This is a genomic window from Amycolatopsis viridis, assembly GCF_011758765.1.
In the GTDB taxonomy this organism is placed as follows: Bacteria; Actinomycetota; Actinomycetes; order Mycobacteriales; family Pseudonocardiaceae; genus Amycolatopsis_E; species Amycolatopsis_E viridis.
Window position 1 is genome coordinate 112,211 of sequence record NZ_JAANOU010000001.1, and the last position, 113,742, is coordinate 225,952.

Here is a 113,742-nt window from a genome sequence, read left to right on the forward strand (position 1 = left end):
CGACCGCGTACACCGCCGCGCCGAGCGCCTGCGCGCCGGTGTTGATCCCGCCGAAGGTTTCGGTCAGCTGCTGAGGTGACGCCGGTGCCTCGACGGTGCGGGCGAGCTCGACCGCGGCGTCGATGGCTTGGATCACCGGGGCAGCTTCGGGCTGGTTCATCCGGCGAGCCGCGGCGATGGCCGCCGGCAGCGGCTGTCCCCGCAGGAGCTGTTGCAGCAGAACGACGAATGCCCCTGTGGCCAGGTGATCGTCCGGCCGGGGATGGGTGAGACGAGCGCTGTCGACGCCGACCTTGAAGCCGAGCGCAGGATCGTCCGACCACAGTGCAAGAGGCACGCTGCGTGCGACGCAACCGGGTCCGAGGCAGCGCACGATGTCCTGCTCCTCGCGCGCGTGCCGGATCAGCACCGTGGCGAGGGTGTCGTCGGCGGACCGCCGGTCGAACATGTCCCGGTGCCGCACGAGCCAGCCGGTGTTGCGGTACTCGTGCGGCAGGGGACCGAACAGGTCGTCGGGCGGGAAGCCCTGGGTGACCGCCCAGCGCCGGTATCCCAGGGTCACGTGCATCGCCGGGTTCGTCGTGAGCGGCGGGCCGGGAGTGGCCCGGTCCGCGGCATGCGGACCGATCATTGACTCGGCGGTGAACAACATGAGCTGCGTGTTCGCGGAGACCATCGCGACGCCGTTGGGAAACACCGGCTCGGTGAACCACCGCGCGCTGTGCTGTCGCAGCGCTTCGGCGCCCACCGCGCTGACCCGGTGATCCATCGCATCCCCGAGTGCAGACGCGAAAACGGCGCCGAGGAAACGGCTCTCGATGCCCGGCTGCCCGCGGAGCCGCTGCCCGGTGCGGTGGTCGGCCAGCATGATCTCCCGCTGGCGCTGCAAGTACTCGGCCTCCGCGTCCGCAGGCGGATCGACCTCGAGGTGGTGCAGGTTGTAGTCGGTTCCCTCCGGCCGCTGCTCCAGGCCGAACGGGGCCCGGTCCACGTGCCGCATCGTCCACTCGTAGTGCCAGTCCGACATCTTCCTTGCCCGGCGTCGGGCCTCGTCGGCGGGCCACCCGGCGATCTCCATGCTCTCCTGCGTCATCCCAGGTACTTCCTGCCGTGCCATTCGACCGGATTCCTCATGCCGGCGCCGGGCTCCATCAACACGATCTTGCCCATCCAGAAGACGTTCCTGCTCTGCGCGCCGTCGAGGTGGGGCGGTCGAAAGAGGTCCGCGATCTCGCGCGGGCGGGGGTAGCCGGGGTGGTTCGTGTCCTCGGCTTCGCCGAGCGTCCGCAGGATTTCCTGGGCCTGCCGGAGCTCGCTCTGGTGCCACCGGATCTGCCGCTCCAACTCACCGGCCCGTCGCTGGCCGGCGAAGTCCTGGCTCTCCGTCAGCCGCTGGTGCTCCGCCTGCATCTGCGCGAGCACGGCCTCGGCCTCGGCGATGCCCGCGCGCAGGCGGGGCATGATCGTCTGCTGGACGTCCCGGTGGTGTGAGAACTCGTAGTCCGCGCGGGCCCAGGTGTAGCTGCCGACGTCGCTGTTCGCCTTGAGGTGGATGAACTCCACGTTGTTGCGGCGGTAGTAGCCCTCCATGTCCCGGTTGAACATCGCGGCGAGCCCCTGCCCCTGTACGGCCCGCCGCAGGTTCAGCGAGGAGTGCTCGACTACGAATCGGTCCTCGCCGTACCGGCTGAAGGTCCGGCGGAACCCGCCCACCTCCCTGCCGTGCACGTCGAAGATGGCGCCCTGCACGGTGAGGTGGGCGGCACCTCCGGTGACACCGGTGACCTCGATGCGGTAATCGCCGTACTGCCGGTCGTAGACCGCGCCGAAGGCGTCGCGCGCGGCGTCCTCGTTCAAGGAGACGCCCTCGTCCGGGAACAGGTCCTCGAGCCGCGGCATGGTGTCGTAGTCGGGCGGGGTATCCGGTTCCCGCGCCTCGCCGTGCTCGCCGGGAACCGGTGTGTCCGGCTCCGGACCGGGCGTCGCGGAGTTGTCCGGGAAGTAGTGCCGCGGACCGTCCGGCGGATCCGCCGGACGGTGGCTGGCCGGATCCGGCCGGCTGCGCAGGTCCCCGGGCTGGGCGGTCCGGGGCGCGTCCGGGTGGTGCGGCGGCTCCGGATCGCGCGGCGGGATGGCCGGTGGCGGCTGGAACCAGGACGGCGGTACCGAGGTGGGGTGGTGCGGCGAGGCCGGAGTGTGCGGCGCAGCCGGTGGTGGCGGAGCCGCCCTGTGCGGCGGCGGCGGGGTGTGGACCGGGACGGACGACCCCCACCGCGGAGCCGCGTGCTCCGGCGGTCGGTTCGGCGGCCCGTCCGGGCGGCCCTGGGTCGGTGGATGGTCCGGCCGTGGAGCCGGCGTTCCGTGCGTCCACGCCGGCTGAGCGGGCCGATGGCCGGCGCGCGGTGGCGGGGCGCCGTGATGGGGTGACGGACCGTCGGCCCGAATTTCTGGTGGGCCACTCGTCCGTGGTGCCGCGGTTCCGTGCGGCGGCACCGGCCCCGTGTCCGTGCGCGGCGGGGTGTGCGTGCTTCCGGCCGAGGCGCCGGGGTGATGCGTCGGCGGGGTGTTCGGCCCCGGTACACGCGCCGGATCCGGAGCGCCGCTGTGACTCCGCGGCGCACCGGCATCCGCTGCCGCGCCGGTGGCCCGGCCCGGCGGTCCCTCCGATGTGGACGGTGTACGGCCGTGGCCGCCGGGGGTGTGGGCAGGTGCACCGCCCTCCGCCACGGACGGGGCACGGCCGGGTGTGGGGGAGGCTGAGTTCGCAGCCCCACCGGAGGCGGTACCGCCCATCCGCTCGGCGCCGTCGAAAGGTGCCCTGGGCTGTGCCGGGGACGCCGGGGCGCCGGCGGAACCGCCGGGCTGACTTGGCGGGTTCACCGGCCCACCGCTACCGACCGGCCCGAAGGACTGCGGCGCGGCCGGCGCGGCCGGGCCTTGTACCCAGCCCGGCTCGGACGGCGCGTACGCGGTGCGTGCGGCGAGGTCGTCGATCGTCGACGCCGACTGCCGGGACACGGAGTCGTCGGGCGCGGGCTCGCGCGGCGGCTGGGCCGGTCCGCCGCCGTCACCGAAGGTGCCAGCAGCGCCGAGAGAGCCGGTGCCCGGGCCACCGGAGCCGCCCGGATCGCCACCTCGGGGACTGGCGGGCCCGGGCGCCGTGGGGTGCTGGACACCGGAGCCATCCACGCGCGGGCCGCCGTCCGGTATGTCTTCGCCCAACGTGCGCATGTCGGCGACCCGCGAACGGACATGGCCCTGTACACCGCCGGTCTCCAGGTCCGACGCACCGCCGAACACGCCGCCGGAGGCACCGTAGGCGATGTCCTTTGCGGACAATTTGTCGAGATCACCGGTGACGGCGGCCTGCCCCACCGTGCTCGCCACACCTTCGAGGGCGCCGCGGACACCACCGCGGACGGACGCGTCGAGCAGCTGCCCCGCGGTGCTCGACACGCCGCGGGTGGCGCCCTTCGCGATGCCGAGGCTCGCCGCGCTGACCACCCCGTCGACCGCACCACCGATCGCCGCGTCCTTCGTCTTGCCGTCGTCCCAGTCCTTGCGGTTGCCCGCGGCCATCTGGTAGCCCTGGATGCCGGCATCCAGGGCTAGTGAGATGCCCATGTTGACGGCGATCTGCTTGAGCACCGCCATCGCGACGCCCTTGACGCCCATCGTCATCAGCTTCTGGACCAGCATCCGGAAGATCTGCTGGATCGCGGCGCGAGCACCGGCCTGCGCGACGGGGATGGCGGCTGACGACCCGCCGACGGTGATCGCGGCCATCGCGAGGGCGTACGCGATGAAAGCAGCCGTGATGATCAGCGTCGCGATGATCATCAGCTTGCTGTACTCAACCTCGTTCGCTGCGTTGCCACAGGCGTCGCTGAGCGCCTGGCAAACCTTCTGCAGGGACGGGAAGTGGGCCTTGTCGCCCTCGACGAACTTCCTCGCGTCGTCCATGAAGGCCTTGGCGCCGTCGCCCGTCCACATGACCTTCCCGTCCGGCGGGTTGGGCGTCTGCTCCATCAACGTCACGAAGGCGCGCTGCACATCGGCGGACCCCTGCGCCGCCGCGGCCCAGCCGTCACGCAGCAGACGCAGCAGGTCCTCGTTGCCCTCCGGCCACTCCTGACCGGCCACGATCGAGGCCAGCGGCTTGAGCCAGTCCGGGATCTCGATCGCCACTAGGTCAGCTCCGTGCCCGGCATGGACTTGAGCGTTTTCACCTCGTGCTTGTCGTAGTCATCCATCGCGGTTTCGACGCTCTTCTTCAGGCTGCGGATCCCCTTGGCGAGCTCGGCGAAGAACTTGGTCGTGTCGGGCACACACGGCAGGTAGTCGTTGGCGAACGCCTTTCCCGCCTCGTCGTCACCCCAGCACTCGCCGGCGCTCTCCAGCGCGGCCTCGAGCGCCTTGCCGACATCCTCGAGCCTGTCCGCGGGATCGTCGAACTTGCTCACGACGCCGCGCACGGCGCCGGTGTCCACCGTGTAACCCTCGGACATCGCCAACCACCTCCCGCACAGCACGGTAACGCACCACTACGAGCGGGTCGGCGTTTCCCGGTCTACAAGCGAGCGATGGCCTCGTCGACGGGTGTGCCGCCGGTCACCAGTTCCAGTGTGCGGCGGAAGCTGCGTGTCTCCTCCAGGAGCGCCACCAGCACCGCGGCCACGTCCTCGCGCGGGATTTCGCCGTAGTCCACCGTGTCCGCCAGGTGGACCTCGCCGGTCGCGGGTTCGTCGGTGAGACGGCCGGGGCGGAGGATGGTCCAATCCAGATCACGCGAGCGCAGGTCGTCCTCGGCCGCCTTCTTCGCGCGCAGGTACGCCGCGAACACCTCGTCGGTTCCGGGGCGGGCGGGGCGGTCCACGCCCATCGAGCCGATCTGGATGTGACGGCGGACACCAGCACGCTCGGCGGCTTCGGCGAACAACCTTGCGGCGCCGTGGTCGACGGTCTCCTTGCGGGCAGCCCCGCTGCCCGCACCGGCACCCGCGGCGAACACCGCCGCGTCGGCGCCGGTCAGCACCTCGGTGACCTCGTCGACGGCCGCGGACTCCAGGTCGAGCACGACCGGTTCGGCACTGAGGTCACGCAGCGCGGGCGCCTGCTCGACGTTGCGGATGATGCCGACCGCCTGGTCGCCCGAACTGGCCAGCAGCCGCTCGAAGTGACGGGCGATCTTGCCGTGTCCCCCGGCGATGACGACGCGCATGGAACCGACTCTAGGCGGCGCTCAGGCCACCGGCAGGTCGTAGGAAGCCAGCAGCTGCTCGTAGACCATTTCGTTGATCCAGCGGGACACGCCGTCCTCGGGCAGGAGGATGCGCTCGCGGCGCACGTCGAGGTCGAGGTCGACCCGCGCGTCCTCGTCGGCGGAGACCACGGCCACCCCGTAGGAGCGGGCGCGCGGCAGGCAGTTGTCCAGGTAGTCGCGGCTGAGCACGGCCGAGGCCGGCAGCACCATGGCCGCGTCGCCGTAGCGGCTGAACGGCACGGCGGCGGCCATCCCGGTGCGCCAGTGCCGGGTCACGGCGAGGACGCCGACGATCTCCGCGGCCGGGGCCGGGGCGGTCGGGGCGAACTCGGGCCAGGTCCAGGTGGCGACGGTCGCGCGGTCGGTCACCGGGCCGACACCCATCGCGATCCGCTCGGCGTGGGTGTCCGTGCGCAGCCGGGCGACGACGCACACGCGGCGGCCGAGCATCGTCACCTCGGGCAGGACGACGCCGTGCCAGCCCAGCTGGGCGGCGGCGTCGCGGGCCAGCACGCTGACACTGGCCGGGAGTTCGACGGGCGGAACCACGCGGGTGGGGAACGACCGCCCCCCGGCCACCACCGAGTTTCCGGTGTGCCCTGGTGTAACCGCCACGATCCGCCTCCTCTTACCGCTGATTCCCCTGCCGGTGCCCCCGGGAAAGAGGCACAGGAAAGAGGTACCAGGGGCGGCGCGGTTGATCTGTGGTCAACGAGAGCGCCTGCGATCGGCGGCGCTCAGCGGTCGGTGACCGGTCGATGAGCGGTAACCGGACTTCAGCCCGACCCTGCTTCCGAATGGGTGACGAGTCGCTGAGCGACATCGCGCGACGGTATTCCGTACCGCCAAACGGCGCAATCAGTTTCACGTTCCACTATGGACAACGTGCCGGTCACGACAGGAGTTCCCGGCCCAGCGGGGTCATCAGATCGGCCACATCGGAGTAGGCGACGACAACCTCTTGGTACCCGCACGCCATCGGGTAGCCGCGCGCTTCGGTGCTGACGCCGAACACGACGGCGTCCTCCCGGAACCCCAGCTGCAACGCCGGGGTGCCGAGGACGCCCCACGGGCGCAGGTCGCGGGGAGCCAGCGGCACGCGCTCGCCGAGCGGCGGGCTGCCGTCGCAGTAGCCGCCCGGCGTCATCCGCAGGATCCGCGACTCCAGCGCGCTCATCGCGGCCTGGCTGTCGGCGATGCCGGCGAACACGTCGCCGGGCGTGATCGGCTCGCCGGTCCGCAGGTCGACGTCGAGCCACAGCGTGGTGTACCCGCCGTGGTTGCCGAACTGGCTCGACGCGGCCATCAGGTCGTAGCGCACCGACAGCACCCGGTCGGTCCGGCGGTGGAACTCGGCCCTGCCCGTGATGGCGGGATCCTCGGTGGGGTCGGCCAGGCCGGCGCGGACGTAGCCGGTGAAGTCATCGAGCGGTTTGACCAGCTGCGCGTTGATCCGGTCCTGTAGCGCCTGGTCGCGCATGCCGCTGACGTGCACGTACTGTGCGTCCACGTGGAAGGCCGGTCCGGTGGCCGCTTCCCGGCGGGTCTCCAGGCTCACCTGCATCGCGGTCTGCTGCTCGACCGCGGGCGCCGCGACGACCGGCGGCGGGGTGTCGGTGTGGCCGAGCACCGCGACCGTGCCGGCCACGGCACCGGCACCGACCGCGACGGCGACGAGCGCGGCCCCGATCTTCGCGCCGAGGCCCATCCCGGTGCCGGCCGCCGCCAGCCCGCTCGCCGCACCCGGCGCGGCCGCGGTGCCGGCGCCGAGCAGCGCGAGCGGTGACAACGCGAGCAGCGCGCCGGCCCGCTGCGCCAGCCGGCCCAGGCCGCGTTGTTCCCAGTCCGGCCCGTACCCGGCGACGGCGGCGGCCTCCAGCTCGGCGACGAACTCGGCCGCCGTGGACGGCCGCTGTCCGGAGTCCTTCGCCATCCCGCGGGTGATCAGGCCGCGCACCGGGGCCGGCGCGGCGTGCGCCGGCACCGGCGCGTGCTCGTGCAGGTCCTGCAGCTCACCGGTGGTCGTGCCCACGTAGGGCTGCCTGCCGGTGATGGCCTGGAAGAACACGCAGGTCGCCGCGTAGACGTCGGTGGCCGGGCTCGCCGGCGCGCCCCGCCACTGCTCGGGCGCCATGTAGGGCGGCGTGCCCACCGGCAGACCGGCCCGCCCGGCGAGCGTGGCGACGCCGAAGTCCACCAGCTTGCTCTCCCGGCCCGGCCCGACCAACACGTTCGCCGGCTTGTAGTCGCGGTGCACGACGCCGGCCCGGTGCGCGTCGGCGAGCCCGAGCAGTGAGCCCTTCAGCACCGCCAGCGCCGATTCGGGTGCCAGCACGCCGTCGCGGCCGAGCACCTCGCGCAGCGAAACCCCGTGGATGGCCTCCATCACAATGGCCGCGCCGTGCGGGCCCTCGTGGAACTCGTGGAGCCGGGCGATGTGCGGGCTGCGCACCCGGCTCAGCATCTCGGCCTCGCGCCGGAAGGCCGCCAGCCGCTCCGGGTCGCCGAGGTGCTGCCCGAACAGGTACTTGATCGCGGCGAACGCACCCGACGCCTCGTGCCGCGCCAGCACGACCTCGCCGAAGCCGCCGGCACCCAGCCGGTGGAGTTCGGTGTAACCCGGCACCACCCAGTCACGCGTCAGCACATCACTCCGAGGTGAGTTTCACCGCAGCGGTTCCCCCGGGTTCGTGGTTAGGGTTACTGGCTGGTTACACCGCCCGTGCCAAGGGAGGACCGATGCGCTCGCCGAAGGACTTCTTCGCGCCCCTTGCGGTGGGGGCGCCGGATCCCGTCCGCGAGATCCCCGCGCTGCCGTCGCGGATGATCCACTTCTTCGACCCGGGCAACGAGAAAATGGCCGCGAAGGTCCCCGAGCTGGCGAAGAAGGTCGACGTGCTGCTCGGCAACCTCGAGGACGCGGTGCGCGCCGACCGCAAGGAGGCCGCGCGCCGGGGCCTGGTGGAGATCGCGAAGGCGCACGACTTCGGGTCGACGCAGCTGTGGACCCGCATCAACAGCCTGGATTCACCGTGGGTGCTGGACGACCTGATCACCCTGGTCGGCGAGATCGGCGACAAGCTCGACGTGATCATGGTGCCGAAGGTCGAAGGCGCGCAGGACATCCACTACGTCGACCGGTTCCTGGCCCAGCTGGAGGCCCGCGCGGGACTCGGGAAACCGCTGCTGGTCCACGCGATCCTGGAAACCGCGAGCGGGGTGGCGAACGTCGAGGAGATCGCCGGGGCGAGCCCGCGCATGCAGGGCATCTCGCTCGGCCCGGCGGATCTCGCGGCGAGCCGGCGGATGAAGACCACCCGCGTCGGCGGCGGCCACCCCGGCTACCTGGTGCGGACCGACCCGGCCGGCGACGACCTGCACGCGGGGCGCGCCACCTACCAGCAGGACCTGTGGCACTACACGGTGGCGCGGATGGTCGACGCGTGCGCCATGCACGGGATCCTCCCCTACTACGGGCCGTTCGGCGACATCCGCGACGTGGTCGCGTGCGAGGACCAGTTCCGCAACGCGTTCCTGCTCGGCTGTGTCGGCGCCTGGTCGCTGCACCCCGCGCAGATCGACATCGCGAAGCGCGTGTTCTCGCCGGAACCCGCCGACGTGGCGTGGGCGCGGAAGGTGATCGCCGCGATGGGCGACGGCACCGGCGCGGTCATGATCGACGGGAAGATGCAGGACGACGCCTCGGTCAAGCAGTGCCGGGTGGTCGCCGAACTGGCCGACAAGCTGGCCGCACGCGACCCCGAGCTGAAGCAGGCGTACGACGAGGCGACGAAGGAAGCGCTGGCATGAGTGACGTGAAGCCGCGGCGGTCCGTGTTGTACATGCCGGGCGCGAACGAACGGGCGCTGGAGAAGGCGAAAACGCTGCCGGCGGACGCGCTGATCCTGGACCTGGAGGACGCGGTCGCCCCCGACGCGAAGGACGCGGCGCGGGAACGCGTGTGCGCGGCGGCCGCGTCCGGTTCCTACGGCAGCCGCGAGGTGACCATCCGGGTCAACGGCCTGGACACCGAGTGGCACGACGCGGACCTGCGGGCGGCGGCGCAAGCCGGTCCGGCGGCGGTGGTCGTGCCGAAGATCAACTCCGCGGCGGAGGTGCACAACATCGAGCGCGCCCTGGAGCTGTCCGGAGCGCCCGACCACACCAAGATCTGGGCGATGGTCGAGACGCCCGTCGCGATGCTGCACGCGGAGGAGATCGCGTCCGCCAGCGAGCGGCTGACCGTGCTGGTGATGGGCACGAACGACCTGGCCAAGGAGCTGCACGCGGAGTTCGTCCCCGGCCGGGCGCCGTTGCTGGGCGGGTTGTCGCTGTGCCTGCTGGCCGCGCGGGCCACGGGCAAGGTCATCCTGGACGGTGTCTACAACGACGTTCAGGACCTGGACGGCTTCGAAGCGGAGTGCCGGCAGGGACGCCAGTTCGGCTTCGACGGCAAGACCCTGATCCACCCGGGCCAGATCGAACCGTGCAACCGGGTGTTCGCGCCGTCGGAGGAGGAGGTCGCCAGGGCGCGGAAGATCATCACCGCGTTCGCCGAGGCGAAGGCCGCGGGCCGCGGTGTGGTGACCGTCGACGGTCGCCTGATCGAAAACCTGCACGTGGACAACGCGCAGCGGATCCTCGCACTGGCGGACGCCATCGCCGCGAAGGCGTAGGCGCGCCCACCGGCACCCGGGCGCTGGAACGAGGTCAGAAGCGAGTCCTCGCCGGACGCGGTGAGCGGGTTCGCTCAGAACGGCTCGTCGTGCAGCCAGTCCAGCGCCTTGCGCGCCGCATTGGACACCGCGCGGTCGGGATGCGCCACCACGACCGACTCCAGCACCTCCCGGGCGCTGGGGTGCCCGCAGATCGTCGCGCCCGCCAGGAACAGCAGCTGGTCCGGCCGCGGCTGGGCGGCGAAGTCGGCCAGTGCCTTCTCCCGGCCCTCGGTGCGGATGTCCGCCGCGAGAAGGTCCACTTTGCTGTACGTCCGCTCGTAGCCGGCAACCTCGCTGCGATCGATCAGCCCCGCGTCGAACAGCCAGGCGAGCGCGGCCGGGCCGGCCGCGGAATGGTCCCGCAGCGCGGCGATCGCGGCCACGCCCTCGCCGCCGAGCCGGGCCAGCAGGCGGAACGTGAGCATCCGGTGTTCGAAGTCGTCGGTGCGGCGGGCCAGCGCGGACAGTTCGACGATCGCGCGTTCCGGGTCGCGTGCGCGCAGCCACGTCGCCGCGCCCTCGTCGAGCACCTGCGGGTCCATCGGCGCCAGGCGCGCGAACAGGACCTCCGCCGTTTCCTCCGCCAAGTCGGTGACGGTCAGCACCGGCTCGCCGTCGGCGACGCGCAGCTCGTACGCCGCCTGCACGCCGAGCGGCAGCAGCCGCACCACCTGCCGTTCCTCCTCGGGCACCTCGTCGAGGTAGTCCACGCCCGCGAAGTCGAGCAGGTCGTCGTAGTGCTCTTCACCCGCCGGGAAGATCTCCACCAGCCCGTACTCGACGAGCCGGTGCACGACGCGCAGGATCGTGGCGCCGTCCCCGCCCAGCATCTCGACCAGCATCGGGATCGTCGCCGGCTCGGTGGCCAGTTCGGTGATCATCTCTGCCGCGAGCGGGTTGCCCAGGACCGAGGTCACCGCCGCCCGCCACAGCTCGACCGGGTCACCCAGCCGTCGCGCCGCCTTCTTCACCCGCACCAGCCGTCCGCGGTACAAGCGCACGATCCCGGCGCGCTTGGCCATCGTGACGAACTCGGCCGGCGCGCTGATCTCGGCCAGGTCGCGCCCCTCCCCGACCCACTCGGCGAACCGGCGCAGCTGCGGCACCACGGCCGTCACCTCGGCTTCCGCGGCGAGCCGTTCGGGTGCGGCGAGCGGGAACACCGGCGACGCCGCGGCCGTCTCGGCGTCCGGGTCGCCCTGGTAGTGGCGGTAGGCCAGGTCGTGCAGCAGCGCCTGGTCGACCTCGACCTCTCCGCGGCGGACCCGGTCGATGAACGCCTGCGCGGCGACCTCGTTCATCGGGTCGATGCCGTGCTCGGCCATCGCGACGGCCCAGAACTTGGCCAGCCCGAAGTTGGCCGGTTCGTTCATCGCCGCGTCGAACCGGTCCGCGATCGCCGTCAGGTAGGTCCGCAGCACCAGCGGCTGCTCACTGCGCTCGTCCAGCAGGTCGGCGTCCTCGAAGAAGTCCATCAGCGCCTCCACCGTGGACAGCACGGCCGAGGAGTGCGGATCGAGCAGCACGACCTTGCGCGGGAACCACACCAGCAACGCGTTGCGGAGGATGTCGCGCGTCCAGCGGCCGAGCAGTCCGTCCCGTTCGAAGCGGAAGTCCAGCATGGCCCCGGCCACGACCGGGTCGACCACCCGTTGCCGCATCTGCGACCACGCGTCCAGTTCGACGAGCAACCGCTGCCGGGCGTCGATGAACTCTTCCTCGTCCGCTCCGGTGTACACCATCCGCATGCCCCGATGGTCCCGCAGATGGCGCCTAATCACACCCCCGGAAACCGCTGTGGGTCACGAATCCGTTCGAACACCGCCGCCAGCTGGAGCACCCCGAGGTCGTCGAACCTGCGTCCGGCGATCTGCAGCCCGACCGGCTGGCCGGCACCCGTATAACCGCAGTTCAGCGATACCGCCGGCTGTCCGGACATGTTGTACGGCACGGTGAACGCGATGTGCTCGAACGGGCGCGCCGGGTCGTTGGTCGGGCTCGCCCACCCGGCCGGTGGCGCCGACACCGGGCAGGTCGGGGACAGCACGAAGTCGAAGCCTTCGACGGCCCGCAGCGCGGCGACGCTGATCGCGTCCATCTGCGCGAACCCGCGGTAGGCCGCGACCCCGGAGACTTCGGCGCCGCCCTGCGCCCAGGCCGCGATGTAGGGCAGCACGAGCGCCTGCCGCTCCGGCGGCAGGCCGCTGATGTCGCACCACGCCCGCACCCGCCAGAAGTCGTCGAGCCCGTCCAGCATCTCCCTGGTCAGGAACGGTTCGACCGGTTCGACGACCGCGCCGGCCGCCTCCAACCGGCGGGCCGCGTCGAGCACCGCCGCGCGCACCTCGTCCTCGACCGGCAGGCCGACCCCGGCGTCCAGCTGCAACCCCAGCCGCAGGCCGGTGACGTCCAGATCGAGCTGGGTCCAGGCGATTTCCGCCGGAGGCAGGCTCAGGTGGTCGCGGTTGTCCGGAGCGGACAGCACGCCCATCAGCAGCGCGGTGTCGGCGACCGTGCGGGTGAGCGGGCCGACGACCCGCCCGGGGAACGGCGGGTGGACCGGGACGCGCCCGAAGCTCGGCTTGAGCCCGACCAGCCCGCACCACCCGGCCGGCAACCGGATCGAGCCGCCGATGTCGGTGCCGACGTGCAGCGGCCCGTATCCGGCGGCGGCTGCCGCGGCGGCGCCCGCGCTCGACCCGCCGGGCGTGCGGGAGACGTCCCACGGGTTGCGGCTCGCGGGGTGGAAGCTGGACAACCCGGAGGTCAGCATCCCGTAGTCGGGCATCGTGGTCTTGGCAAGCAGCACCGCGCCGGCCTCCCGGGCGCGCGCGGCGGCGGGCGCGTCGGCCGGTGCCGGGACGAGCTCGGTCGCCGCCGTGCCAAGCGGCACCGGCGTGCCCTTCGTCGCGATGTTCTCCTTCAGCGTGAGCGGCACGCCGTCCAGCGGCCCCGCTTCCCCCGCGGCCCACCGCTGCTCCGACGCCTTGGCCGCCTCCCGCGCCCGCCCCGGGTCGTAGGCGTAGAGCGCGTGCAGGGTGGGTTCGAGCGCGTCGATGCGGGCGAGCACCGCCTCGGTGACCTCGACGGGGGACAGCGTCCCGGCGCGGTAGGCGGCGAGCAGGTCGGTCGCGGACAGCGCGGTCAACTCCACGGGCTGGTCCCCTCTCATTCCGGCGGTGTGAAGCGGCCGTCCACCGCGGTCCAGCCCCCGTCGACCGCCAGCACCGCACCGGTGACGAAGCTCGCGGCGTCGGAGGCCAGGTAGACGACGGCACCGGCCAGTTCGGACGCCTTGGCCCACCGGCCCAGCGCGCTCTTGCCGGCGTACGCGGCGTACCAGTCCGGGCTGGCCTTGATCTGCTCGGTCAGCGGCGTCTCGACCACGCCGGGCGCGATCGCGTTGACCCGCACCCCGGACGGTCCGAACTCGGCCGCCGCGGTCCGGAACAGCTGCACGAGCCCCGCCTTGGTCGCCGCGTACGGCCCCTGACCCGGTTCGACGGTGGTGCCGCGGATCGAGGAGAACCCGATGATGCTGCCGCGGCCGCGCTCGACCATGCCCGCCCCGAAGGCCCGGACGACGTCGAACGTCGCGCCGAGGTTGAGCGCGACCACCCGGTCGAACTCCTCGCGCCGGTAGTCCAGCAGGCGTTTGCGCACGTTGGTGGCCGCGGTCAGCACCACCACGTCGACCTCCAGCTCGGCCGCGGCGCGCTCCACGGCCGCCGGATCGAGCACGTCGATCTCGTAGGGCCTGCCGCCGGTCTCCCGGGCGGTCTCCCCCGCCGCACCGGGGTTGCGGTCGGCGCACACGACCTCGGCCCCGTGCGCGGCCAGGGCCAGCGCCGACTCACGGCCGATGCCGCTGCCCGCGCCGAGCACCACGGCCCGCTTGCCGTCGAGCCGGAACAGCTTTTCGTAGTTCACGCGCGGATCACCGCCATCCGGGTCACGGTCAGCTCGTCGATCGCGAACCGGGGACCCTCTCGTCCGATGCCGGAGTCCTTCACGCCGCCGTAGGGCATGGTGTCGGACCGGAACCCGGGCACCTCGTTGACCACCACGCCGCCGACCTCCAGCTCGTCGATCGCCCGCACGGCGGTCCGCAGGGAGCGGGTGAACACGCTGGCGTGCAGTCCGTAGCGGGAGGCGTTGACCTGCGCGAACGCCTCGTCCACATCGGCCACCCGGCGCAGGCACACGACCGGGCCGAAGATCTCCTCGTCCCAGCAGTCCACCCCGTCGGGTACGTCGGTCAGCACGGTGGGCCGGATGATCCCGTCCACCGCCTCGCCGCCCGCGGCCACCTCCGCGCCCGCCGCGACGGCCGCGGAGATCCAGTCGAGCACGCGGCGGGTGGACCGCTCGTCGATCAGCGCGGACACCCGGGTCTTCTCGTCGCGGGGATCGCCGGCGACCACCTCCGGCAACCGGGACAGCAGCCGCTCGGTGAACTCCTCCGCCACCGCGTCCACCACGAGCAGCCGCTGCACCGAGATGCACGCCTGCCCGGACGCGTAGAACCCGCCGCGCAGCACCGCCTCGACCGCGGCGTCCAGGTCGGCGTCGCCGGCCACCACCAGCGCGGCGTTCGACCCCAGCTCCAGCAGCGTCTTGCGGGGCGCGGCGTCCTTCGCTATCCGGTGCCCCACCGCGGCCGAGCCGGTGAACGACACCGCACCGATCCGCGGGTCGGTGACCAGCGCGGATCCGACCTCGGCATCGCCGGTGACCAGCTGGACCATCGGCAGCGGCGCGCCCGCGGCCGCGGCGGCCTCCCGCACCAGGTGCACCAGCCACAGGGTGGCGAGCGGGGTCTGCGGTGCCGGTTTGACGATCACCGGGCAGCCGGCGGCGATCGCCGGGGCGATCTTGTGCGAGGCGAGCAGCAGCGGGTAGTTGAACCCGGCGATGCCGACCACCACCCCGATCGGCTTGCGCACCCAGAACCCGGTCAGCCCCTCGCCGGCGGGCAGCAGGTCCAGCGGCACGGTCTCACCGTGCAACCGGGCGACCTCCTCCGCCGCGGCCTGCCAGGTCACCATCGTGCGGGCCACCTCGACGCGGCAGTCCACGAGCGGTTTGCCGGTCTCCACGACCAGCAGCCCTTCCAGCTCCTCGCGCCACTCCGCCAGCGAACGGTGCACACCCATCAGGACGTCGCGCCGGACGTGCGAGGGCAGCTTCGCCACCTCCCGCGCGACCAGCACCGCCTCGCTGACCGCGAGCTGGGCCAGCTCGACCGTGCCGACCGGTGCCCGGGCGACCACCGAGCCGTCGAACGGGAACCGGATCTCCGTGGTGTCCGTTGTGGACACCCACTCCCGCCCGATCGGCAACCCGTCGGGGTACGGATCGAACATCATCGTCCTCCCTGCAACCTGGCCAGTTCCGCACGCAGGTTCGGCGCCGCCGCGATCAGCTCCCGCGTGTAGGGGTGCCGTGGCTCCTCGTAGACCTGGTCCACCGCGCCCATCTCCACCAGCTCGCCGCGCCGCATCACGGCGACGGTGTCGCAGACCCGGCGTACCACCGCGAGGTCGTGCGAAACGAACACCAGCGTCAGGTCGAACCGCTCGGTCAGTTCGGCGAGCAGGTCGAGGATCTGCTTGCGCACCGACACGTCGAGCGCGCTGACCGGCTCGTCGGCGACGAGCACCCGCGGCCGCGGCGCCAGCGCTCGGGCGATCGAGATGCGCTGCCGCTGCCCGCCGGAGAACTGGTGCGGGTACCGGCCGGCGGCATCGGGCGGCAGCCCGACCGCGATCAGCAGCTCCGCGACGCGCTCCGGGTCGCGGCGGCCCAGCGGTTCGGCGATGATGTCGCGCACCCGCATGCGCGGGTCGAGCGACCCCATCGGGTCCTGGAACACGACCTGCACCGCCGACCGCAGGAAGCCCAGCTTCCGCTCGGGCAGGCCGTCGATCCGCCTGCCCTCGAACACGATCTCCCCTGCGGTGGGCCGGTCCAGTCCGGCCAGCAGCCGCACGATCGTGGACTTGCCGGACCCGGACTCGCCGACGATGCCGAACCGCTGCCCGGCCTCAACCGTGAACGACACGCCGCGCAGGGCGTGCACCTCGCGTGGCCGCCGGTAGCGGCGGTGGACCTCGCGCAGTTCGATCACGCCGCCTCCAGGTCCGACGCGGCCAGCAGCTTCTTCGTGTATTCGTGCCGCGGCCGGGTCAGCACGTCCGAAGTGGACCCTTCCTCGACGATGCGGCCGTCGAGCATGACGAGCACGCGCGTGCACACCTTCGCCACCACGGCCAGGTCGTGCGTGATGAACAGCAGCGCGGTGTCCCGTTCCGCGACCCCGGTCAGGATCAGGTCGAGCACCTGCGCCTGCACGGTCACGTCGAGGGCGGTCGTCGGCTCGTCGCAGATCAGCAGCGCGGGATCGTTGGCCAGCGCGATCGCCAGCATCACCCGTTGCCGCTGGCCGCCGGAGAGCTGGTGCGGGTAGGCCCGCGCGAGCTGTTCCGGATCGGGCAGCTGCACCGCCTCCAGCAACGCCACCGCAGCCCGCCGGGCCGTGCTCCGCGATCCACCGCGGTGCAGCCGGATCGGCTCGGCGACCTGTTTGCCCACGCGCATCAGCGGGTTCAGCGCGGTCATCGGTTCCTGGAACACCATGGCGAGGTCGCGCCCGCGCCGCCGCGACAGCTCACGCTCGGACGCGCCGACCAGCTCGGCGCCGCCCAGCTTCGCGGACCCGGTCGCGTGCAGTCCCTCGGGCAGCAGGCCCATCACCGCGGAGGCGGTCAGCGACTTGCCGGACCCGGACTCGCCGATCAGCCCGACCCGCTCGCCCCGGCCGACCGTGAACGACACCTCCCGCACCAGCGGGCTCGGCCCGGCGTGCACCGACAACTCCGACACCTCGAGGGTCATCGCCGCTCCAGCCGTGGGTCGAGACGATCGCGCAGACCGTCGCCGAGCAGGTTGAACCCGAGCACCGCGATCGCGATCGCCAGGCCCGGAACCAGCGCCAGCCGCGGCTGCACGGTCAGCAGTTCCTGGGACTCCTGCAGCATCCGGCCCCAGGACGGCGTCGGCGGGCGCGTGCCGAAGCCGAGGAACGACAACGCCGCCTCGGCCAGCACCGCGATGCCGAACGACACCGAGCACTGCACGATCACCAGGCCACCGATGTTCGGCAGCACGTGCCGGCGCGCGATGAAGAACCGCGACCGCCCGGCCGCGCGCGCCGCGAGCACGTATTCGGTGCTCATCACCTGCAACGTGCCCGAGCGCGCGATCCGCGCGAACGACGGGATGGTCGCCACGCCGATCGCGATCATCGCGGTGACCGTGCTCGCGCCGTAGACCGCACCGAGCATGATCGCCAGCAGCAGCGCGGGGAAGGCCAGCACCAGGTCGTTGACCCGCATGACGAACTCGCCGAGCGACCGTTTCGACATGCCGGCGAGGATGCCCAGCGGTGTGCCGGCCAGCGCCGCGACGCCCACCGCGATCACGCCGACGTAGAGGGTGGTGCGGGCGCCGAGGAGGATCTGGCTGAACACGTCCCGGCCGAACTTGTCGGTGCCGAGCCAGTACTCGCCGGTCGGGCCGAGCAGCCGCGCCGTCGCGTCCACCTTGAGCGGGTCGTGCGGTGTCCAGCCGAACGACACCAGCGCGGCCAGCACCACGAGCCCGACCAGCACCGCGCCGGCGACCAGCGTGGGCGAGGTCCGTCGGATCACCGGTGCGCTCATCGTGCCGTCCTCAGCCGGGGGTCGATCACCACGTACAGCAGATCGACCACGAAGTTGACCACCAGCACCGCCACCACCAGCACGAGCACGATGCCCTGCACCGACAGCAGGTCACGCGCGGACACCGAGTCCAGCAGCATGCTGCCCAGGCCGGGCAGCACGAACACCCGCTCCACCACGACCGCGCCGATGAGCAGCGTGGTCAGTTGCAACCCGAGCACGGTCACCACCGGCACCGCCGCGTTGCGCATGCCGTGCCGCATCAGCGCCGGGTACGGGCGCAGTCCCTTGGAACGGGCGGTCCGCAGGTAGTCCTGGCCGAGCGTGTCCAGCACGGCCGAGCGCACGTACCGCGTCAGCACGGCGGCCTGCACGATGCCGAGCGACAGCGCGGGCAGGATCAACCCGCGCAGGAACTCGCCGGCGTCGGAGTCCGGCGGCGTCCACCCGCCGGAGGGCAGCCACCGCAGCTGGACCGCGAACACCTGCACCAGCAGGATCCCGGCGAGGAACGCCGGCACCGCCACGCCCAGCTGTGACAACCCGGAGATCGCCGTGCCGCCGAACCGCCGGTGCCACACCGCGGCGAGCGCACCGAACGGCACCGCGAGCACCACCGCGACCAGCATCCCGGCGCCCACCAGCCACAACGTGACGCCGAGCCGGTCGAGCAGCTGCGGCCCGATCGCCTCGCCGGTGACGTAGGACCGGCCGAAGTCGCCGTGCAGCACGCCGCCCATCCAGCTCAGGTACTGCTCGACCAGCGGCCGGTCGAGGCCGAAGTCCGCGCGGGTCCTGGCGAGCAGTTCCGGGGTGGCGTTGATACCGAGCGCGACCTGCGCCGGATCACCGGGCAGCACGGCAAGGAACGCGAACACCACGATCGAGGCGACCAGCACGCTGATCACCAGGATCGCCACGCGGCGCAGGATCGACAGTGCCATCAGCCCAGCCCCGTCAGGTCGAAGGACTCGCTGACCTGGTTCGCGGCCAGCCCGGTCACCTTCTTCTTCGCCACCACCACGTTGGGGTACAGGAACAGCCAGTCCGCCGCCGCGTCCGCGGTGATCGTCCGGGCGACCTGGCGCATGTCCGCGACCTGCTCCTCGGGGGTGCCGGCGTCGGCGGCCGCGAGCAGTTGCCGGACCTGGGGGTTGTCGTATCCCCAGTAGTACTTGGGGTTGCCGAAGGTCGTGATGTCGCGCGCCTCCACGTGCTGCACGATCGAGGCGTCGAAGTCGTGGTCGGTGAAGACCTGCTTGAGCCACACGGCTGGGAAGTCCAGCGGCTCGATCGTGACGTGCACGCCGACATCGGCCAGGTCCGAGGCGACGACCTGGGCGGCCGCGGTGGCGTAGGGCAGGTTCGCGACGCGCAACCGGATCGAGAGGTTCGTCTGCCCCGCTTCGGCGAGCAGTGCCCTGGCCCGCGCCGGGTCGTGCGGGTAGTAGCCGGACAGGTCGTCGTACCACGGGTCGGTGGGCGGCACCATGCTGCCGAGCACCGTGCCGCGGCCGGCCCACGCGGTGTCCAGCAACGCCTTCCGGTCGACGGCGAGCGTGAGTGCGCGGCGGACGCGCACGTCGGTGAACGGGGCCTTCGCGCCGTTGAAGGACAGCACGACCTCGCCGTTGGTGGTGCCCTGCAGGACGGTGAAGCGGTTGTCGTTCTCGAACTGCGGGATCGAGTCCGGCGCCGAGATCTGCGCGATCACGTCGATGCCGTTGCTGAGCAACGCGTTGTTCAGGGCGGTGGGATCCTTGATGTACTTGAGGATCACGGTCCGGTAGGCCGGTTGCCGTCCCCAGTAGGCGGGATTGGCCTTGAGCACGATGGAATCGCCGCGGCGCCGGGACTGGAGCTGGTAGGGACCGGTGCCGACCGGGGTGTTCGCCAGGTCGGCGACGCCGGTGGGGCTGAACATCGCGCCGACGCGGCCGGTCATGTCGAACAGCCAGCCGTTGCTCGGTTTCGTCAGCACGACCCGGGCGTGCAGCGGGTCGACCACCTCGACGTGGTCCACGACGTCCATCTTGGACTTGATGGAGATGGTCCAGCCGGTCTTGACGCGGTCGATCGAGAACTTGACGTCGGCCGCGGTGAACGGCACGCCGTTGCTGAACCGCACACCGGGCCGGAGCTGGAAGTCGTATGTGCGCCGGTCCTCGCTCACGGTCCAGGACTCCGCGAGCAGCGGCACGATCTTGCCGCTCGGATCGAGCTTCACCAGGCCCTCGTAGACGTTGTAGAGCAGGGCCTGCGGGATCGCGCTGCCGTCGGTGCGGGTGAAGTCGAAGTTCGCCGGTTCGGCCGTGAAGCCGACGGAGAGGGTGTCCGGGCCGGAGCTGACCGAGGCCGTGGACCCGGCGGAGCAGGCCGAGATCACCAGCAGAAGCGCCAGTGCCGCGGAAATTCGGACTTTCATCCTCACCCCGAGTCAGTATGCTGGTCCGACCAGTAGCCTAGGTTTGCACCGCGCGAGGTGAAGGTCAAGAGACGATGGAATTCGAGCCGGTCAGCCCGGTCCGCGCGTACGAGCGGATCGTGGAACAGATCGAGCAGGCCGTGCTCACCGGCCGGCTCCGCCCGGGCGAACGGCTGCCCGGCGAGCGCGAGCTGATGGCCCGCTTCGGCGTGAGCCGCTCGACCGTCCGGGAGGCGCTGCGCGTGCTGCAGTCCGGTGAGGTGATCCGGTCGCGTCCCGGGGATCCGCGTGGCCCGGAGGTCCTGCCCGCTTCCCCGGTGAGCTTGCAGAAATCGCTGGACCGGCTGGCGCGCGCGGAAACGCTGGGACTGGCGGAGTTGCTCCAGTTCCGGATGATCCTGGAGGGGTCGGCGTACCGGCTGGCCGCGGAGCTGCGCACCGAGGAGGACCTGGCGGAGCTGCGCACGGCGCTCGCGACAATGACGTCCACTGTGGACGACTACGCCTCGTTCAGCCGCGCCGACGTCGCCTTCCACGACGCGGTGGCGCGCGCCGGGCGGAACACGCTGATCGTGGTGTGCGGCAAGGTCGTGCGCGGGGTGGTGCAGGACCTGATCGCGGGAAAACTGGAGTCCTCGTCGGACCGCGAGGCGCTGATGCGGGCTTCGGTGGCGCACCACCAGGAAGTGCTGCGCGCGGTGGAGGACGGCGACGGGCCGCTGGCGGCCCGCCTGGCGCGGCGTGCGCTGTACGACTACTACGCGGAGTACGTCGGCGCCGAAGACCGCGTGGTGCTGGAGCACCTGCTGGACTGAAAACCCGTGGCCGGCCACGCGGCGGGATCGCTACGGTTGCGGCATGGCGTACGAACATCCGCTCGCCTACGTGTTCGCCCTGGAGGGCCTGGCGCTGCTGCGGTCGTTCCGCGGTGAGCACGACCGGGCGTTCGTGGCGGACCGGCTCGCCGAGATCCGCCGCCTGCTCGACGACCCGGCGGAGGGCGTGGAGGTCGCGCACGTCGACCCCGTCGAGGGCTACGACCGCTGGGCGCCGACCTACGACTCGCCCAACCCGGCGTTCGACTTCGACGAGCCGTTCGTGCGCTCGGTCGCTGCGGGAATGCCGCCCGGAGTCGCGCTGGACGCGGCCTGCGGCACCGGCCGGATGACGGCGGCGCTCGCCGCGCACGGCCACCGGGTGATCGGCGTGGACGGTTCTCCGGGCATGCTCGCCGAGGCCCGGAATCGGTTGCCGGACGCGGATTTCCGCCGCGGTGACCTCGATTCCCTGCCCGTGGACGCGGACTCCGTGGACCTGGTCACGTGCTCGCTCGCGCTGACCCACGTGCCCGGCCTCGGGCCGGTGTTCGCGGAGTTCGCCCGCGTGCTGCGGCCGGGCGGGCGCCTGGTCGTCGCCGATGTGCATCCCGAACAGGTGGCGCGCGGGCACGTGCCGGCGGTGCGCCGCGCGGACGGGACGCCGGCGCGCGTGCGGTCGCACTGCCACCGCACCGGCGACTACCTGCGCGCCGCGCTCGCCGCCGGACTGACGCCGCGGCAGTGCTCGGAACCGGTGGTGGCACCGCGCGCGGTGCCACCGGGCGGCCCGGGTCCGTGGGAGGCGTGGCCGTGGTCGCTGGCCGGCCTGGCACCCGCGGCCGCGGAAGCCGCCGGCGCCGGTGTCCCGTCGATGATCCTCTGGGAGTTCCGGAACTAGTCTTCCGCGAGGATGGCGTCGATCTGGCCTTCGGCGAGCTTCATGCCCTCCTCCATGCCCATCTCGATCAGCTTCTCCAGCTCCTCGATGCTGGCGAAGGAGCTGACGGTGGTCATCCGGGTGCCGGTGCCGGACGGCTCGAACGTGACCGCACAGTGGATGACCGGCATGTCCGGGCTGCGTTCGCCGTTCTCGTCGGCGAAACCGTCGTCGAACTCCAGCCGCTTCGGCGCGTCGATCGCCGTGATGCGCCACCAGCCGTGGGCTTTCGTCCCGTCCGGGCCGGTCATGAAGTAGCTGGAGCTGCCGCCGACCGTGAAGTCGTGCTGCTCGAAGGTCGCCGGCCAGGTCGGCGGGCCCCACCAGCGCTCGAGCTTGCGCGGGTCCGCCCAGACCCGCCACACCCGGTCGGGGGCCGCGTCGTACTCGGCGACGATCGTCAGGGTGAGGGCCTGCGTGTCCTGGTGCGAGCTGATGACGGTCATTCGTCCTCCTCGGACAGGATGTCTTGGATGTTGCGAACGCGGTGGTGCCAGATCCGTTCGTATTCGCCGAGCAGGCGAGCCGCGGTGCGCAGAACCTCGGGATTGCCGTGCACGAGCCGCTCACGCCCGCTCCGCTGCTTGACGACGAGCGAGGCCCGCGCGAGCACCGCCACGTGTTTCTGCACGGCGGCGAAGCTCATCTCGTACCTGCGGGCGAGCTGCGAGATCGACTCCTCCTGCCGGAGCACCCGGGTCACGATGTCGCGCCGAGTGGCGTCCGACAGCGCGTGGAAGATCCGGTCGATCTCCGCGTCGCCGAGCTGATTTACAACCACATGGTTGTACGTTAGTGGCTGCCGGGGCCGGGCGCAACCATCACGCTTGACCTCCAGCTACCTGGAGGTTCTACCGTCGTCGGCATGATCTTCACCGAACGCGAACGCGCCTACCTGCGCAGCCAGCCCCTCGGGCGGATGGGCACGGTGGACGTCAAGGGACGTCCACAGGTGCGGCCGCTGGGCTTCGAGCTCAACGACGACGGCACCATCGACATCGGCGGCCCGAACCTGAGCGGCAGCCAGAAGTGGCGCAACCTCGAGCGCAACCCGGAGGTGTCGTTCGTCGTCGACGACCTCACACCGAACGAGCCCGGCGCGGTCCGGCCCGGCTGGGGACGCGGCATCGAGATCCGCGGCACGGCCGAGCTGCTCACCGGTGTGGAGCCGCCCGCGTACGGCGGCCCGTCGTTCAGCAACGAGCTGATCCGGATCCACCCCCGGGTTGTCTACGCCTGGCACCTCGACCGGGACCAGCTCGTCCGCCGGGCTCAGGTCAGCGCCTGAGCCAGGTCCCGCCACAGGTCCTCGGGGTCCTCCAGGCCCACGCTGAACCGCACCAGCCCGGCCGGCACGTGCGCGTCACCCGGCCACACCGCCCGCCGTTCGACGAGGCTCTCCACCCCGCCGAGGCTGGTGGCGTGCTGGATCAGGCGCAGCGCGGCGCACAGCTGGTCCGCGGCCGCCGCATCGGCCAGCTCGAAGGCGATCATCGTGCCCTGACCCGGGTAGCGCACCTTGGTCACCGCCGGGTGCTCGCCCAACCGCGCCGCGAGCAGCGCGGCGGTGCGGGACTGCTCGGCCAGCCGGACCGGCAGCGTCCGCAGGCCACGCAGGGCGAGCCACGCCTCCAGTGCACCGGGCGTGGCGCCGTTGCGGGTGCGGGCGTCGCGCAGCTCCTCGGCCACGCCCTCGTCGGCCGCCACGGTCAGGCCGAGCAGCAGGTCGCTGTGCCCGCCGATCAGCTTGGTGGCGCTGTGCACCACGATGTCCGCGCCGAGCGCCAGCGGCTGCTGCCCCAGCGGCGTGGCGAACGTGTTGTCCACGACCACCCGGGCGCGCTGACCGGTCAACGGCGCGATGTCGATCAGGTCGAGCGTCGGGTTGGTCGGCGACTCGACCCACACCACGTCGGCTTCGCGCGCGGCGGCGAGCCAGCCCTCCCGATCGGCCGGGTCGATGCGCCGCACCTTCAGCCGCCCCTTGCCCGCGGCGTGGTCGAGCAGCCCACGGGTGCCCGAGTAGCTGTAGACCGGCACGGCGACCTCGGCGCCCACGTCCAGCAGGTCGATCACCGCCGCGGCGGTCGCGATGCCGGACGCGAACGCCGTCGCCCGGCCGCCCTCCAGCGCGCCGATCGCCTCCTCCAGCGCCGCCCACGTCGGCGTGCCGTTCTCGCGGGCGTACTTGAAGCCACCCCCGGCGACGTAGGTGCTGGTCGCCACCAGCGGTGTGTTCAGCGGCTCGCCGGGCTGGTCCGGCCGCCCGGCTGCGATCGCGCGGCTGCGCGGGGACAGGTCGTCGAGGTTCACGCGTTCTCCCTGATCAGTGTGCGGGCCACGGTCGCGTCCGGGGCCAGCGCGGTCAGCCGCGACACCAGGTCGTCGGCCGCCGCCGACAACGCGTCCAGCGACATCGGCTCGAGCCGTTCCAGCAGGAACAGCCCGCGCGTGCTGTCCTCCCGCAGCCGGGTCCGCACGCACTGGCGGTGGTTCCAGCGGCGGCACGTCACACCGGCGTCGTCCCGCCAGACGACCTCGCCGGCGTCCGCGACCTCGGTGTCCGGTTCGCCGTTGCGCATCGTGTCGAAGGGCTCGTCACCCCGCGCCCGCACCAACCGCGGCAATCCAACGTAACAGTCCAGGTCCTCGCCGCCGACGGGCAGCCGGTGCTGCACCGATACCGCGTTGTAGAGGTCAACCACCCGGTTGACCTGCGGCAGTCCCGAGCCGGCCCGGCGCAGCAGGGCGTCCACCGAGGGCCGGGTGCGGTTGGGCTTGGCGCCGAAGGCGCGGTACGCGTCCCGCCACGCCTCGACGTGCGGATCGTCCGCGGCCCGTTCGGCGGCGACGGCGAGCGCTTTCGCCGAGTCCTCGTCGCTGGGCCCGCTGGGCAGGCCGTCCACCACGACGGCCAGGACCGCGAAGTCCGGCCGCAGCGCGAAGACCGCCGGATCCACCCGGATCCCGGTCAGTAGGTCAGTCATGTCGGTCATTCTATCAACCTGTCAGGTGCACTAAAATGACCATCATGACCGACCCCGCCGCCGTCCTCGCCCGCAACATCCGCGTCCACCGCTCGGCGCGGCAGTGGAGCATGGACACCCTGGCGACCCGCGCCGGGCTGAGCAAGGGGGTGGTCGTCGCGCTGGAACAGGGCCGGGGCAACCCGAACCTGGCCACCCTGATCCGGATCAGCGACGCCCTCGGCCTCTCCCTGACCGCGCTGCTGGAGGGCGGCGAGCCACCCGCGATCTCGGTCACCGGCACCGCGACCGTGCTGTGGCGGGGCCCCGCCGGCGGCACCGGGCGCCTGTTGTCCGGCACCGACGCGCCCGCACCCGCGGAGCTGTGGCGGTGGCACCTCGAACCGGGCGAGCGGCACGACAGCGAGGCCCACGCCCCCGGCACCCACGAGCTGATCCACGTCCTCGCCGGCGAGCTGCACCTGAGCGTCGGCGAGCGGTCGGTCGGCGTGCCGGCCGGGTCGACCGCCCGGATGACCGCCGACCAGCCGCACAGCTACGCCAACCAGGGCGGCGAGCCGGTCGACTATGTCGGCGTGGTCGTGGTGCCCGGCTGACGGCGCTGAAGGCGCCCGCCGCACCGGTGGGTACCGTGCAACGACCACAGTCACAGGGAGGAAAGACGCATGGCACCCCAACGTCCCGAGGTCGACAAGCCGACCGGACCGCCCCCGGCGGAGCTGGAGGTCACCGACCTCACCGTCGGCGACGGCGCCGAAGCCGCCGCCGGCAACGTGGTGTCGGTGCACTACGTGGGCGTCTCGCACTCGACCGGCGAGGAGTTCGACGCGTCCTGGAACCGGGGTGAGCCGCTGCGCTTCCCGCTCGGCGCGGGACACGTCATCCCCGGCTGGGACCAGGGTGTGCAGGGTATGAAGGTCGGCGGCCGCCGCCGCCTGGTCATCCCGCCGCACCTGGCCTACGGCGACAGCGGCGCGGGCAACGTGATCAAGCCCGGCGAGACCCTCGTCTTCGTGGTGGACCTGGTCGGCGTCAGCTGAGCCGGGCCGCCACGCGCGTCAGCAGGCCGAGCACGGCCGGCACCGGCGCGGCCGGCCGGGGGCGGTGCACCGCGTAGACCTCGCGGTCCAACCTGCTCCCGGCCAGGTCACGCACCACGACCCCGTCCGCGCCGCGCAGCACGCTCGCGGGCGCGAGCGCGACACCCAGCCCCGCTCGGACGAGCGCGAGGATCGCTGCGTAGTCCCGTGTCTCGTAGGCGATCCGTGGTTCCACCCCGTCCTGGGCGGCCAGCAGATCCAGGGACGGGCGGTCCGCCGAAATCCAGTCTTCGTCGACGAGGTCGGCCAGCTTCACGCCGCCCGCCCGGTCCGTCCGGGCCGCCGGGTGGTGGGCGGGCAGCACCAGCCGCAACCGATCGGCCAGGAGCGGCACCCGGGTCAGGCCGCGGGCCGGGGGCAGCTGCCGTCCCGGGTAGCGGTGGGTGATCAGCAGGTCCAGTTCGCCGGAGACCACGAGCTCGTAGCCGTCCGGTGGTTCCACGTCCACCAGCCGAAGGCGGGTCGCCGGGTGTGCGCGCCGGAACTCGCCCACGACCTGCGGGAACAGCACCTGTCCCGCCGTCGCGAACGTCCCCACGCTCAGCGTGACGGGCGGCCGGTTCCGGAGCTCCGCAAGCGTTTGCTCCGCCGCTCGGAGCTCCCCCACGATCGTCTCGCCGTGCGCCACCAGCCGCCGGCCGGCCTCGGTGAGCGAGGTGCCGGTGGTGCGCCGTTCCACCAGGGCGCACCCGGCCTCGCGCTCCAGCCGGGCCAGCTGCTGGGACAACGCCGAGGCGGTGAAGCCCATGTTCCGCGCCGCGGCGGCGATGGATCCGGCGTGGGCGACCTCGACCAGGACGCGCAGCCGTTCGGCGACCAGCATCCATTAAGTATCGCTAACTCCGGGCAAGCGGAACGCGCTGGCGGCTTACGGCCGCTCCGCGCAGAGTGGAGTCATGACCACCACCGTCGTCCCCGGCGTCGCCGACGTCGCTGCTGCCGCGGAGCGCATCCGCCCCTACGTCCGCCACACCCCGGTCCTGCGCGCCGAGGTCGACGGCCGTCCGCTCGTCCTGAAGCTGGAGCACCTGCAGCGCACGGGCTCGTTCAAGATGCGTGGCGCGCTGAACGCGTTGCTCACCGGCGAGCGACCGGAGCAGGTCGTGACCGCATCCGGTGGCAACCACGGCATCGCGGTGGCAACGGCGGCGGCGATCCTCGGCGTGCCCGCCACGGTGTTCGTGCCCGCGACCGTGCCGGAGAGCAAGGCCCGCCGCATCGAGGCGGCCGGCGCGCGCCTGGTGCGGGCCGGTGAGCGGTACGCGGAAGCGGCCGCGGCCGCGCACAAGGCAGCGGCCACGCCCGGTGCGCGGTACGTCGAGGCGTACAACGACCCCGCCGTGGTCGCCGGCCAGGGCACGGTCGCGGCGGAGATCGTCGCTGACGCGCCCGAGGTGGACGCGATCGCCGTGGCCGTGGGCGGGGGCGGGCTGGCGGCCGGGGTGACGCTCGGCTCGGGCGGCAGGCTGACGGTCGCGGTGGAGCCGGAGCGGTGCTCGTGCCTGCACCAGGCGCTCGCGGCCGGTCACCCGGTGGACGCGGAGGTCAACTCGGTCGCCGCGTCGGCCTTGGGCGCGACCCGGGTCGGCGACGTGACGTTCGGGGTGCTGTCCGGGTCGTCGGTGCGCTCGGTCCTGGTCACCGAGGCGGAGATCCTCGCCGCACGCGACCGGCTGTGGGACGAGTTCCGGCTGGCCGTCGAACCGGCCGCCGCCGTGCCGTTCGCCGCCTGGCTGGCCGGGGCGGTGCCGGGTGAGACGGCGTGCATCCTGCTCTGCGGCGCCAACGCGGAATGGACGCCGTGACCATCCCGACACAAGAAAAGACCCGGGCTCTGTGAACCAGAGCCCGGGTCGTCGCGTGGGCGAGGAGGGAGTTGAACCCTCACGTCCTTTCGGACACACGGACCTGAACCGTGCGCGTCTGCCATTCCGCCACTCGCCCGAGTTGCCCTGACAGCGAAGAGAACTCTAGCAGGCCGTTGCGGGGCCCTTCAGCGGGGGTCGTGTCGAAGGGCGCGGATCCCGATAGGATCGATGCGAAAGCACATGGTGCGGAGGAGGGCGAGGGTTCCGTGGGTCGCGTTGAGCGCTTCGATCGACGCCTGGAATCCCTGGTGGGCAACACCTTCGCACGCATGTTCGGCGGGAACGTCGTCACGCAAGAGGTGGCGCAGGCCCTGGAACGCGAAGGGGAGGACAACGTCCGTGAGCTGGCCGGTGGCAGGCTGCTCGCTCCGAACCACTACATCGTGTCCCTGGGGCCGGCGGACCACGACCGGATGGCCGGCGACGAGTTGCGCGTCACCCGGGTGCTCACGGAGGCCGTCCGGGAGCACCTCGCCGAACACGGCTGGGACACCTATGGTGACGTCGTAGTTTCGCTCGAGCGCAACGACGCGCTGCATACTGGACAATTCAAGACCCGTTCATCCGTCGACCCCGACGTCAGCGCGCGTACTGTCGCGGGTTCAGGACGGTCAGCACGACCCAGCAACGCAGGAGACCCAGCAATGAGCCAGCCTCCCGGCTACGGCCAAGGCCAATACGACCAGGGTGACCCGTACGGCCAGCAGGGCCAGTACGGCTACGGACAGCAGGGACAGCCCGGGTACGACCAGGGTTACGGGCAGCCGGCGCAGCCGGGTTACGACCAGGGTTACGGCCAGCACCAGGGCGGGTACGACCAGGGCGGCTACGGACAGCAGGGACAGCCCGGGTACGAGCAGGGTGGCTACGGGCAGCCGCCGCAGCCGGGTTACGACCAGGGTTACGGCCAGCCGCCGCAGCCGGGCTACGACCAGGGCTACGGGCAGCACCCGGGCGGGTACGACCAGGGTTACGGGCAGCCGGCGCAACCGGGTTACGACCAGGGCTACGGCCAGCCGCCGCAGCCGGGCTACGACCAGGGCGGCTACGGGCAGCCGCAGGGCTACGGCACGCCGCCCGGTGGCTACGGTCCCCCGCAGGGCGCACCGGACCCGTACGCGCAGCAGGGCTACGCCCCGCCGCCCGCCGCGCCCGGCGCCGGCCGTCAGGTACAGGCTGTCCTGCAGCTCGACGACGGCTCGAACCGGAACTACACGCTCAAGCAGGGCGGCAACGTCATCGGCCGCGGCCAGGACGCCGACTTCCGCCTGCCGGACACCGGTGTCTCCCGCCGCCACCTGGAGATCACCTGGGACGGCCAGAGCGCGACGCTCGCCGACATCGGCTCCACCAACGGCACCACGGTCAACGGCACCCCGGTGCAGACGTGGCAGCTCGCCGACGGTGACGTGATCCGGGTCGGGCACTCCTCGCTGGTGTTCCGCACGCAGGGCTGACACGCGCGCCGGTAGCCTGCGCCTGCCCGGGTTCGCACCCGAAATCCCGTGTCCCGCAGAATGACCCCTGCGAGACGCCGTGGCGCGTGCGTGCCACGGTCGGGGAAACAGAAGGCGGAGACACGTGCCGGAGCTGGTCGTTCAACTCACCAGAGTGGGCTTTCTCGTGCTGCTCTGGCTGTTCGTGCTGGCCGCCCTTCGGGTGGTGCGCTCGGATCTGTACGCGGCGTCGGGCCTGAAGGTGGCGATGCCGGGCCTGCGCCGGGCGAAGGAGCAGAAGAAGCCGCGGGGCGGCGCCAAGACGCCTCGCCAGCTGCTCGTCACCCACGGGGCGCTGGCCGGGACGCGGATCGCGCTGGACGGCAGACCGATCACGATCGGCCGCGCCGACGACTCGACGCTGGTGCTGGACGACGACTACGCCTCGACCCGGCACGCTCGGCTGTCGCTGCGCGGCGCGGACTGGTACGTGGAAGATCTGGGATCGACCAACGGCACTTATCTGGACCGGGCTAAGGTCACTGCACCCCTCCGAGTTCCACTCGGTGTCCCCATCCGGATCGGCAAGACGGTGATCGAGCTTCGCCCATGACACTCGTTCTTCGCTACGCGGCCCGCAGTGACCGTGGCCTGGTGCGGTCGAGCAACCAGGACTCGGTGTACGCAGGGCCCCGCCTGCTCGCGCTCGCCGACGGCATGGGTGGCCATGCTGCGGGCGAGGTGGCCAGCAAGGTCGTGATCGCTTCCCTCGCCCCGCTCGACGACGACGAGCCGGGCGACGACCTGCTGAGCATGCTGAGAGACGCGGTGGCCGGCGGTAACGCGGCCATCAGCGAGCTGGTGGCGAACGACCCCGACCTCGACGGGATGGGCACCACCCTCACCGCGATGTTGTTCTCGGGCTCCCGCCTGGGCATGGTGCACGTCGGTGACTCGCGGGCCTACCTGTACCGCAACGGCCAGCTGACCCAGATCACCCGTGACGACAGCTTCGTCAACGAGCTGCTCGAGCAGGGCCGCATCACCGCCGATCAGGCCGCGACCCACCCGCAGCGGTCGCTGCTGCTCAAGGCGCTCACCGGGCACGAGGTGGAGCCGAGCCTGACCGTGCGCGAGGCGCGCGCCGGCGACCGGTACCTGCTGTGCTCCGACGGTCTGTCCGGGATGGTCAGCGACGAGACCCTGGCCGAGGCCATCCGCATCCCGGACCCGCAGGACTGCGCCGACCGGATGATCGAGCTGGCGCTCAAGGGCGGCGGCACCGACAACGTGACGGTCATCGTCGCGGACGTGGTGGACGTCGAGTACGGCGAGAACGCCCCCATCGTGGGCGGCGCCGCCGGTGACGGCAGCGACCAGTACGACCACCAGGGCGATTCCCCCGCGGCCCGTGCCAGGGCACTGACCCAGCCGCCCCCGCCGCCACCGCAGATGATCGTGCCGCCGGAGGAGCCGAGGAAGCGCCGCAAGTGGCGCTGGGTCGTCGGCATCCTGCTGGTCCTGGTCGTGCTCGGCGCGGGTGCCATCGCCACCCGCTACTTCGTGCTGAGCCAGTACTACGTCGGCGAGGGCGCGGGCGGCGAGGTGGCGATCTTCCGCGGCGTGCCCGGCAGCATCCTGGGCATTCCGCTGCACCAGCAGGCCGAGGGTTCGTGCCCGGCCGGTGACCAGATGTGCGACAAGCTCACCGTGCCGCAACTGCAACAGGACGCGCAGGCGGCGGTGCGCAACGGCGTGAAGAAGGACAGTTTGGCCGACGCCCGCGACTACATCGACAACTTCCTGCGGTTCAAGACGTTGCGGGATTGCGCGCAGCCCACCGTTCCCGGGGTGACGACGAGCCAGCAGCCGGGGAGGGACTGCGCGACGACGACGGTGCCAGGAGGCGGTGGCTGATGAGCCAGCCACCACTGCCGGATCCGGCAGCCGCCGTCTACGCCAGCAACCCGCCGCGGGAACTGCCCACCAGGCGCGGCACCGAGCTGGCCATGCTCGGTTTCGCCGCGTTCATCGTGACTTGCGCGTTCGTGCTCGTGCAGGCGAACCAGGAACAGGAGCTGTCCTGGTCGATCGTCTGGTACGGCCTGGCGTACCTGGGTCTCTTCGCGATCGCCCACGCCGCCGTGCGCCGGTGGGCGGCCTACGCCGATCCACTGATCCTGCCGTCCGTGGCGCTGCTCAACGGACTGGGCCTGGTGATGATCTACCGGATCGACCTGGCGATGGCCGAGCGGGCGACGAAGGCCAGCCGCGACTTCACCGCGGCCGCGCCCAAGCAGGTGCTGTTCACCGCGCTCGCGCTGGCGCTGTTCCTGGCCGTGCTGATCATGGTTCGCGACCACCGGACGCTGTCCCGGTACGGCTACACGGCGGGCCTGATCGGCATGGTCGCGCTGGCGCTGCCGGCGCTGCTGCCGAGTTCGCTGTCGGAGGTCAACGGCGCGAAGGTGTGGCTGAAGCTGCCCGGCCTCTCGATCCAGCCCGCCGAGTTCTCGAAGATCCTGCTGATGATCTTCTTCGCCTCGTTCCTGGTGGCCAAACGCGATTTGTTCATGATCGCCGGCCGCAAGGTGCTCGGCGTCGAGCTGCCACGCGCTCGTGACCTCGGCCCGCTGCTCATCGCCGCCGCGGTCTGTCTGCTGGTGCTGGTGTTCGAAAAGGACCTGGGCACCTCGTTGCTGATCTTCGGCATCGTGCTGGTGATGCTCTACGTCGCCACCGAGCGCGCGATCTGGGTGGTCACCGGGCTCGCCTTTTTCGTGGTCGGCTGCCTCATCGCCTACCAGCTGTTCACGCACGTCGAGCAGCGCGTGGCGAACTGGATCGACCCGCTCGCGACCTACTCGAACCAGGGCGGCGGATACCAGATCGCGCAGGGCCTGTTCGGGCTGGGCACCGGTGGCGTCGGCGGCACCGGCCTCGGCGCCGGGCGCCCGGACATCGTGCCGGAAGCCAACACCGACTTCATCACCGCCGGTCTGGGCGAGGAACTCGGGTTCATCGGGCTGGCCGCGATCCTGATGATCTACCTGCTGCTGGCCACCCGCGGCATGCGCAGCGCGCTGGCGGTCCGGGACACCTTCGGCAAGCTGCTCGGCTGCGGCCTGTCGTTCGCGATCGTCATGCAGGTGTTCGTGATCGTGGGCGGGGTGACGAAGCTGATCCCGATGACCGGTATCACGACGCCGTTCCTGTCCTACGGCGGTTCGTCGCTGCTGGCCAACTACATCCTGGTCGCCCTGCTGCTGCGCATCTCCGACGCGGCTCGGCGACCGGCGCAACGCGCCCGGCCCAAGCAGCCGCCGCAGCAGGCTCCGCTGGCCGAGGCGAACACCGTGATGGTCAACCGCCCGCCGGCCGGCGGGAACCAGGCAGGGGAACCCACGGCATGAACAAGCCCATGCGCCGCGTCGGCATCGCGATGATCACCATGGTGGTGCTGCTGCTCGCCAACATCACCTACATCCAGGTGGTGAAGGCCGACCAGTACCGGACCGACTCGCGCAACCAGCGGGTGCTGCTGGACCAGTACTCCCGACAGCGCGGCAGCATCGTGTCGCAGTTCGACGGCCAGGTGCTGGCCGACGTGACCGAGACGGACGACAAGCTGCGGTTCCTCCGCCGCTACGCCAACGGCCCGATGTACGCGCCGGTCACCGGCTACTACTCGGTGCGCTACGGCTCCGGTGGCCTGGAGCGGGCCGAGGACGACATCCTCAACGGCGAGGACCCGCGACTGCTCGTGCGCCGCCTGTCGGACATGATCACCGGGCGCGATCCGCGTGGCGGGAACGTCCAGCTGACCATCAACCCGGCGGTGCAGTCGGCCCTGTACAACTCGATGACGTCGAAGGGCTACACCGGCGCCGCGGTCGCGATGAACCCGAAGACGGGCGAGATCCTCGCGATGGTGTCCACGCCGTCCTACGACCCGAACGCACTCGCCTCGCACGACGGCGACGACCAGCAGCAGGCGTGGTCCCGGTTCAGCGACGACCCGAAGAACCCGATGCTGAACCGGGCGATCTCGGAGACCTACCCGCCGGGTTCGACGTTCAAGCTGCTGATCGCCGCGGCCGAGCTGGAGAACGGCGCCACCGCGGACACGCCGGTGAGCAACGCGCCGAACGTGAAGCTGCCGGGCACCAACGTCACGCTGGAGAACTACGGCGGCGAGGTCTGCCCCGGCACCACCTTCAAGGACGCGCTCGCCCACTCCTGCAACGTCCCGTTCGCGACCTTCGCGGGCCAGCTGGGAGCGGACAAGCTGCGCCAGACCGCGGCGAACTTCGGACTCGGCGCACCGCTGTCGATCCCGATGAACGTCGTGCCGTCCAGTCTGGGCGACCTGGACTCGCAGGCCGCGCTGTACCAGTCCGGCATCGGCCAGCGCGACGTGCGGCTGACGCCGCTGCAGGACCTGATGCTGTCCGCCACCATCGCCAACGGCGGGATGGCCATGAAACCGCAGCTGATCAAGAAGCTGCTCGCGCCGGACCTGTCCGACCTGCAGAGCTTCAGCCCGCAGGAGCTGACCGGCACGCCGGCGCTGTCGCCGCAGAACGCGGCCGTGCTGCGGGACATGATGCTCGCCTCCGAGGCCAACACCAAGGGCGGCGGCAAGCGCGGCAACATCCAGATCGCGTCCAAGACCGGGACCGCCGAGCACGGCACCGACCCGAAGGCGACCCCGCCGCACGCCTGGTACACCGCGTTCGCCCCGGCGGCCGACCCGCAGATCGCGGTCGCGGTGATCGTGGAGTCGGGCGGCAACCGCGGCCTGGAGGCCACCGGTGGCACGGTGGCGGCCGAGATCGGCCGCGCCGCGATCAACGCCCAGCTCGGGGGTGGGTAGCGCATGCTGTCCACCGGTCAGCTACTGGCCGATCGCTACCGGCTCGTGCACCGCATCGCGGTGGGCGGCATGGGTGAGGTGTGGCAGGCCAGTGACACCCGGTTGGACCGCATCGTGGCGGTGAAGGTGCTCAAGGCCGAGCTGTCGCAGGACGCGGAGTTCCTGCACCGCTTCCGCACCGAGGCGCGGACGACCGCGTCCCTGAACCACCCGGGCATCGCGGCGGTGCACGACTACGGCGAAACGGTCGCGGGCGAGCACGCGATCGCGTACCTGGTGATGGAGCACGTCGACGGTGAACCGCTGGCCGGGATCCTGCTGCGTGAAGGCAGGCTGGCCGCCGACCGGACGCTGGACATCCTCGAACAGGCCGGCAACGCGTTGCAGGCCGCGCACGAGCGCGGGCTGGTCCACCGGGACATCAAGCCGGGCAACATCCTGGTCACCCCCACCGGCACGGTGAAGATCACCGACTTCGGCATCGCGAAGGCCGCCGACGCCGCGCCCGTCACCCGCTCCGGCATGGTGATGGGCACCGCCCACTACATCGCGCCGGAGCAGGCGCTCGGTCACGACGCGGAACCGGCGAGCGACGTGTACTCGCTGGCGGTGTGCGGGTACGAGTGCCTGGCCGGGCACCGCCCGTTCCTGTCCGAGAACGCGGTGACGGTCGCGATGATGCACATCCGCGACCTGCCGCCGCCACTGCCGCCGGATGTGCCGCCGCACGCACGCGCCGTCATCGAGGCGACCCTGGTCAAGGACCCGCGGCAGCGCTACAACAGCGGCGGCGAGTTCGCGGCCGCGATCGCCGCGGTGCGGGCCGGGCACGCGCTCCCGACGCCACGCGGCCTGGTGCAGACTTATGCTCCGGCCGCCGGGCCGGTGGCAGCGACCGGGCCGGTGCCGCAGTCGGCGATGCAGCCGCTCAGCCCAGCCGGGATGCCGCACCCGAGCGGGGTGCTGCCGATGCCGGTGCCACCGCGCAGGCGGGTGCCGATCGCCGTGTGGGTGCTGCTGGCCCTGCTGGTGGCCGGGATCGTGGTGGCGCTGCTGGTGTTCCTGCCCGACTGGGGAGGTCCCGACAGCGGCCACGCCCCGGTCGGCACGACCGACATGGTTCCCGGCTCGCGGCATTTCCCTCCCCCCGAACAGACGACTTACGAGGCATGATGAGCACACCTTGGACGGAATGGAACGGCCTTCCCCGATGACTGCACCCAGGATGCTGTCCAACCGCTACGAACTGGGCGACACGCTCGGTTACGGCGGCATGTCCGAGGTCCACCACGGCACGGACATCCGGCTGGGCCGCGAGGTCGCCGTGAAGATCCTGCGTGCCGACCTCGCCCGGGACCCGCAGTTCCAGGAGCGGTTCCGCCGTGAGGCGCAGAACGCGGCGGCGCTGAACCACCCGGCGATCGTCGCCGTGTACGACACCGGTGAGGCGCAGACCGAGTACGGCCCGCTGCCGTACATCGTGATGGAGTACGTGCGCGGCCGGACGCTGCGGGACATGGTCAAGACCGAGGGGCCGCTGTCGCAGAAGCGCGCCATGGAGGTCATGGCGGACGTCTGCGCCGCGCTGGATTTCTCGCACCGGCACGGGATCGTGCACCGGGACGTGAAGCCGGCGAACGTGATGATCACCGACCAGGGCGCGGTCAAGGTGATGGACTTCGGCATCGCGCGCGCGATGCACGACGGCCAGGCCGCGATGACGCAGACCGCCGCGGTGATCGGCACCGCGCAGTACCTGTCGCCGGAGCAGGCGCGCGGTGAGGGTGTGGACGCGCGCAGTGACGTGTACGCCGCCGGCTGCGTGCTGTTCGAGCTGGTCACCGGCGAGCCGCCGTTCACCGGTGATTCACCGGTCGCGGTCGCCTACCAGCACGTGCGGGAGGACCCGAAGGCGCCGTCGGCGGTCAACCCGGCGGTGTCGCCGGAGCTGGACGCGATCGTGCTGAAAGCGCTCGCGAAGGGCCCGGCGAACCGGTACCAGTCGGCCGCCGAGATGCGCGCGGACCTGGTCCGGACGCTGTCCGGGCAGCGTCCGTCCGCACCGATGGTGATGACCGCGGACGAGCGCACCCAGGTGCTCGGCGGGGCGCCCGGGCACGCCGCCGATTACGACGACGACCCGGCCGCTGCCGGGGAGGACGCGCAGCGCCGCAAGCGCCGCCGGATCGTCGCGGCCGTGATCTTCACCCTGATCGGCGTCGGGCTGCTCGCGTTCATCCTGTGGCTGAACAACGCCTTCGACGCCAAGCCGGACACCGAGATGATCCCCGACGTCCGGCACCAGACCCAGGCACAGGCCGAGTCGACGCTTCGCAGCAAGGGGTTCAGCAACTTCACGACGGTGGACAAGCCGTGCGTGCGCCAGCCCAACGGGACCGAGACGTGCTCGGCCGACTCCATCGACACGGTGATCAGCACGGATCCGGCCGCGGGGACGAGGCTCGCGAAAGACCAGGTGATCAAGCTCTACATCGGCCGCCGTCCGGCCAACGTCGCGGTGCCGAACCTGCTGGGCAAGACCCGCGACGAGGCCCAGGCGCTGCTCAACCAGGCCGGGTTGCTGCTCGACCCGGCCGTGTCGGAGGTCGACGTCGACGACGCGAACCAGTACGGCAAGGTGCTGGGCCAGAACCCGGCCGCGAACACCCAGATCCCGCAGGGCACCACGGTGGCGATCAAGGTCGGCAAGACGCCGAACATGGTCACGATCACCGACTACACCGGCCAGCAGTACAGCGTCGCCAAGGCCGGCCTGGAGGCCCTCGGGTTCAAGGTGAGCAAGCAGGAGGCCGACTCGGACCAGCCGCAGGGCCAGGTCCTCAACCAGAAGCCGAACGGCGGCCAGCAGCGGGAGGGCTCGACCGTCGTCCTGACCGTGTCGAACGGGTCGCAGCAGAAGATCACGATGCCGGACCTGCGCGGCCTGACCCAGAACGAGGCGATGCAGCGGTTGCAGCAGGCCGGCTGGGACGGCGACGCGAACTACCAGGCCGACAAGAACGCCGGTGACGACATGGCCGGCAAGGTCACCGGCACGGCGCCGGGACCGGGCACCCAGATCGCGAAGAACCAGGCGATCACGATGTTCATCGGCGAATCCGACGGCGGCGGGAACGACAGTTCCTCGCCGAGCAGCTCGCACGGGTTCCCCATACCCCGCAACTGACCGCGGAAACCGGGCCCGCTTCCTCTCGAGGAGGCGGGCCCGTTTCGCGTCCGTGACCCGTTGATCGAGGGCCTGTGACAGAACGCATACGTTCTGCGAATAACGTATCCGTATGGTAATCGCCCCTCCGATGCCCCCGAGTCGCATCGAGCAACCCGAGGTCGCCCATGCCGAGCTGCCCCGCGGCAAGCGGGCACCGGCAATCGCCGCGGTGGCCGGTGGCACGGCCCTGATCGCGGTCCAGGCCGCACGGTACGGGAACTGGCTCGTCGACGACTCCGCCATCACGTTCGGCTACGCCCGGAGCTTCGCGCAAGGACTGGGACCCGTCGTGCAGCCGGGCGCAGAAGCCGTGGAGGGGTACTCGAATCCCACGTGGACACTGCTGCTGGCGCTCGGCAGGCTGATCGGCTTGTTCGACCGCGGCACGATCTTCGGCATCCCCGACTACGTCCTGTTCCCGAAGGGGCTGGGGCTGCTGTGCTGCGCGGCGATGCTGGTCGCGATCCACTGGGCGGCCACGGCGGTGACGCGCCGGGCCTGGCTGGTGACCCTGCTGGCCGGGGCCGTGCTCGCGGCGGTGCCGTCGTTCGTGGCCTGGACGGTGTCCGGCCTGGAGAACCCGCTGTACGCGCTGACCGTGGTCGTGCTGGCCGCAACGGTCTTCCGCGCCGTCCTCTCCGGACGGTTGCGCACGCCCGGGGTCGCGGTCGCGGCCGGTGCGCTCGCGGCAGCGGCCGCGCTGACCCGGCCGGAGGGGGTGGTCTACGCCGGGGTGTACCCGCTGGTGCTGCTGATCCACCTGCGCCGACCGGTGCTGCGGTCGAGCGTCCGCCACGTGCTGATTTCGACGGCCGTCTTCGCGGTCCCCTACGGCGGGTACCTCGCCTGGCGCTACCTGGAGTTCGGCCGGCTGGTGCCGAACACCGCGGTCGCGAAGGGACAGGAGCTGCCGTCCGTCGAGCAGCTGACCCGTGCCGGCGACCTGGTGCAATACGTGGGCGCGCCGGCCGTGCTCGTGCTGGTCATCCTGGTCGGGCTCGCGCTGTCCCGGTCCTGCCCGTGGCGGGACGGGCTCATCACGTTGCTGGTGCCGCTCGGTCTCGCCGCGCTCGCGTACGCGGTGCTGGCACCGGACTGGATGGCCCAGTTCCGGTTCGCCACGCCGGTGTGGGCCCTGCTCGCGATGATCGGCGCGCTCGTGACGGTGGAGATCTTCCGCGCCGCCCGCGCGCGCGGCCGCACCCTGGTGGCGGCCGCCCTCGTGATCACCCTGGTACCGTCCGCGATCACACTCGAGATGGCTGCCAAGGCGTTCGTCCAGAAACCGACGCTGCCGATGTGCTTCATCGCCGACCGGTTCGGCCGCGTGTTCAACCAGTACGCCGACATGCTGGGCGTCTCGGAGGGTTCGGTCGCGGAGCCCGACCTCGGCGGCACGTCGATGACCAGCCGGCTGCACGTCATCGACCTCGCCGGGCTGGTGGACTCGAGGATCGCGGACGCTTGGCACGTCAACGACATGGCCGCCCTGCGCGACTACATCCTGGAGGACGCGCGCCCGACGTTCCTGCACTTCCGGATGTTCTGGGGCGGGCGCACCGGGCTCGCCACCGACCCCCGGGTCGCCCGCGACTACGTGCCGATCTACACGTACCCGGCGCCGGAAGAGTACGGCGGTGACTTCGTCCGTCGCGAGGTGGCCCAGGATCCGGCGCGGCTCGCCGCGGCACGAGAATACGCGGCGAAGGCAGTTCCGGCGACTCAGACCGGGATCTACGAGCGGGGCAGGCGCGCCTGCGGTGACACGCTCTCCCCGGGGCAGACCGCCCTCGAATCGCTCTGACCGGTCGTCAGGACCGCCGGTGCACGGCCCAGCCGGTACCGGCGGTCCCGGCGGCCAGCAGGAGCGTGCCGCCGAGCAGACCGAACACGGCTCCCCCGGTGTGGGTGCCGGGCGCGGCCAGCGCCCGCAGCATCGGGTTGATCACCGGCACCCACCGGACGAGCAACACGAGCCCGAGCAGGGTGAGCGCGGTGAGCACGGTGTACCCGATCCGCGGGAGCAGCAGCCGGGAGCAGGGCAGCCCGAGCGCGATACCGGTCGCGGCGCACGCGACGTGTGCGAGCACCCCGTCGACCAGCACGGCGCCCGGCAGGCTGTCGTGCACCAGGGCCGCCCACACCAAGGACACCGCGGTGAGCGCGGCGCAGCACAGTCCGGCGGCGGCCACGATCCCGCCGAGCACGGTGGACAGCCGGCGGGCGTGGACCAGGGTGATCAGCCGCTGCACCGGGTCCTCGGCGTCCACCAGCGCGATGGTCAGCCAGCAGGACACGACGGTCAGGCCGCCGCCGCTGACCGCGAATTCCGGCGGAACCGGCGCGGTGGGGTCGTTGTAGAGGACAGCCAGCAGGACCAGGTACGCCAGGGCCGGCGGCAGGTACCGCTGCGAGTGCGCGAGCAGGGCGAGCTGGTAGCGGATCACGACCGCACCGCCGGGGTGTCGACGCGCACCACGGACCAGCCGCGGCCCAGCGCGGCCAGCAGCACCTCGTCGGTTCGTTCGGCCGCCACGGTCAGTTCGACGCGGTCGCCGTCCCGTCCCGTCGCGAGCACCCCCGGGAGGTCGAGCTCACCGGCCCCGCGCAGCACGACCACCGAACTCGGCGAGGCGCTGCGCAGCACCCCCGCGGTCAGCCGGTACACCTCACCGGCGTGGGCGTGCGCGCGCTCGTCGCGGTGCTCGGTGAACACCACGCTCGCGCCGCGTGCGCTGGTCTCCGCCATGATCTCCGCCAGCACGTCGTGGGCGTCCGGGTCGAGCCCGGACCACGGTTCGTCGAGCACGAGCAGGTCCGGCCCGGTGAGCAGGGCCTGGGCCAGCCCGACCTTCTGGGCGTTGCCCTTCGACAACTGCCGCAGCGGGGTCCGCGGGCCGCCGGCCAGGGCGAGCCGGCCGAGCAGCACCTGCGGGTCCACCTCCGGCCGGCCGGAGATCCGGCCGAGGTGACGCAGGTAGGCGAGCGCGCTCATGCGTGTCGAGGCCGGGAACCGGTCGGGCACGTACCCGACGCGCGGGCTGCCCACGACGGTGCCGCTGGAGGGCCGGGACAGCCCGGCGAGGATCCGCAGCAGCGTGGACTTCCCGGAGCCGTTCGTCCCGACGATCCCGACCACCGTTCCGGGGCGGATCTCGAGGTCCACCCCGGTCAGCACGGCAGCGTCACCGTAGCGCTTGCCGACCCCCAGCAGCCGGATCACGCCACCGCGGCCTTCTGCAACGCCGCGACCTCGCGCTCCAGCGCATCGACCACGAACGGCTGGACGGGGTGCCCGGCTGAGGCCATCCAGTTCGCCAGCATCCGGTGCCCGCCCTGGGTGAGCACCGATTCGGGGTGGAACTGCACGCCCTCGACCGGCAGCTCGCGGTGCCGCATGCCCATCACCACACCGGACTCGGTGCGCGCGGTGACCTCGAAGGAGTCCGGGATCGTCTCCGGCAGCACGGTCAGCGAGTGGTAGCGGGTCGCGGTGAACGGGTCGGGCAGGCCGGCCAGCACCCCGGCGCCCTGGTGGTGCACCTCGCTGGTCTTGCCGTGCAGCAGCTCGGGCGCCCGGTCGACGGTCGCGCCCCACGCGACCCCGATCGCCTGGTGGCCGAGGCACACGCCGAGCATCGGGGTGTGAGTGTCCGCACACCGGCGCACCACGTCGATGCTCGCGCCGGCCCGCTCCGGGGTGCCCGGGCCGGGCGAGACGAGCACCCCGTCGAACTCGGGCACGCGCTCGAGGTCGACGGCGTCGTTGCGCCAGACAGCGCATTCGCCGCCGAGCTGGGCCAGGTACTGGACCAGGTTGTAGACGAAGCTGTCGTAGTTGTCGACGACGAGAACGCGCATCGGACCAGGGTATGCGACGCGGAGCGTCTCGGTTGAGGGTGGCGGCGGGGAAGCGGCTGGCCCAGCGTACCGGCGTCCACCATGTGGACCGCAATTCACATCACAGTGAAAGTAAGGGTGACCTATCTTTACCGTGGACGGGTGAGCCGTAGTCCTCTTCGCGTCGCCATCGTGGGTGCCGGCCCCGCCGGTATCTACGCCGCCGACATCCTCGACAAGTCCGACGCCGACGTCAGCATCGACCTCATCGAGCGCATGCCGGCGCCGTTCGGGCTGATCCGGTACGGCGTCGCGCCCGACCACCCGCGCATCAAGGGCATCGTCACCGCCCTGCACAAGGTGCTCGACCGGCCGGGCATCCGGCTGCTCGGCAACGTGGATTACGGCACCGACCTCAAGCTCGACGACCTGCGCGAGTTCTACGACGCGGTCGTCTTCGCCACCGGTGCCATGAGCGACCGCGCACTGGACATCCCCGGCATCGACCTGCCCGGCAGCTACGGCGCCGCCGACTTCGTGTCCTGGTACGACGGGCACCCGGACGTGCCGCGCACCTGGCCGCTCGAGGCGACCAGCGTCGCCGTCCTGGGCGTCGGCAACGTGGCCCTCGACGTCGCTCGCGTGCTCGCGAAGACCGCCGACGAGCTGCTGTCCACCGACATCCCGCCGAACGTGTACGAGGGCCTGAAGTCGAGCAAGGTCACCGACGTGCACGTGTTCGGCCGCCGCGGCCCCGCGCAGGCCAAGTTCACCCCGCTGGAGCTGCGCGAACTGGACCACTCGCCCAACGTCGAGGTCATCGTCGACCCGGAGGACATCGAGTTCGACGAGGGCAGCGTCCGCGCCCTGCGTTCGTCGAAGCAGATCGACATGGTGGTCAAGACGCTGCAGGAGTGGGCCATCCGCGACCAGGGTGACCGGCCGAAGCGGCTGCACCTGCACTTCTTCCACTCGCCGGCGGAGATCCTCGGCGCGGACCGGGTGACCGGCCTGCGCACCGAGCGCACCGAGCTGACCGGCGACGGCAACGTGCGCGGTACCGGCACGTTCCACGACTGGGACGTCCAGGCCGTCTACCGCGCGGTCGGCTACCTGTCGTCCGAGCTGCCGGAGATCCCGTTCGACCACGACAGCGGAACCGTGCCGCACGAGTCCGGCCGGGTGCTGGACATCGACGGCGACCAGGTGCCGGGCGTGTACGTGACGGGCTGGATCAAGCGCGGCCCGGTCGGCCTGATCGGCCACACCAAGGGCGACGCCGCCGAGACGATCCGCAGCCTGCTGGCCGACGCGGACGCCCTGCCGGCGGCGAAGCAGTCCGACCCGGAGGCGATCACGGCGTTCCTGACCGAGCGCGGCGTGCCGTTCACCACCTGGGAGGGCTGGGGCAAGCTGGACGCGCACGAGCGCGCCCTGGGCGAGCCGCAGGGCCGCGAACGCGTCAAGGTCGTCGAGCGGGACGAGATGCTCCGCGTCTCCCGCGGCTAGTTGTTCACCGACACCTGGTTGAACGGGAGCATCGGCTCGAGCCACGGGAAGACGACGAACAGCAACAACGCGATCACACCCAGCACCAGCACCAGCGCGACCGCGGCCTTGACCCCGGCCGGGCCGGGCAGCCGGCGCCAGATCCAGCCGTACATCACGCGCCTCCGATCGCTTGCAGCAGCTGCTCGTAGGTGGCCCCCGGCGTCTTCGGGAACTGGTTGGTCAGCACGGCGTGCACGATCAGCCGCTGCTTGTCGGAGAACCGCGGGTGGCAGGTGGTCAGCGTGAGCAGCGAGACCTGCTGGGCCGCGGGCAGCACGTCGGCGGGCCGGTGCGGCACGGGCGCGACCACGTCGCCCTGATCGGGCGTGACGATCTCGCGGCCGGAGGTCTGTCCGTACGGACCGCCGCCCGCGGCGTCGGTGCGCAGGGTGCCCACGTTCGCGCACTGCGGGCGCGCCGCCTTGGCTGCGTTCCAGTTCGCGATCTCGTCGTCGTGCGGCAGCACCCGGTAGACGAAGAAGTCGCTCTGCGTCTCGATCACGATCGCGTCGCACGAGGCGAGCAGGTCGAGGTCGTTGAACGGGGCGCCCTTGCCGACCCGGTGCCCGGCGACGGCGAAGTTGCCCGGCTCGCCCGGCAACGCGGTGCCCTTGTAGTGCCCGGGCCCGACCTCCAGTGCCTTGGCGTCCGTGCCCTCCTGGATGGTGAAGTGGTAGTCGGCGCCGAAACCCGGGATGTACATCTTCGCGAAGGCCGCGCCGTCGATGAGGTCGCCGTGCAGCGTCCGGCCCTGCGCCCAGTCCTGGTCCAGCGCCTCGGTGGCGCCGGCCTGTTTGCGCGCCGAGAAGAGGTCGGTCACGTAGAGCTCGTAGACCACGAACAGCAGCACGACCAGCCCGGCGGTGATCAGCACTTCACCGACGGTCCGCAGAACCGTGGCGAAACCGCCGCCGGTCCTCCGCGGTGGTGGGGTGTCGAGGACTGCCACGCGCGCTCCTCTCTGGGGGACGCTTACGTTAACGTGTGGGGGAGGAGGTGGATGCGCACCACCTGCCCAGACACGAACACGCGAGGTTCTCGATGCCGAAGTCCAAGGTCCGCAAGAAGACGGCGTACACCCCGCCGGCCGATCGGCGCACGCCGGTCAAGGTGCGCGCCGCGGGGCCGTCCAGCCTGGTCTACAAGATCGTGATGTTCGGGCTGATGGTGCTCGGGCTGGCCTGGCTCGTCGTGAACTACATCGCGGGCGACAAGATCCCGTTCATGGCGGACCTCGGGAGCGGCAACTTCGCGGTCGGCTTCGCGCTGATGATCGTCGGTCTGCTCATGACGATGCGCTGGCGCTGAGCGGAAGATCACAACGATTGCTCCGAACAGCCGCTTGACTCGTAATTACAGCGCTGTGACTCATCCCCAGTGTGGATAACCACTGTGGATAACTCGTTCCCGCATTGGGCACCGCGGCCGGTTCTCGTCGGAACCGGTTGTGCCGCAGCGGTTTTCGCCGTGGCCGGCGCGATCCTCACGACCGATCGCGCCGGCACGGTCTTGTTCGCCGTCGCGGCGATCGCGCTGACCGCGTTGTCCCTGCACGGTTTGCTCGTGCGGCCGCGGCTGTCCGCCGATCCCCGCGGCGTACGAATCCGCACGGCGACGGGGAAGCACGATCTGCACTGGCCCGAGGTGACCACGCGAGTGCGCACCACCCGGCGCCTCGGCCGGACCACCGAGACCCTGGAGATCGAGGCGGGCGAGCAGCTGTTCGTCTTCGGGTGGCTCGAGCTCGGCGCCGACCCCCGTGACGTGCTCGACACGCTGACCGCGCTGCGGCCCTAACCGGGCGGCGGCGCGCAGTACAGCTCGTCGCCGTGGTAGCCGCACACCACGCCCGCCAGCTGCGCGTCACGCACGAACACCAGCACCACCAGCGCGATCAGCAGCACCGCGACGGTGGCGCCCTGCCAGTACCGGCGCCCCTTCACGGGCGCGTACACCATCGCCGCGGTGACCAGCGCACCGACCACCAGGCCACCGAGGTGGCCGAGCAACGAGATGTTCGGGATCGACACGGTGATGACCAGGTTCAGCACGATCGTGCCGATGGCGTACGCCGGGTTCAGCCGGAGCCGGATGACCGCGACCAGCAGTCCGCCGAGCAGCCCGTAGATCGCGCCGGACGCACCCGCCGTGCCGCGGCCGACCGCGTCGAACAGGTACACCGACACCGCGCCGCCGAGCAGCGACACCAGGTACAGCGCGGCGAACCGCACCCGCCCCAGCAGCGTCTCCATGTCCCGTCCCAGGACCCACAGGGCGAACATGTTGACCGCCAGGTGGAAGGGCCCGTAGTGCAGGAAGCCGGACGCGACGAGCCGCCACCACTCGCCCTGACCGGCGATGGCGAGCGGCCACAGCACCCCGTCCCCGAAGAGCCGCGCCGAGTCGTTGCCGGTCAGGCTGCCGGCCTGGGCCGCCGTGATCGCGTACGCGATCACGTTGAGCACGATCAGGACGGGCGTGACCACCGGCCGGTGCGAAACCCGGGCGCCGGCGACGGTGCGCGGCGTGTACTGCTGGACCCGCTGCTCCCGGCGCCCGACCTGCGCGCAGTCGATGCACTGGTAGCCGACGGAGGCTTCGCGCAGGCATTCCGGGCACGCCGGACGGCCGCACCGGACACAGCTGAGCCCGGTGGGGCGCGACGGGTGCCACCAGCAACCGGGCAGTGCCGACTGCTGGGGCGACGGTGTGGCGGGTGGGTGGGGAGGCGTGTTCACGATGCCTCCAACCTACCCGGATCAGCCTTCGCGCTGGATGTCGATCTTCTCGATGACGACGTCCTGCAGCGGCTTGTCGGCCGGGCCGGTCGCGGTGTTCGCGATCGAGTCCACGACGTCCCGCGACTGCTGGTCGGCGACCTCGCCGAAGATCGTGTGCTTGAAGTTCAGGTGCGGCGTCTTGGCCACCGTGATGAAGAACTGCGAGCCGTTGGTGCCCGGTCCCGCGTTCGCCATCGCCAGCAGGTACGGCCGGTCGAACTGCAGCTCGGGGTGGAACTCGTCGCCGAACTGGTAGCCGGGGCCGCCGCGCCCGGTGCCGGTCGGGTCGCCACCCTGGATCATGAAGCCCGAGATGACGCGGTGGAAGATGGCGCCGTCGTAGAACGGGCCGGAGTTCTCGCCCTTGGCGTTCGGGCGGTTGTACTCCTTCGTGCCCTCCGCGAGGCCCACGAAATTGGCCACCGTCTTGGGGGCGTGATCAGGGAAAAGGTTGATCCGGATGTCACCGGCGTTGGTGTGCAGCACGGCTGTCGCCTTCGCACCAACGAGGGATTCACTGCTCTGGGTCACAGCATCATCGTGCCATCCGCAGCGAGAACGGCGGGAAACGGGCAGGATGGTGACGGGGATGGAACGTGAATCGAAACGATTGTCGAGGTGAAAGGCCATGACCCGAGCTGCGGACTCGGTGGGTGAGTCGGTCAAGGCCGGCTTGCTCGGCCTGAGCAAGCGGGCCGTCGAGGTCGGCAAGGCAGGGGCCGAGGTGACGGCGCAGGCTGCCCAGGCCGCCGAGAAACGGCTGTCCGAGAGCACCGAGGAGGCTCGCCGGGAAGCCGCCCGGCGCGGCCGTCAGGCGCGCAAGGACCTGACCAGGGCGAGCAAGCAGGCGCGCAAGGAGGCCGCGGAGCGGCTGGCCGAGCTGCGCAAGCCGGGCCGCAAGGCGCGCAAGGCCGCCTTCCAGGCCGCGAAGGCCGCCGGCGAGTCGAAGCGCGCGGCCAAGAAGGAGTTCAAGCAGGCCAGGAAGGACTTCCGGGCCGCGCTGGAGGAGGCGAAGCTCGCCGCCAAGGGCGCGCGCAGGCGCCGCAGGTGGCCGCTCTTCCTGGTGCTGGGCGTCGTCGCCGCCGCGGGTGCCGCGGTCGCGCTGCGGAGCAAGCAGGAGCCGGCGGTGGCCACGGAGCCGCCGAAGGCCGCGCCCAAGCCGGTCAACCCGGAGTCGACGACGAACGGCCAGCACGCGCCGAGCCCGTCGCCCGCGGAGAAGCAGAACTAGACCCGGTCTCCGGAGGTGCCGTTCGTCCCTGGGACGGGCGGCACCTCCGCGCGCCCGCCCGGTGGGTTCCGCCCCCGGACAAGCGAACGGCCGCTCCCCCGGTCGTACCTCCGGGAGAACGGCCGTGTGCGCCGTGCCTGGATCAGGCGGCGGCCGCGTGCTTGTCGATCAGCTTGCCCAGGCGGGGCAGCGCCTCCTCGACGTTCTTCTTGCCGTTCGGGCGCAGCTTCTCGTACACCTTCTTGATGCTCTCGCGGCTGCTCCGGGCGGCGCGCGCGTCGGTCACGCCCAGCAGCGCGTCCGCGGCCTCCGAGCCACGACCGGACAGGTAGGCGCCGAAGTCGCCCCCGCCCTGGCCCTTGAAGTCGGCGTAGAACGGCTCGAGCGCGGCGGCGAAGTCGTCGAGCAGGCTGTCCACGGCGGAGCCGATGATGCCCGGCTTGATCTTCTTGACCGCGGCGAAGCCGGTCTTGATGACGGCGCCGGACACGCCGCCCTTGTCCGAGACCTCTTCGTCGACCAGCGTCTCCAGGTCGCTCACGACGGCCGGACGCCTGCTGGAGTCGAGCAGGATTTCCTTGAGGGTGTCAGCCACGAATGTCTGTCCTTCTTCACATCGAGGTACACGGGGGCTCTCGCAGCCCGTGGCACGCCCGTGCGGCCGCAGTCTCGACCGATCGCGTGCTGGTCCTCCCCGGCTGCGAGGTGCGATCAGAGTAATACAAGATCAACTTGACACTGCACCCCGGCGGTCCTAAAGCCGGGCGATCGCCTGCCGGGCAACGGATCTCGCCTTTACCGTCTGCTGCTGGTTGGTGGTCACGATGACGGCGGTACCGCCCTTGGCCACGGCATATACCGCGCCGTCCGGCTTCGTACCGTAACCACCCTGCCACCCCGGGGGATCTTCGGCGGGGTTGCTGGTGTCCACCGGCGCAGCCTGGTCGACCAGTCCCTTCGCCACGGCCGGATCACCGGTGTAGACGCGCACGGACAGCTGGAGCTTGCCGGAGAGCGCGTAGAAGAAGCACGCCGGGTGCGGCTCGTCGGCCGAGACCTCGACCTTCGACACGTGCTGGCCGTTGGCGTCCGCGACGAACGAGGTCTCCAGGTACGGGCACGTCCCGACACGCGCGGGTGCCGGCGCGGGCGGCAACGCCGCGGCCGTTGTGGACGGGGTGGAAGGCGCGGGAGCGGGCTGTGCGGCGCAGCCGGCCAGCACGGCGGCCGCGAACAGGGCGGGCAGTACTCGTCGCATGACCCGATCAGTGAACCATCCCGCGTCCGCCGGGTTGTGGTGGGCGCGCCGCTGCCGCAGGGTAGAAGCAACTACTCTTCGTGTTCACTCGGAGGCGAAATGTATCCACGGCGGGCCGCCGGCATCGTGCTGGCCCTGGTGACCGGAGCAGCCTTGCTGGCGGGGCCCGCACCCGCGCGGGCGGCGCCGGCCGACTTCCCGGCCGGCGACGAGGGCTACCACACCTACGCCGAGGTCACGGCGGAGCTGGAGAAGGCGGTCGCGAACCACCCGGACCTCGCCGCGTTGTCCAGCGTCGGCAAGTCCTACGAGGGCCGCGAGCTGACCGCGGTGAAGATCAGCGACCACGTCTCCGCCGACGAGGGCGAGCCCGAGGTGCTGTTCACCTGCAACCAGCACGCGCGCGAGCACCTGACCACCGAGATGTGCCTGCACATCGTGCAGCGCCTCACCAGCGGTTACGCGACCGATCCGAACATCCGGTCGCTGGTCGACGGCCACGTGATCTGGGTGATCCCCAACGTCAACCCGGACGGCTCGGAGTTCGACATCTCGGGCGGCGGGTACCAGTACTGGCGCAAGAACCGCAGGCCGGTCGAAGGCAGCAGGTCGGTGGGGACGGATCTCAACCGCAACTGGGGGTACAAGTGGGGGTGCTGTGACGGCTCCAGCACCAGCCCGTCGTCGGAGACCTACCGCGGCCCCTCCGCGTTCTCCGAGCCCGAGACACGGGCTGTGTCGCGGTTCGTGGACTCCCGGGCGCCGCGGATCAAGGCGCACATCGACTTCCACACCTACGCCGAGCTGGTGCTGTGGCCGTTCGGGCACACCAAGGACGACACCACCGAGGGCATGACGGCCGAGGAGAACGCGCGGTTGCGCGACGTCGGACAGCGGATGGCCGCGACCAACGGGTACACCGCGCAGCAGTCCAGCGACCTCTACCTCACCGACGGCGACATCAACGACTGGATGTGGGGCAGCCACAAGATCCTCACCTACACCTTCGAGATGTACCCGACCGGCCCGTTCCCCGGCTTCTACCCGCCGGACGAGGACATCGCACGGGAGACCACCCGCAACGACGCGGCGGTGGACATCCTGATCGGCGAGGCTCGCTAGACAATCGGTCCACGGTCTGTACATCATGCCCAGGTGACCGATGCCGATGCGGTGCTCGCCGCGCTCCGTCCCGTGCTCGACGGCCTCGCGGCCACCTTCGGCAGCAACTGCGAGGTCGTCCTGCACGACTACCGGCGGCCGGAGGGGTCCGTCGTGGCGGTCGCGGGCGAGGTCACCGGGCGGGCGCCAGGTGGGGCGATGAGCGAGCTCGGGCTGAGCCTGCTCAAGCAGGGCCGGGACGCGCGGGACCAGATCAACTACGTGACGCGGACACCGGCCGGGCGGGTGGTCAAGGCATCCACGATGCTGCTGCGCGACGGCGACGGCGAGGTGTTCGGGGCGCTGTGCGTGAACGTGGACGTGACGGATCTGCGGCACGCCGCGGTGCTGTTGGGCGAGCTGGCGGCGGTGAACGCCCTGCCCGACGCGACGACGACGTTCACCAACGACGTCGGGCAGCTGATTCGCGCGGTGGTCGCCGAGGAGGAGCTGAGGCTCGGCAGGCCGGTGAGCCGGATGACGCGCGCCGAGCGGCTGGAGCTGTTCCGCGCCCTGGACGAACGGGGCCTGTTCACGCTGCAGAAGGCGGTGCCCGAGGTGGCGTCCGCGCTCGGCATTTCGCGCGCGTCGGCGTACAACCACCTGGCCGAGATCAGGTCTTCGGCGGCAGGCCGAAGACGTTCCACGGCGGACGCGGGGCGTCCAGGGATTCGGCGTCGGTGATCGCCTTGGCGTTGCCGCGGAAGTGTCCCAGGTCCTCGCCGGTGGTGACGCGGGCGGGAAACGCGGCCGAGGCGGCACGGCGGCTGATCGCGTCGACGGGCAGTTCCGCGCGCGAGGCGACGAGCACGAGGTTGCCGAAGCGGCGCCCGCGCAGCACGCCCGAGTCGGCGAGCATCACGACGTGCGGGAACACCGTGCCGATGGTGGCGACGACCCGGCGGGCGAACTTCAGGCCCGGCCCGTCCGCGACGTTGATCAGGTAGGTGCCGGCGGGTTTGAGGACCCGGGCGACATCGGTGGTGAACTCCAGCGTCGCGACGTCCCCCGGCATCTGCGCGCGCTGGAACACGTCGGCGACGACGAGATCAGCGGAGGCATCGCGCCGGGTGGCGACGCCCGCACGACCGTCGGAGATGCGCACCCGGAGGTTCGGGACGCTGCGCAGGTCCAGCTGCTCCCGGACGAGGTCGATGAGCGGCTCGTCCGCGTCGAACACGAGCTGTCTGCTGCCCGGCCGGGTGGCCGCGACGTACCGCGGCACGGTGCAACCGGCGCCACCGAGGTGCACCGCGTCGAGCGGGCCGTCGTCCAGGCAGTCGATCACGTCACCGATGCGCCGGACGTACTCGAACTCGAGGTGCGCCGGATCGTCGAGGTCCACATAGGACTGGGCCACCTCGTCGACGGTCAGGAGCCAGGCATTGGCCCGGTCGGCATCGGCAAGCAGCTCAGCCACCCCGAAGCGAACCGGGTAGCGGCCCGGAACCGGACGAGCGGCACCCCGCCTGCGATTCGTGCCCCTGCTTGCCATCAACGCCACTCTACGTGAGCGCGAACCCAGGTCCTTCAGTCGCTCATGACGGCCCGGTCTGGTCAGGGGACAGTCGATCAGCCACCGGTACCCATCTCCACCGGGCGATCAAACAGATGCAAGAACGTTAGCCGGAATCCATCCGGTGACGATCAATACGACGACACCGCTGCACGCCATTTCCACAGGGCGATGGATTCAAACGACCAGTCCCTCGTGAGAGGTGGTCAAAGCACTTCGGGAACAACCTCACCGACGTCATGGACGCCATGGACAAAGCCGTTGCGCATTGTGGTTTCGTGCGACGAAGCGGCCACCCAATATCTGGGCAAGTTCGTCCAGCGGGATGTGGCTCAGCGTGCGATCGCCGCCTTGGCGCGCGCGTCGAGCAGTCCTGAGCAGACGGCCAGGGCCAGCCCCGTGGCGGCCAGTACCGCGCCGACCGCGTTGGGACCGCTGTAGCCGTATCCGGCTCTGATCACCATGCCGCCGAGGAAGGCGCCGAGCGCGTTGGCGATGTTGAAGGCCGACAGGTTCAGCGCGGAGGCAAGGGTGGGGGCACCTGTGGCCTTGTCCAGGATGCGCATCTGCAGTGCCGGGACGGTCGCGAACCCGAACAGCCCCAGCAGGAACAAGGTGCAGACGGCGAGGACCTTGCTGTGCGCCGTCATCACGAACAGGGTCAGCACGATGGTCAACCCGGCCAGGAACACGTACAGGCTCGGCATGAGCCGCCGCCCCGCGAACCGGCCCGACACCAGGTTGCCGGTGGCCATGCCCAGCCCGAAAACGACCATCAGCGGCGTCATGCTGGACTCGCTGAAGCCCGCAACCGTGGTCATCATCGGCGTGACATAGGTGAAGGAGGCGAAGACACCGCCGAAGCCCGCCGTCGTCACCGCCATCGCGAGCCAGACCTGTGGTCGCCGCAGCGTCGCCAGTTCCGAACGCAGTCCCGTCTCGTCCTCGGGCCGCAGGCGGCGCGGGACCAACGCGGCGATGCCCGCCATCGACAGCGCGCCCAACGCCGCGATCGCCCAGAACGTGGCCCGCCAGCCCGCGGCCTGCCCCAGCCAGGTCACCAGCGGCACTCCGGCCACGTTAGCCATGGTGAACCCGCCGAACATCACCGACATCGCGCTGGCACGCCGTTCCGGCGGGACGAGCTGCGCCGCGACCACCGACCCGACCCCGAACAGCGCACCCTGCGGCACGCCCGCGACCACCCTGGCCGCCAGCAGCAGGCCATAGCCGGAGGCGACCGCCGACAGGGCGCTGCCCGCCACCAGCAGCGCAGCGACGATCATCAACGTCGTGCGGCGCGGCAGCCGGGCCGAAGCGGCGGTGAGCAGCGGCGCCCCGACGATCACACCGGCGGCGTACGCGGTGATCAGGCCCCCCGCGTCCGGGATCGACACCCCGACCCCCTGGGCGACCTGCGGCAACAGCCCCATGATCGCGAACTCCGAGGTCCCCACCCCGAACGCCGTGACGGCCAGGGCCAACAAAGCCAACGGCATGGCGCCGCACTCCTCACCTGACGGGAAACACCGGTGCCCAGCCTGATCGGCGAACCACCGGAGGCGTGAGTGGCTGAAACGCCAATGTGGGATAGATTTCCGCCATGAGGCGCGTGGGGGTACTGGTCACCGAACAGGTCCGCGTGTTCGACTACGCCGTGGCCACCGAGGTCTGGGGACTCGACCGGACCGCCCGCGGCGTCCCCCGGTTCGAGCTGCGCACCTGCGGGCCGCACCGCTCCACGGTCCCCATGACCCCGGGCGTGACCTGCGTTCCCGACTACGGTCTGGACGGCCTGGACGAGTGCGACCTGGTCGTCGTGCCCGGTGTCCAGCACCCCACGGCGCCCGTCCATCCGCAGGTTCGGGCCGCGCTGCGCGCCGCCCACGCACGCGGCGCCACCGTGGCGTCCCTGTGCTCGGGTGCGTTCCTGCTGGCCGCCGCCGGCCTGCTGGACGGCCGCCGCGCCACCGCGCACTGGCTGGACGCCGAGGAACTCGCGCGCCGCCACCCCGACGTGATCGTGGACCCCAACGTCCTGTTCGTCGGGGACGGGGCCGTATGGACCTCGGCGGGCGTGGCCGCCGGCATCGACCTGTGCCTGCACCTGGTCCGCCACGACCACGGCGCCGCCGCCGCGGCCGAGATCGCCCGCACCATGGTCACCGCACCCTTCCGGACCGGCGGACAGGCACAGTTCATCACCCGCCCCATCCCGGCCGCCCAGGGCCAGATCGACGACCTGTCAAAGCTACGCGAACGAGTTCTCACCGACCTGGCCCACCCGTGGACCGTCACGGAAATGGCGGACCTGGCGCGCATGTCCGAGCGCAGTTTCGCCCGCCGCTTCGTTCAGTCCACCGGCGGCACCCCGCTGCAGTGGCTCCTGACCCAGCGTGTCCTGGCCGCCCAACACCTCCTGGAGGTCAGCGACCTGCCCATCACCGCCATCGCCCGCCGCTGCGGCTTCGGCACTGCCCTCACCATGCGCCACCACTTCACCCGCCACGTCGGCCTGCCACCCCGCGACTACCGCCAAGCCTTCGGCCACACCCGCGACGACGATTGACCAGACCAAGCTGCGAGAGGTCGAGCGCCAGCGCCGCCGCCTCACCGAGCGCCTCACCGAGACCGACGAGGACCTCTCCGACAGCGCCCGGCTGATCGAAGCCTGTCTGAGGCTGCTGGAGAACCACCGCGAGCTGTACCGACGCTGCAACGAGGAGCAGCGTCGCCTGCTCAGCAAGCGATCTTCCACGCCATCTACATCGAAGACGAACAGGTCACCGACCACGAGCTCAAGGAGCCGTTCGCACGGTCCACGCCGCCCGGAGTGCCCGCCAGCGACCAACCCGATCCTGGTGCTACCGCGCCCCAGAACGCCGTCAGGGCCGTCTCCGCTACGGGAGACGGCCCTGCTTCGTCCTACGGCGTTGAGGTCCTACTAGGCCATTGGCGTGGCCCCATTTTCTTGTAAGCCTCCAAGGTGGAGCTGAGGGGAATCGAACCCCTGACCTCTGCCTTGCAAAAGCAGCGCTCTACCAATTGAGCTACAGCCCCGCGCACGGGCCGTCCAGCCCGTGGGAAGTTCAGTTGTTCGTGCCTGCTTCGGCGGCCTTCGCCGGGGTGTTGCCGTTCGTCGAGACCGCGGCCAGCGGGCGCTCGGTCGGGGCGGTGGCCTCACGCCACAGGTCGGCCTCGGCCTTGGCGTCCTTGTTGCGCTTGATCACGAACAGCACACCACCCGCAACGACTGCGAGCGCCAACAGCTTCTTCACGTTCAGGCCCCTCTTAGACGGTCCATCAGACGTCACGATGCTACTGCACCGGGCCGGGCGCGGTTCGCGCGGTGCGCGCCCACCCGGCTGCGGCTGACGGCACGGCCCGCGTCACCAGGGGCGCGGGCCGTGCCGTCGGCTCGGCGGTGCTCAGGCGGCGCTTTCCTCGTCGCGGGAAACGCCGGCCAGGTCCCGGCAGTCCTGTATCGCGCCCTCGGCCTGCTCGGCGGTGTGCCGGCCGAGCCCGCAAGCGGTCGACACCGCGGTCGCCTGCCGTCCGAAGGCGTCCTCGAACAGACGCAGCGCCTCGCGCGACTCGGTGCCGCCATCGTGGTGCGCGACCCCGGCGTAGAGCTCGTATCCGGGACGCAGCTGCCGCAGCGGCCGGTAGAACGCCTCGTCGGTGGACGGCGGGTGGTCGCCGAACGCGGCGGGCAGGTGCACCTTCGGCAAGCGGCGGCCGAGCTTCGCGGCGAGCGCGTTGAGGAACAGCACCGCGGGGCCGAAGCTGTCCGGCGTCACCAACGAGCGGTGAGCGAGGTCGCCGTAGCACAGGTGCAGCACGACCTCGGCGTCCTGCGGGAAACCGGCCAGCAGGCCGGCCATCTTGCCGGCGAGCCACTTCGCTGCCAGCGGCCGCGCCGCCGCGGGCGCCGACCACAGAACGACCAAGACACTCGGCGCTTCGACCTGGAACACCACGTTCTCGCCGTGCGAGTCGTGGATGGCGCGCACGTCGTCCAGCACCGCCGTGCGGAACACCGGGTAGAGCCGCAGCATCGACGCCATGGCCCCGAGTCGCTGCCCGACCGGGAGCTTCGGCAACACCCTCGGGTTCGCCAGCGCGAACGTCGTCAGGTCGAGCGGGCTGGGGATGCCCACCTGGAAACGCAGCTGGTCCGCCCCCGCCCGCCGCCGGACCTCCTCGGCGAGGCCGATCCACCCCTCGACGTCCTGGCGCCGCTGGAGCGACACGTGCTCCGGCTGGAGCTTGACGCCCTTCGCGACCCGGTACATCGGCACCCGGTCGTAGTCGCTGCTGTCGCCGTCGGCGACGATCTCGAACACGCGCCGCGCCGACGAGGGGTCCTCGACATCCCGCAACCCGTGCAACCACTGCACGATCCAGTCCGGGTCGCCGTCGCACGGCAGCGCGGTCAACGCGACCGGCGCCCCACCGTCTGCCTGGCCGTCGACCGCCGACGAGTCGACCAGCCACTTCATCCCGGTTTCCGCGTCCGGGGCTACCGCGGGCGGCAGGCTGCCCACCGCGTGAATCAGTCGAGACACCCAGGTTCCTTTCGCTGTGCCTGGGATGAGTGAACCATCACACCGCCCGGGGACGTCATCCCCGTACCGGGGAAGATCGTGATCGCCGTTCCACGTGGAACCAGGTCCGCGGTCTAGACCCCTCGGACAGCCTGCACGTCGAAGCGGAGTTCGACGGTCGAACCGACCACAACCAGGCCCTTCGCCAGCGTCTGCTGCCAGTTGATGGTGAAGTCCTCGCGGTGCAGCTCGGCCTTGGCGACGGCGCCGAGGCGGTCGCCGTTCCAGGACCGGAGCCCGAGGTAGGTGGCATCCAGGCGCACGCCCCGGCTCGCGCCGCGCAGGTTGAGCGTGCCGTCGATCTGCCACCGGTCGCCGGCCACCCGCTGGGCGCGGTCGCTGTAGAAGTGGATCTTCGGGAAGCGCTCGACGTCCAGGAAGTCGGGCGAGCGCAGGTGCTCGTCCCGCTTCTCGGCGGCGGTGTCGATGCTGGCCGAGTCGATGACGACCTCGATGGACGAGTCCTCGATCCGCTCGCCGACGCGGATGCTGCCGTGGAACCGGGTGAACCGGCCGTGGACGCGCGACAGCCCGATGTGCCGCGCGACGAAGCGGATCGAGGTGTGGTCGGGGTCGATCACCCACCGGCCCGGTCCCGGCGGGCGGATGCTCGCGTCGGGGACCAGCTCGACGTCGCCGAGGGCGGTGTGTTCACCGCTCGCGACGTCGACCGTGTGGCTCGCTTCGCGGTAGCCGCCCGTGGTGAGCGTGACCTGGTAGGTCCCGGTGGCCGCCGTGACGACCGCGAGGCCGTAGTCGTCGGACACGGCCCGGAAGACGCGCGGGCTGCGCCGGTGCCGGAGGACCATCTCGACACCGGCCAGCGGGTTGCCCGCCTCGTCCCGCAGCCGGGCGCTCACCAGACCGGCGCCCGCCGCGAACGTGACCGGCTCACCCTGGCGGCCGGCACGACGGCGCAGGCGGCTGAACATCTGGCACGCTCCCCTTGGTCGGTGGTCCGTAGGCGACCCTAACCAGCGGAATCGAATTTCGTGACCCCCTGGTTACCAGCGTCACCGTGACGGAACGCCCCGATCACGCGGCGAGCGATGCCGCCCTACCGCGGGTTGTCCCGCAGCCAGCTCAGCACCTGTCCCGCGTGCTCGCCGGGCGGGAAGATCGGGTAGAAGACGTGCTCGATCACGCCGTCGCGGATGATCAGCGTCAGCCGCTTGTAGAGCGTCATCCCAGCGGCCTCGAAGGTGGGCAGGTCGAGCGCGCGGGCCAGGCTCCGGTCCGGATCGGACAGCATCGGGAACGGCAGGTGGAGCCGTTCGACGACCTCACGCTGGTATTCGCTGTCCTGAGTGGACAAGCCGAACACGGCGACCGCGCCGGCGGCCAGGAGGTCCTGGTGGTGGTCACGGAATCCGCAGGCCTCGGGGGTGCAGCCGCGTGCTCCCGGGATCGCGTCCCAGCCCTCGGGCAGGTCGACACCCGGCCGGCCGGTGAGCGGGTAGATGTAGACCACCGTGCGGCCGGCCCCGAGCTCGTCGAGGCGGATCGTCTCGCCGCCGGTGCCGAGCAGTGCCAGCTCCGGCAGCTTCATCCCGGGCAGGTGAGCGGCCGCGCCGTCGTCTTCGGGCACGGGCAGGTCAGCCGGCAGGTTCGTGTAGTCGGTCATCAGGTCCATCCCTTCGTCGGCTGGTGAGACGCCGCTGTTGCGGTGCGCGGCCACCTGCAGATGCGCGATCAGCTTCGCCCGGCGGGCCGTGAGCCCCTCGATCCGCTGCGTGAGCTCACGGATCGCGTCCCGATAGCCCGCCAGCGACGCCGGGCAGTCGTCCCCGTGCGTGTGGCCGGCCACCAGGCACTCCAGGAACGGGCGGGTGCGCTCCACCGGGATTCCGAGACTGCTGAGCGCGCGGATCTCCTGCGCCAGCCGGACGTCGTGCTCGTCGTAGTCCCGGTAGCCGTTTGCCCGTCGCGCGGGCGTGAGCAATCCCAGCGATTCGTAGTACCGCACCGCTTTGGTCGTGACACCCGCCCGCCGCGCCAGCTCACCGATCTGCATGCCTCTCACCTCCGCGAACATAAACCTTGCCCTAGAGGGCAGGGTCAAGTCGCGTCGAGGGGCAGCAACCCGCCTTCCCCGGGGTGTCCAGCCGGTTGGGGTGGGGCGGTGCACTCCGTGATCAGCTGGGGTGTGATCGGCTACGGGGCTCTGCTGTCAGCGATCGTGGCGGCCGTCCTGCTGGTCACCACCCGGCGGCAGCGGCTTCCCGTCGCGATCACCGGTGCACTGGCCGCGGCGGCGGGTCCGTTGGCGTGCAACGCCATCCTGGGTGCACCCACAGCCGCTTCACCGACGCACCGATCAAGGTGTTCCCCGTGAGCTGGCAGGACACCGGCTCCGCGGTGTTCACCCTCGCCGAGGGCTTCCTCGCGCTGTCACTCGGCCCCCTGCGCACCAGTCCCGCCGTTCGCGTGGTCACCCCCGCGGCACTGGCTGCGCTCGCCGCACTCCTGGTCGATGTCTACCTGTATTGAGCGAACGGCACCATCAGCCGCCCCGCTGCTCGTCGAGGGCGACGAGCTGCTTCGACAGCCGCACGCCCTCCATGATGTCCGGCGCATCCAGCGGCGCGCCCGCCGACGACTTGAGCGCCGCATCCTGGCGGAGCCGCGCCAAAGCCTTCTCGCCGTCCGTCAGCCAATCCAGGACGTTCCTGGGCCGGGCAGGTGACTGGTTGGTCATCGCGAGTCTCCCTTCACGCGAAAGCCGGTCCGGAGCTTCCCCCTCCAGACCGGCATGCCCGCGATGCTAGAACAGGTGTTCGACGAACACAAGTTCGAAGAGTTTTCCTCGCCGCGGAAGGCTGCCACCATCACCAGGATCGAGCTCGCGACGGGGGAAGAACGGATGGAGGCGCGGGATGCGGAAGTTGATTCTGGGTTTTTACGTGTCGCTCGACGGCAAGAGCGCTGACGGCGACAACGGGATCCGGGACGTCATGATGAGCATCGACGACCCCGAGCAGGAGCGGTACTTCGTCGACCGGCTGTGGGAAGCCGGCGCCTTCCTCATGGGCCGGAACACCTACGAGATCATGGCCGGTTACTGGCCCAACGCGGACCACCCGTCCGCCAAGGCGATGAACGAGATCCCCAAGGTCGTGTTCTCCCGCACGCTGAAGTCGGCCGACGACTGGCCGGAGACCCGGATCGCCAGCGGCGACACGGCAGCGGAGATCGCCAAGCTCAAGGCCGAGCCCGGCAAGGACCTCGTCGCCGCCGGCGGCACCCGGTTCGTGCACTCGCTGATCAAGCTCGGTGTGGTCGACGAGTACCGGCTATGGGTGCTCCCCGCGGTCACGGGCAAGGGTGCGGCCCTGTTCCCGGAACTGGACGAGGCGGTGAAGCTGCGCCTGGTGAAGAGCACGGCCTTCCCGTCCGGGATCCTCGAACTGGTGTACACACCGGCCGGCAAGTAGGCCTGCGGCGCCCCGGGTCATGATCCGGGGCGCCGCAGGCGGGATCAGACGCCGAACGCGGCGGGATACCGGATGGTGCCCGCCGGGACGGGGCGGGTGTCGTCCAGAGCCAGGGCCATCATCGCTTCGTCAGGGACTTCGAAGGGCGCTCGGATCCCGAAGCCGGAGGCTGGCGTGAAGCCGAACCGCGGGTAGTAGGTGGCGTGGCCCAGGACCGTAACGAGGTTTTCTCCCGCGGCTCGGGCAGCGGCCAAGGCGGCGCGGATGGCCGCGGAACCGGCACCGCCTCGCTGGGCTGAGGGCAGCACCGCGCACGGGCCCAGAGTGAGGGCCGGTTGGCCGTCGATGTGGCAGCGGGTGAGCAGCGCATACCCGGCGGGGGCGCCATCGGGCGCGGCGGCGACCATCGACAGGCCGTCGATCCACGCATCCGGGTCGGCGCGCAGGGCGTCGACGATGCCGGCCTCAGCGGGGGTGGGGAATGCCGCGAGGAGGATGTCTCGGACGGCGGGGACGTCGTCGGCAGTTTCGGGGCGGGCGATCCAGGTGGTCATGGTTCCGTTCGCAGTGGTGGAGTGGGGGTGGCGGAGGTGGGCCACGTCCAGGTCGGTGCCAGGGACGTGGTCGGGCGCGCCGGTGTCGTTCATTGCCGGCGCTCCCGGAACTGGTAGGTGGCACGCAGGTGCCGCGTGATGTCCTTCTTGGCGGCCTCGCGCTCGGCGCGCAGCTGGGCGTCGGTGCGGGAAGCGGCGTAGGCGTTCTCCCTCAACAGCTGGCGGTAGCTGTCCAGACGGCGCTGCGGAACCGTGCCTGCCGTGACTGCGGCCCGCACCGCGCAGCCGGGTTCGCTCACGTGTGCGCAGTCGGTGAACCGGCAGTTCTGTGCGAGGTGTTCGATCTCGGCGAAGGTCTGCTCCAGCCCGTCCTGGGCGTCGTGCAGGCCGATCGAGCGCAGACCAGGGGTGTCCAGCAGGACCCCGCCGCCGGGCAGCGGTACCAACTCCCGCCATGCGGTGGTGTGCCGCCCCTTGCCGTCCACGTCGCGCACGGCGCCCGTCGCCAGCCGGTCCTCGCCCAGCAGCTGGTTGCCCAGCGTGGACTTACCCGCTCCGGAGGGGCCCAGAAGCACGATGGTGCCGTTCAGAACGGTCCTCAGGGTGGCCAGACCCAGCCCGGTCACGGCGCTGGTGACCACTACATCGGCGCCTGGTGCCACTTCGGACACCTCGGCTACGGCCAGCTGCACGTCGGCACACTGGTCGGCCTTGGTGAGCACCACGACCGGCTGGGCGCCGCTCTCCCAGGCCAGGGCGAGCATGCGTTCAGTCCTGCCGTGCTTCAGCGGACTACCCAGCGGCACCGTCACCACGACGGTGTCGATGTTGGCGGCCAAGACCTGGCCACGGGAGGTTCGCGAAGCGCTGGATCGCACCAGGGCGGTGCGGCGCTCCAGCACCGCGTGCAGCACCGGCCCGTGGCTGGTGCTGGCAGGACGCAAGGCAGCCCAGTCACCCGTGCACGGCGGCGACGACGGACCTCCCTGACCGGCGGTACCGGGGATCTCCGCACGGACGAACCCGGCACCGGTGATTGCTTCGCACGAGCCGCGTTCGGATCGCACAACGCGGGCCGGGACCAGTCCGGCATCCCGATGAGGCGCGAAGGCGTGCTCCCACGCCTCGTCCCAGCCGTAATCGACCGGGGCATGGTGAGAAGTGAATTGAGACAACGTTGGAGACCCTTGGGTAGGGAACCCCGCTGAAGACGAAGCCCGTCCCCCTGAGCCGTCGAGCTCAGGATGGGGTGGACGTCAGGTCAGACCGGGGTCCGGGACGTGAGGATGTTCCGGCGTGCACTGCACACGGCAGCGCCGTTCGCGGCGGACATCAACTCACCTCCCTCTGGTCTCACGGACAACCCGGCTATGTCTATCCCACTAAGGCCGACATGTCCATCTTCCGCTGCGGCTGTGCCTCGAACACGCCGCGGCGAGGCACACATAACCACGTCGTCGTCGACCAGGTTCGAACCTGCGACACCCTCCCGGTAAGGGTCCGTACCTATACGTGGCGGGACCCGCGCACACTCCCCGTGCCCGTGAACCAGCCTCGTCCGTCCGGCTACGGGCATGGTCTTGCCGGCCAGCGGGAGGGACCTGGACCCAACTCGCGTCGGGCGCGTTGCGCGGCAGGCCGCGGAGCTCCTGCGGAGGTCACTGCGAGACGTGCGAGCAGCACTTGAACAACAAGCTCGGACACGACAAGAGATCGAACTGACGTGAGACTCGCAGGACCAACACCGTACTGGCGCCCTCACAACAGCGGGAACGTCGGTCGGTGATGACATCCGAGCGTCTGCCGGCGCACCTACGCTCTGGCGATCGACGAGCGGGCGACCCCAATGGGCGGGCGTCCGTTTTCCCTAAAGCTGGAAGCAGACGTCGGGCGTTGCAAGAGGACAGTTGCCGCACTCGCGGTAACCAGCGCCTCAACCGCAGGCGTCATAGCAGCCCCCGGCGGCCAGCGGATGCAACCGGCGGAAACGGGCAGTCCGAACTGGCGAATTTTGCCATCTGTTAAATGCGGATGCACGGATATCGTAGTATTGACGGATTGCTCAACAATACTCTACGGTCCTCCACATCGTTGTTCTCGTTGCCGCCACGACCGAGGAGTCCCCAATGCATGCAAGGCGTTCGATCCTGCTTTCACTGGCAGTCGCGAGCGGCGCGGCCCTCGCCGTGCTCGCGCCGGGTACGGCAAGCGCCTCCGACTCCAACACCGCGGTGGCTTCCAGCGGCCCCAGCCGCAGCCACTGGGTCTACTGCCTGTCGGACACCGGTGTGGAAGCCTGTTACGAGCGTGACCGCGATCTGTGGTTCGTCCGCGACACCTCGGCCAACGGGCATGCCGCCTATGCGGAGTGGGACAACTACTACAACGGCAAGCCGATCCGCTACGGCACGTGCACCAACAGACTCGGCGCGGGCCATTGGGGCGTCTGCGACAAGAGCTACCGCGCGGGCTCCACGATCAAGTTCGGGGCCACCGGCATCGACAGTGACGCAAGGGTGTGGTCACCGGAGCTCTACGCCTAAGACGTACTGATTAACCGCACCTGACCCTGCGTGAACTCTAGCTGGTCTACCGGCACCAGCTCAGGCCGGTCATCGAGCACGGTGCCAAAGCGATGGATCAGATCTTCGGAGATCCGGCGGCTTAGTCAGGCACTTAGTCAAGCAAGCCCCGTTTCCCCTGGTGGGGAAACGGGGCTTGACCTGTTGTGGGCCCAGGAGGACTTGAACCTCCGACCTCTTCGTTATCAGCGAAGCGCTCTAACCGCCTGAGCTATGGGCCCTCGAACGGAGAGAAGACTACAACACGCCTTCTACTCGCGTTCCGACAGGGTCACCTCAAGGCCGCCGGCCAGGTCGGCGGACACGTTGTAGATGAACGCGCTCACCGTGGCCAGCGCGGAGAGCAGCACGATGTTGATCGCGCCGAGGATGGCCGCGATGCCGAACACCCGGCCGGCGCTGATGAGCGACTCGCTGGTCGCGCCGGCGCCCTCGCCGGACACCAGGGACGAGTACGTGCCGTTCAGCTTGTCCCAGACGCCCATGCCGTCGAGCACCGTGTAGAGCACCCCGACAGCGACCAGCCAGATGAAGAACAGGGCGACCCCGAGCACCAGCGACAGCTTCAGCACCGACCACGGGTCGAACCGCTTGATCTGCAGGCTCGCGCGTCGTGGGCCGCGGCCGGGGCGGCGCAGCGCGCTCGGCGACGAACGCCCCTTGGTGCCGGCACTGGCCACGCTCACCGTCTCCTGCCCCCTCAACCCCGACAACGCGTCGTCGCGCGTCGCGGGGTTGCCGAACAGTCCCTGCGCCGCCGACCCGGTGACGACGGGCTGGTCGTCACCGTTCGAGTACAGCACAGTTCTCTCGGCCTGGCCTTCCGGCGACCACCCGTCGCGGTAACCGCCGCCCGCCTGCTCGGTGGTCGTGCTCTGGCCGGCGTCACGGCTCAGCCGCTGCCAGGGTGGCGTGCCGGCGTCACCGCTTCGCGCACCGTGCTGTTCGGGGTTCTCCGGTGTCGTCACTTAGCTCTCTTCCGGGACGGGTTCGGTTCCTCCGTTGCCTTCACCATTACCGACGCCCGAGGGCTCGTCGGCGTTGCGCGCCACGGCGAGGAGAGTCGTGCCCTCGCCGAGGTTGATCAGCCGCACACCCTTGGTCTGCCGGCCTGCCTTGCGCACCTGGTCCGCCGGCGTGCGGATGACACCGCCGCTGGAGGTGATGGCGTAGAGCTCGTCGTCGGCGTCGACGATGAGCGCCCCCACCAGCCTGCCACGCTTGTGGTCGTGCTGGATCGTCAGCACACCCTTGCCGCCGCGGCCCTGCACCGGGTAGTCCTCGATGGGCGTGCGCTTGGCGTAGCCGCCGTCGGTGGCAACCAGCAGGAACTTGTCCGGCTTGACCACGTTGAGGGCGAGCAGCTCGTCACCGTCGTTGAACCGCATGCCGAGCACGCCGGACGTGGCCCGGCCCATCGGCCGCAGCGTCTCGTCGGTGGCGTGGAAGCGGATCGACTGGCCCTCCGCCGACACCAGCAGCAGGTCGTCCTCCGGCCCGGCGAGGACGGCGCCGACCAGCTCGTCACCCTCACGCAGGTTGATGCCGATCAGGCCGCCGGAGCGGTTGGAGTCGAACTCGCTCAGCCGCGTCTTCTTGACCAGGCCCTTCCGGGTGGCGAGCACCAGGTACGGGGCGACCTCGTAGTTCGGGATCTCGATGATCTGCGCGATGGTCTCGTCCGGCTGGAACGCGAGCAGGTTCGCCACGTGCTGGCCGCGCGCGGCGCGGTTCGCCTCGGGCAGTTCGTACGCCTTGGCCCGGTAGACGCGGCCCTTGTTGGTGAAGAACAGGATCCAGTCGTGCGTGGAGCAGACGAAGAAGTGCTGGACGATGTCGTCCTGCTTCAGCTGCGCGCCCTGCACGCCCTTGCCGCCGCGGCGCTGGGACCGGTACAGGTCGGTCTTGGTCCGCTTTGCGTAGCCCGTGCGCGTGATGGTGACCACCACGTCCTCGACCGCGATCAGGTCCTCGACCGACACCTCGCCGTCGAACGGGATGATCTGGGTGCGCCGGTCGTCGCCGAACTTGTCGACGATCTCGGTCAGCTCGTCCTTGACGATCTGCCGCTGGCGCTCCGGCTTGTCCAGGATGTCCTGCAGGTCGGCGATCTTCAGCTCGATCTCGGCCAGCTCGTCGACGATCTTCTGGCGTTCCAGCGCGGCCAGGCGGCGCAGCTGCATGTCCAGGATCGCGGTGGCCTGGATCTCGTCGATGTCGAGCAGCTCGATCAGGCCGGTGCGGGCCTCGTCCACGGTGGGCGACCGCCGGATCAGGGCGATCACCTCGTCCAGCTGGTCCAGGGCCTTGACCAGGCCGCGCAGGATGTGGGCGCGTTCCTCGGCCTTGCGCAGGCGGAAGCGGGTCCGCCGGACGATGACCTCGATCTGGTGCTTGACGTAGTGCCGGACGACCTGGTCCAGCCGCAGGGTCCGCGGCACGCCGTCGACCAGGGCCAGCATGTTGACGCCGAAGTTGTACTGCAGCTGCGTGTGCTTGTAGAGGTTGTTCAGCACGACCTTGGCGACCGCGTCCCGCTTGAGCGTCACCACGATCCGCATGCCGCGGCGGCTGTTGGACTCGTCGGCGATGTCCGCGATGCCGGTCAGCTTGCCGTCGCGGACCAGGGTGGCGATGTTCTCCACCAGGTTGTCCGGGTTGACCTGGTACGGCAGCTCGGTGACGACGAGGGTCGTGCGGCCCCGCGTGTCCTCCTCGACCTCGACCACGGCGCGCATCCGGATCGAGCCGCGGCCGGTGCGGTACGCCTCCTCGATGCCGGAGGTGCCGAGGATCAGGCCCTTCGTGGGGAAGTCCGGGCCCTTGATCCGCTGCATCAGCGCGGCGAGCGTCTCGTCGTCGCCGGCTTCCCAGTTGTCCAGCGCCCAGACCACGCCGTCGGCGACCTCGCGCAGGTTGTGCGGCGGGATGTTGGTCGCCATGCCGACCGCGATACCCGAGGTCCCGTTGACCAGCAGGTTCGGGATCCGCGCCGGCAGGACGTCCGGCTCCTGGGTGCGACCGTCGTAGTTCGGCGAGAAGTCGACGGTCTCTTCCTCGATGTCCCGCAGCATCTCCATGGCCAGCGGGTCGAGGCGCGACTCGGTGTACCGCATGGCTGCCGCGGGGTCGTTGCCCGGCGAGCCGAAGTTGCCCTGGCCGTCGATCAGCGGGTACCGCATCGACCAGGGCTGAGCCAGGCGCACGAGCGCGTCGTAGATCGCCGAGTCGCCGTGCGGGTGGTAGTTGCCCATCACGTCGCCGACCACGCGCGAGCACTTGTTGTACCCGCGTTCCGGCCGGAAACCGGAGTCGTACATGGAGTAGAGCACGCGGCGGTGCACCGGCTTGAGGCCGTCGCGCACGTCCGGCAGCGCCCGCGACACGATCACGCTCATCGCGTACTCGATGTAGGAGCGCTGCATCTCCTGCTGGATGTCGACCGGCTCGGTGCGGTCGTGTTCCGGCGGCAAGGTTTCCGTCATGAGGTCCTTCTACTGACGAATGGGCGGGGCGGAGGCGGGGTGCGCTACACGTCGAGGAAGCGGACGTCCTTGGCGTTGCGGGTGATGAACGATCGCCGGGCTTCGACGTCCTCGCCCATCAGAACGCTGAACAGCTCGTCCGCGGCGGCCGCGTCGTCCAGCGTGACCTGCAGCAGCAGCCGGCGGGACGGGTCCATCGTGGTCTCCCACAGCTCCTCGGCGTTCATCTCGCCGAGACCCTTGTACCGCTGGATCGCGTCGTCCTTCGGCAGCTTGCGGCCGGCCTCGGCGCCGGCGGCGATCAGGCCGTCGCGCTCCTTGTCCGAGTACGCGTACTCCGGCTCCGACCGCGGCCACTTGATCTTGTACAGCGGCGGCTGCGCGAGGTAGACGTGACCGTGCTCGATCAGCGGGCGCATGAACCGGAACAGCAGCGTCAGCAGCAGCGTGCGGATGTGCTGGCCGTCGACGTCGGCGTCGGCCATCAGCACGATCTTGTGGTAGCGCAGCTTCGAGATGTCGAAGTCGTCGTGGATGCCGGTGCCCAGCGCGGTGATCAGCGACTGGACCTCGTTGTTCTTGAGCACCCGGTCGATCCGGGCCTTCTCCACGTTGATGATCTTGCCGCGGATCGGCAGGATCGCCTGGAACCGCGACTCCCGGCCTTCCTTGGCCGACCCGCCCGCGGAGTCACCCTCCACGATGTAGAGCTCGCACTCCTCCGGGTTGGTCGACTGGCAGTCCTTGAGCTTGCCGGGCAGGCCGCCGATTTCCAGCGCGCCCTTGCGACGGACCAGGTCGCGCGCCCGGCGGGCCGCCATCCGCGCCTGCGCGCTGGACAGCGCCTTGTTGATGATCGTCTTGGCCTCGGCCGGGTTGCGCTCGAACCAGTCGGACAGCCACTCGTTGGTCTTGGACTGGACGAACGACTTGGCCTCGCTGTTGCCCAGCTTGGTCTTGGTCTGGCCCTCGAACTGCGGCTCGGCCAGCTTGATCGAGATGATCGCGGTGAGGCCCTCGCGCACGTCGTCGCCGGAGAGGTTCTCGTCCTTGTCCTTGAGGAGTTTCTTGTCCCGCGCGTAGGCGTTGACCACCCGGGTCAACGCGGCGCGGAAGCCCTCCTCGTGGGTCCCACCCTCGTGGGTGTTGATGGTGTTGGCGAAGGTGTGCACCGAGGGCGTGAACGAGTTGTTCCACTGCATCGCGACCTCGACCTCGAGGCCTTCGCCCTTGGCCTCGAAGCAGATGATGCTCGAGTGGATCGGGTCCTTCGAGCCGTTGATGTGCTTGACGAAGTCCTCGAGCCCGCCCGGGTAGTGGTAAACGCGGTCCTTGACCCGCGCCTGCTTGCCGTCGGCGTCGGCCTCGGTCTCCTCCTCGGTGACCCGCTCGTCGCGCAGCGTGATGCTCAGGCCCCGGTTCAGGAAGGCCATCTCCTGCAGCCGGCGCGACACCGTCTCGGCGTTGTACGTGGTGGTCTCGAAGATGTCCGGGTCGGCCCAGAAAGTGGTGCAGGTGCCGGTGCCCTCGGCGGGGCCGAGCTCCTGCAGCGGGCCGGGCTTGGAGTGGTCGTAGTGCTGACGCCACCGCTTGCCGTCGCGGCTGACCTCGACGTCGAGCGCCGCGGACAGGGCGTTCACCACGGAGACGCCGACACCGTGCAGGCCGCCCGACACCGCGTAGCTCTCGCTGTCGAACTTGCCGCCGGCGTGCAGCACGGTGTGCACGATCTCCAGCGTCGACTTCTTGTGGACCGGGTGCTCCTCGACGGGGATGCCGCGGCCGTCGTCGACGACGCGGACGCCGCCGTCGGGCAGGAGGGTGACCTCGACCTTGGTGGCGTAGCCGGCCATGGCCTCGTCGACCGAGTTGTCCACGACCTCCCAGATCAGGTGGTGCAGGCCACGTTCGCCGGTCGAGCCGATGTACATGCCGGGTCGCTTGCGGACCGCCTCGAGACCCTCGAGCACCGTGATGGAGGACGCGTTGTAGTCGTTCTGCTGAGCTGCCACGGGCCTGCTTTCTCCTCAGTCTTGCCCAAGGGACTCCCCACTCGGGTTCATTCTACTTGCCAAGCTTCGCTGGCATGCGGCAAGGACACCCCTGATTTCGTCACAGAGGCGCGAACGCGAGTGCGGACGGGTCCGGCGCTATCTGGCGGGGGTCGAACGGCGGTACGGCGCGCTCAGTCACCCATAGGTGTCGCGTGGCCCGCGACCGGGTATGTGCCGCGCGCCCTTGCGCCAGCTCGGGGCGGTCGGACCGTGGATCCGCATCCGCTTGACCACACCGTGACCGACGCCCGCCGCGATCTTGGCGATGAGCTGGCCCTGCAGCAGGCGCAGCTGGGTAGCCCACGCCGTCGAGCTGGCCCGGACGGACAGCTCGCCGTCCTTGAGCGCGACGGGCTGCGCGTGCTCGGCGACGTCCTCACCGACGAGCCGGGCCCACTCGCCGAAGACGCGGCTGCTGGTCACGCGCTCCTGCCAGCCGCGTTCGGAGACCAGCCGGTTCACCAGCCGGCCCAGCGGCTGGGGGTCGCGGGCGTCCGGGCCCGGGCCCGACCAGCGGCGGCGGCGCGGGTTCTGGCCGCCGAGCTCGATCTTGCGGCGGCCGGGCTCGGTGCCGCGGGCGTCCGCCTTGGCGCGTGCGGCGGCCAGTGCGGAGCGGACGAGGTCACGTCCGGTAGGGTTCTCGTTCGGCCCAGCCGGAAGATCACGGTCCGTGTCTGATCCACTCGTCTGGGGCATCTGCGCTGGTTCTGACTCGGTCGAAGATCGCTCGTTCGGCCGCTTGGTCACACGCGGCGATAACGCGTTCACCGTGTTATCCACACTATCCACAGACTTGTCCCCAGATCGGTGGGTAACTGGTGTGGTCCCGGTCACTCCGCGTCGATCGTCAGGCACGTTTCACCTCCCCGTCGGCGACGGCGAACCGGATCCCGTCCAGTTCCGCGGGCACGTCCTCGTCCACCGCCGCGGTGACCAGCACCTGTTCGGCACCCGCGGCCACCTCCGCCAGCCGCGATCGGCGCCGCCGGTCGAGCTCGGCGAAGACGTCGTCGAGCAGGAGCACCGGTTCCCCCGCCTCCCGTCGGAGCAGCTCGTAGGAAGCCAGTCGCAACGCGAGCGCGAACGACCAGGATTCCCCATGGCTCGCGTAGCCCTTCGCCGGGGCCTCCCCCAGGACGATCTCCAGCTCGTCGCGGTGCGGGCCGACCAGGCTGATCCCCCGTTCCAGCTCCTGCTGGCGCACCTGCGCCATCGCCGCCGTGAGGATACCGCTCAGCACCTCCGGCTCGGCCCGCTTGCCGTCCGGCACCCCGTAGCCCTCGGGCAGCGCCGCCCCGAGGCTGGAGCGGTAGGCGATCTTCGCCGGCCGCGAGTCCGGCGCCACCCCCGCGTAGGCCGCGGTGGTGTGCGGTCCGAGGTCGGCCACCAGGTCCAGCCGCGCGGCGAGCAGCTGGGCACCGACCTCCGCCAGGTGGTTGTCCCACACCTCGAGGGTCGACAACGCGTACGGGTCGTCGCGCGCGCCCCCCTTCTTCTTGCCCGCCGTCTTCAACAGTGCGTTGCGCTGCTTGAGGACCCGCTCGTAGTCGGCCCGCACCCCGGCGTACCGGGGCGCGCGCTGCACCAGCAGCTCGTCCATGAACCGGCGGCGTTCACCGGGGTCGCCGCGCACGAGCGCCAGGTCCTCCGGGGAGAACAGCACGGTGCGCAGGATGCCGAGGATGTCGCGCGGCTTGCCCACCGCGCCCCGGTTGACGCGGGCGCGGTTGGCCCGGCCGGGGTTGATCTCCAGCTCGACGGTCAGCTCGCGGTCGTCGTTGACCACGGCCGCCCGCACGAGAGCCCGCTCACACCCGTGCCGCACCAGCGGGGCGTCGGTGGCGACCCGGTGCGAACCCAGGGTCGCCAGGTAACCGAGCGCCTCCAGCAGGTTGGTCTTCCCGTGGCCGTTCTGGCCGACGAGCACCGTCGGCCCCGGGGTGAGCGGCAGGTCCGCGTGCTCCCACGACCGGAAGTCGGTGACCTGCAAGTGCCGTACGTGCACGGCGGAGTGCCTACTCGCCGGCCTTCTTCACGGCGTGCCCGCCGAACTGGTTGCGCAACGCGGCCACCGCCCGCATGGCGGCCGAGTCCTTCCGCCGCGAGGCGAACCGCGCGAACAGCGCAGCCGAGATGACCGGCGCGGGCACCGCGTGGTTGATGGCTTCCTCCAGGGTCCACCGGCCCTCGCCGGAGTCCTCGACGTAACCCTCGAGGTCGTCCAGCTCCGGGTCCTCGTCCAGCGCGCGGACCAGCAGGTCGAGCAGCCAGGAGCGGACCACGGTGCCGCGCTGCCAGCCCTTGATCACGGCCGGTACGTCCTCGACGACGTTGGCGGCCTCGAGCAGCTCGAAGCCTTCGGCGTAGGCCTGCATCAGGCCGTACTCGATGCCGTTGTGGACCATCTTCGCGTAGTGGCCCGCCCCGACCGAGCCCGCGTGGGAAAAGCCCTCCTCGCGCGGGCCGTCCGGGCGCAGCGCGTCGAAGATCGGCATCGCGCGCTCGACGAGTTCCTTGTCGCCGCCGACCATCAGGCCGTATCCGTTGTCCTTGCCCCACACGCCACCGGAGACACCGCAGTCCAGGTAGCCGATGCCCTTGGCGGAGAGCACCTCGGCGTTGTGCTTGTCGTCGGTGAACCGCGAGTTGCCGCCGTCGATCACCAGGTCGCCCTCGGCGAGCAGGTCACCGAGTTCGGCGACGGTGTCCCGGGTCGGTCCACCGGCGGGCACCATCACCCAGACGATGCGCGGAGCGTCCAGTTTGGACACCATGTCGGCGAGCGAGGACGAGTCCGAGACCGCCTCGTTGCGGTCGTAACCGACCACCTCGTGCCCGGCGGCGCGCAGCCGCTCGCGCATGTTGAAGCCCATCCGGCCGAGGCCGACCAGTCCCAGCTGAACCATGGAACTCCCCTTCGTGCGTGCTTCCGTCGCGGTCAGCCGGGTAGGCGGACCGGCATCAGTAGGTAGAGGTAACCAGGAACGACCTGGCCCTGCTCATCGGCCGGCTTGATCAAAGCCGGACGGTTCGGGGTGGTGAAGGTCAGCTCGGCCCGGTCGTGGTGCAGCGCGCCGAGACCGTCGACGAGGTAACCCGGGTTGAACGCGATCGTCACCGGCTCGCCCTCGTACTCCACCGGCAACTCCTCTTCGGCGCTGCCCTCGTCGTCGCCGCCGGCCGACAGGCGCAGCGAGTTGTCCCCGAACTCCAGCCGCACCTGGGTACCCCGCTCGGCCACCAGCGACACACGTTTGATCGCCTCCGAGAGCGGGGACACCTCGATCACCGCGCGGGAGGAGTGCTGGTTCGGGAGGAGCTGCCGGTATGGCGGGAACTCGGCGTCGAGCAGCCGGGTGGTGGTGTAGCGGCCGTTGCCGGACAGACCGAGCAGGCCCTCACCGCTGGCGAGCCCGACCGACACCTTGTTCCCGGCGGTGCCGAGCGACTTGGCCGCCTCCGCGAGGGTGCGGGCCGGGACCAGAACCGCGGCATCGGCCAGTCCGTCGGCCGGCTCCCACGCGAACTCGCGCATCGCCAGCCGGAAGCGGTCGGTGGCGACGAGGGTGAGCGAGTTGCCGGAGATCTCCAGCCGCATGCCGGTGAGCATCGGCAGGGTGTCGTCCTTGCCCGCGGCGACGGCGACCTGGGTGACGGCCTGGCCGAACGCCTCGCCGGCGACCTCGCCCGCGAACGTCGGCTGGGCGGGCAGCTGCGGGTAGTCCTCGACCGGCATCGTCGGGAGGCTGAACCGGGCGCTGCCACAGGTGATGGAGGCGCGGGAGCCGTCGACCGAGATCTCGACCGGCTGGGCCGGGAGCGCCTTGGTGATGTCGGCGAGTAGCCGGCCGGACACGAGCAGACGTCCGCCGTCGGCGATCGTCGCTGGGACGCCGACCGTCGCGGAGACCTCGTAGTCGAAGCCGGAGACGGTGAGCGCGTCGGTGGAGCCGTCCGATCCGGCGTCGAGGAGGACACCGCCCAGGACCGGGACCGGTGGCCTCGACGGCAGGCTGCGTGCCACCCACGCGACGGCGTCCGCGAGCCCGTCGCGCTCGACGCGGATCTTCATGTGCCCATCCTTTCGACAGCCGAGCCCCTCATCGCGGCCCGAGAAGATCGACAAACGTCCCTGGACAGGCCGCGAGGAACGCGCTGACCAGGGATCTCGCAGTGTGGTGTGGCCCGGTGCCGATGTCGCCAACGACGAGCGGGCTGGGTGTGGATACCCACGTTAGAACGTGAGCGGCACCGGCGTCACTCGGGGCAGGCGATTGACTTGTCGACAAGACGACCTTGGTCGGAGCTCTGTCCCCATGTCCACAGCCCCCTGTTTTCCCTCGGAGAGATTTCTTGAGAAGAACCAAGGGCAGTGACAGTAATAGGGGCTGTGGATTCTGGGGACTACTGCCGTCGTCGCAGGTCCGCTCGCGCGGCGGCCTGTGGACATCTGGGGAGAACTTCCGTGGATAGTTTCGGCCGTCCGTGGACAACTTCCGGCCCTCCCCAAATGATCCACAGTTGTCCCCAGCTGTCCACAGATCTGTCCCCAGTTGTGGGGATGTTCGTCCCCATGGCCGCGCACAGACGCGGTCGCCGTAGAACCAGCCTCGTGGGTGACCGCCCACGCGGCATCGATGCGTTGTCGTTACGGGGATCACACATTCCACGCCGCTGCGCGTCCTGCCGCGGCCGCACTCGGTGTCACACAAGCGATTCCGGCTCACGCGGCGACCGGCAGCCGTTCGCCGAGCACCACCGCGCCGGCTTCCCAGCACCGCGACCGTGCGCGGCCAAACCCGCCGCAGCGCGCTGAGGTCGAGCGAGCACGGGATCATCGCCGACAGCACCACGACGTCGAAACCGGCCTGCAGCAAGGAACGGCGGCACGCCCTGGCGACCGTCACGGCGAGCGTGATCCGCGATCCATCCGGGACGTTCGTGCCGGCCTTCCGGTTCAGCACCGGGACACTCCTGCGGCCCGAGGGGCGGCGGGTCCGTCTGACTCCGGCCGCGCTCGTCCTGCTCGACCGCGCGGATTCGCCGGCCGGGCAAGGGGAACACGCCGACGCCGGGCTGATCGCGGGACGGGGGCACGGTGCCGCCGTCAGCTCCGCGGTGCACCGCGGCCGACGGTGCGCGTAAGAAAAGAGGAGAGCGCGGACTGCTACGAGCTGTTGCTCACCGAGGAGGCCGACATCACCGTCGTGCTGCCGACCCAGGCCACGCCGCCCGCCTCGTGCCGAGGTCGCTCCTGGACGCCCCGCAGGATCTCCTTGTCCCGACTGGACATTCCCTGGCGCGGCAGGACGCGGTGTAACTCGCCGACGCCGCGCGCGAGCCGTGAATCCCGAAACCGCGCCACAACGACACCTACGCGTTGCTGCAAGCGGCCTGCGCCGACCCAGGTCTCACGCCCCGCATCGCGCACGAGGCCAAGGAGTGGTTCCCGGTGTCCGCGCTCGTCGCCGCCGGGCTCGGCGTGTGCCTCGTGCCGCGACGGCCCCGCTGCCGCCGCAGCACGAGGTCGTGCGGATTCCCTTGCGCGGCAACCCTCGTCCGTCACGGCGCATCGTCGGCTGCGTGCGGCGGGGAGGCGAAGAGCAGTGGCCGATCGCCCGCGCGATCGCGGCCATCGAAGCGGTGTGCGTGGAACGGGCTACTGGCGGGCGCGCTGCTTGATGCGCGCGGTGAGTTCCTGGACCTGGTCGTAGATCCGCCGCCGCTCGGCCATCTCCTTGCGGATCTTCTTGTCCGCGTGCATCACCGTCGTGTGGTCCCGGCCGCCGAACGTCTGCCCGATCTTCGGCAGCGACATGTCGGTCAGCTCGCGGCACAGGTACATCGCGATCTGCCGCGCCGTGGCAAGCGCTTTCGTCTTGCCCGGGCCGCACAGGTCGTCGACCGTCACGTCGAAGAACTCGGCCGTGGTCGCCATGATCGTCGGCGCGCTGATCTCCGGCGCTTGCGAGTCCGGGATCAGGTCGCGCAGCACGATCTCCGCGAGACCGACGTCCACCGGTTGCTGGTTCAGCGACGCGAACGCCGTGACGCGGATGAGTGCGCCTTCCAGTTCACGGATGTTCGCCTCCACGCGCGAGGCGATGAACTCCAGCACGTCGCCGGGCACGGCGAGCCGGTCCTGGGCCGCCTTCTTCCGCAGGATCGCGATCCGCGTCTCCAGCTCCGGCGGCTGGATGTCGGTGATCAGGCCCCACTCGAACCGCGTGCGCAGCCGGTCCTCCAAGGTCTCCAGCCGCTTCGGCGGCCGGTCCGAGGACACCACGATCTGCTTGTTCGAGTTGTGCAGGGTGTTGAAGGTGTGGAAAAACTCCTCCTGAGTACCTTCCTTGCCTTCCAGGAACTGGATGTCGTCCACGAGCAGGATGTCGATGTCCCGGTAGCGCCGCTGGAACGCGACCTTCCGGTCGTCGCGCAGCGAGTTGATGAAGTCGTTGGTGAACTCTTCGGTCGAGACGTACCGCACGCGCATGCCGGGGAACAGCCGCTGCGCGTAGTGCCCCACCGCGTGCAACAGGTGCGTCTTGCCCAGACCGGACTCGCCCCAGATGAACAACGGGTTGTAGGCGCGGGACGGCGCCTCGGCCACGGCGAACGCGGCCGCGTGCGCGAACCGGTTGGACGCACCGATGACGAACGTGTCGAACGTGTACTTCTCGTTGAGCCGGGTCTTCGACGTCTCGGGCTGTGCGGGGGCGGTGTAGGGCTGACCGGCGCTCGGCTGGCCGGAGAACATCGGCCAGATCTCGTGCGCGGCGGCCAGCGCCTCGCCCTCTTCGTCGACTTCTTCGTCACCGTCGTCCTCGGGGAGGACGGGCTTCACCGGTTCCGGCTGGTGGGGGCGTACGCGGCGCAACGCCGGCAGCATGCCGTCGTCGAGCGGCGGCATCTTCGGCGGCATCACCGGCACCTCGGTGGCGGCCACGGGAGTGGGTTCGGCCGCCGGCGGGCGGCCGGGTGATGGGTAGGGCGCCGGCGGGCCCGCCGGCGTTGGATACGGCGCCGGCGGCGGGGGCGGGCTGACCTCGGCGGTGTCCACCTTCACGGCCAGTGACACGGGGCGGCCGAGGCGGCGCGACAGGGCGTGCGTGATCGGGTCGCGCAGGGCGCGTTCGATGGCTTCCTTGGCGAAATCACTCGGAGCGGCGAGCAGAGCCGTGCCGTCGAGCAGGCCGATCGGGCGGGTGACGCGCATCCAGGCCCGCTGCTGCGGCGACAGCGTTCCGTCCGACAGCTCCCGGACCACCTGGTCCCAGACCACGCCCAGATTCAACTGGTGCTCGGACACCGACCTCGTCCCCTCCCCTCGTCACCCACCGACGACCCACCGAACCCGAAAACCACCCCAGACGGGTAGCTGGCGCACTCTGTCGGCCCCACGCGGCCCCCTCGTGGTCACCGCAGGCAGCAGGTATCCACAGGGTTGTCCACAACTGTGCACTAAATGTACGGCGACCCGCAGTCACTCCACCTGCGGGTGCGAACCTACGCCAGCCAGAGCCTCCACACCTTCCGACGGCGGCGCCGAGCACCTCGACGGGTGACTCAAGAGGAAGACACGCTAACAAAGCTCCGCGCCGTCCCACAAGACACCGTAGGAGCCAGGATTCCATGCCTCACGCCGCGTCGCCACTCGGTACCCCCCAGTGTTTCGCGGGGGCCGGTTGCCGCGGCCCGGAGCGGGGTGCGTACTCTCGATAGGTCTCCCGCGCGCGACGGGTTCATTTGCATGCGCGCGATACGAGACACCCCGAGCCTCTCCGGTGGTTCCAGCGTGCCGCCGGGGTATGTCGAGACCAGGAGTTAGCAGTGAGCAAGGGTAAGCGCACCTTCCAGCCGAACAACCGCCGACGCGCCCGGACCCACGGCTTCCGGCTGCGGATGCGTACTCGTGCCGGCCGCGCCATCCTGTCGGCCCGCCGTCGCAAGGGCCGCGAGAAGCTGTCCGCCTGATCGCGCCCCGTCGAGGTGCGTCGTGCTGCCCCGTGCCGCCCGGTTGCGGCGCAGTGAGGACTTCCGCGAGGTCATGCGCAGGGGTGCTCGGGCAGGCCGGCGTCGCCTCGTGGTGCACGCGGTCCACTCCACCGACCCGTCCGCGGGACTGCCGCGGACGGGTTTTGTGGTGAGCAAGGCCGTCGGCAACTCCGTGGTCCGCCACCGCGTCACCCGGCGCCTGCGGCACCTCGTCCTTCGGCACCTCGGAACCCTGCCACCCGGCAGTTCGTTGGTCGTGCGGGCCCTGCCGCCGGCGGCCACCGCGTCCAGTGCCGAACTCGGTGCCGACCTCGACGCGGCGCTGAAACGGCTGAGCCTGCTCCCGGGCCGCCCGTCGGACGGCTCGGCGACACCCCGGCCCGAGACGGCCGCGGACACGAGGGGCCACGCCGGTGAATGACGCCAGTACGGACGCACCGCAGAAGGTCGAGCGCCCCGGGCCGGTCGCCCGGGTCCTGCTGCTCCCCCTGCGGTTCTACCGCCGCTTCATCTCGCCCTACCTCCCGCCGAGCTGTCGCTTCTACCCCAGCTGCAGCACGTACGCGGTCGAGGCCCTGACCCGTTTCGGCGCCGCGAAGGGCAGCTACCTCGCCCTGCGGCGCCTGTTGCGCTGCGGCCCGTGGACCATGCCCGGCCGTGACCCGGTGCCCGAGGTGTTCTCCTGGCGCCACCGCCGACCTGGTTTGTCAACCGAGGAGTAGCTCAGTGCTCGACTTCATCTACTACCCCGTGTCCTTCATCTTGTGGTGTTGGCACAAGGTCTTCGGGTTCGTCTTCGGGGCCGACAACGCTATCGCGTGGATCCTCGCGATCATCTTCCTGACGTTCACGGTCCGCGGCATCATGTTCAAGCCGTTCGTGAACCAGGTCCGGTCGATGAAGAAGATGCAGGAGTTCGCGCCGGAACTGAAGAAGATCCAGAAGAAGTACGCGAACGACCGGCAGCGCCAGGCCGCGGAGATGCAGAAGCTCCAGAAGGAGCACGGCGTCAACCCGCTCGGCAGCTGTCTGCCGATGCTGCTGCAGATCCCGGTGTTCATCGGTCTGAACTGGGTGCTGCGCGCGTTCTCGATCAACCCGAACCCGGGCCAGCCGAAGACCGAGAACTACTTCTTCAACCAGCAGGGCGTCGAGTCCTACGTCAACGCGAAGCTGTTCGGCGTCAACATCGGTGACGCCATCCACAGCACCAGCATGCTCGGCGGTGTCAACGGCGGCTGGCACTGGGACGTCGCGCCGGTCGCGATCCCGCTGATGATCCTCGCGTCGATCCTGACCCATCTCACGGCACGGCACTCGGCGCAGCGGCAGAACCTGAACCCGGATTCGCTGACGCCGCAGACCGCGATGATGCAGAAGCTGACGATGTACATCTTCCCGCTGGGTGTGCTCGTGTTCGGTGCGTTCTTCCCGATCGGTCTGCTCTTCTACTGGCTGGCGAACAACGGCTGGACCCTGATGCAGCAGCGCCTGGTCTACACGCGGATCGACAAGGAAGAGGCGGAGAAGAAGGCCGAGGCGGCCGAGAAGCGCAACGCGCTCGCTCCGCGCCCGGGGGCGAAGCCGAAGCCGGGTCAGAAGCCGGTGCAGCAGCCGAAGTCGACCGGGGAGGACGCCGCGGCCGGCGACGGCCAGTCGGAGGAGCGGTCGGCGGGGCAGGGTAAGTCGGGTTCGAAGGCCGGTTCTCCACACCGCTTCCCGCAGCAGGGATCACGCCCGCAGAACGGCGCGGGACAGAAGCGCAAGAAGCCGTCGCAGGGCAGCAAGAACTCAGGACCGAAGGGCTCGGGGCAGAAGCGCCGCTGAGCGCTGGGAGCCCGGTGAAAGGAGATGACGATGGCGGAGACGATCGAAACGATCGACGCCGACGACGAAGCGCCCGCTGCCGAGGAGACGAGTTCGTCGACGGAGGACCTGCTGGTCCGCGAGGGCGACATCGCCGGTGACTATCTCGAGCGGCTGCTGGATCTGCTCGACTACGACGGGGACATCGACCTCGACGTGGAGAGCGGCCGCGCGATCGTGAGCATCGACGGCGGAGACGACCTGGAGAAGCTCGTCGGCGGACGCGGTCAGGTGCTCGAGGCGCTGCAGGAGTTGACCCGGCTCGCGGTGCAGCAGGAGACCGGTACCCGGAGCCGGCTGATGCTGGACATCGCGGGCTGGCGTGCGGGCCGCCGTGCCGAGCTGACCGAGCTCGGTCGCACCACCGCCGAGACGGTGAAGGAGACCGGCGAGAAGGTCCGGCTCCAGCCGATGAGCCCGTTCGAGCGGAAGGTCGTCCACGACGCGGTCGCGGCCGTCGGTGGCGTCAAGAGTGAGAGCGAGGGCGAGGAGCCCAAGCGGCGAGTCGTGGTGATGCCGGACGCGTAGGCGTTCGGTGCACACGGAGGCGGCCCACTTCGGTGGGCCGCCTTTTTGTTGCCCGGCGCTCCCCTGTCCGGCGCAGTTTCACGTGAAACCGGCCGCAGTTCCGGTCCCGCCTCCCCGTGATGATGTTTGCGTCGTGGAGAATCGGGAGCGTTGTCGTTTCACGTGAAACCCGGATTGGGGTGGCGAGTGGTTCCGGTGCCCGAGGTGGCGGCGCGAGTGTTCGGTGACGGCCTCGAGCGGGCCGTCGAGTTCGCGGGGATGCTCGAGCGGTACGGGGTCGAACGTGGGCTGATCGGTCCCCGCGAGGTGGACCGGTTGTGGGACCGGCACCTCCTCAACTCCGCGGTCATCGGCGAGCGCATCGACACCGGAGCGAAGGTGATCGACGTCGGCTCGGGGGGCGGCTTCCCCGGAGTACCGCTCGCGATCGCGCGGCCGGATCTGGACGTCGTGCTCATCGAGCCGATGGCGCGGCGTGCGGACTGGCTGAACGAGGTGATCGAAACCCTCGATCTGGACGTGATCGTCGAGCGAGGTCGAGCCGAGGAGAAGGTGCTCCGCAAGCGCATCGGGACCGCCGATGTGGTCACCTCCCGCGCGGTTGCTCCCCTGGCCCGCTTGGCGGCCTGGTGCCTCCCGCTGGTTCGTGAAGGTGGCATGATGCTCGCAGTCAAGGGAGTCAGTGCCCAGGACGAAATCGCTCGTGACGCGTCGGCGGTCGCCCGCGTCGGTGGGGGTGCTCCAGCGGTCTTCGAATGCGGTGTCGGTGTGCTCGATACGCCGACGACCGTGGTGCGGGTGGAGCGCGTGCGCGGTGTGCACGGCCGACGGCGTGCGGGATGACAGGATGGCGTACTGGATGGCTTGCGGAGGCCGGATCAGCATGAAGCGACCCATGTTCCACGTGAAACCAGCAGTGTCGATTGCGGAAAGGTGGCTCGGCCGGTGACCCCGCCTGCGTCAGACTGGACCCCCATTGCGGAAGAAGCCGTGCGCGCCGCCCGCGTGCTGCACCCGGACCCCAACTCCCTCCCCCGCCCGGACCGGCGCCGCGTCCTCACCGTCGCCAACCAGAAGGGCGGTGTCGGCAAGACGACGAGCACGGTGAACCTCGCCGCCGCCCTCGCCGTGCACGGCCTCAAGACCCTCGTCATCGACCTGGATCCGCAGGGCAACGCCAGCACCGCGCTCAACGTGGACCACCGCTCCGGCACCCCCTCCATCTACGACGTGCTCCTGGGGGACCTTCCGCTCGGGGAGGCGATGGCGGTCAGCGAGCAGTCTCCGAACCTGTTCTGCGTTCCTGCGACCATCGACCTCGCCGGCGCCGAGATCGAGCTCGTCGAGATACCGTCCCGTGAGTCGCGGCTCAAGGAAGCTCTCAACGGTGATGTGGTGGACCAGCTCGGTATGGACTACGTCTTCATCGACTGCCCGCCCTCGCTCGGGCTGCTCACGGTGAACGCGATGGTCGCCGCCCGCGAGGTCCTCATCCCGATCCAGTGCGAGTACTACGCGCTCGAAGGGCTCGGCCAGCTGCTCAGCAACATCGAGTTGGTGCAGCGACACCTCAACCCCGCCCTCACCGTCTCGACGATCCTCCTCACCATGTACGACGGCCGCACGAAGCTGGCCGACCAGGTGACCGCCGAGGTGCGCGAGCACTTCGGTGACGTCGTCCTGAAGACCGTGATCCCCCGCAACGTGAAGGTGTCCGAGGCGCCCAGCTACGGCCAGACGGTGCTGGCGTACGACCCGGGCTCGCGGGGTGCGATGAGCTACGTCGATGCGGCACGGGAGCTGGCCGAGCGCGGAACCGGTAACGGAACGAGGAGGGGCATGTTATGACCGAGCGCAGGGGTGGACTGGGGCGCGGCCTGGCCGCGCTGATCCCGACCGGGCCGTCGGCGGGCGAGAACGCGGCTTCGTCGCGTCCGGAGACGCCGCCGCGCAACGGCGACAAGGACTGGTTCACCGCCAACAGCGAGGTCGTACCGGGCGGTGAGGTGGCGGGCGCCGTCTACCGTGAGATCCCGACCAGCGCGGTCAAACCGAACCCCAAGCAGCCGCGGCAGGTCTTCGACGAGGACGCGCTCGCCGAGCTGGAGCACTCCATCCGCGAGTTCGGCCTCATGCAGCCGATCGTGGTGCGGGAGCTGGGCAACGGCGAGTACGAGCTCGTCATGGGCGAGCGTCGTCTGCGTGCCTCGCAGCGGGCCGAGCTCGAACACATCCCGGCCATCGTCCGGCAGACCGCTGACGAGGCGATGCTGCGCGACGCCTTGCTGGAGAACATCCACCGCGTCCAGCTGAACCCGCTCGAAGAGGCGGCCGCCTACCAGCAGCTGCTCGACGAGTTCGAGGTGACACACGAGGAGCTGGCCACGCGGATCGGTCGCAGCCGCCCGGTCATCACCAACACCATCCGCCTGCTGAAGCTCCCCCTCCCCGTGCAGCGCCGCGTCGCGGCTGGAGTGCTCTCGGCTGGGCACGCCCGCGCACTGCTCTCGCTCGAAGACCCCGAGGCGCAGGAGGAGCTGGCCACCCGGATCGTGGCCGAAGGTCTGTCGGTCCGGGCGACCGAGGAGGCGGTGACCCTCAAGAAGAGCGAGGCGCCGGCCAAGCCGAAGGCCGCTCCCCGCAAGCCGTTGCAGGCTCCCGGTCTGCAGGATCTGGCTAACCGGCTGTCGGACACCTTCGACACGCGGGTCAAGGTCGATCTCGGCCGCCGCAAGGGACGCATCGTCGTCGAGTTCGGCTCGATCGACGATCTGGAGCGGATCGTGGCGATCATGGACCCGAATCGGGCGAATCGGGCGGGCGGAACCGATGAGGAATGACACCGGGACGTTTCGTCACGGTGATGATTTGATCTAGTACGAGCACGGGCCGCCTTCCGACCGGAAGGCGGCCCGTGGTGGTTCCGGGGACTAGGCGGACCGGCGGATCGCCCGCGCGACGAGATCGGCGAAGACCTCACCCAACGACGTGCCGGCGGTCTCGATCGCCATCGGCACCGTCGACGTCTCGGTCAATCCCGGCGAGGAGTTCACCTCCAGGAACTGGACGGTGCCGTCGGCGGACACGATCGCGTCCGTGCGGGAGATGTCCCGCAGGCCGAGCAACCGGTGCACGGCGACGGCGAGCTCGCCGACCGCCTTCGCGGACTCCTCCCCCAGCCGGGCCGGGGCGAAGAAGTCGGTCAGTCCGGCGGTGTAGCGCGAGGTGTAGTCGTACACGCCGCTTTCCGGCACGATCTCGACCGCCGGCAGGGCCTCCGGCTCGCCGTCCCGCTCGACGACAGCCACCGCCACCTCGACCCCGTCAACGAGCCGTTCGGCCAGCACGGTGTCGCCGTAGGCGAAGCACCCGACCATCGCGGCCGGCAGTTCGGCGGCGTCCCGCACCACCTGGGCGCCCAGCGCCGATCCGCCCTGGTCGGGCTTGAGGATCAGCGGCAGGCCCAGGTGGTCGACGATCGCGTCCAGCACGCCCTGCGCGCCCAGCTCGCGGAACGTGCTGTGCGGCAGCACGACCCAGTCCGGTGTCGCGTACCCGGCGGCGGACAGCACGGCCTTCGCGGTCGGCTTGTCCCAGGCCCGGCGGCACCCGTGTGAGCTGGTGCCCACGTACGGTACCCGCAGCATCTCCAGGACGGTCTGCACCGAGCCGTTCTCACCCTGGCCGCCGTGCAGCGCCACGACGGCCGCGTCGGGCCGCTCGGAGCGCAACCGGTCGAGCAGGCTCGCGTCGGTGTCCCACTCCTCGACGGTCAGGCCCTGCTCCCGCAGCGCGGCGGACAGCCTGCGGCCGGACCGCAGCGAGACATCGCGCTCATGCGAAAGCCCGCCCGCGAGAACGGCGACGGTCGGCATAACCACGCCGGCACTCTCCTCAATCAGCAGTCTACTGTGGACGCAACAGCGATCAGGCCGTGTCCGGCGACGGAGTCTCCGGCCCGGGGATCGCGCGCATGTGCACGTTACCGAACGTCCGCATCAGGTCCATTTCGGACTCAAGCACGGCGGCGAGGCGCCGCACGCCCTCCTTGATCCGCTCCGGCGTCGGGTAGCAGTACGACAGCCGCATCTGCCTGCTGCCGAACCCGTCCGCGTAGAAACCGGTTCCGGACGCGTAGGCGACCCGGGCGGTGACCGCGCGCGGCAGCATGGCCTTGGTGTCCACGCCCTCGGGCACCGTCACCCAGACGTAGAACCCGCCGTCCGGGTGTGTCCAGCTGCACCCCGGCGGGAGGTACTGCTCGAGGGCGGACAGCATCGCGTCCCGCCGCTCCCGGTAGTTCTCGCGGAAGGTCTTGATCTGGCCCACCCAGTCGTGCGTGGCGAGGTACCGCGACACGATCATCTGGTTGAACGTCGGCGGGCACAGCGTGGCCGACTCCGCCGCGAGCACCAGCTTCTCGCGCACCGCGTGCGGGGCCAGCACCCAGCCGACCCGCAGCCCGGAGGCGAAGGTCTTGGAGAACGAGCCCAGGTACACCACGTTGTCCGGATCCAGTGAGCGCAGCGCCGGGTAGGTCTGGCCGTCGAAGCCGAGCAACCCGTACGGGTTGTCCTCGACCACCAGCACACCGTGCGTGCGGCAGATCGCGAGGATCTCGGCCCGGCGCTCCACCGCGAGCGTCACGCCGGCCGGGTTGTGGAAGTTGGGGATCGTGTAGAGGAACTTGACGCGCTCACCGGCACGTTCGGCGGCGGCGAGGGCCTCCCGAAGCGCCTCCGGCACCAGCCCCGCCTCGTCCATCACGACGTGCACGACCTTGGCCTGGTAGGCGGCGAACGAGCCGAGCGCGCCCACATAGGAGGGCCCCTCGGCCAGCACGACGTCGCCGGGGTCGCAGAACAGCCGGGTGACCATGTCGAGGCCCATCTGCGAGCCGACGGTCACCACGATGTCGTCGGAGTGCGCGGCGATGCCCTCCATCGCCATGACCTCGCAGATCTGCTCCCGCAGCACCGGCACGCCCTGCGCGGAGCCGTACTGCAGGGCGACCAGGCCGTCCTCCGCGATGATCTCGCCGACCTGCGTGGACAGGCTGTCCAGCGGGAGCGCGGCGAGGTTCGGCATCCCACCGGCGAGCGAAACCACCTCGGGCCGGCTGGCGACCGCGAAGAGCGCTCGGATCTCCGACGCCGTCATGCCGGCCGTGCGGGCGGCGTAACGGGCGAGGTGGGGATCGAGGTCGCGGCGGCCGGTGTGCTCGGGTGGGTTCGTCGTCATCGCACTTCGCTCGGTCGAATGGGCAGTTTCCCGAGTGTAACCACTCGTCCTTGTGATATTCCCGGCCTTTCGGCGTGGGTCACAGGCGCCTATTCTCGGATGCGGCCGAGCAGGCTGTGGCGATCCGCCGTGCCCTGCTGCACGTCAGGCCGGCCGCCGCGAATCCGGGGAGGGGATCAGGTGTCGCGTCGAGTCGTGGGCGTCACCCTCGACAACCTGGAACACCTGCCCAAGCACTGCCGCCGGTGCGTGTACTGGGAGCTCGCGCCGCACCTGCGGGCGCAGGCGGAGGAGTTCGGTCAGACCGAGGTCGAAAAGGAGGCCTGGGTCTCCTCGGTGCTGCTGGAGTGGGGTTCCTGCGGCCGGATCATCTACAGCGATTCACTGCCCGTCGGGTTCGTGCTCTACGCGCCGCCGAACCTGGTGCCGCGCTCGATCGCGTTCCCCACGTCCCCGCCGAGCGCCGATGCCGTGCTGCTGACGAGCTTCCAGGTGCTGCCGGAATTCCGTGGTGGCGGGCTGGGCCGCACCCTGGTGCAGGCGGTGGCCAAGGACATGACGCGCCGCGGTGTGCGTGCGATCGAGGCGTTCGGTGACGCGCGGCCGGACGACGCGGACAACGAGCTGCTGGGGCACACCTGCGTGGTGCCCGCCGACTTCCTCAGCGCGGTCGGCTTCAAGACCGTGCGGCCGCACCCGAAGTGGCCGCGGCTGCGCCTGGAGATCCGCTCGGCGCTGTCCTGGAAGGAAGACGTCGAAGCCGCCCTCGAACGACTGCTCGGTCAGGTGAGCATCACCACGGCGGAGCCGAGCGCGGCCCGCGCCTAGACAGAGTTATCCACAGAAACGGTCCACAAGGCAGGGGTCGTCCACAGCTTCCTGTGGATGACTGCTGCCTATTCGGCCTTGGCGAGCTCGTGCGCCAGTACGTCGGCGAAGGTGAACGTACCGGTGGGCTGATCGCCCTCGCCGAGCAGGTACAGCCGCTTCACCGCGATCAGGATGCCCTCGGCCACGATGTCGCGGAACGCCGGGTCGGACAGCTTCGCGCGGTCACCCGGGTTGCTCAGGTAGCCGATCTCCATCCGCACCGCCGGACACCGCGTCAGCCGCAGGATGTCCCACGTCTTCGCGTGCGTCCGGCAGTCCAGCAGACCGGTGCGGGCGGCCACCTCACGTTGCAGGTAGCCGGCCAGCAGCTCACCCACGGTGGACGTGGTGCCAAGGCCGTTGCCGAAGTGGAACGACGCCACACCCTGAGCGTGCGGCGAGGAATTGCGGTCGCAGTGCAGCGACAGGAACAGGTCGGCGCCCGCGTTGTTGGCGAACGCGGCCCGCTCGGCCTCGGCCGGGCCGTTGTCCGGGCCGCGCGAGATCAGGGCCTCCATGCCGGTGGCCTTCATCCGGCCCTCGAGCCGGCGCGCCAGATCCCACACGATGTCGGCCTCGCGCAGCCCGGCGATCTCGACGCCCGGGTCGGCACCGCCGTGACCGGGGTCGATGACGATCCGCTTGCCGCGCAGCCGCGGACCGGACTGGCGAACCTGCTCCTGCTCGCGCAGCAGCACCGGACGCCCTCCCCGGGCACGCGGGGAGAGCTGGCGCAGGGCGCGGACCGTCGCCGGGCCGCAAATACCGTCGATGACCAGGCCGTAGTCGCGCTGGAAGCTGCGCAGCGCCTGCTCCGTCTTCGGGCCGAACACGCCGTCCGGGCGGCCCGCGTCGTAGCCCAGTTCGGTGAGCCGGTCCTGCAGCGTGAACACGTCGTCGCCGTGCACCGGCGCGGAGATCAGGTAGGCCAGCGGCCGGCTGCCCAGGTGGAAGGTCGCGCCACGCAGCACGTGGTAGGTGGCCGACCCGACGACGCCGTCGATGAGCAGGCCACGCCGCTGCTGGAAACCGCGAACGGCCCGTTCGACCTCGTGATCGAACAGGTTGCCGGCGTCCGGCCGGAGCAGGCCGATCGAGGCCAGCATCGACCTGATCTCAGCGACATCGTCCCCGACGTCGCCGCGGCGGAGCACCCGCATGCACTCCTCGCTCTTCCTTGGGCATCGATCAAAAACCGATGCGGCACAAACAGTATCGGGCTAGCCTCGAGTACCCATTCTGCCCTGAGAACTCTCCGTGACCACGTGGGGCCGGTCGGTGCGTCATCCGGGCGGGTGGCATGGAAAGACCCGGGGGGCCGTCCTGGGAAGACGCGCACCCCCGGGTCTGGGTTGCCCGGGTCAGGCGATTACGTCAGACAGATCCGAGAGCAGCGCGGCCTTCGGCTTCGCGCCCACGATCTGCTTCACCGGCTTGCCACCCTGGAACAGGATCAGCGTCGGGATCGACATGACCTGGTAGTCCCGGGCGGTGCCCGGGTTCTCGTCGATGTCGAGCTTGGCGACGGTCAGCTTGTCCTTGTGCTCGGCGGCGATCTCCTCGAGCACCGGGGCGACCATCTTGCACGGCCCGCACCAGGTCGCCCAGAAGTCCACCAGGACCGGCTTGTCGCTGGTCAGGACGTCGTCGGCAAAGGACTGGTCGGTCACCTTGACGGTGTCGGACATTTCATCTCCCTAACTCGGTACGGGCTGGAATCAGTTCGCGGGGCCGTAGCCGCCGCCCACGAGCTCGGGCGCGACCTCGGCGTTCTCGGTGCCGGCGTGTTCGGCCAGCCAGCGCTCGGCGTCGATGGCGGCGGAGCAGCCGGAGCCGGCGGCGGTGATGGCCTGCCGGTAGGTGTGGTCGACCAGGTCACCGGCGGCGAACACACCCGGCAGGTTGGTGTAGGAGGAGCGGCCCTTGGTCAGGACGTAGCCCTCCGCGTCGAGGTCGATCTGGCCCTTGACCAGCTCGCTGCGCGGGTCGTGCCCGATCGCCAGGAAGAAACCGGTGACGTCGAGCACCGACTCCTCGCCGGTGACGGTGTCCCGGAGCTTCAGGCCGGCGACGGTGGTGTCCCCCACGACCTGGACGACCTGCTTGTTCAGCGCCCACTTGATCTTCTCGTTGGCGCGGGCGCGCTCGAGCATGATCTTGGAGGCGCGGAAGTCCTCGCGCCGGTGCACGATCGTCACCGAACGGGCGAACCTGGTGAGGAAGGTGGCCTCCTCCATCGCCGAGTCGCCACCGCCGAGCACCGCGATGTCCTGCTCGCGGAAGAAGAACCCGTCACAGGTCGCACAGGCCGAGACGCCACGCCCGAGCAGTTCCTGCTCGCCGGGAACGTTCAGGTAGCGGGCCGCCGAACCCATGGCCAGGATGACCGCCTTGGCCGCGTAACGCGTGCCGTGCGCGGTGACGTACTTGACGTCACCGTCCAGCTCGAGTTTCTCCACGTCCTCGGCCCGCAGCTCCGCGCCGAAGCGCTCGGCCTGCTTGCGCATCTCCTCCATCAGGTCCGGGCCCTGGATGCCGTCCCGGAAACCGGGGAAGTTCTCGACCTCGGTGGTGGTCATCAGCGCGCCGCCGAACTGGGAACCCTCGAAGACGAGCGGTTCCAGCTGGGCACGCGCGGCGTACACCGCGGCCGTGTACCCGGCCGGACCCGACCCCACGATGATGAGGTTCCGAACGTTTTCCGCTGCCACCCGTAGACCTCCGCTCGTCGTGACCTGCGTACCAGGCTCAACACGATCGTAGGGTCCGCTGTTCCCGGGGTGACACGGCTCGCCCCCGTGACGGAGCAGCGTCAGCCGATCACCTTGTCCAGCAGGACGCCGGCGTCACCCGCACCGCAGGTCGGGGCGAAGGCGATCAGCCGGAACTTGGCCAGCTGCCCCGTGGTCAGCAAGGTCAGCACGGCGGGCTGCCCGTCGATGCTGCCCGGCCGGACCCCGATGGGCTTCGCGGTGTCGGCGAACCCGGCGGCGGACAGGCACGCGTGCAGCCGGTCCGCCGTACCCAGCGGGCCGTAGTCGAACGTGCCCTGGAGCTGGCCGGCCGCGCTCGCGGCCTGGTCGCCGCGGAGGTTCAACGGCGGCTGCGCGGCGCTCTGGCCGGGAGCCGGCGCGGCCACGTTCCCGCCCGGGGACGGTGCGGGGCCGCTGGGGGTGGCGATCGCGACGGCGGCCACCGCGGCGGCAGCCACGGCCACCACCCCGCTGATCCAGCCGAGCCGCTTGGTCCGCCGGCGGCGGGCCGCGTCGAGGCTCACCACCGGCGCCAGGCCGGGCTGCTGCGGCGGCGGGAACGCCCGGCGGGCCTCCTCGGCGAGCACCGCGTCCAGCCGGGTCGCGTACTCGGCCGGCATGGGTGGCACGTCCGCGCGCAGGTCCGCCAGGCCGGCGGTGGTCGCCTCCAGCGCCGCAACGATCGCGCGCGCCTCGGGATCGGCGTGCACCCGCGGCCACAGCCGCGCGGCCTCCGCGGCGTCCAGGGCACCGGCGTGCAGGTCGGCGAGCAGGTCGACAGACCAGGGCGGGCCGGCGGCCTCGATCCCCCGACTCTCGTCCGTCATCGTCCCTCCCTCTCGCGCTGTGCCCCAGGCCGGCCGCGCTCCCGTTTGCTTTCGGAAGCTGGGACGCCTACCGGTGCATCCGGGTTCCGGAGGTGACCGAGAACTTTGGCGAGTTTGGCGCGGCCCCGGGCGCAGCGGCTCTTCACGGTGCCCTCGGCGATGCCCAGCATCCGGGCGGTCTCGCTCACCGAGTACCCCTCCACGTCCACCAGCACGATCGGTAAGCGCTGGTCCTCCGGGAGCTGGGCCAGCGCATCCTTGATGACCAGACGGGTCTCCCGGTCGGCCATCGAGTCCCGCGGCGTCGCGGGCTCCTGCACCCCGGTCTCCGGCAGGGGCACCGTCGGGCGGGCCTGCCTGCGCCGGATCCGGTCCAGGCACGCGTTCACCACGATCCGGTGCAACCAGGTGGTGACCTGCGACTCCGCGCGGAAGTTCGCCGCCGCGCGGAAGGCGGAGATGAAGGCTTCCTGCAGGGCGTCGGAGGCTTCCTCGGGATCGCGCAGGGTGCGCAGGGCCACCGCCCACATGCGGTCCCGATGCCGGCGGACCAGTTCGGTGAACGCGTGCGGATCGCCCGACGCGTGCGCCGCAAGGAGGTCGGCGTCCGTTGGTGCAGCTGCGGTCACCCGCAGCACACTACTGGGCGGGCAGGAACGTCAACTCGCCGATCTGGGACTGGAAGCCCTTGTCCGTGTTGCTCAGCTTCGTGATCCAGACGATCACGTATTGCGCCTGCTGGGGCTGCGCAAGGGTGACGTCGGTGGTGGCCCCGTTCAGCGTCGCCGTGCCGACCACCCGCGTATCGGCCAGCTCGGGGTCACGCGAGCTGGCGAGGCGGATCTCGACGGTGGTGCCCGGGCTGTTCGCGGCGATCGTGACCTTGGCCAGGTTGATCGGCTTGTCGAAGCTCGCGAGCAGGCCGACGCCCTCCTTGATGGCCGGGAACTGCTGCCGGTACTGGTCGGTGCGCCAGATGGTGCCCGGGTCGCCGTCCACCGCGTTGCGGGCGCGGCTGGTGTTGTCGCCGTTGCCGTCCGGGTTGTAGACCGTGACGCTCGACGGCCCGACCGCCGCACCGATCTGCGCCTGACCGCCGCTCGGTGGGGGTGCCACGGACGACGAGCCGGCCGGCGCGGACACCGGCGTGGTCGGGTTCGCCACGTTGATCGGCGGGCCGCCCGTGCCCGGGTCGTCCTGGAAGAAGCTGATCGCGAGCATGCCCAGCCAGGCGAGGATGCCGACCGCGGCGACGACCAGGACGGTGACGCCGAGCGCGAGCTTGCGGCGCCGCGCCCGGTCCTTCACCGGCTTCTTCGTCGTCCAGATCGTGTTGTCGCCGTCGGCATCCATCTGGGCCTTGATCAGCTGTGTGCGCTCCTCGGCCTCGGCCGCCATCTCCAGCGCACGCACGATCGCGGCGCTGGTGCGGATACCGCCCGGGCCGCCGTCCTCGACCGTGCGCACGGCCAGCGACGACAGTTCCTGCGGCACCGATGACTGGAGCGACCGCGGCGGCACGAGCCGCCCGTTCGGCGAGTGTGGCGCCGCCGGGATCGCGGCCGGGCCGCCCGGCAGCGGCCACCGGCCGGTGAGCAGCAGGTACAGGATGCCGCCGATGGCCTTGACGTCGTCGCGCAGCGTCGCGTCCGGCAGCGGGCCGGGGAACGCCAGACGCAGCGAGCCCTCGGTGGTCAGCCGCAGGCGCTGCGGGTGGTCCAGTCCGAGCACGAGGCCGGAGTGGTGGGCCCGTTCGACCGCCTCGGCCAGCCGCTGGACCATCCGGGCCGCCGCGAGCGGCTGGACCGGCCGGTCGGCGACCAGGTCGATCAGGTCGGTGCCCTTGGTCCACTCGGTGACCACCACGCCCAGCAGGCCCTCACCGGAGGTGATCCCGTTGCCGAGCGTGAGTACGTCGAGCACGCGGGCGACCGCTTCGTGGTTGAACTTCGCGGCGTGCGTGGCCCTTTCGAGGGTCTTACGCGCCTGACGTGCGGCTTCGGCGTCCGCGGGGTCGCCGACGAGCAGCGTCAGCGCGACGTCCCGCCGCAGCTGGCCGTCCCGCGCACGCCACAGGTGGGCGCCCGCCCGCTCGTCGATGCCGAACTGGGCGAGCAACCGGTACCGGCCGTCCCCGACGACGCTGCCCGGCGCGAGGGAGCCTCCCCGCGCGCGGACGCCCGTCCGGGTCGGACCGGACTGCTCGCTCCGCTTCTCGTTCACCCCACGCTCGCTTTCCGCGTCTCGAGGTCGAGGGTACGTGAACCCGCGGCATCAGACAGACTGATCGCCTGCGTCGTTCGTTACCCGCGCTTGATCAAACGGGTGATTCTCTTCGTGGCCGGTGCCAGCTCGTCCACCTTCAGCAGCGCGAGCACGCCGAACGACACGCCCAAGCCGACCACACCCTGCAGGATCAGCTTGATCCAGGCGGTCGGCCTGGGGCCGAAGTCCGGCACGATCCAGCCCACCGCGACGGCGGCGGCCACCCCCAGCACGCTCGCCACCAAGGTGAACAGGATGACGCCGAGCACGCGCCTGCTGCGCAGGTTGCCCAGGCTCACCCACAGCCAGACCTGGCCCATGATCGCGCCGACCACGAACGTCAGCGAGTTCACCATCATCGCGCCGAGCACGATGGTCTTGGGGTCGAGCAGCACCGGGCACAGGTACAGCAGCGGGATCTTGACCAGGGTCATCACGACCATGATCAACGTGGGGGTGCGGGCGTCCTTCATCGCGTAGAACACCCGCAGCTGGAGCATGACCAGCGCGTACGGCAGCAGGCCGAACGCCGAGATGGCCAGCGCCTCGCCCAGCCGGGATGCATCCGCGGTCGTGTTCTGCCCGCCGCTGAACAGCGCCACACCGACCGACGTGCCGATCACCGACATGACCGCCGCGATCGGCACCAGCATCACGGTCGAGATGCGCGAGGCGTAGGACAGGTCGGCGACCACCTTGCGGGTGTCCCCGTCGGCGGCGTTGCGCGACAGCCGCGGCATGATCGCGGTCAGCAGCGAGACGCCGATCACGCCGTAGGGCAGCTGGAACAGCAGCCACGCGTTCGAATAGATCGTCACGCCGCCCGGGTCACCGGTGGTCAGCACCCGGGTGTTGACGGTGAAGCCGATCTGGCTGACCGCCACGTACCCGAGGATCCACAGCGCGAGCCCGCCGAACTCCTTCATGCGCTTGTCGATGCCCCAGCGCCACTTGAACCGGAACCCGCTGCGCAGCAGCGGCGGCACCAGCATCAGCGCCTGCACCACGATGCCCAGCGTCACGCCGATGCCCAGCAGCAACAGCTTCGGCTGGCCCATCTCCACCGGGTCGTAGCTGATCTTCCCCGGGGTGAGCATGAACACCGCCAGCGTCACGATGACCACGAGGTTGTTCACCACCGGCGCCCACGCGGGCGGCCCGAAGACCTGCTTGGCGTTGAGGACCGCCGACAGCAGCGCGAACAGGCCGTAGAACAGGATCTCCGGCAGCAGCAGCCGGGCGAACGCCGTGGTCAGCTCGGGACTGGTCTTGCCCGGCGAACCGTCCAGGTACAGCGAGGTCAGCCACGGCGCGGCCGCCACCGCGATCACCGTGCCGATCACGAGCAGCACGAACGCGACCGTCAGCATGCGCTGCGTGTAGGCCAGGCCGCCGTCCTTGTCGTCCTGCGACCGGACCAGCAGCGGCACCACGACACTGCTGAGCACACCACCCAGCAGCAGCTCGAAGACGATGTTCGGCAGCGTGTTGGCGATGTTGAACGAGTCGTTGACCACGCCGGTGCCCACGGCCCACACCAGCAGGATCTTCCAGAGGAACCCGGTGATCCGGCTGATCAGGGACGCGATCGCGATCCGGCTGCTGGACTTCGCCAGCGACGGCGCGACCGGCTTCTCCGGCGCCTCGACCGGTGCGTGGAACCCGGTCGCGTCCAGGCCCGGCCCCTCGCCGAACGAGGCCGACGGCGGGGCCGAGATGCGCGGCATCATCCGCGTCGCGAGCGCGTCGTAGGGGCGCAGCACGTCCGGGTCGGCCACCGGCCAGCGGCTACTGCCCTGCACACCGCTGATCCGCGGGATCAGCAGCGTCGCGTCGGGGTCGTTCGGCGGCAGCGGCGGCGCCCCGAACGGCATGCTGTCCTGGGGCCGCTGACGCTCCTGCCGCCACGGACGCACCGGCTGCCGCCGGTCCGGCGGGGCCTGCCGGCCCGTCGGCGGGACCGGCTGGCTGCGCTCCGGTGGCGGCTGGTGCCGCGGCGGCTGCGCGATCCGCTCAGGGGGCAGCTGCCCCTGCTGGCGGGTCGCCCGCTGCGGCCGCGGCCTGCCGTTCACCGCGGGCGGGATGCGGCGGGTCTCCTCCTGCCGAGCGCGCTCCGGCGGCGGGCGCCGGGTTGCGCGGTCGGCGGGACGCTCGGGTGGCCACCCCGGGTCTCTGTCCAACGCGCGCCCAATCCTCGCCGGTCCGGTTCTGGCACCCCAGAGTAGTCGGTCAGGCCCGGCGCGCCCGGACACGACGGTAGATCTGCCGCGCGGAGAGCAGGACCAGTGCCGCGGCACCCGCGATCGTGAGGACCAGTGTCACCACGCCGTACTCGTTCGACCGCAGCTCGAAGCGGGCGGGGTGGCCCAGCGGCGTGCCGCCGGGAGTGGTGAGCGACACGGTCAGGTTGAACACACCGGCACGCAGCGCCTCGGCCGGGATCCGTTCGCTGCCGCCCAGGCCGGCCGGGATCAGGCGGTCCGGCACCTGCTCGACCCGCAGGCCGGGTGTGTTGCTCAGCGAGATCCGCACCGCGATCTGCACGGGCAGCCGGTTGTTGAACGACACGGGCAGCGGCGCGGACCCGGACGCCATCGAGATCGGCACCGACGGGGTGTCCACTGTCACCCGGCCGAGCAGGCCGTCCAGCTCGGAGCGCGCGTCGGCGGCGGACGCCTCCGCCGCACCCCGCGTCGGGCGCCAGGCCGACGACGTGCTGCGGAGCAACGCGAACCGCAGCGGTTCGAGCAGCTCGGCCGGCTGGACCCGGGCGGCCGGGTCGATCTGCATCGCGCCCTGCAGGTCGGCCATCGTGGACTCGATCGAGTTCATCTGCTCCGTGACCGACGACGGCGTCGCGGTGGCGAGGTCTTCGGCCGTGTAGGTCATCTTCGCGCTGCCGGTGCTCACCGCCGTCAGCAGCGTGGGCAGCGGTAGCGGGGTCAGCATGCCCCGCTGGACGAAGTCGCCCACGTTGCGCAGGAACCCGGTCAGCTCGTCTTGTGAAGCGGTCCACCGGTGTGGCGGCGCGACCAGGACCGGGCGGGACGGGGTCCCGGACAGGCCACCGCGGAACGCGAGCGCCGCCAGCCCGTTCTGGGCGGCGATATCGGGGTCGTCCACCGGCGTCTCCGACGTCGCCGCCGCGCCGGGGGCTCCGGCCAGCCCGGTCAGGACGAGAGGGTCGGCCTGCTGGGCGCGCAGCTGGGTGCCGTCCAGCCGGACCGGGCCGGCTGCCGGAGTGGTGGCGGAATCCACCGGATCGGTGATCAGGGTGCGCACCCCGGCGCTACCCAACGCGGTCAGCGTGCTCTGGTCCAGCGCTCCGTCGGCCCACAGCACGCCGTTCTGGGGTGCGACGTCGAGCAACTCCTGCACCCGTGCGCCGGTGTCCAGCGCGAACGGCAGCAGGTCGCCGCCGCGGACCTTGGTCACCGCGGTCAGGTCCGCGTCCGCGTAGGGCAGCTGCACCACGCACTGCCCGGCGACCAGCTCACGCAGCGACTGAAGCCAGATCTTGGCGGTCTCCGCGCCGGTGCCGCCGACCGTGCCGGTGGCGGTGCGGACCTGGTAGCCGTGGGACATGGCCTCGACGGTGTCCAGCAGGTCCGGGTCGATCGCGTAGCACAGCGACCGGGTCACCTGCTGATCGTCGCGGACCGCGCTCGCCGACTCGACCAGGGCGTAGAGGCGGCCGCCGGGGCGCAGCTCGCCGGCCAGCACGTCGTCGGAGAGCACCGCGGTGCCACCGAGCGGCGCGGCCACGATCCGCGGGCGGGTGTCGGCGATCGGCCACAGCATCGTGAACGCCGCCGCGGGGTTGTCCTGGCCGGTCACGGTCTTGCCGGGTGCGGACAGCACGGGCAGCAGCATGCTCATCGACGCCAGCCGAGCGGGGCCGCCGTAGGCCGGGGTGCCGTTGACGTTGACCAGCAGCGGGTACAGCCCCGGGCTGCCGATGCGCAGGTTGCCGCGCGTGCCGTCGAGCCGGACCGTGACCGCGAGCTGGCCGGTCTGACCCGGTTCGAGCGTGGACGGCTCGATGTCGATGAAGTCGGTGCTCGACACCGCGGCCGCGGCCGTGCCGCTCATCGCGGCCCGCACCTGGCGTTCGGTGGTGACCTTCTCACCCAGTTCGAGGCGCACCTGCAGCTTGCTGATCCGCCGGTCGCCGACGTTCGTCACGGTGCCGGCGACGTTGAGCGTCGCCGAAGTCGCGGTGACCACGCGCGGGTTGAGCTGCGCGACGTCCAGCCGCAGGCGGCTCGGCGCATCGGTCTGGGCACCCGCGGTGACCGGGACGAGCATCGCGAGGAGGAACGCAACCAACCCGGTGGCGGCGAACCGCTTCACTCCGGCACTCCTTCAGTCGCTCGCGTGTCGTCGCCGAACAGCTCCCTGGCCTTGCGAACCAGCTTGCGCTCGTCGGTGTAGGCGAGCCGGGTCTCCAGGTCGGCGACCGGCACCCAGGCCACCTCGGTGACCTCCGAGTCCTCGTCGGACAGCTCGCCACCGGTGGCTTCCAGCAGGAAATGATGCACCGTCTTGTGCACCCGCCGCCGCTCGGCCACGAACCAGTAGTCGATGGTGCCGAGCGGCCGCAGCACTTGCGCGGAGATGCCCGTCTCCTCCTTCACCTCGCGCACCGCAGTCTGCTCTTTCGTCTCACCCTGCTCGATGTGCCCCTTCGGCAGGGACCACAGCAGCTTGCCGTGGCGGTCCAGCCTGCCGATCAGGACGGCGTTCTCCCGGGCGGGGTCGAGCACCAGGCCGCCGGCGGAGGTCTCCACGGAGGTCGTCATCCGCCTGCTGCGTCGGCGACGCGACCGGCGCCGCGGTTTACCCCCGCCGGAGCGACCGGCCGATCCAGACATGCTGCGATGCTAGTGCGTGGCGGCCGTGTGCGGCCGGTACTGCGTAGCTGACTGTTCACTCCTGGTCGATGGGTAGGCTGGTCCCTCGTGTCTGTCATGGTTGCGTCCACCCAGTTCACCTCGGAGGCGGTTCGATCCCGGTGAACGAGCTGACCGCGAAACGGAACGCGGTGACCGAGCTGATGCGGATCTCGCCGCTCGCCGACGAGCTGGCCGGGCTGTTCGCGACGGCCGGCCACCGGTTGTACCTGGTTGGCGGCAGTGTGCGGGACGCGCTGCTCGGCCGCCTGTCCGCCGACCTCGACTTCACCACCGACGCCCGCCCGGAGCAGATCCTGAAGATCGTCCGCGGCTGGGCCGACGGCGTGTGGGAGGCGGGTATCGCCTTCGGCACCGTCGGCGTGACCAAGCGCGGGTCGACGCTGGAGATCACCACGTTCCGCGCGGACGTCTACGACCGGGTCAGCCGCAATCCCGAGGTGACCTTCGGCGACACGATCGAGGGTGATCTCAAGCGCCGCGACTTCACCGTCAACGCGATGGCGATCGACTTGTCGACCAAGCAGTTCGTCGACCCGTACGACGGGATGGACGCGCTGCGGAAGCAGGTGCTCGACACCCCGGCTACGCCCGAGGAGTCCTTCGCCGACGACCCGCTGCGCATGCTGCGTGCCGCGCGGTTCGCCGCCCAGCTCGGCTTCGCGCCCGCGCCGCGCGTGGTGACCGCGATGACCCAGATGGCCGGCGAGATCGAGCGCATCACCGCCGAGCGGGTGCAGACCGAGCTGTCGAAACTGCTCCTCGGCCGGTTCCCGCGCCGCGGCCTGGAGCTGATGGTCGACACCGGACTGGCCGACCACGTCCTGCCCGAGGTGCCCGGCATGCGGCTGGCCATCGACGAGCACCACCAGCACAAGGACGTCTACCAGCACTCGCTGACCGTGCTGGAACAGGCGATCGCGCTGGAGCGGCGCGACGACCCGGACGCCGAGCCGGACCTGGTGCTCCGGCTGGCGGCGCTGCTGCACGACATCGGCAAGCCGGCCACCCGCCGGTTCGAGCCTGGCGGCGGGGTGAGCTTCCACCACCACGAGGTGGTCGGCGCGAAGATGGCCCGCAAGCGTTTGCGCGCCCTGAAGTACCCCAAGCAGATCATCGAGGACGTCGTCCAGCTCGTGTTCCTCCACCTGCGGTTCCACGGCTACGGCAAGGGCGAGTGGACCGACTCGGCGGTCCGCCGGTACGTGACCGACGCCGGTCCCCTGCTCCCCCGGCTGCACAAGCTGGTGCGCGCCGACTCCACCACCCGCAACAAGCGCAAGGCGGCCGCGCTGCAACGCACCTACGACGAGCTCGAGGAGCGGATCGCCCGCATCCAGGCCGAGGAGGACCTCGCCAAGGTGCGGCCCGACCTCGACGGGAACGAGATCATGAAGATCCTCGGCCTGCCGCCCGGCCCCATGGTCGGCAAGGCGTGGAAGCACCTGAAGGAGCTGCGGCTGGACCGCGGCCCGCTCGACCACGACGAGGCGGTCGCCGAGCTGCACCGCTGGGCCGCGGAGAACGGGCTGTAATTCCCCGGCTCGCCCAGACGACCGGGAGGTCGTGATGTCCCCACCGCGCGCGGCCAGTTACCTCGGCACCTTGCTGCGGCGCGGTGCACCCGCGATGGCCGGGGTGACCGGCGGGCTGGACGACCTCGAGGTCGCCGACCCCGCACCGGCCGCCCCGCTGCGGCGAATGCGGCGGATCGCCGGCCCGGTCGAACCGGCGGCGCCGGACAACCTGCTGCTGCGGGCCACCCGGTACGTCGCGATGGTCCCCCTCGCCTACCGGATTCTGGCGGTGACCGGGGCGCTGGTCGCGTTCCTCGCCGACGGCCACGGCGGCGTGGCGCCGGTGGTGGCGGTCGCCGCATGCTTGATCGCGTGGAACGTGTTCGGGCTGACCTGGTTGTTCCGGTCCGCGCCGTTCCACGACCGCGCCGCCGGACGGTTGCTGGTGCTCGACGTGCTGGCCACCATCGCGGCGAACCTGGTGGTCGGGGCGGCCGTCCCCCAGCCGGCGTTCGCGGCGGCGATGCAGGTGCCGGGCAAGCACCTGCTCGGCGCGGTCGCGCTGCTCACCCTCGCGCTCGGCGCCGGCTACGGGCTGGCGTTGATGCTGCTCGGCGTCCCCCTCGCGGGGCTGGCCTGGCTCCTGAACACCGGCGTGTTCAACGTGAAACAAGCCGTCGCCGGGCTGCCGACGATGATCGGGGTGCTGGTCACCGCGACGGGCGCGCTGATCCTGCTCGGCCTCGGCACCCGGCTCGCGCTGGCCTACGGCATCCGGCACGGCCGCGAGGCCGAACGGGCACGGCAGCACCGGATGCTGCACGACACGGTGCTGCAAACACTGGAGACGATCGCGTTGCCCGGCACGGGCAGCAGCGAACACCAGCTCAGCGAGATCCGACGACTGGCCCGCGCCCAGGCGATCGAGGTGCGGCAGGCGATCGAGGGCGCGGACGGCAGCGGTGCCCTCGGCGAGAAACTGGCGGCTCTGGCCGCGGAGATGGCCCGCGACGGACTGCGCGCCCAGCTGGTGATGGCGGAGCTCGACGCGGACACCCTGAGCGAGGTGCGGCAGATCGCCATCCGGGACGCGGCACGCGAGGCGTTGCGGAACACGTTGAAGCACTCCGGCACCGACCGGGTCGTCGTCCGCGCAGAAGACCGGGACGGCGGCGTCGCGGTGATCATCCGCGACCACGGCACCGGCTTCGACGCGGCGGACCGCCCCCCGGGTTTCGGCATCAGCCAGTCGATCACCGCCCGCCTGGCCGAGGCCGGCGGTCAGGCCCAGGTCGAGTCCAGCCCCGGCGGCGGCACTCGCGTGACGCTCTGGATGCCGCGATGATTGCCGAGGCAGCACGCGGCACGGCGCGTTCGCAGCGAAAGGGGCTGATCCGCGGTGGATAACTTGCCGCGCATGACCGAGGAACAGAACGAAACCCGGAGACTCGCCATCAAAGCTCTGCAGATCGCCCGGGAAGCTCGTGACGATGCCGCCGCCGCAAGGGTGCTGGCGACCGCCGCGTCCAAGGACGTCGGCGACCTCAAGGCGCAGCTGCAGGCCCACACGAAGGTGCTCAACGCGTTGCGTGAGACGCAGCTCGAGCACGGATCCCGGCTGGGCCGGGTCGAGAACAGGCTGGGCAGGGTCGAGAACAGGCTGGGCAGGGTCGAGAACAGGCTGGATCGGGTGGAGGACCACCTGGAGCGGATGGAAACCGAAATGCGGAACGGCTTCGCGATGATGGCGGGCGGCATGAGCCGCATAGCCGAGTTGCTGGAGGGCCGCGAGTCCTAGAGCCGCTCCAGCGCGCCGGTTTCGACGTGCTGTCCGATGGGGTGCGGCAGGAAGTACGCCACCGCCCCACCGGGCAGCACCCCCCACGACATGGTCACGCCGGTCAGCACGCGCAGCGGGCGCGCCACGCGGTACCGCGCCCGCTGCGCCTCCCGATCCGGCAGCAGGGACGTCTCGGCGAACCGCGCGTGCTCCTCGTGCAGCAGGTTCCCCGTCTCGGTGCCGAACCGGACCAATGTCGTTCCCGTGGGCAGCGTGACCAGCCGTTTCGCGCGGTAGAGCGTCAGCGGGGGCTCGCCGCGCAGCGGGGCGACCGGCCACTCGCCCGAATCGTCCACCGCGTGCACCGGGTAGAGCAGCAGCGAGCCGAGCAGGAACCGCGCCGCCTCCTCGACTCGCGCGCACGTCGTCGCGGCCGCTCCGTTCGGGGCGGTCACCTCCCAGCCCTGCTCCGTCCGCCGCAGGCTCCACGCGCCGTCGGCCCGCTCGCCGATCCGGTACGCCGACGGCGTGATCCCGTGCTCGGCCAGCCGGCGCTCCAGCACGGTCAGCACCTCGGAAGCCCGCAAGCCGTACGGCGGGTCCTCGCCGCGCTCGGCGCGCGTCACCGCGTCGGCGTTCCCGGCATCCGGTTGCGGTGGCAGCGGTTTGCCCAGTAGCTCGGCCTCCGCTGCGGCCCGCAGGTGCGCGGGCACGCTCGGCACCCGGTAGCCCTGCGCACGGATGTGCTCGACCAGCTCCGGTTGCGGCGGCAGCCCGTATTTTCGCAGGTAGTGCGGTACCGCGGCAGCCCAGATCCACACCCCGTCGGTGTGGAAGGCGTCCGGTGTGTCCGGCGGGCCGGCGGGGGCGAACAGGTCGGGCAGCCGGTTCGGTGTGCTGACCGCAACCGGTGCGCGGAAGAGGTAGTCGAACAGCGCGCGGGCCTCTTCCGCTGGCAGGGCCTGCCGGTTGACCACCGGTGGCTCGCCCGGTGCGTCCACGACGGCCGCGTGCCGGAACGCCACGTGGACCGGCAGCCCGGCCCTCGCCGCCAGCCAGTCCGGAACCTGGTCGCGCTCGCGCGGGAACTGCGCCAGCTCGGCCTCGTACACGCCGGCTGTTGGGCGGCCGACCGGGCTCCGGCGCCAGTTCGGTTCCGCCGCCGAGTCGTAGTCGAAGCTGAACTCGGCGGGCGCGACCAGCGTCAAGGTGCCCGTGCACCAGGTGCCCGCACCCGGCTGGTGCATCGCGGCCCGCAGGTCGCTGAACAGCTGACCGAGCCGTGGCGACGCGGGCAGCGACACCGACTCGCCCTCGCCGGCCGCGCGCACCTCGATCTCGGCGTAGTTCCCGACCTGCCGGAACTGCGCCGCGATGCGCTCCCAGCCGTCCGGGACGACCACGCGCAGCTGCCGCGCGATGTCACGCACCAGGTCCTCGGGGGCCGCCTCGACCGGCGGGCGCGGCCCGGTCGGGAAGTCGTGCCGTTCCTGCCAGATCGCGGTGATCCCGGCTTCCGTCGCCGTGGTGGTGAACTCGCGCAACCCGAGCTGCCGCGCGCGGACCTCGTCGGTCCCGTTCCAGCGCAGGGTCAACCCGTCGCCCGGGGCGATGCGGTAGAGGTCGTCGTCGAAGAGGCAGTGCGTCTGCAGGCTGAACGCCACGGCGATGTCGGCTTCCGGCACGACCTTCGCCGGCCGGCCGGAGAACTCCTCGTCGAAGCCCGCGGGCGCGTCCTCGCCGGCTGGTGTCACGAGCAGGACGGTGCCGTCCGCGCTGGAACGTTCCGCCGGGAAGACGCGCCCCCGCCACACGGCGTGCAACCCGTCCGGGCGATGCGCCAGCTCGACTCGATACCGCACTGCTGTCCCCCTGCTCGCTGGAAAGGCCCGTCAAACTTAGCCAGGCGGGTAGCGCCGGACCCACGCCTCCTGCAGCGACTTGTTCCGCGCGACGCCGTACAGGTTGAAGTACAGGTAGACGTCGTTGGCGATGTTGTCCAGCAGGCCCAGCGGCCCCAGCGAGCCGACCAGGCCGGCGGGGAGGCCGGGCACTCCGACGCGGGCACCGATCAGCGCGCCGGTGAGCGCGGCCGCGAGCGGCGGGTCGGCGGACTGGGATCCGGCGACCTGGATCGCCAGGATCGGGTCGTAGTGCCGCTTGGTGGCCGCGAACACCGCGCGTGCGGCCACCGCGAGCGGGCTCGCCGGATCGCCGAGCGTCTCGATCTGCTCGACGTCCGGGATGTCCCGGCCGTCGCGCAGGGCGAGCACGATCGCGGCGATCTCGTCGAACGGCGCCCGTCGCGCCTCCCGCAGGTCGGTCAGCACCGCGTGGAACGGCCACGGCAGGTCGCTGTGGGCCAGCAGCTTGGTGAGGACCCGCACGAGCAGTTCGACGGCGGTGCCGTTCTCACCGTCGGCGCCGGTGAGCGCCTCCGCCACCGCCCGCTGGTACGGCAGGCCGGTGGTTTCGAGTTCCAGCCCGGCCGTCATGGTCGCGGCGAGCGCGGCGGTCAGCGGGTTCGGCGCCGCCTCCGGACCTGGCCCGAGCGCCACCGATAGCCAGCTGTCCGGCTTCGGCGCGGGCGGGAAGCCGGAGGGCACCTCACCCGTGACGTTCATGAACGGCAGGCCGCGCAGCACGGTTTCGGTGTGCCGCAGCATCTGCCGCGTCATCGGTCCGGGCACGTCGCCGGTGCCGCGGGCGAGGCACTCGCCCACGGCGAACCCGGTGTAGGCGCCGACGACGCGGTGCCAGGAGAACAGGCCCGACGGCGTGCCCGTGTCGTGGAATTTCCCCAGCGTCCACGGCCGCGGGGTCGGCCTGCCGCTGTCGTCGAAGTGGTGGACGAGGCCGTGCGCGGCGAGGTCGGCGGGCCACTCGACCGGCCGGCCGGCGTGGCGCAGCCGCAGGTTGCCCACCCACCGGGCGTATCCGCGGGCGTAGCGCTCGCACTCACCGGCGTCGAGCTCGTACCCGTTCCGCCGCGCCCAGCCCGCTACCGTCGTGAGCCGCCGCGCGACGAGACCGGGCTCGAGATCGAACTCCGCGTCGAGGCGGGTGGCGAGTTCGGAGATGCGCGGGGACACCTCGGCGGCCACTTCGTCCACGAAGCGATCCGGGTTCCGCTCGGCGGAGCGGAGCTCGTCGGCCAGGTCGACGGCCATCGACAGCACCTGCCCGGGGTCCAGGTCCAGCAGGGTCTCCCCCGCCTCCAGCCGCAACAGGTCCCGGGGCCGGATGCGCCGCCACCGGTGCACGCCGGCCGGGACGGTGGCGGTCGAGGTGCAGGCGGGCACGGCGATCCGGTCGTCGCGGGTGCGGTGGCGGGCGGGCGCGCCGTCGTCGCCGAGCGGGACGAGGACTTCACAATCGAGCAGCTGCCGCCGCAGGGTCGCGTCGTCGATCCAGCCGACCTGGCGCATCCCGGTCAGCTTCGCTGCGGGCGTGGTGCCCGGCGGCATCCCGCGCCACACCGGCCCGGGCACGTGCGCGGGGTTCTCCCGGACGTTGCCCGTCGGCTGCTCGCGCTCGTCGACCTCGATCCACCGCACGATCGCCGCTTCCGGGGTGGTGAGGCCAGGGAACTCGTCGCGCCGGAACTCCTCGTCCAGCACGGCCTTCCAGTCGGTGAAGCGCTGCACCGTCACGGCCGGATCGCCGGATAGCGCCGAAGCCATCGCTGCTGTTCCTCCCCCTCCGGGATCCCCTCGAACCTGCGGGCCACGTCGGTGACGACCCGCTCGATCAGCGGACGCAGCTCCAGCTGGTCCACCCACTTCTGCGGCAGGCCGGGCACCCCGTTGCGGGCCCCGAGCAACGCACCCGCGACCGCGCCGGTCAGGGCGCTGCGCCCGGAGTGGTTCACCGCGCGCAGCAGCGCGACCTGCGGGTTGTTCTCGAACCCGGTCACCGCGGCGAGCGCGCGACCGAGGACGGACGCCGTGTCCAGGCCGTCGCCGATCGCCTCCGGCTCGGGGATGCGGTACATGCCCCGCTCCGGGACGGCGATCACCGACTGTTGGGCCAGCTCCCGCACCGCGTCCCAGCGCGGCCCCTCCCGGTCCCGCAGCACCCGCCCCACCGACACCCACAGCGCCGGGCTGAACTGGCGTTCCAGCGACCGTTCGAGCAGCAGGCCGAGGAACACGGCGAACGTCAGGTCGTTCTCGTCCGATTCGGGCAGCGCAGCGAAGGCCCGCACCGCGGCCTCGGACGCACCGAAGGGGACCGCGCCCGGGCCGCCCACGGTGAGCACGCCGGGCAGGGCGCCGAGCAGCACCACCGGACCCGAGCGCAGGTCGGCCGGGTCGGGGTCACGCACGGCGTGCAGCTCGCTCAGCTGCGGCAGCCACCCCGCGACGTCCGGCACCGGCTTGCCCTGCGTGTACCGCCACCGGGCGGTCGCCTCGGGCACCGCGTCCACGCCGCCGCGCAGGAACGCCTCGGTGAGGAACAGCAGCCGCTGGGTGAGCGGCCCGGCCTGCCCGGGCGCGGCGAACGCCGGGATCAGGTCGGTCAGCTGGTCCGGCCCGTGCGCGCGCACGATCTCCGCCTGGCTGAGCCGGTCCACCGGAGCGCCGAGCGCCTCGCCCAGCGCGAACCCCACGTACGCGCCGAGCAGCCGCTGCCAGCTGAAGTTGGTGTCCTGCCCGACCTCGGCGAACTTGCCGAACGAATCCACCCGCAGCACGGGCCTGCCGTCGTCGTCGTACCCCGGGGCCAGGCCGAACGCGCTCGGGTCGTGCGGCGGCCGCGGCGGCAGCGCCATGCTCATGCGCCGCACCCACGTTCGTCCGGTGACCACCCGGTAGCACTCGTCGGTGGTGAGCTCGAAGCCGTGGGCACGCGCGCTGTCGCCCGCATCGACGGGCAGCGGCACCGGTTCGGGCAGGCCGATCCGGGCCGCGGTGTCGGCCGCCCAGCGCCGGAGCTCCGCGGAACCCTCCACGCACTCGCCGGTGACCTCGATCTTGTCGCCGTGGCGCGGGAACTCCGCGTGCGCCGCGCGGATCTCCTCGGTGGTCACCTCGACCGGCAGCTGCCACGGGCCGTGGATGACCAGGTCGGCTTCCGGCACGTGGTCGAGGAGCGTGACGGGGTCCAGCCAGAACCATTCGCGGCTGCCCGGCGGGAAGAAGCGCGACGACGTCCACAGCTCGACCGTTCGGCGGCCGTCCCGGACCGACTGGTGCCGCACGTGGCCGCCGGCCAGCGGCACCAGGACGCTCTCCTGGAGCAACCCGAGGACGAACTTCCGCTGGTCGAGCCACCCGACGTGGCGGAACTCGACGAGCTGGTCCAGCGTGGTCCACGGCATCGGGTAACCCCGGCGGCTCGGGCCGGTCCGGTACTCCGGGTTGGGCCGGGTATCGCCGGTCGCCGTGCCGTCCGGCAGGTGGCGCCGCCAGCCCATGATCGCCTCCAGCGGCACCCCGAGGCGGCCCAGGCCGGCGCCCGCGTACTCGGGGTCGACCATCTCGGCCCAGTGGTCGCGGCCCGGGTACTGGGCGGGGATGCTCAGCCCGCCGCTGACGGGCGAGGCGTGCCGCAGGTCGCCCTCCGGGGTCCGGACGATGAGGGCCGGCGGCGGCACGATCCGCTCGCCGAGGTCGCCGCGGTCGAGGTAGCCGGTCGAGTTGTAGGGGACGTACCAGCCTTCCGGGCGCCGGACGAGATGGGCGTGATCGACGCGCAGGTCCGCCCCCGGCCCGTGGACCTCGCGCAGCCACCCCTCGACCTGCGCGACCGCTTCTGCCGCTTCCACTACTCGATCCTTTCCAGGCTTCCGTCGGCCAGGTGCTCGCTCAGCGGTTTCGGCAGGACGTACGCGACGCCACCGCCGGGCAGGTTCGCCCACGGGATCGCGATGCCGAGCACGACCGCGAGGGTGCGCCGGAGCCGGTAGCGCCGCTCCGCGCGATCCCGCTCGATGGGCAGCGAGGTCGCCGGGAAACGGGTCTCGTCGTGGTGGACCAGGTTGCCGCTCTCGTCGCCGAAGCGCAGCACCACCGTCGCCGCGGGCAGGCGGACGACGCGCTTGTTGCGCAGGAGGGTCAGCGGCGGTTCACCGTCGGCGGGCTGGATCGGCCAGTCCGCGAGCTCGGCGGAGGTCTCCAGCGGTGTCTCGGCTCCGCCGGTCATCCGCGCCGGGTGCAGCAACAGGGCTCCGAGCAGGTGCTGCACGGCGTCCTCGGCCCGCTCGAAGTACTGCGGGTGCACCGGCACGTCACCGGCGTAGCGGGCGACCTCCCAGCCGCGGTCGGTCGGGTTCAGGCACCACGCGCCGTCGGCGCGCGCGGCCAGCCGGTAGGCGGCGGGCCACACGCCGTGCTCGGCGAGCCGTTGCGCCAGCACCACCAGCAGAGCGGCGTCCTCCAGCGCCGGGTCGGTGCTCGTCTCCAGCTCGGCCGCGATGTCCCCGCTGGTCGGCAGTGCTTCGGCGGGATCGGCCCTGGGCCGGGACCGGCCGAGCAGGTCGGCCGCCGCCGTACGCCGAGTGACCTTGTCGACATAGGGCGGCTGGAAGTCCAGGTCCCGGATGTGCGCGAGGAAGTCCGGCTCCGGTGGCGTGCCGTACTTGCGCAGGTAGTGCGGCACCGACGCGTGCCAGATCCACGTGCCGTCGGTGTGGTAGCTCTCCGGCACGTCGGACTCGCTGCCACCGCTGAAGATGTCCGGGCCGAGACCGCTGCCGACCAGCACCGCGGGCTGGCTTTCCAGGTACCGCAGGAGCGCGGGGACCTCGTCCTCGGGCACCGGCGGACGTCCCAGCACCGGGGCGCCGTCCTCGCCGGAGTCGACCACCCGGGCGTGCCGGAACGTCGTGGCCAGCGGCCACCCGGCGGCACGCCGCCACCAGTCCGGCAGGTGCTCCGGGGCGCGGGGAAACGCTTCCAGCTCTGCCTCGAGCGCGGCGCACAGGTCGTCCGGCGGCAGCTGCCACCACGGCCGGGCGGTGGTGCTCACGTCCAGGTCGAACTCGCCCGACGGGTGCAGCGCGTACCGGGCCTGGAGCCAGGCGCCTGCGCCCGGCTCGGACATCGCCCGCCGCAGCTCGCCGAACGCCGTGATCAGCTCGGCCGCCGCCGGGTAGGTGCGCCCGGAACCGTGGGCGAACGCGATCGGCTCCAGCTCCGCGTGGTCACCGATCTGGCGGAAGTGCAGCTCGATCCGTTCCCATCCGGGCGGTGCGTCGGCGCGGGCGAGCGTGCCGATCCGCACGAGCAACGGGCGATACGGCTCCATGGTTGCCGTTGCCTCCCCCGGCCTGTCCGTACTGCCGCTCACTGTAACCAGCTCACGCGAGGATGGAGGTGCACGGGAAACCCTCGGGCTGCGCCGCCCACATGCCGAACGTGCGCCGCTGCACGGAAGCGATGAACGACTCCTCCTGCGTGGTCAGCGCCCGGCCCGCTTCCGCGGCCTGCGTGCGGATGCCGTCGACGGTGGCGTAGAGCGCGAACACCGGGCCCGCACCGCGCAGGTAGAAGGCGCGTTCGCGCTCAGTCTCCGCGATGAACTCCGCCTCGGTGAGGGCGCGGAAGTGCGACGGCAGCTCGTCCTGGAGGACCTTCTCCAGGTGCGCGCCGTTCTCCTCGAACTCGCCGGTGCGCACGTTGAGCAGGTAGCCGGTGAGGTTGCCGTCACCGTCCCGGTCGACCCGGTAGGTCTTGTTGAAGCACTTGAAGTACTGCGGCGTCGGCACCTCGGCGGGATCCTCCACCGGGGGCTTGCGGGTTCGGCCGTGGTGCCCCTGGCCACCCGGAGCGGGCATTCCGGGCACCGGCGGCATCACGGGCACCACGCTGACCGCGCCGACCGTGCCGTCGGAGGTGCGGACCTGCAGGTCCAGCCCACCCCCGCTGGCGAGGCGGTCGTCGGTGGACAGGACCTCCACGCCCGGGGCCGCGGCCAGCTGTGTGGCGGCGTGGTGGGCGTCCTCGGGGCTGCCGACCTGGAGGCCGGCCTCGGCGAGACCGGTCAGCCGGGAGGCGTCGCCGTCGAATCCGGCGAGGTTCTGCCGCAGGTCCGCCCAGCTGGGCGACGTCGCGGGGACGGCCGTGCCACCGACCGCCTGCGCAACGGGACCCAGCGCGGAGTCCAGGTCCCGCCGGGCCGCGGCTGCCTGGTCGAGCCGGTCGAGCAGGTAGGCGTCGGAGTAGGCCGGGTCGGCCGCGCGGGAGTGGTCGAACCCGGGCTGGACCGCCTCGCGGGCACCGGTGCCCAGCCCCGTGGCACCGCCGGTGCTGCCCGGCGCGGAGCCGGCCGGCTGCGGCTCGTGCGGTTGCGCGGGCTGGTCGCCGATCGCCGGGGTGAGGCCGGCGACGTGGTCCGGGAACCGCGGCATCGGCAGCTGCTCGTCCCACGCTTCCTGCACCACCGGGATCGCATCCGGGTAGGTGATCAGGTTGGCGAGGACACCCAGGTTCGTCAGCAGCAGGTGCCGGAAGGCCGGGTTGTTGTCGACGGCGTCCCGGAGCTCGGGGTGCTCGTCGAGCAGCTGCTGGAAGGCGTCCTCCACCCGCATCGTCCGGCCGTCCACGACGAGGGTGCCGTCGCCACGCGGCGGTTCCGGCTCGGTGCGGGGCCGGTCCGGTTCGGACGGTGGCTCCGGGCGCGGTGCGGCGCCGTCCGGAACGTCCCCGGCCCGGCCGGGTGCCTGCGGGTGCGGCGGTTGCTGGGCGTGGTGCACCGGCGCGCTTGGCCCCGGGACGTCAGGGACAGTCGGGATGGCCGAACCGTGCTGCAGCGGCGTCGTCGTGTGCGGGGCTTCGGGGAACTGCTGCACCGGGGTGGTCGTGTGCGGGGCTTCGGGGAACTGCTGCACCGGGGTGGTCGTGTGCGGAGCCTCCGGGAACTGCTGCACCGGCGGGCGCGGGGTCTGGACGTTCGGCGGAGCCGCCTGCGGCAACCTGAGGTTCAGCGTCCGGTGCTGGAGCGCCACCTGCGGGTTCGCCGCTTGCCCCTTGCTCTCCGCGAGCGACCAGAACGGCAGCAGGCTGATGCGCGTCGGTTTGTCCGGGAGGTGCATCAGCCCGCCGTTCTGCGGGTCGATGAACACCACGCCCTCGGGTGCGTTGACGGCGAGGGCGACGTGTGCGGGCTCGGACCCGTCGGATCCCTTGAACGACACGTAGATCACGCTGTGGGACCCCGGCGGCATCGCCGACACGCGTGCGATCGCGTTGTCGTAGCTGCCGACGTCGTGCACCCACTCGGCGCCGAGCTGGTCCTCCAACCACTTCATGCGGACGGCGTAGGTGCCGGGGATGTCCTTCGGCAGGACCGGATCGGCCTGCGCGTCGATTCCTATCAGACGCTGGGCGTAGGCGACGACGCAACGCGTGCAGTTGTGCCAGAAGCCCATGTCCGTAGCGTTGATCAGGTCGCGGTTCGGGTTGACGTTCGGCAGCTCCGGGTAGCGGTCGGCGACGTAGGCGCGTTCGTGTACCCCGGCGGTTCCGGCGTGGATGGCCGGCAGGCTGTGCAGCGAAGACGGGCCGGCCAGGTTCGACCAGGGCGCCGGTTGCTTCCCCAGCTTCACCCCTTGACCCGGCGCGGGGCCGGGGGACTGCTGCTGGGTCGGCGCGTGCTGCTGCTGGTAGGGGTTGTGCACCGGTGGTTGCAGGTGCGGCTCGCCCTGGTGGGGTTGGGGCTGCTGGTACTCGTGCAACGCGGCCGGGGGCTGCGCGCGCTGGAACGGGTTCCACCCGGCCGGCGTCGGCCGCTCACCCTCCAGCCGGCTGCGGATCGCGTTGCCGTCGGCGGCCGTCCGGGCGGGTTCGATGCGTTCCGGGGCGCCGCCGAGCAGCTCCTGGATCCGGTTGCGGGCGGGTCCAGCGGCCGGTGTCGTTTCACTCCGGCTGGACAGCGTGGTGCCGTCGCCGGTGTGGGTGGGCATCAGGTGCACGCCGGACGGGTTCGGCGGCAGGTCGGCGAGCCGGTTCGTCATCGGGTCGACCAGCGCCACGCCGTGCTCGGTGTGGACCACGCCGAAGGCGCGCTGACCGTCCGGTGTGTCCACCGACAGCACGGCCCGCGACCCGACCGGCTGACCGGCCACCTCGCGCACCGCGCTGTCGTAGTCCGGCAGCTGGTGGAACTCGCCGCCGAGCTGCCGCGCCAGGTAGTCCCGGCCACGCGGATCGTCCAGCTTGGCCGGGCCGGCTTCGGCGGGAAGGCCCGCCATGCGCCGTTCGAACGCGACCACCGACTCGGCCGAGTTCGTCCGGTAGTGCGCCGGCATCCCGTCGGCGTAGTAGCCGCGCACGTTGACGTCGGCGATTTCCGGCAGGTGCTCGCGCAGGAACCGCACTTCCTGGTGCGCGTTGCGGGTGGGCGCCGCCGGTCCGGTGGTCCGAACGCTCGGGTCCACCGGGTCGGTGCTCCCCGCGTGGATGGCCGGCTCCCCCACCACCTCGGACGAGCGCCGGATATCGCCCCAGCCGTTCCGCGGCTCGCCGAGCTTCCGCGGCTTCGCGGTGTCCACATCGGACCGTTCGCCGGACGTCGGCTCCGGTTCCGGCTCGTCGAGCCCGAACATGCGTGCGAAGTCGCGCCGGGCCGCGGCCTTCATCTCCGCCGCCTGCTGGTCCGCCACGGCGCGGTTGTGGTCCATCGGGCCGCCGCGGCTGGGGGTGCCGTAGACGGGGCCGGGCGGTGGCGGCGGGCCCTGGAGGTGGCCGCTGTGCGGGGTGCCCTGTCCCCCCGCCCCGTGGGCCGGGCGCCCGTGCGGCTGGCCGCCGTGCGCGGGTCCGCCCGATTGCGGTGGGCCACCCTGGGGCGGGGGGCCTTGCGGTGGACTGACCGGCCCGCGCCCGACCGGCCCGGGCTGCGGACCACGCGGCGGCTGACCGCCCTGCCCGTAGCCCTGGGGACCCGGGCCGGGGTACCCCTGCACCGGCGCCGCCGGCGGCTGTTGCTGCGGCGACTGCTGCCCCCGGTCACCGTGCTGGGACGGCGACGGCGCACCACCGGACGGGCCGAAGCTGCCTGGGGTGTGACCCGCGCTCGCACCGTCCGGACGCGTCGTCGGGCCGGACCCGCTGCCCGGCGCCGCGGGGGGACCGCCCGCGGGAACGGGCATCCGGTCCGGCCGGTTCACGGGCGCACCGCCGGCCTCGGCGAGCGGAGTACGCGTCGGTGGTCCTCCCGACGATCCGCTGGAGCCGGCCGAAGAGCCACCGGACCCGGCGGACAGCCCGCCGGAGCCGAGGGCAGATCCACCGGCCGGCCCGCCTGAACCGGCGGAAGACCCCGCTGAAGAACCCGCGGCGGGCCCGGCGGAACCCGCGGCCGAGCCACCCGGCGAACCGGCGCCGGCCCCGGCCGAGCCGGCCGGTGTGCCAGCCAGAGGTCCAACCGCCGGGCTGCCGGTCGTGGAACCGCCGGCGGCGTGGCTCGATGTGCCCGCGGGCGCGGCGGCGGCTTGGTGCGCCGGGGTCGCGTCCGCGGTGGATCGCGGCGCGTCGGCCGCCGCCTGGCCGCTCACGTGGTCGTTCCTGAGCGCCTGCGACACCGATCCCGTCGCGTGGCCGCCGCCGGACATCGCGGGCTCCCGGGCGGCTGACCCGCCCGCATCCGCCGGCGAGTGCCCATCACCGGCGGACGAGCCGGTACCTGAACTCGACGACGACCCCTCCGGCGACCCGCCGGAGTGCGTGGACGGAGAACCGGTGTCGACCGGCGGCCCGTCGACCTTGACGTGGGGGGCCCGGAAGTCGGCGCCGACGCCCTTGATCTGGTCCTTCGCGCCGCCGGTGGCGCGGTCCACGGCTCCCGCGGACGCGCCCATCGCCACGTCCTTGGCCCTCAGCTGGTCGAGGTCCCCGGTGAGGGCGGCCTGGCCGACGGTCGTCGCGATGCCTTCCACCGCTCCGCGCACACCGTCGCGCACCGCGCGGTCGGCGATCTGTCCCGCGACGCTGTCCCCCAGGCTCTTGGTCGCACCCTTCGGCACGGCGTGCCCGGCCGCCCCGGCGACACCGCCCGCCACACCACTGGCCAGCGCACCGGTGGTCTTGTCGACGTCCCAGTCCGACAGCTTGCGGTCGCCCTTCGCGACCTGCACACCCTGGATGCCCACGTCCAGCGCCAGGTTCATCCCGACGTTGATCAGGACGTCCTTGGCGACCCGCTCCAGCAGCTGCATCGCGACCTTGCGGAAGCCCTCCTGCAGCAGCTTCTGCACGAGCTGCTTGAAGACCATCTGCACGGCCACGCGGGTGGCCATCTGCGCGGGCACGATGCCCGCCGAGGAGAGGCCGACCGTGACCACCGCGGCCGCGATCAGCGCCGCGATCTGGATCGCCAGGATCACCAGCGAGGCGATGATCATGTACTTCGTGTACTCGACGTCGAGGGCGGTCGAGTCGGCCGATTGCGCCAGTGCCTGGCACGCCCCGGCCAGGTTGCCGAAATAGGCCTCGTCGCCGGTGACGAACTTGTCCCACATCTTCTGGAACCCGATCGCCGGCTGGCCGGTCCAGGTGCTCAGCGCCTCCGCCGCGGCCCCGTTGGCCTTGTCCACCACGGGCCCGAGCGCGTCCCGGGCCGCCAGCCACGCGTCGCGGACCTCGCGCAGCTTGTCCTCGTCGCCCTCCGGCCAGTGCTCGCCGACGACGATGGGCAGCAGCCACTTGACCTCGCTGGGGAACTCCATCCCCATGGGTCAGATCCGGCCCTGGCGCTTGATGACCTTCTCGGCTTCCTTGTGCGCGCCTTCGGTGGCGTCCGCGGCTGCCTTGACGGCCTTCGCGACGTCCTTCAGCGCCTGGTCGAGGCCGGCGAAGGCCGCCACGCAGTTCTTCGCCGCCGGCTCGTAGTCCTTGGCGAACGCCTGGCCGGACTCGTCGTCGCCCCAGCAGGCTCCCTGCGCGGCGAGCGCGGCCTCCAGCGCCTCGCCCGCCTGCTTGAGCAGGTCACCGGCGTGCGGGAACTTCCCCGCGCCGCTGCGGACCGTGTCCGGGTCCATGTCATGGCCGGTGCCGGGTCCGGTCATCGGTCACCCCGCGTCATCCACGTCTCCGGCATCTCGTCGTCGTCGGTCGTTGGACGCGGGCGACGCGCTACCGGATTCGGTGCGGGCGGCGGCGGTGGGCTGGCCGGACGCAGGATCGACCGGGATTCCGGGTCCTGCGCGGGCTCCGGCTCGGGGTCGAGGAAGTCCGGGATCTCCGGCATGAGACCGGCCAGCGACGGGGCTCCCTCGATGAACTCGGACAGGTCGGGCAGGTCCGCGGTGAGCGGCCGGAACAGCTCCGCCTGCTGCTGCTTGACCTGCAGCATCCCGCGCCGGACGAGGTCGCGGATCGTGCGGGCCAGCGCTTCCGGCCGGGTGCGGTCGAACGTGGTCGGCGCGAGGGTGAGGTCGGCGAGCGTCCCCTGGGCGTCGATGGTGACCTTGACCAGACCGTCCGGTGAGGACAGTTCCGCGGTCAGCTCGGACGCGGCTCGTTGCGCCTCACGCAGCTGCGCGGTCTGCTGGTTGAACTTGTCCAGCAACTGGTCGACGGTCTCGCGCATCGCTGCGTTGCGGGCTTCCTTCTGCGCGCGGTCGTCCCCCGGGGTGCTCACCCTGGCCACTGTAGTTGCCGGTGTTCGTCCGGACGGAGCAATCACCGTGAACCGGTCTCACTCGGCGCGCGAGCGGTGCGCGACGACCAGGTAGCCGGCCGTGCCGAGCAGGTACACCACGGTGGCGGCGAGCAGCAGCGGCACCGACCGGCCGGTCAGCGGCACGACCGTGGCGGCGAGGGAGACGGCGATCACCTGCGTGATGTTGAGGAGCGTGTCGTACAGCGAAAACACCCGGCCGCGGGCCTCGTCGGGCACGTCGTGCTGGATGGTGGAGTCCACGCACAGCTTGACGACCTGTCCGGCCGAGCTGATGACGAACGAGGCGACCAGCACGGTCGGCAGGGTCATCGGCAGGCCGAGCCCGGCCTGGGTGGCCGCGGCGAGCAGCAGCGCGCCCGGGATCGCCCGGCGGCGGCCCAGGCGGCGGACCAGCCGCGGTGTGAGGAGGCCGGCGAGCAGGATGCCGGCGCCGGCCATCGCGGCGAGCTGGCCCAGCCCGGGGAGCCCGGCCTTGAGCAGGCCGAGGTCGGTGAAGCTGTAGCGCAGCAGCAGCACGGTGAGCAGCAGCGAGATGCCGTAGGAGGCGCGGTGCGCGAGCAGCGCTACGAACCCGGCGACGACGCTCGGCACCGCCAGCGCGGCCCGGGCGCCGTCGATCAGGCCGCGCGCCACCGCGAGGAGGGCGTCTCGTGGCTCGTCGACCCGGTCCGGGCCGAGGCGGCCGCGCGCGAACCGGCGGGCGATGGCGGCCGCGATCAGCGTGGGCAGCATCGCGGCGGCCGTCGTCCAGCCGGAACCGCTGTTCCCGGTGCCGATCAGCGTCCGCAACCCGATGGCGGCGCCACCGCCGAGGACCGCGACCAGCGAGCCGAGCGTGGTCGCGAGTGCGTTGGCGGTGACCAGCGTGCCTGGCGGCACGACGTGCGGCAGGGACGCGGACAGCCCGGAGCCGACGAACCGCGAGATGCCCTCGACGACCAGCGCGAGCACGAACAGTTCGATCCCGGACCAGCCGAATCCGACGGCGACGGCGGTCGCCACGATGGCGGTGCCGCGCAGCAGGTTGGCCACGATCAGCACGCGGCGGCGGTCCCAGCGGTCCAGCAGTGCGCCCGCGAACGGCCCGATCAGCGAGTACGGCAGCAGCAGGACGGCGAACCCGCCGGCGATGGTCAGCGGATCGGCGCCGCGCTCGGGGTTGAACAGCACCGCACCGGCCAGCCCGGCGCGGAACATGCCGTCGGAGAACTGCGCGCCGAAACGGGTGAACAGCAGGGTCCGGAAGCCCGCCATCGCGAAGAACGCACGGGGCGGGACCTTCTCGACCGACGGCTGCGCACTCGCTGTCACGGCTCACCAGCTTACGGTGCCGGGAGCAGGTGGCGAGGGGGAATTGGGGGCCGGCGCACTTGGTCGCCTCTCGGCGGCGTGGCGCAGTGTGGCTCCAGCCGGACGGTATTCCACAAAGGCTCTTCTCTAGTGGGCCCGGGGGACACGGAGTGCGCCGGCCACCCGGTTCAACGGGAGACGGCCGGGCCTTGTTCCCGGCGATGTGGCCTCGTTCCACCGGAGTGAGATCATGGTGAGGTGCCAGCGGACGCCGAGGTTGAACCGGGATCGCTCCTGGTCGCCGCTCCTACGATGTTCGATCCCAACTTCCGCCGCACGGTGGTGTTCGTCATCGACCACCGGGAGGAGGGGACGCTCGGGGTCGTCCTGAACCGGCCGAGCGACGTGCCGGTCGACGACGTGCTGCCCAGCTGGGGACGGCACGTGGTGGAGCCGCAGTCGGTGTTCGTCGGCGGACCGGTGGAGAAGAAGACGGCGTTGTGCCTGGCCGCGTTGCGTGCCGGGGAGACGGCGTCCGGGGTGCCGGGCCTGATCGGCGTGCGTGGTCCGGTGGCGCTGGTCGACCTGGACGCCGATCCGGATGCGCTGGCGCCGAAGGTGCGTGGCCTGCGGGTGTTCGCCGGTTACGCGGGCTGGGACTCCGGGCAGCTGGCCGGCGAGATCGAACGCGGTGACTGGCTCATCGTGCCGGCGCTGCCCAGCGATGTGCTGGCCGCGCCGGAGCGTGATCTGTGGGGGCAGGTGCTCCGCCGTCAGGGTGTTCCGACGGCCTTGTTGGCCACCCATCCCGGTGATCTGCAGCGGAACTGAGCGGACTCA

107 protein-coding genes and 3 tRNA genes (2 of these 110 only partly in view) are annotated in these 113,742 nt (G+C 71.2%); 40 read left to right on the forward strand and 70 right to left on the reverse strand.

All coding sequences use genetic code 11. The features are described from left to right. The 6 genes from FHX46_RS00565 to FHX46_RS00590 all read right to left on the reverse strand — a co-directional run. Positions 1–1,093, reverse strand: partial view of an ADP-ribosylglycohydrolase family protein gene (locus FHX46_RS00565; RefSeq protein WP_167109704.1) — the 5' portion only. 248 nt of this gene lie to the left of the window's left edge; 1,093 of the gene's 1,341 nt are visible here — the first part of the coding sequence; its start codon is at positions 1,091–1,093; its stop codon lies off the left edge, out of view. Continuing rightward, positions 1,090–4,188 (reverse strand): WXG100-like domain-containing protein, encoded by a 3,099-nt coding sequence (locus FHX46_RS00570; protein WP_167109705.1) that lies wholly within the window; start codon positions 4,186–4,188, stop codon positions 1,090–1,092. The genes FHX46_RS00565 and FHX46_RS00570 overlap by 4 nt, the downstream gene beginning before the upstream one ends. Beyond that, positions 4,188–4,508 (reverse strand): WXG100 family type VII secretion target, encoded by a 321-nt coding sequence (locus FHX46_RS00575; RefSeq protein WP_167109706.1) that lies wholly within the window; start codon positions 4,506–4,508, stop codon positions 4,188–4,190. Before FHX46_RS00575 ends, FHX46_RS00570 begins: the two co-directional genes overlap by 1 nt. Positions 4,509–4,570: 62 nt before the next feature. Next, a complete protein-coding gene (locus tag FHX46_RS00580; RefSeq protein ID WP_167109707.1) occupies positions 4,571–5,221 on the reverse strand; it encodes an SDR family oxidoreductase in 651 nt (216 codons plus the stop codon). A 21-nt stretch (positions 5,222–5,242) separates the two neighbouring features. Next, positions 5,243–5,878 carry a hypothetical protein gene (locus FHX46_RS00585; RefSeq protein ID WP_167109708.1) on the reverse strand — a complete coding sequence of 212 codons (636 nt, stop codon included), beginning with the start codon at positions 5,876–5,878 and terminating at the stop codon, positions 5,243–5,245. Positions 5,879–6,155: 277 nt separating this feature from the next. After that, a complete protein-coding gene (locus FHX46_RS00590) occupies positions 6,156–7,910 on the reverse strand; it encodes a serine/threonine-protein kinase (protein ID WP_208399945.1) in 1,755 nt (584 codons plus the stop codon). Between the two features lie 92 nt (positions 7,911–8,002). Here FHX46_RS00590 and FHX46_RS00595 point away from each other — a divergent pair, with 92 nt between their 5' ends. Both FHX46_RS00595 and FHX46_RS00600 read left to right on the forward strand, forming a co-directional pair. Then, positions 8,003–9,073, forward strand: coding sequence for an HpcH/HpaI aldolase/citrate lyase family protein (locus FHX46_RS00595; RefSeq protein ID WP_167109709.1), 1,071 nt, complete (start codon positions 8,003–8,005; stop codon positions 9,071–9,073). Next, positions 9,070–9,939 (forward strand): HpcH/HpaI aldolase/citrate lyase family protein, encoded by an 870-nt coding sequence (locus FHX46_RS00600; RefSeq protein ID WP_167109710.1) that lies wholly within the window; start codon positions 9,070–9,072, stop codon positions 9,937–9,939. Before FHX46_RS00595 ends, FHX46_RS00600 begins: the two co-directional genes overlap by 4 nt. Positions 9,940–10,013: 74 nt before the next feature. Here the strand turns inward: FHX46_RS00600 and FHX46_RS00605 are convergent, their stop codons facing one another. The 9 genes from FHX46_RS00605 to FHX46_RS00645 are packed head-to-tail and all read right to left on the reverse strand — an operon-like array spanning position 10,014 to position 20,130. After that, positions 10,014–11,729 carry a hypothetical protein gene (locus FHX46_RS00605; protein WP_167109711.1) on the reverse strand — a complete coding sequence of 572 codons (1,716 nt, stop codon included), beginning with the start codon at positions 11,727–11,729 and terminating at the stop codon, positions 10,014–10,016. Between the two features lie 29 nt (positions 11,730–11,758). Further along, positions 11,759–13,135 carry an amidase gene (locus tag FHX46_RS00610; RefSeq protein ID WP_313885978.1) on the reverse strand — a complete coding sequence of 459 codons (1,377 nt, stop codon included), beginning with the start codon at positions 13,133–13,135 and terminating at the stop codon, positions 11,759–11,761. 14 nt (positions 13,136–13,149) lie between these two features. Beyond that, the gene (locus tag FHX46_RS00615) at positions 13,150–13,911 is read right to left on the reverse strand and encodes an SDR family NAD(P)-dependent oxidoreductase (RefSeq protein ID WP_167109713.1); all 762 of its coding nucleotides are present in this window, start codon (positions 13,909–13,911) and stop codon (positions 13,150–13,152) included. Then, on the reverse strand, positions 13,908–15,347 hold the full coding sequence (locus FHX46_RS00620; protein ID WP_167120956.1) for an aldehyde dehydrogenase family protein: 1,440 nt from the start codon (positions 15,345–15,347) through the stop codon (positions 13,908–13,910). Before FHX46_RS00620 ends, FHX46_RS00615 begins: the two co-directional genes overlap by 4 nt. Further along, entirely contained in the window at positions 15,347–16,111 is a 765-nt protein-coding gene (locus tag FHX46_RS00625; protein WP_167109714.1) for an ABC transporter ATP-binding protein, read from the reverse strand. Before FHX46_RS00625 ends, FHX46_RS00620 begins: the two co-directional genes overlap by 1 nt. After that, positions 16,108–16,878, reverse strand: a complete 771-nt coding sequence (locus FHX46_RS00630; RefSeq protein WP_167109715.1) for an ABC transporter ATP-binding protein — start codon at positions 16,876–16,878, stop codon at positions 16,108–16,110. Before FHX46_RS00630 ends, FHX46_RS00625 begins: the two co-directional genes overlap by 4 nt. Beyond that, the gene (locus FHX46_RS00635) at positions 16,875–17,705 is read right to left on the reverse strand and encodes an ABC transporter permease (RefSeq protein ID WP_167109716.1); all 831 of its coding nucleotides are present in this window, start codon (positions 17,703–17,705) and stop codon (positions 16,875–16,877) included. Before FHX46_RS00635 ends, FHX46_RS00630 begins: the two co-directional genes overlap by 4 nt. Then, positions 17,702–18,649, reverse strand: coding sequence for an ABC transporter permease (locus tag FHX46_RS00640; RefSeq protein WP_167109717.1), 948 nt, complete (start codon positions 18,647–18,649; stop codon positions 17,702–17,704). Before FHX46_RS00640 ends, FHX46_RS00635 begins: the two co-directional genes overlap by 4 nt. Beyond that, entirely contained in the window at positions 18,649–20,130 is a 1,482-nt protein-coding gene (locus FHX46_RS00645; protein ID WP_167109718.1) for an ABC transporter substrate-binding protein, read from the reverse strand. Before FHX46_RS00645 ends, FHX46_RS00640 begins: the two co-directional genes overlap by 1 nt. A 74-nt stretch (positions 20,131–20,204) precedes the next feature. Between FHX46_RS00645 and FHX46_RS00650 the strand changes: the two genes are divergently transcribed. Further along, positions 20,205–20,945, forward strand: coding sequence for a FadR/GntR family transcriptional regulator (locus FHX46_RS00650; protein WP_167109719.1), 741 nt, complete (start codon positions 20,205–20,207; stop codon positions 20,943–20,945). 43 nt (positions 20,946–20,988) lie between these two features. Next, a complete protein-coding gene (locus FHX46_RS00655) occupies positions 20,989–21,846 on the forward strand; it encodes a class I SAM-dependent methyltransferase (protein ID WP_167109720.1) in 858 nt (285 codons plus the stop codon). Here FHX46_RS00655 and FHX46_RS00660 read toward each other — a convergent pair. Both FHX46_RS00660 and FHX46_RS00665 read right to left on the reverse strand, forming a co-directional pair. Next, positions 21,843–22,331, reverse strand: a complete 489-nt coding sequence (locus FHX46_RS00660) for an SRPBCC family protein (protein WP_167109721.1) — start codon at positions 22,329–22,331, stop codon at positions 21,843–21,845. The genes FHX46_RS00655 and FHX46_RS00660 overlap by 4 nt on opposite strands. Beyond that, on the reverse strand, positions 22,328–22,666 hold the full coding sequence (locus FHX46_RS00665; protein ID WP_167109722.1) for an ArsR/SmtB family transcription factor: 339 nt from the start codon (positions 22,664–22,666) through the stop codon (positions 22,328–22,330). The genes FHX46_RS00660 and FHX46_RS00665 overlap by 4 nt, the downstream gene beginning before the upstream one ends. An 84-nt stretch (positions 22,667–22,750) precedes the next feature. Here FHX46_RS00665 and FHX46_RS00670 point away from each other — a divergent pair, with 84 nt between their 5' ends. Next, complete coding sequence (locus FHX46_RS00670) at positions 22,751–23,173, forward strand: PPOX class F420-dependent oxidoreductase (RefSeq protein WP_167109723.1); 423 nt, start codon at positions 22,751–22,753, stop codon at positions 23,171–23,173. Here FHX46_RS00670 and FHX46_RS00675 read toward each other — a convergent pair. After that, entirely contained in the window at positions 23,158–24,198 is a 1,041-nt protein-coding gene (locus FHX46_RS00675) for a trans-sulfuration enzyme family protein (RefSeq protein ID WP_167109724.1), read from the reverse strand. The two genes, FHX46_RS00670 and FHX46_RS00675, sit on opposite strands and share 16 nt — an antisense overlap. Then, positions 24,195–24,872: a B3/B4 domain-containing protein gene (locus FHX46_RS00680; protein ID WP_243871199.1), complete on the reverse strand. Its 678-nt coding sequence runs from the start codon at positions 24,870–24,872 to the stop codon at positions 24,195–24,197. Before FHX46_RS00680 ends, FHX46_RS00675 begins: the two co-directional genes overlap by 4 nt. Before the next feature lie 44 nt (positions 24,873–24,916). Between FHX46_RS00680 and FHX46_RS00685 the strand changes: the two genes are divergently transcribed. Both FHX46_RS00685 and FHX46_RS00690 read left to right on the forward strand, forming a co-directional pair. Then, complete coding sequence (locus FHX46_RS00685; RefSeq protein WP_167109726.1) at positions 24,917–25,468, forward strand: helix-turn-helix domain-containing protein; 552 nt, start codon at positions 24,917–24,919, stop codon at positions 25,466–25,468. 69 nt (positions 25,469–25,537) lie between these two features. After that, positions 25,538–25,912, forward strand: a complete 375-nt coding sequence (locus FHX46_RS00690; RefSeq protein ID WP_167109727.1) for an FKBP-type peptidyl-prolyl cis-trans isomerase — start codon at positions 25,538–25,540, stop codon at positions 25,910–25,912. On the opposite strand, the gene FHX46_RS00695 is transcribed toward FHX46_RS00690, so the two are convergent. Next, entirely contained in the window at positions 25,905–26,795 is an 891-nt protein-coding gene (locus FHX46_RS00695) for a LysR family transcriptional regulator (protein WP_167109728.1), read from the reverse strand. The genes FHX46_RS00690 and FHX46_RS00695 overlap by 8 nt on opposite strands. A gap of 73 nt (positions 26,796–26,868) precedes the next feature. Between FHX46_RS00695 and FHX46_RS00700 the strand changes: the two genes are divergently transcribed. Continuing rightward, positions 26,869–27,777: a serine/threonine dehydratase gene (locus FHX46_RS00700; RefSeq protein ID WP_167109729.1), complete on the forward strand. Its 909-nt coding sequence runs from the start codon at positions 26,869–26,871 to the stop codon at positions 27,775–27,777. A gap of 56 nt (positions 27,778–27,833) precedes the next feature. Here FHX46_RS00700 and FHX46_RS00705 read toward each other — a convergent pair. Next, a tRNA-Leu gene (locus FHX46_RS00705) sits at positions 27,834–27,916 on the reverse strand. Positions 27,917–28,046: 130 nt separating this feature from the next. Here FHX46_RS00705 and FHX46_RS00710 point away from each other — a divergent pair. The 8 genes from FHX46_RS00710 to FHX46_RS00745 all read left to right on the forward strand — a co-directional run bounded on the left by FHX46_RS00710 (position 28,047) and on the right by FHX46_RS00745 (position 39,185). Continuing rightward, the gene (locus FHX46_RS00710; protein ID WP_167109730.1) at positions 28,047–29,297 is read left to right on the forward strand and encodes a DUF3662 and FHA domain-containing protein; all 1,251 of its coding nucleotides are present in this window, start codon (positions 28,047–28,049) and stop codon (positions 29,295–29,297) included. Positions 29,298–29,421: 124 nt separating this feature from the next. Beyond that, positions 29,422–29,889: an FHA domain-containing protein FhaB/FipA gene (locus FHX46_RS00715; protein ID WP_167109731.1), complete on the forward strand. Its 468-nt coding sequence runs from the start codon at positions 29,422–29,424 to the stop codon at positions 29,887–29,889. Then, a complete protein-coding gene (locus tag FHX46_RS00720) occupies positions 29,886–31,193 on the forward strand; it encodes a PP2C family protein-serine/threonine phosphatase (protein WP_167109732.1) in 1,308 nt (435 codons plus the stop codon). The genes FHX46_RS00715 and FHX46_RS00720 overlap by 4 nt, the downstream gene beginning before the upstream one ends. Then, positions 31,193–32,689, forward strand: coding sequence for an FtsW/RodA/SpoVE family cell cycle protein (locus FHX46_RS00725; RefSeq protein ID WP_167109733.1), 1,497 nt, complete (start codon positions 31,193–31,195; stop codon positions 32,687–32,689). The genes FHX46_RS00720 and FHX46_RS00725 overlap by 1 nt, the downstream gene beginning before the upstream one ends. After that, positions 32,686–34,152: a peptidoglycan D,D-transpeptidase FtsI family protein gene (locus FHX46_RS00730; protein WP_167109734.1), complete on the forward strand. Its 1,467-nt coding sequence runs from the start codon at positions 32,686–32,688 to the stop codon at positions 34,150–34,152. The genes FHX46_RS00725 and FHX46_RS00730 overlap by 4 nt, the downstream gene beginning before the upstream one ends. A gap of 3 nt (positions 34,153–34,155) precedes the next feature. Further along, on the forward strand, positions 34,156–35,325 hold the full coding sequence (locus FHX46_RS00735; protein ID WP_167109735.1) for a protein kinase domain-containing protein: 1,170 nt from the start codon (positions 34,156–34,158) through the stop codon (positions 35,323–35,325). Between the two features lie 37 nt (positions 35,326–35,362). After that, complete coding sequence (gene pknB / locus FHX46_RS00740; RefSeq protein ID WP_167109736.1) at positions 35,363–37,339, forward strand: Stk1 family PASTA domain-containing Ser/Thr kinase; 1,977 nt, start codon at positions 35,363–35,365, stop codon at positions 37,337–37,339. Positions 37,340–37,469: 130 nt separating this feature from the next. Next, the gene (locus tag FHX46_RS00745) at positions 37,470–39,185 is read left to right on the forward strand and encodes a hypothetical protein (RefSeq protein ID WP_243871200.1); all 1,716 of its coding nucleotides are present in this window, start codon (positions 37,470–37,472) and stop codon (positions 39,183–39,185) included. A 7-nt stretch (positions 39,186–39,192) separates the two neighbouring features. Here FHX46_RS00745 and FHX46_RS00750 read toward each other — a convergent pair whose 3' ends face one another. From FHX46_RS00750 to FHX46_RS00760, 3 genes are read right to left on the reverse strand one after another with little or no spacing between them, the layout of a single operon-like run. After that, on the reverse strand, positions 39,193–39,828 hold the full coding sequence (locus tag FHX46_RS00750; RefSeq protein WP_167109737.1) for a hypothetical protein: 636 nt from the start codon (positions 39,826–39,828) through the stop codon (positions 39,193–39,195). Further along, positions 39,825–40,604 (reverse strand): ATP-binding cassette domain-containing protein, encoded by a 780-nt coding sequence (locus tag FHX46_RS00755; protein ID WP_167109738.1) that lies wholly within the window; start codon positions 40,602–40,604, stop codon positions 39,825–39,827. The genes FHX46_RS00750 and FHX46_RS00755 overlap by 4 nt, the downstream gene beginning before the upstream one ends. Continuing rightward, positions 40,601–41,242, reverse strand: a complete 642-nt coding sequence (locus FHX46_RS00760; protein WP_167109739.1) for an aminodeoxychorismate/anthranilate synthase component II — start codon at positions 41,240–41,242, stop codon at positions 40,601–40,603. The genes FHX46_RS00755 and FHX46_RS00760 overlap by 4 nt, the downstream gene beginning before the upstream one ends. A gap of 171 nt (positions 41,243–41,413) precedes the next feature. On the opposite strand from FHX46_RS00760, the gene FHX46_RS00765 reads away from it, so the two are divergent. Then, positions 41,414–42,730, forward strand: a complete 1,317-nt coding sequence (locus FHX46_RS00765) for an FAD-dependent oxidoreductase (protein WP_167120960.1) — start codon at positions 41,414–41,416, stop codon at positions 42,728–42,730. Here FHX46_RS00765 and FHX46_RS00770 read toward each other — a convergent pair. Then, positions 42,727–42,885, reverse strand: a complete 159-nt coding sequence (locus tag FHX46_RS00770) for a hypothetical protein (protein ID WP_167109740.1) — start codon at positions 42,883–42,885, stop codon at positions 42,727–42,729. The two genes, FHX46_RS00765 and FHX46_RS00770, sit on opposite strands and share 4 nt — an antisense overlap. Further along, positions 42,885–43,721, reverse strand: coding sequence for a class E sortase (locus FHX46_RS00775; protein WP_167109741.1), 837 nt, complete (start codon positions 43,719–43,721; stop codon positions 42,885–42,887). The genes FHX46_RS00770 and FHX46_RS00775 overlap by 1 nt, the downstream gene beginning before the upstream one ends. 92 nt (positions 43,722–43,813) lie before the next feature. On the opposite strand from FHX46_RS00775, the gene crgA reads away from it, so the two are divergent. Together crgA and FHX46_RS00785 are read left to right on the forward strand one after the other, a co-directional pair. Further along, positions 43,814–44,080, forward strand: coding sequence for a cell division protein CrgA (gene crgA / locus FHX46_RS00780; protein WP_167109742.1), 267 nt, complete (start codon positions 43,814–43,816; stop codon positions 44,078–44,080). Positions 44,081–44,239: 159 nt separating this feature from the next. Further along, a complete protein-coding gene (locus FHX46_RS00785; RefSeq protein WP_313885979.1) occupies positions 44,240–44,569 on the forward strand; it encodes a PH domain-containing protein in 330 nt (109 codons plus the stop codon). On the opposite strand, the gene FHX46_RS00790 is transcribed toward FHX46_RS00785, so the two are convergent. Beyond that, positions 44,566–45,510 carry a rhomboid family intramembrane serine protease gene (locus FHX46_RS00790; protein WP_167109744.1) on the reverse strand — a complete coding sequence of 315 codons (945 nt, stop codon included), beginning with the start codon at positions 45,508–45,510 and terminating at the stop codon, positions 44,566–44,568. The two genes, FHX46_RS00785 and FHX46_RS00790, sit on opposite strands and share 4 nt — an antisense overlap. Before the next feature lie 21 nt (positions 45,511–45,531). Next, positions 45,532–46,083 carry a peptidylprolyl isomerase gene (locus FHX46_RS00795; protein ID WP_167109745.1) on the reverse strand — a complete coding sequence of 184 codons (552 nt, stop codon included), beginning with the start codon at positions 46,081–46,083 and terminating at the stop codon, positions 45,532–45,534. Between the two features lie 97 nt (positions 46,084–46,180). Here FHX46_RS00795 and FHX46_RS00800 point away from each other — a divergent pair, with 97 nt between their 5' ends. After that, positions 46,181–46,783, forward strand: a complete 603-nt coding sequence (locus FHX46_RS00800) for a hypothetical protein (RefSeq protein ID WP_208399948.1) — start codon at positions 46,181–46,183, stop codon at positions 46,781–46,783. A gap of 142 nt (positions 46,784–46,925) precedes the next feature. Here FHX46_RS00800 and FHX46_RS00805 read toward each other — a convergent pair whose 3' ends face one another. Both FHX46_RS00805 and FHX46_RS00810 read right to left on the reverse strand, forming a co-directional pair. Next, the gene (locus FHX46_RS00805) at positions 46,926–47,378 is read right to left on the reverse strand and encodes a DUF6918 family protein (RefSeq protein WP_167101961.1); all 453 of its coding nucleotides are present in this window, start codon (positions 47,376–47,378) and stop codon (positions 46,926–46,928) included. Between the two features lie 159 nt (positions 47,379–47,537). Further along, positions 47,538–48,041, reverse strand: a complete 504-nt coding sequence (locus FHX46_RS00810; protein ID WP_167109746.1) for a DUF2020 domain-containing protein — start codon at positions 48,039–48,041, stop codon at positions 47,538–47,540. Positions 48,042–48,167: 126 nt separating this feature from the next. Between FHX46_RS00810 and FHX46_RS00815 the strand changes: the two genes are divergently transcribed. Together FHX46_RS00815 and FHX46_RS28950 are read left to right on the forward strand one after the other, a co-directional pair. After that, positions 48,168–49,163 (forward strand): M14 family metallopeptidase, encoded by a 996-nt coding sequence (locus FHX46_RS00815; protein ID WP_167120964.1) that lies wholly within the window; start codon positions 48,168–48,170, stop codon positions 49,161–49,163. Positions 49,164–49,196: 33 nt separating this feature from the next. Further along, on the forward strand, positions 49,197–49,886 hold the full coding sequence (locus FHX46_RS28950) for a helix-turn-helix transcriptional regulator (RefSeq protein ID WP_167109747.1): 690 nt from the start codon (positions 49,197–49,199) through the stop codon (positions 49,884–49,886). On the opposite strand, the gene FHX46_RS00825 is transcribed toward FHX46_RS28950, so the two are convergent. Together FHX46_RS00825 and FHX46_RS00830 are read right to left on the reverse strand one after the other, a co-directional pair. Further along, the gene (locus FHX46_RS00825) at positions 49,816–50,697 is read right to left on the reverse strand and encodes a spermidine synthase (protein ID WP_167109748.1); all 882 of its coding nucleotides are present in this window, start codon (positions 50,695–50,697) and stop codon (positions 49,816–49,818) included. The two genes, FHX46_RS28950 and FHX46_RS00825, sit on opposite strands and share 71 nt — an antisense overlap. Before the next feature lie 353 nt (positions 50,698–51,050). Beyond that, positions 51,051–52,217: an MFS transporter gene (locus FHX46_RS00830; RefSeq protein WP_167109749.1), complete on the reverse strand. Its 1,167-nt coding sequence runs from the start codon at positions 52,215–52,217 to the stop codon at positions 51,051–51,053. A 104-nt stretch (positions 52,218–52,321) separates the two neighbouring features. Between FHX46_RS00830 and FHX46_RS00835 the strand changes: the two genes are divergently transcribed. Continuing rightward, positions 52,322–53,287: a GlxA family transcriptional regulator gene (locus FHX46_RS00835; RefSeq protein ID WP_167109750.1), complete on the forward strand. Its 966-nt coding sequence runs from the start codon at positions 52,322–52,324 to the stop codon at positions 53,285–53,287. 418 nt (positions 53,288–53,705) lie between these two features. On the opposite strand, the gene FHX46_RS00840 is transcribed toward FHX46_RS00835, so the two are convergent. The 5 genes from FHX46_RS00840 to FHX46_RS00860 all read right to left on the reverse strand — a co-directional run bounded on the left by FHX46_RS00840 (position 53,706) and on the right by FHX46_RS00860 (position 57,339). Next, positions 53,706–53,778: transfer RNA gene (locus FHX46_RS00840), tRNA-Ala, on the reverse strand. A gap of 29 nt (positions 53,779–53,807) precedes the next feature. Then, complete coding sequence (locus FHX46_RS00845; RefSeq protein ID WP_167109751.1) at positions 53,808–53,996, reverse strand: DLW-39 family protein; 189 nt, start codon at positions 53,994–53,996, stop codon at positions 53,808–53,810. A gap of 150 nt (positions 53,997–54,146) precedes the next feature. Next, complete coding sequence (locus FHX46_RS00850) at positions 54,147–55,286, reverse strand: hypothetical protein (protein ID WP_167109752.1); 1,140 nt, start codon at positions 55,284–55,286, stop codon at positions 54,147–54,149. Positions 55,287–55,399: 113 nt separating this feature from the next. Then, positions 55,400–56,257 (reverse strand): YceI family protein, encoded by an 858-nt coding sequence (locus FHX46_RS00855; RefSeq protein ID WP_167109753.1) that lies wholly within the window; start codon positions 56,255–56,257, stop codon positions 55,400–55,402. 125 nt (positions 56,258–56,382) lie between these two features. After that, a complete protein-coding gene (locus FHX46_RS00860) occupies positions 56,383–57,339 on the reverse strand; it encodes a redoxin family protein (RefSeq protein WP_167109754.1) in 957 nt (318 codons plus the stop codon). A 317-nt stretch (positions 57,340–57,656) separates the two neighbouring features. Here FHX46_RS00860 and FHX46_RS28205 point away from each other — a divergent pair, with 317 nt between their 5' ends. Next, on the forward strand, positions 57,657–57,815 hold the full coding sequence (locus FHX46_RS28205) for a hypothetical protein (RefSeq protein ID WP_208399950.1): 159 nt from the start codon (positions 57,657–57,659) through the stop codon (positions 57,813–57,815). Positions 57,816–57,828: 13 nt separating this feature from the next. On the opposite strand, the gene FHX46_RS00870 is transcribed toward FHX46_RS28205, so the two are convergent. Next, the gene (locus FHX46_RS00870) at positions 57,829–58,023 is read right to left on the reverse strand and encodes a hypothetical protein (RefSeq protein WP_167101993.1); all 195 of its coding nucleotides are present in this window, start codon (positions 58,021–58,023) and stop codon (positions 57,829–57,831) included. Positions 58,024–58,201: 178 nt separating this feature from the next. Between FHX46_RS00870 and FHX46_RS00875 the strand changes: the two genes are divergently transcribed. Next, positions 58,202–58,759, forward strand: a complete 558-nt coding sequence (locus tag FHX46_RS00875; RefSeq protein WP_167109755.1) for a dihydrofolate reductase family protein — start codon at positions 58,202–58,204, stop codon at positions 58,757–58,759. A 44-nt stretch (positions 58,760–58,803) separates the two neighbouring features. On the opposite strand, the gene FHX46_RS00880 is transcribed toward FHX46_RS00875, so the two are convergent. Together FHX46_RS00880 and rsgA are read right to left on the reverse strand one after the other, a co-directional pair. Next, on the reverse strand, positions 58,804–59,406 hold the full coding sequence (locus tag FHX46_RS00880) for a GNAT family N-acetyltransferase (protein ID WP_313885980.1): 603 nt from the start codon (positions 59,404–59,406) through the stop codon (positions 58,804–58,806). Further along, positions 59,403–60,380, reverse strand: coding sequence for a ribosome small subunit-dependent GTPase A (rsgA, locus tag FHX46_RS00885; protein WP_167109756.1), 978 nt, complete (start codon positions 60,378–60,380; stop codon positions 59,403–59,405). The genes FHX46_RS00880 and rsgA overlap by 4 nt, the downstream gene beginning before the upstream one ends. A 1,059-nt stretch (positions 60,381–61,439) precedes the next feature. Here rsgA and FHX46_RS00890 point away from each other — a divergent pair. After that, a complete protein-coding gene (locus tag FHX46_RS00890) occupies positions 61,440–61,856 on the forward strand; it encodes a hypothetical protein (RefSeq protein WP_167109757.1) in 417 nt (138 codons plus the stop codon). Between the two features lie 186 nt (positions 61,857–62,042). Here the strand turns inward: FHX46_RS00890 and FHX46_RS00895 are convergent. The 8 genes from FHX46_RS00895 to dnaN form a co-directional block, all read right to left on the reverse strand. After that, a tRNA-Ile gene (locus tag FHX46_RS00895) sits at positions 62,043–62,116 on the reverse strand. 30 nt (positions 62,117–62,146) lie between these two features. After that, entirely contained in the window at positions 62,147–62,863 is a 717-nt protein-coding gene (locus FHX46_RS00900; protein ID WP_167109758.1) for a DUF3566 domain-containing protein, read from the reverse strand. Then, positions 62,864–65,380 (reverse strand): DNA gyrase subunit A, encoded by a 2,517-nt coding sequence (gene gyrA / locus FHX46_RS00905; RefSeq protein ID WP_167109759.1) that lies wholly within the window; start codon positions 65,378–65,380, stop codon positions 62,864–62,866. Between the two features lie 44 nt (positions 65,381–65,424). After that, entirely contained in the window at positions 65,425–67,392 is a 1,968-nt protein-coding gene (gene gyrB / locus FHX46_RS00910) for a DNA topoisomerase (ATP-hydrolyzing) subunit B (protein ID WP_167109760.1), read from the reverse strand. Between the two features lie 177 nt (positions 67,393–67,569). Further along, positions 67,570–68,130, reverse strand: a complete 561-nt coding sequence (locus FHX46_RS00915; RefSeq protein ID WP_167109761.1) for a DciA family protein — start codon at positions 68,128–68,130, stop codon at positions 67,570–67,572. Positions 68,131–68,281: 151 nt separating this feature from the next. Continuing rightward, a complete protein-coding gene (gene recF, locus FHX46_RS00920; RefSeq protein WP_167109762.1) occupies positions 68,282–69,439 on the reverse strand; it encodes a DNA replication/repair protein RecF in 1,158 nt (385 codons plus the stop codon). Positions 69,440–69,449: 10 nt separating this feature from the next. Further along, complete coding sequence (gene gnd / locus FHX46_RS00925) at positions 69,450–70,340, reverse strand: phosphogluconate dehydrogenase (NAD(+)-dependent, decarboxylating) (RefSeq protein ID WP_167109763.1); 891 nt, start codon at positions 70,338–70,340, stop codon at positions 69,450–69,452. A 32-nt stretch (positions 70,341–70,372) separates the two neighbouring features. Continuing rightward, on the reverse strand, positions 70,373–71,506 hold the full coding sequence (dnaN, locus tag FHX46_RS00930; RefSeq protein WP_167109764.1) for a DNA polymerase III subunit beta: 1,134 nt from the start codon (positions 71,504–71,506) through the stop codon (positions 70,373–70,375). A 713-nt stretch (positions 71,507–72,219) separates the two neighbouring features. Here dnaN and FHX46_RS00935 point away from each other — a divergent pair. Next, positions 72,220–72,579, forward strand: coding sequence for a hypothetical protein (locus FHX46_RS00935; RefSeq protein WP_167109602.1), 360 nt, complete (start codon positions 72,220–72,222; stop codon positions 72,577–72,579). Positions 72,580–72,601: 22 nt separating this feature from the next. On the opposite strand, the gene FHX46_RS28720 is transcribed toward FHX46_RS00935, so the two are convergent. Further along, entirely contained in the window at positions 72,602–72,727 is a 126-nt protein-coding gene (locus FHX46_RS28720) for a hypothetical protein (protein ID WP_279589415.1), read from the reverse strand. Between the two features lie 366 nt (positions 72,728–73,093). Then, the gene (dnaA, locus tag FHX46_RS00940) at positions 73,094–74,743 is read right to left on the reverse strand and encodes a chromosomal replication initiator protein DnaA (RefSeq protein WP_167109765.1); all 1,650 of its coding nucleotides are present in this window, start codon (positions 74,741–74,743) and stop codon (positions 73,094–73,096) included. Between the two features lie 521 nt (positions 74,744–75,264). On the opposite strand from dnaA, the gene rpmH reads away from it, so the two are divergent. The 8 genes from rpmH to FHX46_RS00980 all read left to right on the forward strand — a co-directional run bounded on the left by rpmH (position 75,265) and on the right by FHX46_RS00980 (position 80,663). Further along, positions 75,265–75,408 carry a 50S ribosomal protein L34 gene (gene rpmH, locus FHX46_RS00945; protein ID WP_017985946.1) on the forward strand — a complete coding sequence of 48 codons (144 nt, stop codon included), beginning with the start codon at positions 75,265–75,267 and terminating at the stop codon, positions 75,406–75,408. Positions 75,409–75,430: 22 nt separating this feature from the next. Next, positions 75,431–75,850: a ribonuclease P protein component gene (gene rnpA / locus FHX46_RS00950; RefSeq protein ID WP_167109766.1), complete on the forward strand. Its 420-nt coding sequence runs from the start codon at positions 75,431–75,433 to the stop codon at positions 75,848–75,850. Continuing rightward, a complete protein-coding gene (yidD, locus tag FHX46_RS00955) occupies positions 75,843–76,151 on the forward strand; it encodes a membrane protein insertion efficiency factor YidD (RefSeq protein ID WP_167109767.1) in 309 nt (102 codons plus the stop codon). Before rnpA ends, yidD begins: the two co-directional genes overlap by 8 nt. Before the next feature lie 4 nt (positions 76,152–76,155). Next, positions 76,156–77,256: a membrane protein insertase YidC gene (gene yidC, locus FHX46_RS00960; RefSeq protein ID WP_167109768.1), complete on the forward strand. Its 1,101-nt coding sequence runs from the start codon at positions 76,156–76,158 to the stop codon at positions 77,254–77,256. 30 nt (positions 77,257–77,286) lie between these two features. After that, positions 77,287–77,823 (forward strand): Jag family protein, encoded by a 537-nt coding sequence (locus FHX46_RS00965; protein WP_167109769.1) that lies wholly within the window; start codon positions 77,287–77,289, stop codon positions 77,821–77,823. A gap of 186 nt (positions 77,824–78,009) precedes the next feature. Beyond that, positions 78,010–78,666 (forward strand): 16S rRNA (guanine(527)-N(7))-methyltransferase RsmG, encoded by a 657-nt coding sequence (gene rsmG / locus FHX46_RS00970; RefSeq protein ID WP_167109770.1) that lies wholly within the window; start codon positions 78,010–78,012, stop codon positions 78,664–78,666. A gap of 102 nt (positions 78,667–78,768) precedes the next feature. Next, positions 78,769–79,671, forward strand: a complete 903-nt coding sequence (locus tag FHX46_RS00975; RefSeq protein WP_167109771.1) for a ParA family protein — start codon at positions 78,769–78,771, stop codon at positions 79,669–79,671. Continuing rightward, positions 79,668–80,663: a ParB/RepB/Spo0J family partition protein gene (locus FHX46_RS00980; RefSeq protein WP_167109772.1), complete on the forward strand. Its 996-nt coding sequence runs from the start codon at positions 79,668–79,670 to the stop codon at positions 80,661–80,663. The genes FHX46_RS00975 and FHX46_RS00980 overlap by 4 nt, the downstream gene beginning before the upstream one ends. Before the next feature lie 90 nt (positions 80,664–80,753). On the opposite strand, the gene FHX46_RS00985 is transcribed toward FHX46_RS00980, so the two are convergent. Both FHX46_RS00985 and FHX46_RS00990 read right to left on the reverse strand, forming a co-directional pair. Continuing rightward, complete coding sequence (locus tag FHX46_RS00985; protein ID WP_167109773.1) at positions 80,754–81,704, reverse strand: D-alanine--D-alanine ligase family protein; 951 nt, start codon at positions 81,702–81,704, stop codon at positions 80,754–80,756. Positions 81,705–81,750: 46 nt separating this feature from the next. Beyond that, the gene (locus tag FHX46_RS00990; RefSeq protein WP_167109774.1) at positions 81,751–83,064 is read right to left on the reverse strand and encodes an aminotransferase-like domain-containing protein; all 1,314 of its coding nucleotides are present in this window, start codon (positions 83,062–83,064) and stop codon (positions 81,751–81,753) included. A 180-nt stretch (positions 83,065–83,244) separates the two neighbouring features. On the opposite strand from FHX46_RS00990, the gene FHX46_RS00995 reads away from it, so the two are divergent. Continuing rightward, a complete protein-coding gene (locus tag FHX46_RS00995) occupies positions 83,245–83,892 on the forward strand; it encodes a GNAT family N-acetyltransferase (RefSeq protein WP_313885982.1) in 648 nt (215 codons plus the stop codon). 68 nt (positions 83,893–83,960) lie between these two features. Here FHX46_RS00995 and FHX46_RS01000 read toward each other — a convergent pair whose 3' ends face one another. The 9 genes from FHX46_RS01000 to FHX46_RS01040 all read right to left on the reverse strand — a co-directional run bounded on the left by FHX46_RS01000 (position 83,961) and on the right by FHX46_RS01040 (position 94,653). Continuing rightward, the gene (locus tag FHX46_RS01000; RefSeq protein WP_167109775.1) at positions 83,961–85,094 is read right to left on the reverse strand and encodes an N-acetylmuramoyl-L-alanine amidase; all 1,134 of its coding nucleotides are present in this window, start codon (positions 85,092–85,094) and stop codon (positions 83,961–83,963) included. Positions 85,095–85,295: 201 nt separating this feature from the next. Beyond that, positions 85,296–85,622, reverse strand: coding sequence for a thioredoxin (trxA, locus tag FHX46_RS01005; RefSeq protein WP_167102057.1), 327 nt, complete (start codon positions 85,620–85,622; stop codon positions 85,296–85,298). A gap of 30 nt (positions 85,623–85,652) precedes the next feature. Then, positions 85,653–86,645 (reverse strand): thioredoxin-disulfide reductase, encoded by a 993-nt coding sequence (gene trxB, locus FHX46_RS01010; RefSeq protein ID WP_167109777.1) that lies wholly within the window; start codon positions 86,643–86,645, stop codon positions 85,653–85,655. Between the two features lie 101 nt (positions 86,646–86,746). Continuing rightward, a complete protein-coding gene (locus tag FHX46_RS01015; protein ID WP_167109779.1) occupies positions 86,747–87,514 on the reverse strand; it encodes a hypothetical protein in 768 nt (255 codons plus the stop codon). Next, positions 87,511–88,143 (reverse strand): RNA polymerase sigma factor SigM, encoded by a 633-nt coding sequence (gene sigM, locus FHX46_RS01020; protein WP_167109781.1) that lies wholly within the window; start codon positions 88,141–88,143, stop codon positions 87,511–87,513. The genes FHX46_RS01015 and sigM overlap by 4 nt, the downstream gene beginning before the upstream one ends. Before the next feature lie 10 nt (positions 88,144–88,153). Beyond that, entirely contained in the window at positions 88,154–89,737 is a 1,584-nt protein-coding gene (locus tag FHX46_RS01025) for a protein kinase family protein (protein WP_167109783.1), read from the reverse strand. An 80-nt stretch (positions 89,738–89,817) separates the two neighbouring features. Beyond that, entirely contained in the window at positions 89,818–91,695 is a 1,878-nt protein-coding gene (gene murJ / locus FHX46_RS01030) for a murein biosynthesis integral membrane protein MurJ (protein ID WP_449224099.1), read from the reverse strand. A gap of 313 nt (positions 91,696–92,008) precedes the next feature. Beyond that, positions 92,009–94,132, reverse strand: a complete 2,124-nt coding sequence (locus FHX46_RS01035) for a DUF6049 family protein (protein ID WP_167109785.1) — start codon at positions 94,130–94,132, stop codon at positions 92,009–92,011. Further along, positions 94,129–94,653 (reverse strand): NUDIX hydrolase, encoded by a 525-nt coding sequence (locus tag FHX46_RS01040; RefSeq protein ID WP_167109787.1) that lies wholly within the window; start codon positions 94,651–94,653, stop codon positions 94,129–94,131. The genes FHX46_RS01035 and FHX46_RS01040 overlap by 4 nt, the downstream gene beginning before the upstream one ends. Before the next feature lie 140 nt (positions 94,654–94,793). Here FHX46_RS01040 and FHX46_RS01045 point away from each other — a divergent pair, with 140 nt between their 5' ends. From FHX46_RS01045 to FHX46_RS01055, 3 genes are all read left to right on the forward strand, one after another. Further along, positions 94,794–96,227, forward strand: coding sequence for a CCA tRNA nucleotidyltransferase (locus tag FHX46_RS01045; protein ID WP_167109789.1), 1,434 nt, complete (start codon positions 94,794–94,796; stop codon positions 96,225–96,227). Between the two features lie 34 nt (positions 96,228–96,261). Further along, a complete protein-coding gene (locus tag FHX46_RS01050; RefSeq protein ID WP_167109791.1) occupies positions 96,262–97,554 on the forward strand; it encodes a sensor histidine kinase in 1,293 nt (430 codons plus the stop codon). A gap of 72 nt (positions 97,555–97,626) precedes the next feature. Then, positions 97,627–98,007, forward strand: coding sequence for a hypothetical protein (locus tag FHX46_RS01055; RefSeq protein WP_208399955.1), 381 nt, complete (start codon positions 97,627–97,629; stop codon positions 98,005–98,007). On the opposite strand, the gene FHX46_RS01060 is transcribed toward FHX46_RS01055, so the two are convergent. Genes FHX46_RS01060 through FHX46_RS01095 form a run of 8 tightly spaced genes read right to left on the reverse strand, consistent with a single transcriptional unit; the run spans position 98,004 to position 112,866 of the window. After that, complete coding sequence (locus tag FHX46_RS01060; protein WP_167109793.1) at positions 98,004–99,851, reverse strand: TNT domain-containing protein; 1,848 nt, start codon at positions 99,849–99,851, stop codon at positions 98,004–98,006. The two genes, FHX46_RS01055 and FHX46_RS01060, sit on opposite strands and share 4 nt — an antisense overlap. 36 nt (positions 99,852–99,887) lie before the next feature. Continuing rightward, complete coding sequence (locus FHX46_RS01065) at positions 99,888–101,672, reverse strand: hypothetical protein (protein ID WP_167109795.1); 1,785 nt, start codon at positions 101,670–101,672, stop codon at positions 99,888–99,890. Further along, a complete protein-coding gene (locus tag FHX46_RS28955; protein ID WP_167109797.1) occupies positions 101,639–103,759 on the reverse strand; it encodes an ADP-ribosylglycohydrolase family protein in 2,121 nt (706 codons plus the stop codon). The genes FHX46_RS01065 and FHX46_RS28955 overlap by 34 nt, the downstream gene beginning before the upstream one ends. Next, a complete protein-coding gene (locus tag FHX46_RS01075) occupies positions 103,759–105,240 on the reverse strand; it encodes a TNT domain-containing protein (protein WP_167109799.1) in 1,482 nt (493 codons plus the stop codon). The genes FHX46_RS28955 and FHX46_RS01075 overlap by 1 nt, the downstream gene beginning before the upstream one ends. A 52-nt stretch (positions 105,241–105,292) precedes the next feature. Further along, entirely contained in the window at positions 105,293–110,662 is a 5,370-nt protein-coding gene (locus tag FHX46_RS01080) for a WXG100-like domain-containing protein (RefSeq protein ID WP_167109801.1), read from the reverse strand. Positions 110,663–110,665: 3 nt separating this feature from the next. After that, positions 110,666–110,995 (reverse strand): hypothetical protein, encoded by a 330-nt coding sequence (locus FHX46_RS01085; protein WP_167109803.1) that lies wholly within the window; start codon positions 110,993–110,995, stop codon positions 110,666–110,668. After that, the gene (locus FHX46_RS01090; protein WP_167109805.1) at positions 110,992–111,570 is read right to left on the reverse strand and encodes a YbaB/EbfC family nucleoid-associated protein; all 579 of its coding nucleotides are present in this window, start codon (positions 111,568–111,570) and stop codon (positions 110,992–110,994) included. Before FHX46_RS01090 ends, FHX46_RS01085 begins: the two co-directional genes overlap by 4 nt. Before the next feature lie 57 nt (positions 111,571–111,627). After that, a complete protein-coding gene (locus FHX46_RS01095) occupies positions 111,628–112,866 on the reverse strand; it encodes an MFS transporter (RefSeq protein WP_167120970.1) in 1,239 nt (412 codons plus the stop codon). 294 nt (positions 112,867–113,160) lie between these two features. On the opposite strand from FHX46_RS01095, the gene FHX46_RS01100 reads away from it, so the two are divergent. Beyond that, positions 113,161–113,733: a YqgE/AlgH family protein gene (locus tag FHX46_RS01100; protein ID WP_167109807.1), complete on the forward strand. Its 573-nt coding sequence runs from the start codon at positions 113,161–113,163 to the stop codon at positions 113,731–113,733. A 6-nt stretch (positions 113,734–113,739) separates the two neighbouring features. On the opposite strand, the gene FHX46_RS01105 is transcribed toward FHX46_RS01100, so the two are convergent. Next, positions 113,740–113,742 carry the final stretch of an SdpI family protein gene (locus FHX46_RS01105; protein WP_167109809.1) on the reverse strand. Its footprint extends 402 nt past the window's final position, so the window shows 3 of its 405 coding nt (coding positions 403–405); the start codon falls outside the window, past its right edge — the gene reads right to left on this strand; the stop codon is at positions 113,740–113,742.

Excerpts from the sequence above, each read along its gene's own strand:
- FHX46_RS00575 (WP_167109706.1), bottom strand. The coding sequence starts at position 4,508 with ATGTCCGAGGGTTACACGGTGGACACCGGCGCCGTGCGCGGCGTCGTG.
- FHX46_RS00580 (WP_167109707.1), bottom strand. The coding sequence starts at position 5,221 with ATGCGCGTCGTCATCGCCGGGGGACACGGCAAGATCGCCCGTCACTTC.
- FHX46_RS00595 (WP_167109709.1), top strand. The coding sequence starts at position 8,003 with ATGCGCTCGCCGAAGGACTTCTTCGCGCCCCTTGCGGTGGGGGCGCCG.
- FHX46_RS00600 (WP_167109710.1), top strand. The coding sequence starts at position 9,070 with ATGAGTGACGTGAAGCCGCGGCGGTCCGTGTTGTACATGCCGGGCGCG.
- FHX46_RS00605 (WP_167109711.1), bottom strand. The coding sequence starts at position 11,729 with ATGCGGATGGTGTACACCGGAGCGGACGAGGAAGAGTTCATCGACGCC.
- FHX46_RS00620 (WP_167120956.1), bottom strand. The coding sequence starts at position 15,347 with ATGTTCGATCCGTACCCCGACGGGTTGCCGATCGGGCGGGAGTGGGTG.
- FHX46_RS00630 (WP_167109715.1), bottom strand. The coding sequence starts at position 16,878 with ATGACCCTCGAGGTGTCGGAGTTGTCGGTGCACGCCGGGCCGAGCCCG.
- FHX46_RS00635 (WP_167109716.1), bottom strand. The coding sequence starts at position 17,705 with ATGAGCGCACCGGTGATCCGACGGACCTCGCCCACGCTGGTCGCCGGC.
- FHX46_RS00640 (WP_167109717.1), bottom strand. The coding sequence starts at position 18,649 with ATGGCACTGTCGATCCTGCGCCGCGTGGCGATCCTGGTGATCAGCGTG.
- FHX46_RS00645 (WP_167109718.1), bottom strand. The coding sequence starts at position 20,130 with ATGAAAGTCCGAATTTCCGCGGCACTGGCGCTTCTGCTGGTGATCTCG.
- FHX46_RS00650 (WP_167109719.1), top strand. The coding sequence starts at position 20,205 with ATGGAATTCGAGCCGGTCAGCCCGGTCCGCGCGTACGAGCGGATCGTG.
- FHX46_RS00655 (WP_167109720.1), top strand. The coding sequence starts at position 20,989 with ATGGCGTACGAACATCCGCTCGCCTACGTGTTCGCCCTGGAGGGCCTG.
- FHX46_RS00660 (WP_167109721.1), bottom strand. The coding sequence starts at position 22,331 with ATGACCGTCATCAGCTCGCACCAGGACACGCAGGCCCTCACCCTGACG.
- FHX46_RS00670 (WP_167109723.1), top strand. The coding sequence starts at position 22,751 with ATGATCTTCACCGAACGCGAACGCGCCTACCTGCGCAGCCAGCCCCTC.
- FHX46_RS00680 (WP_243871199.1), bottom strand. The coding sequence starts at position 24,872 with ATGACTGACCTACTGACCGGGATCCGGGTGGATCCGGCGGTCTTCGCG.
- FHX46_RS00685 (WP_167109726.1), top strand. The coding sequence starts at position 24,917 with ATGACCGACCCCGCCGCCGTCCTCGCCCGCAACATCCGCGTCCACCGC.
- FHX46_RS00690 (WP_167109727.1), top strand. The coding sequence starts at position 25,538 with ATGGCACCCCAACGTCCCGAGGTCGACAAGCCGACCGGACCGCCCCCG.
- FHX46_RS00695 (WP_167109728.1), bottom strand. The coding sequence starts at position 26,795 with ATGCTGGTCGCCGAACGGCTGCGCGTCCTGGTCGAGGTCGCCCACGCC.
- FHX46_RS00700 (WP_167109729.1), top strand. The coding sequence starts at position 26,869 with ATGACCACCACCGTCGTCCCCGGCGTCGCCGACGTCGCTGCTGCCGCG.
- FHX46_RS00720 (WP_167109732.1), top strand. The coding sequence starts at position 29,886 with ATGACACTCGTTCTTCGCTACGCGGCCCGCAGTGACCGTGGCCTGGTG.
- FHX46_RS00725 (WP_167109733.1), top strand. The coding sequence starts at position 31,193 with ATGAGCCAGCCACCACTGCCGGATCCGGCAGCCGCCGTCTACGCCAGC.
- FHX46_RS00730 (WP_167109734.1), top strand. The coding sequence starts at position 32,686 with ATGAACAAGCCCATGCGCCGCGTCGGCATCGCGATGATCACCATGGTG.
- FHX46_RS00735 (WP_167109735.1), top strand. The coding sequence starts at position 34,156 with ATGCTGTCCACCGGTCAGCTACTGGCCGATCGCTACCGGCTCGTGCAC.
- pknB (WP_167109736.1), top strand. The coding sequence starts at position 35,363 with ATGACTGCACCCAGGATGCTGTCCAACCGCTACGAACTGGGCGACACG.
- FHX46_RS00745 (WP_243871200.1), top strand. The coding sequence starts at position 37,470 with ATGCCCCCGAGTCGCATCGAGCAACCCGAGGTCGCCCATGCCGAGCTG.
- FHX46_RS00760 (WP_167109739.1), bottom strand. The coding sequence starts at position 41,242 with ATGCGCGTTCTCGTCGTCGACAACTACGACAGCTTCGTCTACAACCTG.
- FHX46_RS00770 (WP_167109740.1), bottom strand. The coding sequence starts at position 42,885 with ATGTACGGCTGGATCTGGCGCCGGCTGCCCGGCCCGGCCGGGGTCAAG.
- crgA (WP_167109742.1), top strand. The coding sequence starts at position 43,814 with ATGCCGAAGTCCAAGGTCCGCAAGAAGACGGCGTACACCCCGCCGGCC.
- FHX46_RS00800 (WP_208399948.1), top strand. The coding sequence starts at position 46,181 with ATGACCCGAGCTGCGGACTCGGTGGGTGAGTCGGTCAAGGCCGGCTTG.
- FHX46_RS00810 (WP_167109746.1), bottom strand. The coding sequence starts at position 48,041 with ATGCGACGAGTACTGCCCGCCCTGTTCGCGGCCGCCGTGCTGGCCGGC.
- FHX46_RS00825 (WP_167109748.1), bottom strand. The coding sequence starts at position 50,697 with ATGGCAAGCAGGGGCACGAATCGCAGGCGGGGTGCCGCTCGTCCGGTT.
- FHX46_RS00830 (WP_167109749.1), bottom strand. The coding sequence starts at position 52,217 with ATGCCGTTGGCTTTGTTGGCCCTGGCCGTCACGGCGTTCGGGGTGGGG.
- FHX46_RS00835 (WP_167109750.1), top strand. The coding sequence starts at position 52,322 with ATGAGGCGCGTGGGGGTACTGGTCACCGAACAGGTCCGCGTGTTCGAC.
- FHX46_RS00855 (WP_167109753.1), bottom strand. The coding sequence starts at position 56,257 with ATGTTCAGCCGCCTGCGCCGTCGTGCCGGCCGCCAGGGTGAGCCGGTC.
- FHX46_RS00860 (WP_167109754.1), bottom strand. The coding sequence starts at position 57,339 with ATGCAGATCGGTGAGCTGGCGCGGCGGGCGGGTGTCACGACCAAAGCG.
- FHX46_RS00870 (WP_167101993.1), bottom strand. The coding sequence starts at position 58,023 with ATGACCAACCAGTCACCTGCCCGGCCCAGGAACGTCCTGGATTGGCTG.
- FHX46_RS00875 (WP_167109755.1), top strand. The coding sequence starts at position 58,202 with ATGCGGAAGTTGATTCTGGGTTTTTACGTGTCGCTCGACGGCAAGAGC.
- FHX46_RS00880 (WP_313885980.1), bottom strand. The coding sequence starts at position 59,406 with ATGAACGACACCGGCGCGCCCGACCACGTCCCTGGCACCGACCTGGAC.
- FHX46_RS00890 (WP_167109757.1), top strand. The coding sequence starts at position 61,440 with ATGCATGCAAGGCGTTCGATCCTGCTTTCACTGGCAGTCGCGAGCGGC.
- gyrA (WP_167109759.1), bottom strand. The coding sequence starts at position 65,380 with ATGACGGAAACCTTGCCGCCGGAACACGACCGCACCGAGCCGGTCGAC.
- FHX46_RS00915 (WP_167109761.1), bottom strand. The coding sequence starts at position 68,130 with ATGCCCCAGACGAGTGGATCAGACACGGACCGTGATCTTCCGGCTGGG.
- gnd (WP_167109763.1), bottom strand. The coding sequence starts at position 70,340 with ATGGTTCAGCTGGGACTGGTCGGCCTCGGCCGGATGGGCTTCAACATG.
- dnaN (WP_167109764.1), bottom strand. The coding sequence starts at position 71,506 with ATGAAGATCCGCGTCGAGCGCGACGGGCTCGCGGACGCCGTCGCGTGG.
- FHX46_RS28720 (WP_279589415.1), bottom strand. The coding sequence starts at position 72,727 with ATGTCCAGTCGGGACAAGGAGATCCTGCGGGGCGTCCAGGAGCGACCT.
- FHX46_RS00965 (WP_167109769.1), top strand. The coding sequence starts at position 77,287 with ATGGCGGAGACGATCGAAACGATCGACGCCGACGACGAAGCGCCCGCT.
- FHX46_RS00980 (WP_167109772.1), top strand. The coding sequence starts at position 79,668 with ATGACCGAGCGCAGGGGTGGACTGGGGCGCGGCCTGGCCGCGCTGATC.
- FHX46_RS00990 (WP_167109774.1), bottom strand. The coding sequence starts at position 83,064 with ATGACGACGAACCCACCCGAGCACACCGGCCGCCGCGACCTCGATCCC.
- FHX46_RS01000 (WP_167109775.1), bottom strand. The coding sequence starts at position 85,094 with ATGCGGGTGCTCCGCCGCGGCGACGTCGGGGACGATGTCGCTGAGATC.
- trxA (WP_167102057.1), bottom strand. The coding sequence starts at position 85,622 with ATGTCCGACACCGTCAAGGTGACCGACCAGTCCTTTGCCGACGACGTC.
- FHX46_RS01015 (WP_167109779.1), bottom strand. The coding sequence starts at position 87,514 with ATGACGGACGAGAGTCGGGGGATCGAGGCCGCCGGCCCGCCCTGGTCT.
- FHX46_RS01040 (WP_167109787.1), bottom strand. The coding sequence starts at position 94,653 with ATGTCTGGATCGGCCGGTCGCTCCGGCGGGGGTAAACCGCGGCGCCGG.
- FHX46_RS01050 (WP_167109791.1), top strand. The coding sequence starts at position 96,262 with ATGTCCCCACCGCGCGCGGCCAGTTACCTCGGCACCTTGCTGCGGCGC.
- FHX46_RS01055 (WP_208399955.1), top strand. The coding sequence starts at position 97,627 with ATGACCGAGGAACAGAACGAAACCCGGAGACTCGCCATCAAAGCTCTG.
- FHX46_RS01065 (WP_167109795.1), bottom strand. The coding sequence starts at position 101,672 with ATGGCTTCGGCGCTATCCGGCGATCCGGCCGTGACGGTGCAGCGCTTC.
- FHX46_RS01075 (WP_167109799.1), bottom strand. The coding sequence starts at position 105,240 with ATGGAGCCGTATCGCCCGTTGCTCGTGCGGATCGGCACGCTCGCCCGC.
- FHX46_RS01080 (WP_167109801.1), bottom strand. The coding sequence starts at position 110,662 with ATGGGGATGGAGTTCCCCAGCGAGGTCAAGTGGCTGCTGCCCATCGTC.
- FHX46_RS01085 (WP_167109803.1), bottom strand. The coding sequence starts at position 110,995 with ATGACCGGACCCGGCACCGGCCATGACATGGACCCGGACACGGTCCGC.
- FHX46_RS01095 (WP_167120970.1), bottom strand. The coding sequence starts at position 112,866 with ATGGCGGGCTTCCGGACCCTGCTGTTCACCCGTTTCGGCGCGCAGTTC.